We start from the raw sequence: 87,624 nt of genomic DNA on the forward strand, positions 1-87,624 counted from the left end.
CGGCGGCGGCTCGGAATATGTCGAGCTCGATCACCCCGTTCAGCGCGCGGTCAAGGCCGCCTTCGAGGAGGTCGTGCAGGAAACCTCGCCGCATTGGGGGATCGACGGCTGCTCGGCGCCGAATTTCGCCTGTTCGGTGGCGGGTCTGGCGCGCGCGATGCAGTTCTTTGCCGCCGCCAACCCCGAGGGTTCTGCCCGCGAGGCCGCCGCCGCGCGCCTGACCCGCGCCATGGCCGCCTTCCCCGAGCTGGTCGCGGGCAAGGGCCGCGCCTGCACCGAGCTGATGGCCGCCTGCAAGGGCCGCGCGGCGGTGAAAACCGGCGCCGAAGCCGTGTTCATCGCGATTATTCCCGAGCAAAAACGGGGCATTGCGCTGAAGATCGTGGATGGCGGCACCCGCGCCTCGGAAGCGGCGATCGCAGCGCTTCTGGTGCGCTGCGGGCTCTTGGAACGCGCCGATCCGGCGGTGGAAAAGCGCCTGCCCTCGGTGCAGAAAAACTGGCGTGGTCTGGTCACCGGCGAGATGCGGCTGGCGCCGGGGTTTGCCTAAAGCATCTGCCAGATCAGCTTGAGCGCCAGCGCCGAGGAACTGACAACCAGCAGCGGCTTGATCAGCCGCGCGCCCACCCGCATCGCAAGCCGCGCGCCCAGTCGCGCGCCCGCCACCTGCGCGACGCCCATCGCGAGCCCGGTGATCCACCAGGGCGCGCCAACCGCAGCAAAGCCGATCAGCCCGCCGACGTTCGAGGCGAAGTTCAGCATCTTGGTATGCGCCGTGGCCTTGAGCACCCCGTAACCCGCCAGCGACACGAAGCCGATCATGAAGAACGCCCCCGTGCCCGGCCCCACCAGCCCGTCGTAAAACCCGATCAGCGGCACGACAAAGGCGGTGAAGGCGGTGGGGGTGATCCGCTCGGCGCGGTCGGTGTCATCGAGCCCCTTGCGCAGCGCAAAGAACCCCGCGATCGCGATCAGGATCACCGGCAGCGCAAACCGCAACCCTTCGGTCGGAATCCGCGACACCAAAAGCGCGCCCAGCAAGCCCGCGCCTCCGGACAGGAACGCCGCCTTGATCTGCCCGCGCAGGTTCACATGCCCCGAGGCCGCATAGGACAGCGCCGCCGTCGCCGCGCCGAAACACCCCTGCACCTTATTCGTCGACAGCGCCTGCAAGGGCGTGGCCCCTGCCAGCAGCAGAACCGGCAGGGTAATCAAACCGCCGCCACCCGCGATCGAATCGACGAAACCGGCCACGAAAGCGGTGCCGATCAGGATCAGGGCAAGGTCGAGAGAGGTTTCGAACATCGGGCACCGCAGGCTAGGCACCTTTCTTCCGCCAGCCTTCCGCCGAAGTAAAGCCGCTTGTCGCATTCGTGGGCGACGGCTAGGAAGGATCAGCAACTTGCGAGGCTTACCGGGTGCAGTATCGGCTCCTCGACCTTTTTGTCCGGCCCGCGAGGGCGCGTGCCGAATACTGGCGCAGCGCCTTGGGTGTCGTTGCAATCGCGGCGCTCTACTTCGGCGGCACCTGGCTTGCCCTGATGCTGGTGGCACAAGTCGTCTCGCCAATGCAGTTCCTCGGCATCCTGCGCAAGATCGCCACCGGCAGCACCCCCGAAGGGCTGATCATGCTGTTGTCGACCTTCGCGCCACTGGCGATGGCCACCAGCTTCGTGTTGCGCTGGCTGCATCAGCGCAACTATCGCACACTGTTCGGGCAGGGCTGGACGCGGGATTTCCTGCGCGTACTCGTGCCGCTGGTGGCGTTTCAGCTGGCGCTGTTTCCACTGGCGCTGCTGAACCCGGATGTGGGCCGCAGCACGCCGCTTGCAACGGTTCTGGCCTGGTTTCCGGTACTGCTGGGCTTCCTGATGCTGCAGGTCACCGCCGAGGAAATGGTGTTTCGCGGCTATCTGCTGCAACAGCTCGGCGCCCGGTCACGCCACCCAACAGTCTGGATGCTGGCGCCCTCGATCCTATTCGGTGTGCTGCATTTCAATCCGGCGGATTTCGGGGGCAATGCGATTTATCCGGCGATCTGGGCGATGATCTTCGGCTGTCTCGCCGCCGACCTGACCGCGCGCACCGGCAACCTTGGCGCGGCACTGGCCTTTCATTTCGTGATCAATCTCTCAGGGATGGTGCTGGTGGGGCTTTACGGCACGCTCGACGGGCTGGCGCTTTTCACGCTGGTCATCAACACCCGCGACTTCTCGCAGGTGCTCCCCTATCTGGCCACCGACCTGCTCTCAATGCTAGTCTCGTGGCTGATCGCGCGGCTTGTCCTGCGCGTCTGATTGCAATTCCCGTCCACCGGGCTTATCTGAACGCAACGTCAAACGCAGAGCGCAAGGGGCTTGAGGCCGATGAACTGGATCTCGAACTACGTCCGCCCAAAGATCAACTCGCTGTTTTCGCGCCGTGACACGCCCGAGAACCTCTGGACGAAATGCCCCGAATGCGGGTCGATGCTGTTCCACCGCGAGCTGGCCGACAATCTCAATGTCTGCACGAATTGCGATCACCACATGGCGATCACGCCGCGCAAACGCTTCGAGGCGCTTTTCGACGGCGGCATCTTCTCCGAGGTCAAGGTCCCCGATCCGATCACCGACCCGCTGCATTTCCGCGACCAGAAGAAATATCCCGACCGGATGAAGTCGGCGCAGAAATCCACCGGTGAGAAAGAGGCGATGCTGGTCGCCGAGGGTGAGATCGGGCGCACGCCCGTGGTTGCCGCCGGGCAGGATTTCTCGTTCATGGGCGGCTCGATGGGCATGTATGTCGGCAATGCGATCGTCGCCGCCGCCGAACGCGCCGTGAAACTGAAACGCCCGCTGATCCTGTTCTCGGCCGCAGGCGGCGCGCGGATGCAGGAAGGCATCCTGAGCCTGATGCAGATGCCGCGCACCACCGTCGCCGTGGAAATGCTGCGCGAGGCGAACCTGCCCTACATCGTCGTGCTCACCCACCCGACCACGGGCGGCGTGACCGCGTCTTACGCGATGTTGGGCGATGTGCAGATCGCCGAACCCAACGCGCTGATCTGCTTCGCCGGCCCGCGCGTCATCGAACAGACCATCCGCGAGAAACTCCCCGAGGGGTTCCAGCGCGCCGAGTACCTGCTCGACCACGGCATGCTCGACCGCGTGACCCATCGCAAGAAACTGCGCGAAGAGCTTATCACCATCCTGCGCATGATGATGAAGCTGCCGCCGGCCGTCGCAGGCGACCTGCCCAAGCCCGCCGAAGAGGACGCTGCCGCCAAGGCCAAGTGATCTTCATCGAGCCGCAAATACTCCGGGGGTCCGGGGGCAGCGCCCCCGGCCGCGCGTCGCGAAGGCTCCACCATGACTGACAACTCCGACACGATCCTCGCCCGCCTGATGGGGCTGCATCCGAAGGTGATCGACCTCACCCTCGACCGGCTCGAACGGCTTCTGGCCACGCTCGACCACCCCGAGGCGCACATCCCGCCCGCGATCCATATCGCCGGCACCAATGGCAAGGGCTCGACCCAGGCGATGATCCGCGCGGGCCTCGAGGCGATGGGCAAAAGCGTCCATGCCTATACCTCGCCGCATCTCGCGCGGTTTCACGAACGCATCCGCCTCGCCGGCACGCTGATCTCCGAACCCGCCCTCTCGGCGCTTCTGGATGAATGCGAGGCGGCGAATAGCGGCCAGCCGATCACCTTCTTCGAAATCACCACGGCGGCGGCGTTTCTGGCGTTTTCGCGCACCCCCGCCGATTACACCTTGCTCGAAGTGGGCCTCGGCGGGCGGCTTGATGCGACCAATGTGATCGCGGCGCCGAAACTCTGCATCATCACCCCGGTCTCGATCGACCACACCCAGTTCCTGGGCGAAACCCTGCCAGAGATCGCCGGCGAAAAGGCCGGGATCATCAAGCGCGGCGTGCCGGTCATCGTCGGCCCGCAGGAGGAAGACGCGCTCGAAGTGATCGAGGCACGCGCGGCCCGGCTCGGCGCCCCCTTGCATATCTACGGCCAGCACTGGCAGGTCTGGGAAGAGCGTGGGCGGCTGATTTTTCAGGATGAAACCGGGTTGCTGGACCTGCCGCTGCCAAACCTTCCGGGGCCGTATCAGATCCTCAATGCAGGCGCGGCGATCGCGGCGCTGCGGCTTCTGGGCGCGGATGAGGCGGCCTGCGAGGCGGCCGTGACCCGCGCCGAATGGCCCGCGCGGATGCAGCGCCTGCGCCGTGGCCCCTTAGTCTTTGCCGCCGGCGCGGCCGAGCTCTGGCTTGATGGCGGGCACAACCCGGCGGGCGGCATTGCCGTGGCCGAGACGCTGTCACGCATGGCGCCCAAGCCCACGCATCTGATCTGCGGGATGCTCAACACCAAGGATGTGACCGGCTACATGCGCCCGCTGACCGCGCAGGCGGAAAGCCTGACGGCGGTGGCGATCCCCGGTGAGCCGAACACGCTGCCCGCCGAGGAGACCGAAGCCGCCGCGCGCAAGGCGGGGTTTGCCCGGACGGCGCAGGCCGAAACCGTCGACGCGGCAATCCGTGCGATCACCGCGCGCCAGCCGCAGGCTCGGATTCTGATTTGCGGATCTCTGTATCTTGCCGGGCAGATTCTGCGCGAGAACGGTTAATCTTCGTTTGCCCAGTCGAGGCTTTGCATCTCGCGCAGGCGGCTTGCGGTGCGCTCGAACTCAAAGCTGCCCTCGCCCTCGATGTACAGCCGTTCGGGGATGTCGGCCGCCGAACAGATCAGCCGCACGCGCGCCTCGTAAAGCGCGTCGATCAGGGTAACGAAGCGCTTGGCCTCGTTGAAATTCGTGGCCGAGAGCAGCGGAATATCGTCGATCATCAGCACCCGCATCGCCTCGGCAATGACAAGGTAGTCGCCCGCGCCCAGCATCTGCCCGCACAGATCCCAGAACGAGGCCCGCCCGACCCCGTTGTGGAAATGCGGAATCACCACCTCGCGCTTCTTGATCGTCAGCACCAGTCTCGAGGCTTCATCATGCCCGGTCAGCTCATCCCAGAGCTGGTTCATCGCACGATGCGCATCGCGCCCGGCCGGGGTGAAATAGACCTGCGCGCCCTCAAGCCGGTTCTGCCGGTAGTCGGTTTCCGAGATGATCTCGCGCACCTGCAACCGCTCGGTCAGGATGTCGATGAAGGGCAGGAACAGCTGACGGTTCAGCCCGTTCTTGTACAGGTCCGTCGGCACCCGGTTCGAGGTCGTGACCACGGTCACGCCGCGCTCGAACAGGATCTCAAACAACCGCCCCACGATCATCGCATCGGCGATATCGGTGATCTGCATCTCGTCGAAGCACAACAGCCGCACCGAGCCCGCGACCTCTTCGGCCACCGGCACGATCGCATCGCGCACGTTCGACTTGCGCGCCTCGTGCAGCTTGGCCTGCACCTCCTGCATGAACTCGTGGAAATGGACACGCCGCTTGGGCGCATCGACCGCGCCGCAGAACAGGTCCATCAGCATCGACTTGCCACGCCCGACGCCGCCCCAGAGATACAGCCCCGGCACCGGCTCGACCGTCTGCTTCGAGAACCGCCCCAGCAGCCCGCCCTTCTTGCGGCCGGGCGCGGGCTGCGCCTCGACGCCGCGGCGCACCTCTTCCAGCAAAGGCAAAAGCGCACGCTGCGCCGCATCGGCATGCAACTCGCCGGCGGCCACGCGGGCGTCGTAAATCTCGGTCAGGGTCTGGCTCATGTGCTGCAAATAACGCGATGCGCGGATTTTGAAAAGCGGACTCGCGTCGGCGCAAAAAGAAATGTATACCTTCGCATACCAAAACCGATCCGCGGCCCAGCCGGGCCCGGCAGCCTTTTCACGGGAGCCTGACCATGGCCAACGCCACGCCCCAACGCCTGCATCTTGTCTTCGGCGGCGAGCTCGTCGATCCGCAGCGCAGCGAATTCCGCAATGTCGAGGATATCCACATCGTCGGGATTTTCCCGAACTATGCTTCGGCCTATGACGCCTGGAAAGCCGAGGCGCAGCGCACCGTCGACAACGCGCATATGCGGTATTTCATTGCGCATCTTCACCGCTTGCGCGACGAAGAGCAGGAACAATCCTGATCTGACCGAAAGTCGCGATGCCCCGCCTGTTCTCCTTTGATCTGCGCAAGTCCCTCGGGATTCTCGGCCGATCCGAGACCAGGCGGCCCCCACCCCCATCCGACACACGCCCGCTCCATATCTGGGTGCTGTCCTCTGACGAGGCGGCCCCGCGCGCGCGGCTGATTCTCGAGGCGCTGCTGCGTCAGCCGCGGCCGGTCCGGATAACGCTTGTCGTGCCGCAGGGCGCGCCGGTGCCGGATCTGCCGGCCGCGGACGAGGCAATTTCGGTGCAGGCCGAATCCGCGCCGATCCATCAAGCCCGCATGCTGCGCCATGATGCGCCCGATCTGGCGCTGGTGCTGGGCGCGCCGCTGTCCACCTCGGTAACGGATGCTGCCGAGGGCCTTGCCGTGCCGGTGATCTGGGCCGAGGCGGTGGCTCTACCCGAGCGGCCCGGCCTTTTGGGGCGGCGCGAGAGGCGTCGGCAGCTCGAAAGCCTTGCGCATATTTTTGCGCGCGACCTTGACGGGATGGAGGGCCTGCAGGCCGAGGGCGCGCCAGCCGAGCGGCTGACGCTGGGCGGCATGCTGACCCTCCCCGCCGAGCCGCTGACCTGCTCCGAGGCCGAGCGTAGCTCTTTTGCCGCGCGCATCCGCACCCGCCCGGTCTGGCTGGCCGCCGCCGTGCCCGAGGCCGAGTTGGAAACCGTGCTGGCTGCGCATCGCCAGGCCTTGCGACATGCTCATCGGATGCTCCTGCTGCTTGCCCCCGAAGACGACCGGCTCGGGCCGTTCTGGGCCGACCGGCTCGAAGCCGAGGGTTGGCGCACCGCGCGGCGCAGCCTCGAAGGCGAGGCCGACGAAGATGTGCAGATCTTCATCGCCGATGATGCGCAGGAGTATGGCTTGTGGTATCGACTGGCCCCGATGACCTACATGGGAGGCACATTGTCGGGGCCCTGCGCGACCCCGCATGATCCGCTCGAAGCGGCGGCTCTGGGCTCGGCACTCGTGCACGGGCCGGTCTATGCGCCGCATTCCGAAACCTACAACCGCCTGATTGCCGCCCGCGCCAGCCGCGCGCTGCGCAATGCAGGGCAGCTTGGCGATGCGGTCGCAGACCTGATCGCGCCCGACCGCGCCGCGCTTCTGGCGCAAAACGCCTGGGGGGTCAGTTCGGGCGGGGCGGGGTTTGCCGAGCAGATCGTCGCAACCGCGATTGACGTGATTGATGCCCGCGCGGCGGAGGAGGGCTGAGATGGGCGCGCCCTTGTTCTGGTTCAATTCCCCGAAAGCGCCGGGCCTCAAAGCGCGGCTGCTGGCACCGCTGGGTTGGCTTTATGCCACCGCAACCGCGCGCCGCGTGGCACAGCCCGGGCTGCGCCTGCCGGTGCCGGTGATCTGCGTCGGCAACATCAACGCGGGCGGCACCGGCAAGACCCCCACCGTGATCGCCTTGGTGCAGCATCTGCAGGCGCGCGGGGTTACGCCGCATGTCGTCAGCCGTGGCCATGGCGGAGCGCTGCAAGGCCCGGTGCAGGTGATCGAGCGCCAGCACAGCGCCGCCGAGGTCGGTGACGAGCCCCTGCTGATTTCGGCCTTCTGCCCGGTCTGGGTGTCGAAGGATCGCGCGGCGGGCGCGCAGGCGGCGGTGGCGGCGGGCGCGCAGGTGATCGTGCTGGATGACGGGCATCAGAACCCCGCCCTATCCAAAGACCTCTCGATCGTCGTAGTCGATGCGGTGAAGGGCTTTGGCAACGGGCTTTGCCTGCCCGCGGGGCCCTTGCGCGAGCCGGTCGCGGCGGGGCTTGCGCGGGCCGATTTCCTGCTGTCGATTGCTGGAAATGCTGCGCAGCATTTTTCCGGCGCGCCGCAGAAAAACCCGGCTTTCGCTGCGCAGAAAAACTTTGCAGAAACCTGGGGGGCGGCGATCACCGTGCCGCATCTTCAGGGCTTCCTTGAGCCGCTGCAAACCGGGATGGACTGGGAAGGCCTGCGCGTTCTGGCCTTCGCGGGCATCGGCCATCCCGAAAAATTCTTTCAGACATTGCGGGAGCTTGGCGCGGATGTTCTGCGCGGCGAGGCGCTGGAAGACCATCAACCCTTCACGCCGCAATTGCTGACCCGGCTTGAGAATGAGGCGCGGCTTCTGGGGGCGCAGATGGTGACCACCGAGAAGGACGCCGCGCGCCTGCCCGAGGCCTTCCGCCCCAAGGTTCTGGCGCTGCCGGTGCGGCTCCGGATTGCCGATGCCGCACCGCTGGATGCTGCGCTTTCGCGCCTCGGGCTTTAGAGCAGCCCGTCGAGAACCTTCTTCAGTTCCTCATAGCTCATGTTGCTGTATTTGGTGCCGTTGATGACCATCGAGGGCGTTGCGGTAATCTCGTCCTTCGAGGCATTGGCCTGATAGGTCGCAACCATCGCGTCGCGGCGCGCGTCGTCCTTGACGCAGGCCTCGATCTGCTCATCCGAAAGCCCGGCCTTCAGCCCCAGCTTGCGCAGGTTGGCAAGGATCGTCTCGGGCTTGCCATCGCCGATCCACTCGGCCTGCGAGTCATAAATCAGGCCCGACATCGCATAGTAGCGCGGCGCACCGCCACATTGCGCGATCTGCCCGGCCAAGAGGCCGAAGCGGTCGAAGTAAACCTCGCGGTGGATGAACTTCACCTTGCCGCTGTCGATGTAATCGCGCTTGAGCGCCGGGAACACCTCTTCGTGCCAGGTCGCGCAATGCGGGCAGGTATAGGAAGCGTACTCGATCAGGGTGATCGGGGCGGTTTCCTCTCCCATCACGTAATCGGGCAGAAGCTCGACCGTGCTGGCCTCGGCTGGGGTGCTGACGGCGCTTTCCAGCGCGGCGGCAACCGAGGTGGTCGCCTCGGGCGCGCGCTGGGTCAGCATCAGGCCGACAGCCGCCACCGCGGCAAGGGCTATACCGCCAAAGAGGAAGGTTTTCGAGTTGCTCATAGGTCAGGCCTTTCGGTTCGCGGCACTTTTCGCATGTTTCGATAAGACGTTTTCGGCCAGCTGTTCAAGCGCGGCCTTGAGCCCGGCATCCGTGCAGCCTTCGGCCACGGCCTGCGCCTCAGCGCGGGTGGCCGGATCGGGTGCGGGCGGTTCGGGTTTCGGCGCCGGAGAGAAATGCGCCTGCCCTTCGGCAAAGCCTGTCGGCGCGGTCTGCGTCAACGAGATCCGCGAGATCGCATTGTAGCCGTAGCAGGCGTTCACCTTGTCGCGAATCGCGGGCAGTTGCATCTGCAGGATCGGCGCCGAGGCGCCCGTCGTCAGCAGCGTCAGCGTCGCCCCGAATCCGTCGCGCGCATAGCCGATCTTCACCGGCCGGCACTGCGCGGCGATCTCGGCGCCCACGACCTCGGACCAATGGGTCAACAGGCGCGTCACCGCAAAGCCCCGCGCCTCTCCGGCCGTGCGCAATTGCTCGCGCATCAGCCCGAAGGCCGGCTCGAAGCCGCGCATCCGGCGGCTCGGGGGGGTGTTGGAGTTTTTCGCTGCCATCTTCTCTTCCCGGTTCGAGCGGCTATCTTAGGCGGCTGGAATGGCTTGACCAGAGGAATGGCCGGTGGAGGGCATAAAACTTGCGTGACGGAGCCGAGAGCCAGATCAGCGCGGATCTGCTGGAGTGGTATGACCGCGAGGCACGGGTCATGCCCTGGCGCGTCGGCCCGGCTGAGCGCGCCGCCGGTGAGCGCCCCGATCCGTATCGCGTCTGGCTGTCCGAGGTGATGCTGCAACAGACGACCGTTGCCGCCGTGCGCGATTATTTCCGCCGCTTCACCGAGCGCTGGCCCGATGTCGCGGCGCTGGCCGCCGCCGAGGATGCCGATGTCATGGCTGAATGGGCAGGGCTTGGCTATTACGCCCGCGCCCGAAACCTGCTGAAATGTGCCCGCGCCGTGGCTAACGATCATGGCGGGCGATTCCCCGAGACTGCTGACGCCTTGCGCGCCCTGCCCGGCGTCGGCCCCTATACCGCCGCCGCCATCGCCGCGATCGCCTTCGACGAGCCCGCAGTAGTGGTCGACGGCAATGTCGAGCGCGTGGTTTCGCGGCTTTTTGCTATTGAGGCCCCGCTGCCCGGCGCCAAGCCGGAACTGACCCGCCTTGCCGGAACGATCACTCCGCAGGCCCGGCCCGGAGATCACGCGCAGGCGATGATGGATCTGGGCGCCACGATATGCACGCCGCGCAATCCGCTCTGCGGGCTCTGCCCGCTCAGGCGCGATTGCCGGGGCTATGCGGCGGGGCTGCAGACGGTGCTGCCGCGCAAGGCCCCCAAGCCCGAAAAACCCACGCGGCGCGGCTTTGCCTATGTCGCGGTAGGGCCGGCCGGCGGTGTCTTGCTGGAGCGACGGCCCGACAAGGGGCTTTTGGGCGGCACGCTCGGCTTTCCCGGCTCGGACTGGGCCGAGGCGCCCGAGCCCGCGCCGCCCTTCCGGGCCGAGTGGCAGCCGGGCGGGCAGGTGCGCCACACCTTCACCCATTGCCACCTTGAACTGCAGGTGATGGTCACGCGCGCGGCGCGTCCGGGCATGGTGGCACGCGACGCGTTTCGCCCCGGCGACCTGCCGACGCTGATGCGCAAGGTCTGGGACGCCGCCCAAAGCGCGCTTTGACGCAGTGCCGATGATTGCCTCGCGCCCCGCGCTCGCTAAGATGCGCCGACCGCAACCGGAGCCCTGATGTCGAGCCGCGCCGAAATCCGCCGCCCCAGCCATGCACTGCCGTTCTGGCTGTCGCTGGGGACGATTCCGCTGGCGGTGATCGAGGCGCGATTCGGCGGCTGGACGCTGCTGCTGCTGCCCAGCTACGCGTGGTGGATCGTGACGCTGCTCGACCAGGTGATCGGGCGCAACACCGACCAGCCCGACACCGAGACCCCCGAGAGTGATCTGTTCTGGTATCGGCTGATCACGCTGATCTGGCTACCGATCCAAGTCGTGGTGATCTACGGCGTGATCGGCTATGCGACCCGCAGCACCCAGCTGAACACCGCCGAGCTTACTGGGCTGATGTTCGGGGTTGGGGTGATCTCAGGGACGATCGGCATCGTCTATGCGCATGAGTTGATGCATCAGAAAACCCGGTTTGAGCATTGGCTCGCCGACCTGTTGCTGGCCAGCGTGCTCTATTCGCATTTCCGCACCGAGCATCTGCTGGTGCATCACCTCTGGGTCGGCACGCCGCGCGACACGGTCACCGCGCGCTACAACGAAGGGTTTCACCGGTTCTTCTGGCGGGTTTTGCGCGATTGTCCGCGCTCGGCCTGGCGGGCAGAGCGGCTCAAGCTTGCGCGGGCCGGGCGGCCGGTCTGGCACCTCTCGAACCCGTTCTGGCGCTATGCCGGGCTGCAGGCGCTGGCGCTTGGTGCCGCTTTCTTGGTGGGCGGCTGGATGGGTCTGGGGCTGTTCGTGCTGCAAGCCATTTTTGCCGTCTGGCAGCTGGAGTTGACCAATTACGTCGAGCATTACGGGCTGACGCGCCGCCACAAAGGCGAGGGGCGCTATGAGCATGTCATGCCGCGCCATTCCTGGAACGCCGATCATGCCGCCTCGAACTGGCTCCTGATCAACCTGCAGCGCCATTCCGACCACCATTACAAGCCCGACCGCCGCTTTCCGCTCTTGCAGACCTATTCCGCCGAAGAGGCACCGCAGCTGCCCTTCGGCTATCCGGCGATGACCGCGCTGGCGATGGTGCCCCCGCTCTGGCGGCGCCGGATGAACCCGCGCGTCCGCGCCTGGCGGCGCCGCTTCTATCCCGAGATCGAGGATTGGACCGCTTACAACCGCGGCACGACCGCGATGCCGCGCGGCTCGATGTAACCCGTCGGATTTTGCGTATTTGCGCCAAGAAGAAGGGGCTGCCGTTTCTTCTTGGTCCAAATACGCGAATCACCGCTCAGGTCACCACGCGCAGCGTCAGGTTGATGCGCCCACCCTTCGGCATCAGCGGCGAGGTGCCCGGCGCGATCCGGTCGATGCCGTGATACAAGAGCCGCGCCGACCCGCCCATCACCAGCACATCGCCCGAGCGCAGCCAGAGGCTTTGCGTCTTGCCACCGCGGGTTTCGTTACCGATGCGAAAGAGCCCGTCATCGCCAAGGCTGATCGAGACGACAGGCTGGGTGAAATCGGCCTCGTCGCGATCCTGATGCAGGCCCATCTTGGCGTCCTCGGCGTAGAAATTGACGAGACAGCAGTCCGGGTCGCGCGCGCTGCCCGAGACCGCGCGCCAGATCGCAAGCACCGAGGCAGGGATCGGCGGCCAGTCGCTGCCCGACGGGTGATGCTCGATGTAGCGGTAGCCGCGCCGGTCGGAATACCAGCCGAACCGCCCCGCCGAGGTCATCCGCACCCGCATCGGCTTGCCATAAGGCGTCATCGGCGAGAACAGCGGCGCGCGGGCGACCAGCGCGCGCAGATCCTCCAGCATCGCCGCCTGTTCCTTGGGCGAAAGCCAGCCGGGATAGTGGCGAAACCCGCGGATTTCCACCGGATCGGGGCGTTTCGGCGTGATCGGAGGCAATTCATCCATTTTGAAGCAATCTTCCGCCTGATCGGGTTCTTGCAGGGGCATTTTACCCTCCCTATATACGCCGGGAAGCCTTTGTCGGACAGGTTCCGCAGGGGCAGACAAAACCGAAACCACGGGATAGGGGCCGGGGGCCTTACAGGACCTGAGCTCCGCCATATCGCCGAAAGAAGAGGTATACACATGGGCAAAGTCATCGGGATCGACCTCGGGACCACCAACTCCTGCGTCGCCATCATGGATGGGTCGCAACCGCGCGTGATCGAGAACTCGGAGGGCGCACGCACGACTCCCTCGATCGTCGCCTTCACGGATAACGAGCGTCTTGTCGGCCAGCCCGCCAAGCGTCAGGCCGTCACCAACCCCACCAACACCGTTTTCGCCGTCAAGCGCCTGATCGGGCGCCGCACCACCGACGCCGAAGTCGAGAAGGACAAGAAACTTGTTCCCTACTCGATCGTCGATGGCGGCAATGGCGATGCCTGGGTCGAGGTGAAGGGCGAGAAATACTCGCCCGCGCAGGTTTCGGCCGTGATCCTTCAGAAGATGAAGGAAACCGCTGAATCGTATCTGGGCGAAGAAGTGACGCAGGCCGTCATTACCGTCCCGGCGTATTTCAACGACGCCCAGCGTCAGGCCACCAAAGACGCGGGCAAGATCGCGGGCCTTGAGGTTCTGCGCATCATCAACGAGCCGACGGCCGCCGCGCTGGCCTATGGTCTCGACAAGAAAGAAACGAAAACCATCGCGGTCTATGACCTTGGCGGCGGTACGTTCGACATCACCATCCTCGAAATCGACGATGGCCTGTTCGAAGTGAAATCGACCAACGGTGACACCTTCCTCGGCGGCGAAGACTTCGACATGCGCATCGTGAACTACCTCGCCGAGGAGTTCAAAAAGGAGCATGGCGTCGACCTGACCAAGGACAAGATGGCGCTGCAGCGTCTGAAGGAAGCCGCAGAAAAGGCCAAGATCGAGCTGTCGAGCTCGTCGCAGACCGAAATCAACCAGCCCTTCATCTCGATGGGCAAGGACGGCACGCCGCTGCACATGGTCGTCAAGCTGACCCGTGCCAAGCTGGAAAGCCTTGTCGGCGACCTGATCAAGGCGTCGCTCAAACCCTGCGCGGCAGCGCTCAAGGATGCGGGCCTGTCGAAAGGCGACATCGACGAGGTCGTGCTGGTCGGAGGTATGACCCGCATGCCGAAAGTCATCGAAGAGGTCACCGCCTTCTTCGGCAAGGAACCCCACAAGGGCGTGAACCCCGATGAGGTCGTGGCGCTGGGTGCGGCCATTCAGGCCGGCGTGCTGCAGGGCGACGTGAAAGACGTCGTGCTGCTTGACGTGACGCCGCTGTCGCTCGGCATCGAGACGCTGGGTGGCGTGTTCACCCGCCTGATCGACCGCAACACCACGATCCCGACCAAGAAGTCGCAGATCTTCTCGACCGCCGAAGACAACCAGTCGGCTGTGACGATCCGCGTCTTCCAGGGCGAGCGTGAGATGGCCGCCGACAACAAGCTCCTGGGCATGTTCAACCTCGAAGGCATCCCGCCGGCACCGCGCGGCCTGCCGCAGATCGAAGTGACCTTCGATATCGACGCGAACGGCATCGTCTCGGTTTCGGCCAAAGACAAGGCCACCGGCAAGGAACAGCAGATCACGATCCAGGCGTCCGGCGGTCTGTCGGATGACGAGATCGAGAAGATGGTCAAGGATGCCGAGGCCAATGCCGAGGCCGACAAGGTCCGCAAGGAACTGGTCGAAACCAAGAACCAGGGCGAAAGCCTGCTGCACTCGACCCGCAAGTCGCTCGAAGAGCATGGCGACAAGGTCGATGCCTCGACCGTCGAAGTGATCGAACTGGCCACGAATGCCCTCGAAGAGGCGCTCAAGTCCGAAGATCCCGGCAAGATCAAAGGCGCGATCAGCAACCTGACCGATGCCGCGATGAAGCTGGGTGAGGCGATCTACAAGGCGCAGCAGGCCGCGGCCGGCGAAGCCGATGTGGACGAAGATGGCCCCCGCGGCGTGGATGACGATATCGTCGACGCCGATTTCGAGGACATGGGCGAAGACAAGCGCAAGTAAGCGCCGGAACTGAGGAGCGGGCCCCGGTGGGGCCCGTTCCCGCGTTCCCCTCATTGGGGGTGCTGAACAATGTCGAAACGGGATTACTACGAGGTTCTGGGCGCTTCCAAAGGCGCCACGGCCGAAGAGCTGAAGAAAGCCTATCGCACCAAGGCGAAAGAGCTTCACCCCGACCGCAACAAGGACAACCCGGACGCCGAGGCCCAGTTCAAGGAAGTGAACGAGGCCTATGACGTGCTGAAGGATGCCGAGAAAAAGGCCGCTTACGACCGCTTTGGTCATGCGGCCTTCGATGGCGGCATGGGCGGCGGCCCGCGTGGCGGCTACGGCGGTTACGGCGGCGGGCCCGGCCAGGGCGATTTTGCCTCGGCCTTCTCGGATGTCTTCGAAGACCTCTTTGGCGATTTCATGGGCGGTCGCGGCGGTGGCCCCCGCTCGCGCGCTCAACGCGGCGCAGACCTGCGCTACAACATGCGCATCACGCTCGAAGAGGCGTTCAAGGGCACGCAGAAGTCGATCACCGTGCCGGGCTCGAGCGCCTGCACCGCCTGCAATGGCACCGGCGCCGAAGGCGGGGCCGAGCCGCAGACCTGCCCGACCTGTTCGGGCATGGGCAAGGTGCGTGCGCAGAACGGCTTCTTCACCGTCGAGCGCACCTGTCCGACCTGCGGCGGCGCCGGTCAGGTCGTCAAGAACGCCTGCAAAGCCTGTCATGGCGCGGGCCGGATAGAGCAGGAACGCCAGCTGCAGATCAAGATCCCGCCCGGGGTCGAGACCGGCACGCGCATCCGCCATGCAGGCGAGGGCGAGGCCGGACTGCGCGGCGGGCCTTCGGGCGACCTCTATATCTTCATCGAGGTCAAGGAGCACGCGATCTTCCAGCGCGACGGCATGATGCTGCATTGCCGGGTGCCGGTTGCCATGGCCACCGCCGCCCTGGGTGGCGAGGTCGAGGTGCCGACGATCGACGGTGGTCGCTCACGCGTCAAAATCCCGGCGGGGGCGCAATCGGGTCGCCAGATGCGTCTGCGCGGCAAGGGTATGCCGGCGCTGCGCGGTGGCGGCACGGGCGACATGATCATCGAACTGGCCGTGGAAACGCCGGTCAACCTGACGGCGAAGCAAAAAGAGCTGCTGCGCGAGTTCGAGAAGATCGAGGCGGAAAACAACCCCGAAGGCGCGAGCTTCTTCAAGAAGGTCAAGAAGTTCTGGGATGGAATGACGACCTGAGAGGGCGCCTTCGGGCGCCCTTTTTGCGTATTTGGGCCAAGAAGAAGTTAACCCTTTTTTCACCCTGCTCCGGCAGGGTTTTTTCATGACCCATCGCCTCGCCTCCGATCCGACGCTGCCGCTTTTTGGTGACCCCGACGAGGCGCGCGAGGCCGCGAGGCGGGTCGGGGCGGGGGCCAAGCTGCCCTCGTATATTGCCGATCATCGCGCCCGGCTGCGCGCGCGGTTCATGGAGGGCGGGGCGCAGGCCTTGCCCGATTACGAGCTGCTGGAGCTGGTTCTGTTTCGCGCCTTGCCGAGGCAGGACGTGAAGCCGCTCGCGCGGCGGCTGATCGACACGTTCGGGGATTTTGGCCGGGTGCTGTCGGCGCCAACCGCGCGGTTGATGCAGGTGACGGGCGTCGGTCCGGCGGTGGTGCAGGAACTCAAGATCGTCGAGGCGGCAGGGCAGCGGCTGGCGCGTTCCAAAGTGATCAACCGGCCGGTTCTGTCGTCCTGGCAGGCGCTGGTCGAGTATTGCCACGCGACGATGGCGCATCGCGAGACCGAGCAGTTTCGCGTGCTGTTCCTGGATCGACAGAACGTGCTGATTGCCGACGAAGAACAGGCGCGCGGCACGGTCGATCACGTGCCGGTCTATCCGCGTGAGGTGGTCAAGCGCGCGTTGGAGCTAAACGCAACCGCGCTGATCCTCGTTCACAACCACCCTTCGGGCGACCCGACGCCCTCCGAGGCGGATATCGCGATGACGCGGGCGGTCGAGGCGGCGGCGGCAGTTCTGGGGATCACGCTGCACGATCACCTGATCATCGGGCGCGGGCGCGAAGTGAGTTTTCGCGCGGCCGGTCACTTGTGAGCGAAAGCAAAACGGGGCGGCATGGCCACCCCGTTCCGTTTTCTGATCGCGATGTTCAGAGCTTGCCGTGGCAGTGCTTGAACTTCTCGCCCGAGCCGCAGGGGCAGGGATCATTCCGGCCCGGGTTACCCCAAGTGGAGGGATCGTTCTCGTCGAAGCCTTCGGCGGGTGCGGCCGCGGCGGCCGAGGCCTGAGCGGCGGCGGCCGCAGCCTGTGCGGCAGCCTGCTGCGAAATCGCGACGCGCTGCTCGGCAAGAACGGCGGCGCGCTCTTCTTCGGTCATCGGACGGATCCGCGCGAGGCGCTGCGTCACTTCCGAACGCAGGCTGTCGAGCATCAACTCGAAGAGCTGGAAGCTCTCGGTCTTGTATTCGGCCAGCGGATCGCGCTGCGCGTGGACACGGAAGCCAATCACCGAGCGCAGCTGTTCCAGCGTCACCAGATGCTCGCGCCACTTGGTGTCGATCGTCTGCAGCAGGAGCTGCTTTTCGATCATGTCCATATTCTCGTCGCCGAAGCCCGTGCGCTTTTCGAGCATGTAGGCATCCATCGCCTCTTCCATGCGCTCGGCGATCACGTCCTGGTCCACGCCCTCTTCCGCGGCCCATTCGGCCAGCGGCAGCTGCATGTTGAGGCGATCAAGCACCGCCTCGTTCATGCCCTCGATATCCCACTGATCGGCGTAGGTCTTGGGCGGCATGAATTCGTCGATGATGTCCTCGATCACCTGACCGCGCATGTCGCGCACGATTTCCGAGATCTCGGTCGACTCCATGATGTCGCGGCGCTGGCCAAAGATGGCCTTACGCTGGTCGTTCATCACGTCGTCGAATTTCAGCAGCTGTTTGCGAATGTCGAAGTTGCGGCCCTCGACCTTCGCCTGCGCGCGTTCGAGCGACTTGTTGACCCAAGGGTGCACGATCGCCTCGCCCTCGCCCATGCCGAGCTTGGAGAGCACCGCATCGAGCTTGTCCGAGCCGAAGATGCGCATCAGGTCGTCTTCGAGCGAGAGGAAGAACAGCGAGCGGCCCGGGTCGCCCTGACGGCCCGAACGACCGCGCAGCTGGTTGTCGATGCGGCGGCTTTCGTGGCGCTCGGTCGCCAGAACGAACAGACCGCCCGCCTCAAGCACCTTGGCCTTTTCTTCGGCATGCGCAGCCTCGATGCGCGCGCGCACCTCGTCGGGGTTGGCCTCGGGGTTGGCGGCCAGTTCCTCAAGCACCTTCATCTCAACGTTGCCGCCGAGCTGAATGTCGGTCCCGCGACCGGCCATGTTGGTGGCGATGGTCACCGCGCCCAGACGGCCCGCGTCGGCGACGATCTGCGCCTCTTTCTCGTGCTGGCGCGCGTTGAGCACGTTATGCGTGATGCCCTCTTTCTTGAGCATCTCCGAGATCATCTCGGATTTCTCGATCGAGGTCGTGCCCAGCAGCACCGGCTGGCCCTTTTCATGCGCCTTCTTCAGCGCCTCGATCACGGCGGTGTATTTCTCGCGCTGGGTGCGATAGACACGGTCGTGTTCGTCGACCCGCTGCACCGGGCGGTTGGTCGGCACTTCGACCACGCCGAGCTTGTAGATCTCGGCGAATTCCTCGGCCTCGGTGGCGGCGGTGCCGGTCATGCCGGCGAGCTTTTCATAAAGACGGAAGTAGTTCTGGAAGGTGACCGAAGCGAGGGTCACGTTCTCGGGCTGCACCGGCACGCCTTCCTTGGCCTCGATCGCCTGATGCAGGCCCTCGGACAGGCGGCGGCCCTTCATGGCGCGGCCCGTGTGTTCGTCGATCAGCACGATCTCATCGCCGGCGACCACATAGTTCTGGTCCTTGAAGAACACCTTGTGGGCGCGCAGCGCCTGGTTGACGTGGTGCACGATCGTGGTCGATTCCGGATCGTAGAGCGACTGGCCCTCGGGCAGGATGCCATCGGCTTGCAGGCGCTGTTCGAGGAAGTCGTTACCCTCTTCCGTGAAGGAGGCCCCACGGGTCTTTTCATCGACCTTGTAATGCTCAGGCGAGAGCAGCGGGATGTATTTGTCGAGCGTGATATAGAGCTCCGAGCGGTCCTGCGACGGGCCCGAGATAATCAGGGGCGTGCGCGCCTCGTCGATCAGGATACTGTCCACCTCGTCAACGATCGCGAAGTAATGACCGCGCTGCATCATCTCGGCGACCGAACCGCGCATGTTGTCGCGCAGATAGTCAAAGCCCAGCTCGTTGTTGGTGGCATAGGTCACGTCGGCGGCATAGGCCTCGCGCTTGTCATCATCGGCCTGGAAGGGCACCACGATGCCCGTGGTCATCCCGAGCGCGGCGTAAACCTTGCCCATCCACTCGGCGTCGCGCCGGGCGAGGTAGTCGTTCACCGTGACCACATGCACGCCCTTGCCGGTCAGCGCGTTCAGATAGACCGGGAAGGTCGCGACGAGGGTCTTGCCCTCGCCGGTTTTCATCTCGGCGATGTTGCCTTGATGCAGGAAGATCCCGCCCATCAGCTGCGTATCGAAGGCACGCAGGCCAAGGGCACGCTTGGCGGCCTCGCGGCAGTTGGCGAAGGCCTCGGGCAGCAGCGCGTCGAGGCTTTCGCCCTCGGCCACGCGCGCCTTGAATTCTTCGGTCTTTTCCTTGATCTGCGCGTCGGTCAGCGCGGCGAATTCGGGTTCGAGCGCGTTGATTTTGGCAACGATCGGGCGCGCCGCTTTCACCTTGCGGTCATTGGGCGTGCCAAAGACCTTCCGTGCAATCGTTCCAAGGCCAAGCATGTTCTCTCCGCGCTGTCTGAGCAATTCTGTGTTAGCGGCCTTGTCGCGCCTCTCGCAGATGCCTAGAACGGCTAACGAAATAAAGGACGCAGCGACCCCCAAGCGATGTAAGGGGCCACCGTCTGAGTGTCAACGCCGCGGGGCGCCGCGGCCTATGCGGAGTGATCACGGATGCTTAATCTCAAGTCGATTCTGGCGGCCAGCGCGGCCTGCCTCGCCTTTGGCATGGCCGCCTGGGCCGAGGACCGCCCGGCTTTGACCGCCGACAGTGTCCTGGCCAGCGTGAACGGCATCGACATCACTCTGGGCCAGATGATCACCGTGCGCGACAATCTGCCGCCCGAATATGCCGCCCTGCCCGATGATGTGATGTTCAACGGCCTGCTCGAACAGCTGATTCAGCAAACCGCGCTGTCGCAGATCGGCGAAGGCCGGATGACCAAGCGCGATGAAATCGCCCTTGAGGTGCAGCGCCGCGCCTATCTGGCGAATTCGCTGCTGGCCTATACCGCCGATCACGCTGTCAGCGAAGAAGCGGTGCTCAAGGCCTATGACGAGAAATTCGGCCAGACCGAGCCCCGCGAATACCATGCCGCGCATATCCTCGTGGACAGCCCCGAACAGGCCGCGATGCTGCGCAGCAAGCTCGATGAGGGCGCCGATTTCGCTGAGCTGGCCAAGGAAAACTCCTCCGACGGCGCCGCCTCGCAGGGTGGTGATCTCGGCTGGTTCGCGCTGACCGATATGGTCGAGCCCTTCGCCGAAGCCGTCGCCAAGATGAAAGAGGGCGAAATCGCGGGCCCGGTGCAGACGCGCTTTGGCTGGCACCTGATCAAGCTGGTGGAAACCCGCATCGCCGAGGCCCCCACGATCGAGGAGGCGCGCGACCGCCTCGAAGGCGACCTGCGCCAGCAAGCTGTTGAAAAACGGATGTCCGAGGTGCTGGAAAACGCCAAGATCGAGCGTATGGTCGAGGGAATCGACCCCGCCGTTCTCAAAGACAGCACGATCCTGGGTCAGTAAGCCCGCAGGCAGAGAGGGACCAGACGATGGCGAAGAAAGACAAGGACGCGAAAGAGCAGATCCAGAAGCTCAAGGCGCGGGTCAAGAAGCTCAAGGAACAGCTTGCCAAGAAAGACGCCGGCAAGAAAAAGGTGAAGAAGCCCAGCCTGGTGTCGCCGCTTGCCCCCAAATCCTTCCCGGCCCTGCCCGAAATCGCAGGGGTCGAGTTTGCCGCCGCCGCCGCGGGCGTGAAATATCAGGGCCGCACCGATGTGATGCTAGCCAAGATCTGCGAGGGCGCTGCCATCGCGGGGGTGTTCACCACCTCGTCCACGCGCGCCGCCTGCATCCTCGACTGCCAAGCCAAGCTGAAACTGCGCGGCGCCGCCAATTCGTCCGACGGCGCGGCGATCGTGGTGAACTCGGGCAATGCGAACGCCTTCACCGGCGCGGCGGGTCAGACCTCGGTCGAGGCGGTGACGGGCGCCGTCGCCGAGGCGCTCGGCGTTCCGGCCGCACGGGTCTTTTCGAGCTCGACCGGCGTGATCGGCGAGCCGCTGCCGCATGATCGCATCATCGCCAAGGTGCCCGAACTGCGCGACGCGCTGACCGGGGGCGGGCTTGAACTCGCCGCGCGCGCGATCATGACGACCGACACCTTCCCGAAAGGTGCCTCGGCCGAGGTCGCGGGCGATGGCGGCACGATCCGCATCGCGGGCATCGCCAAGGGCTCGGGGATGATCGCGCCGAACATGGCGACGATGCTGGTCTACATCTTCACCGACGCCAAGATCAGCCAGCGCGACCTGCAAAAGATCCTGTCGCGCAATGTCGACGACACGTTCAACGCGATCACCGTCGATAGCGACACCTCGACCTCGGATGCGCTGATCGTGGCCGCGACCGGCAAGACCGAGGCCGCACCGATCACCGACATGCGCACCCGCGCCGCCCGCGATTTCGAGGCCGCCCTGCGTGCCGTGATGATGGATCTGGCGCATCAGGTGGTGAAAGACGGCGAGGGCGCGACAAAATTCGTCGAGGTCCGCGTGACCGGGGCCGCGAATGCCGCCGATGCGCATAAGGTCGCGATGTCGGTGGCCAATTCGCCGCTGGTCAAGACCGCGATCGCGGGCGAGGATGCGAATTGGGGCCGCGTCGTGGCTGCCGTCGGTAAATCCGGCGCCAAGGCCGATCGCGACACGCTGACGATCTCTTTCGGGGACATGGTGCTGGCGGAAAAAGGTTGGCGTGTGCCCGATTACTCGGAAGAGGCCGCCTCGGCCTACATGAAGCAGCAAGAGCTGGTGATCGGCGTCGATCTGGGGCTGGGCCGGGCGGCGAAATCCGTCTGGACCTGCGACCTGACCCATCGCTACATCGACATCAACGCGGATTACCGCTCGTGAGCGGCGGCTGCGGGCCCGAGGGCGCCCCGGCGCCCGCCAGCCCGGGCCGTGTGATCCTTGTCTCGGCGGTGGCGCTGATCGACAATGACGGCCGGATCCTCTTGGCACAGCGCCCCGAGGGCAAATCGCTGGCGGGGCTGTGGGAGTTTCCGGGAGGCAAGGTCGAGCCGGGCGAGACGCCCGAGCATGCGCTGATCCGCGAACTCAAGGAAGAGCTGGGCATCGACACCTGGCACAGCTGCCTCGCGCCGCTGACCTTCGCCTCGCACAGCTACGAGGATTTCCACCTGCTGATGCCGGTGTTCGCCTGCCGCCGCTGGGAGGGCATCGTGCAGCCGCAAGAAGGGCAGAAACTGGCCTGGGTGCGTGCGCGCGACCTGCGGGACTATCCGATGCCGCCTGCGGACGAGCCGCTGATCCCGATCCTGCGCGACTGGCTCTGAGCCACGCGCAATAAAAAACGGGGGCGCAGGCCCCCGTTTTTCTTTTGTCTGTCTTGTAGGTTACAGGCTGCGCTGCACTTCTTCGCGCTCGAAAATCTCGATGACATCGCCGGGGCGGATATCGTCGTAATTCTCAAACGCCATGCCGCATTCCTGGCCGGACTGCACTTCCTTGACCTCGTCCTTGAAGCGCTTGAGCGTCTTGAGCGTGCCTTCGTGGATCACCACGTTGTCGCGCAGCAGGCGCACGCCCGCCGAGCGGCGCGCCACGCCTTCGGTCACCAGACAGCCGGCAACCTTGCCGACGCCGGTCACCTTGAACACTTCCTTGATCGAGGCATACCCGATGAAGTTCTCGCGGATCTCGGCCTTGAGCAGGCCCGAAGCGGCGGCTTTGATGTCGTCGACCAGATCGTAGATGATCGAGTAATAGCGAATCTCGACACCCTTCTGGTTCGCCGCGGCGCGCGCCGGAGCGTTGGCCCGGACGTTGAAGCCGATGACCGGCGCACCCGAAGCTTCGGCGAGGCCGATGTCGGATTCGGTGATCGCACCCACGCCCGAATGCAGCACGCGCACGCGCACCTCTTCGTTGCCGACCTTTTCCAGCGCCTGAACGATGGCTTCGGCCGAACCCTGCACGTCGGCTTTGACCAGAACCGGCAGTTCCGACACGCTTTCGTCGGCCTTGGCCTTGGCCATGAGCTGCTCCAGCGTGGTCGCGGCACCGGCGGCGGCGCGTTTGTCCTTGGCGGCCTGCTCGCGGTAATCCGCGATCTCGCGCGCCTGCGCTTCGGTCTCGACCACGTTCAGCACGTCGCCCGCTTCGGGCGTGCCGTTCAGGCCCAGAACCTCGACCGGAACCGAGGGGCCAGCTTCGTCGACGCGGTCGCCCTTGTCGTTGATCAGCGCGCGGACCTTGCCCCACTGTTCGCCGACGACAAAGATGTCGCCGCGCTTCAGCGTGCCGTTCTGCACGAGGACCGTCGCAACCGGGCCACGGCCCACGTCGAGCTTGGCCTCGATCACCGCACCTTGCGCGGCACGGTTCGGGTTGGCCTTGAGTTCGAGGATCTCGGCCTGCAGGGCAATCGCCTCAAGCAAGTTGTCGAGGCCCTTGCGGGTCTTGGCCGACACTTCGACGGTCTGCACTTCGCCGCCCATCTCTTCGACGACGACTTCGTGTTGCAGCAGCTCGGTACGGACCTTTTGCGGGTTCGCGTCGGGCTTGTCGCATTTGTTGATCGCCACGATCATCGGCACGCCGGCCGCTTTCGCGTGGTTGATCGCCTCGATCGTCTGCGGCATGACCGAGTCATCGGCCGCCACCACCAGAACCACGATATCGGTCACCTGCGCACCGCGGGCACGCATCGAGGTAAACGCCGCGTGGCCGGGCGTGTCGAGGAAGCTCAGCACCGCACCCGATTCGGTCGTGACCTGATAGGCGCCGATATGCTGGGTGATGCCGCCGGCTTCGCCCGAAACCACGTTGGCTTCGCGGATCGCGTCCAGCAGCGAGGTCTTGCCGTGGTCGACGTGGCCCATGATCGTGATGATCGGCGGACGCGAAACCAGATCTTCGGCCTTGTCCTCGACCTGATCGATGACCTGTTCGACGTCGGCATCGGACACGCGCACCGCCTTGTGGCCGAATTCCTCGATCACAAGCTCGGCGGTATCGGCGTCGATGGTCTGGTTCGAGGTGACCATCATGCCCATTTTCATCAGCGCCTTGACCACATCGGCGCCACGTTCCGCCATACGGTTGGCCAGTTCGGACACCACGATGGTTTCAGGCAGCTGCACATCGCGGCTTTGCTTCTCGGCCTTCTGGCCAAAGCCCATAGCCTTCTGGCGCGCTTTTTCCTGCTTGCGCTTCATCGCGGCCAGCGAGCGCTGACGCCCGCCTTCACCACCGGCAAGCGCATCCGAGAGCGAGAGCTTGCCCGCACGGCGGCCCGCATCGTCGCGGGTCTTGCCGCGTTGATCGCGGTCGGCACGCTCGTTGTTGCGCTCGCGGTCGGTCTTGCGCGGACCCGTAGCGACGACGCCCTTGGCCTCGGCGCGGGCGGCAGCGGCCTGCGCGGCGGCCTGATCCTGCGGCTCTTCGGCCTTGGCGGCCGGTGCCTTGCGGATCTCTTCTTTCTTCTGGGCGCGCAGAGCTTCTTCGCGGGCCTTACGCTCTTCTTCTTCCTGCTTGGCCTTCAGCGCTTCCTCGCGTTCGCGATCCTCGCGCTCCTTGGCTTCGGCTTCGGCACGACGACGCTCGCGCTCTTCCTCGCGGGCCTTTTCCTCGGCCTCGCGGGCAGCAGCCTCTTCGACCTCGCGGGCCTTCGCGGCCTGCAGAGCCCGCAGGCGACGCTCCATCTCAGCATCCGAGATACCGGCAGGGCGCTTCGACGGGTCGCCAAGATTGGGCGAACCGGCGGGCTTCGACGCCCCGGCTCCGGCCGCCCCCGGTTTCGGGACGACCACTTTCTTGCGCTTGGTTTCCACCACCACGTTCTTGGTGCGCCCGTGCGAGAAGCTTTGCTTCACCTGACCGGGGCGCGAACCGCCGAGACCGAGGGGTTTTTTGCCGTCCTTGTCGCTCATGCCGTCTTCGTATCCTTCATGGCGGTCACTCCGCCCTCTGGCTTGCGCATAGACGCAAGCTTTGCCGCTTCCATTTTGACGCGCTCGGTGAGTCCGTCAGCCGCAAGCGCGCCGTGTATCGCACGATCACGCCCGAAAGCCAAACCCAATTCCGAGGACGTCAGGCAGCCAAACCAGCGCGCCCCCTGGGGTGTCCAGAGCTTGCCCTTGCCCCGGTCGGAACCGTCCGAGGCCTGCAGAAGAACTTTGGCCCTGCCTTCGGAGAGCCAGCCCTTCACTTTTTCAAATCCGACGACCGCACGCCCCGATTTGCGCAACAGCGCGATCAGCTCGATCACGCGTTTCGCAAGGCCGGCCTCGACCATGTCGGCCAGCCCCTCGGGCACCTGTGCGGGCGCCTTGGCCGCGCGCGAGAACAGCCCCTTGGCGGCGGCCTTCTCGATCGCGGCGCGATCCGCCGTGACCCAGATCCCCCGGCCCGGCAGCTTTTCCGCCAGGTCGGGATAGATCATCCCGTCGGGACCGAGGACGAACCGGACAAGACCCGCCTTGGGCTGCACCTCGCCAGTGACGATGCAGCGCCGCTCGGGCGTCTCGTTATCCTTGGTCCGTCCACCACGGGTCATCGGCGCGTTCCGAGGCTCAGGCCTCGGCCTCCTCGTCTTCCTCGCCCTCGGCCTCTTCGGCCTCAAGCTCGGACGGGTCCACCCAGCCCAGCTGGATACGCGCGGTCATGATCAGATCCTGCGCCTCTTCGAGCGAAATCCCGTAGGGCTCGAGGATGCCGTCGTCCTTCACGCGCGCACCATCGACCGTGGTCCAGCCGCCGGCCAGCTCCCAGTCGGCGCAGGTGGCGAAATCTTCGAGCGTCTTCACGTCGTCTTTCGCCAGCGCCTCGATCATCTGAGGCGTCAGGCCCTCGAAGTCGAACAGCGACTGCTCGACGCCCATTTCCTTGGCCGCCGCGATCGCCTTGCGGTTCTGCTCTTCGATCACGTCGCGGGCACGGGCCTGCAGCTCTTCGGCGGTGCCTTCGTCCACGCCCTCGATCGACAGCAGTTCGTCGATATCGACGTAAGCCACCTCTTCGAGGTTGGTGAAGCCTTCGGCCACCAGCAGTTGGGCAAAGAACTCGTCCAGGTCCAGCGCTTCGACGAAGAGCTTGGTGCGCTCGGCGAATTCGGCCTGACGGCGCTGCGATTCCTCGGCTTCAGTCAGGATGTCGATGTCCAGACCGGTCAACTGCGAGGCAAGGCGCACGTTCTGGCCGCGACGACCGATGGCCAGCGACAGCTGCTCATCGGGAACGACGACCTCGATCTTGCCCGCTTCCTCGTCGATAACCACTTTCGCCACTTCGGCGGGCTGCAGCGCGTTCACGAGGAAGGTCGCCTGATCTTCGTTCCACGGAATGATGTCGATCTTCTCGCCCTGAAGCTCGCCGACCACGGCTTGCACGCGCGAGCCGCGCATACCGACGCAGGCGCCGACCGGATCAATCGAATTGTCGTTCGAGATAACGGCGATCTTCGCGCGCGAGCCCGGATCGCGGGCCACGGCCTTGATCTCGATGATGCCGTCGTAGATCTCCGGCACTTCCATCTTGAACAACTCGGCCATGAATTCCGGCGCGGTGCGCGACAGGAAGATCTGCGGGCCACGGGTTTCGCGGCGCACGTCTTTCACATAGGCGCGGATGCGGTCGTTCGGGCGATAGCTTTCGCGGCCGATCTTCTCGTTGCGGCGCAGGATCGCCTCGCCACGGCCGATATCGACGATGATATTGCCGTATTCCTCGCGCTTGACCACGCCGTTGATGATCGTGCCCTTGCGGTCCTTGAATTCTTCGAACTGGCGGTCACGCTCGGCTTCGCGGACCTTCTGCAGGATGACCTGCTTGGCCGATTGCGCGGCAATGCGGCCCAGATCGACCGGCGGCACCTCGTCGACGATCGTGTCGCCGACCTGCGGGTTGTCCAGATATTGCTTCGCCTGCGCGACGGTCAGCTCGGCCTGGTAGTTCTCCAGCGCCTCGTCCTCGACCACGGTGCGCACGCGGGTAAAGCTGGCGCGGCCGGTCTTGCGGTCGATCGACACGCGGATGTCCATCTCGGCGCCGTAACGCGACTTAGCGGCACGGGCGAGCGATTCCTCCATCGCCTGGATCACCAGATCCGGGTCGATCATCTTCTCGCGCGCAACGGCTTCCGCGGTTTGCAGCAGTTCAAGCTGGTTGGCAGAGGTGATTGCCATCTCTCAGGTCTCCTCGTCGGGGGAATCTGTGTCGGTTTCGATCTCGTCGAATTGCGTTTCGTCGATGCTGCCCGTGGCTTTCTTCTGGCGCAGCATCTCTTCGATCAGCTCGTCGGTCAGCACAAGCTTCGCGTCCGAGAGCCAATCGAAATCAAGGCCGATGGTGACCATCTCGCCGTTGTTCTCGATCTCGATCAGCACTTCGTTCTCTTCGGTGCCGCGCAAGATGCCCTTGAAGCGGCGGCGGCCGTCGATCTGCTCGGAGGTCTCAATCTTGACCTCATAGCCTTCCCAGGCGTCGAAATCCTTCAGCCGGGTTAGCGGCCGGTCGATGCCGGGCGAGGAAACCTCGAGATAGTAATTCTCTTCGATCGGGTCCTCGACATCGAGCACGGCCGAAACCGCGGTCGAGATCACCGCGCAATCGTCGACGTTGATGCCTCCGTCGGGGCGGTCGGCCATGATCTGCAGCGTGGCGGTTTTGCCGCCCTGCAGGCGCAGGCGCACCAGTTCGTAGCCGAGCCCTTCGATGGTCGGCCCGACGATCTCGGCGAGGCGCCGGTCGATCGCGGTTTTGGCGATGAGGTCGGTCATGTCCGATCCTTGAAAAACAAAAAAGCGGGTCCGTTGCGGCCCGCTGCATCTTTTCGGTGGGCGCCAGGTTTGGACCCCGGCACGCCGCTATTGAAGGCGATATAGGCGAAAGCCCGGGAATTGGCAAGGGTTCTGTGTGGGGCTCAGTCGCGCAGGCGGTTTGTCGCCGCAACCAGCGCTGCGGTGATCCCGACCTCAGAGAGCGCATGGCCCGCCGCGGGCACCATCCGCAGTTCCGCATTGCGCCAACCCTTCTTCAGCCGCCAGGCGGAGTCCGGCGGACAAATCATGTCGAAACGGCCCTGCACGATGATCGCGCGGATGTGCTCGATCTTGGCGCGATCACGCAGGATCTGGCCCTCGTCGATAAAACAGCCATGGCTGAAATAGTGGTTTTCCAGCCGGGCAAAGGCGCGGGCGTAATCGGTCGGGGATTCTCCGACCAGCCCGTCGTAATCGATTGTCGCCAACGCGTTTTCCCACATCGCCCAGGCGCGGGCATAGCGCGCCTCGGTCGGGTATTCGCCGCAAAACAGCCGCTTGCGATAGGCCGCGATCAAGTCGTCTTGCTCTTCGGGCGGGATCGGCAAGCGGAACTGCGCCCAGAGATCGGGGAAGAACCGCGCCGCGCCGCCGCCATAGAACCAGTCCAGCTCGGCTTGCGTGGCGAGGAACACCCCGCGCAGGACAAGCGCCTCGACACGTTCGGGATGCGCCTGCGCATAAAGCAGCCCCAGCGTCGCCCCCCAGCTGCCGCCAAAGATCATCCAGCGCTCGATCCCCAAACGCTCGCGGATCATCTCCATGTCACGGATCAGATGCGCGGTGGTGTTGTTTTCGACCCCGGCCGAGGGCCGCGACAGCCCGCAGCCGCGCTGATCGAACAGAATGATGCGGTAATGGTCGGGATCGAAAAACCGCCGCATCGCCGGGCTCGACCCGCCGCCCGGCCCGCCGTGGCAGACAATCACCGGCTGGCCCTCGGGGTTGCCCGATTGCTCGACATAGACGCTGTGGCCGTCGCCGGTGTCGAGCATGGTGCGGTAGCTCGGCTCGATCGGCGGGTAAAGAAATGCGGCCGGTGTGCGCTTTTGACCTGCGGTTCTGTCCATGATCGGACTATATAACGGGAAACCAGCGGCTGCTACGGGCAGCGAACTGCAAAGCGACGAGGATGGAATGGCGCAGGCGACGAACACGATCGACCCGGCGGAAGTGGCTAAATTCGAGGCAATGGCCGCCGAATGGTGGGACCCGACGGGCAAGTTCAAGCCGCTGCACCTGATGAATCCTGTGCGCTTGGACTACATCACGCAGCAGATCGCCGCGCAATTCGGCCGCGATCTGAAGGCCCCGCAGCCATTCAAGGGGTTGAGGCTTCTGGATATCGGCTGTGGCGGCGGGCTCCTGAGCGAACCGATGGCGCGGCTGGGCGCCGAAGTCGTGGGCGCCGATGCCGCACCGCGCAACATCCCCGTGGCGCAGCTTCATGCCGAGCAATCGGGGCTGGAGATCGACTATCGCAACTGCGCCGCCGAGGATATCGCCGCGACCGATGAGCGGTTCGACGTGGTGCTGGCGATGGAGATCATCGAGCACGTCGCCGATACGCAGGGTTTCACCGATACCTGCGCCGAACTCTTGAAGCCCGGCGGGCTGATGGTGATGTCGACCCTGAACCGCAATCCAAAAAGCTTCATGGCGGCGATCGTGGGCGCGGAATGGGTGATGCGCTGGCTGCCGAAGGGCACGCATGAATGGTCGAAATTCATCACCCCCGACGAGCTTTACGCGCTGATCCGCAACGCGGGGCTGGACGCGGTAGATCGCAAGGGGATGGTGTTCAACCCGCTAACCTTCGGCTGGAAGCTCTGCGAGCGGGACCTGTCGGTGAATTACGCGGTTGCGGCGGTGAAGCGCTGAGGGGCGCTGCCCCTCTGGCCTGCGGCCATTCACCCCGGGATATTTCCGGCAAAATGAAGCGGGTTATTTCGCCTTGGGGCGGAAGGCCTTGATCCGGGCCGGGTCGGTCTCAATCCAGCCGGCGCCGATCAGGTCGAGGCAATAGGGCACGGCCGCGAAGACCGCGTCGAGGCAGGTCGCGATGGCCGACGGTTTGCCGGGCACCATGATGATCAGCGATTTGCCCGCGATGCCGGCCGATTGGCGCGAAAGAATCGCGGTGGGCACCTCAAGCAGAGAGGCGCGGCGCATTTCCTCGCCAAAGCCCGCCAGTTCCTTTTCGAAGACATCGGCGCAGCCTTCGGGGGTTTCGTCGCGGGGCGCGGGGCCGGTGCCGCCGGTCACGAGGATCAGGTCGGCCTCGGCGGCAACCAGTTCGCGCAGCTTTTCTGCCACGCTCTCGCGCCCGTCGGGGATGATGTGGCGGGTGATTGCGAGCGGCGAGGTCACCACTTCGCGCAGGTAAGCCTCGCAGCCGGGGCCGCCCTTGTCCTCGTACTCGCCGCGGCTGGCGCGGTCGGAGACGGTGACGATGGCGGCCGTCGGCTGCGAGAAGCTCATTTCTTCACCCGGGCGTTGCGGGTGGCGATCAGCTTGAGGCGCAGCGCGTTGAGGCGGATGAAGCCGGCGGCGTCTTTCTGATCGTAGGCGCCCGCGTCCTCTTCGAAGGTCACGTGCTTTTCGGAGTAGAGCGAGTGGTCCGACCAGCGGCCAACGCAATGCACAGAGCCCTTGTAGAGCTTGAGACGCACCGTGCCGGTGACATGTTCCTGCGACTTGTCGATCAGGGCTTGCAGCATTTCACGCTCGGGCGAGAACCAGAAGCCGTTGTAGATCAGTTCCGCATAGCGCGGCATCAGGCTGTCTTTCAGGTGGCCGGCGCCCGAATCGAGGGTGATCTGTTCGATGCCGCGATGGGCCTCGAGCAGGATCGTGCCGCCGGGCGTTTCGTAGATGCCGCGCGACTTCATGCCAACAAAGCGGTTTTCCACGAAGTCGAGGCGGCCGATGCCATGAACGCGGCCATATTCGTTCAGCGCGGTGAGGATCGTGGCGGGCGACATCGCCTCGCCGTTGATCGCGACGGCATCGCCTTTTTCGAAGGTCACTTCGATATATTCGGGAGTGTCGGGCGCCTCTTCGGGGGACACGGTGCGCTGATACACATATTCCGGCGCCTCATCGGCCGGGTTTTCCAGCGCCTTGCCCTCGGAGGAGGTGTGCAGCAGGTTCGCATCGACCGAGAAGGGCGCCTCGCCGCGCTTGTCCTTGGCGATCGGGATCTGGTTCTGCTCGGCGAACTCGATCAGCTTGGTGCGCGAGGTCAGATCCCATTCCCGCCAAGGCGCGATCACCTTGATCGCGGGATCGAGCGCATAGGCCGACAGTTCGAAGCGCACCTGGTCGTTGCCCTTGCCGGTCGCGCCATGGGCGACAGCGTCGGCACCGTGCTGATGCGCGATTTCCACCAGCCGCTTCGAGATCAGCGGGCGGGCGATCGAGGTGCCCAGCAGGTAGAGCCCCTCGTAGACCGCATTGGCGCGGAACATCGGGAAGACGAAGTCACGCACGAATTCCTCGCGCAGGTCTTCGATGTGGATATTTTCGGGCTTGATGCCCAGCATCTCGGCCTTGCGGCGCGCCGGGTCCAGCTCTTCGCCCTGACCGAGGTCGGCGGTGAAGGTGATGACCTCACAGCCATATTCGGTTTGCAGCCATTTCAGGATGATCGAGGTATCGAGGCCGCCGGAATAGGCAAGCACGACTTTCTTGGGCGCGGACATGGGCATCTCCGGGAATCTTGGTTTCGGGCCGGGATAGTGGGTTTTTGCGTTGCGGACAAGGGCGGCGCGCAAAAGCAAACGGGCGGCCAGGGCCGCCCGCTGCTTTCGATCTGGTAGGAGCGATTATTCGGCCGCGCCGTCGGTACCGTCGCCGGCATCCGCGTCGTCGACAACCACAACGGCCGCGGCCGGGTCGGGCTCTTCGACCGGGGCGGGCAGACCGAGAAGCTCGTGCAGCTCCGCGAGGGCCTCGGGCGAAAGCGTGCGGCCATCCGAGGCCGCGAGCAAGGCACCTTCCTCAGCCGCTTCGGCTTCGGCGATATCTTCTTTCAGGCCTTCAATCTCACCTTCGAGCGCCGACACCGTATCAGGATACGCCTCAGCGGCAGCCTTCTCGGCGACCAGAGCGTCGTAGGCGTCCTTGTCCACACCATCAGGATCCGCAAGCGCGTCGATATCCGCGTCGATATCGCCGAGCGAGCGCGGCGGGTTCGCCAGCAGGCCGGCCAGTTCGGTTTCGAGCGGCTCGAGCTCCGCCGAAAGCGCGGCAGTCGCACCAACGGCCGTCGCATAAGCGGCAACGCGGCCAACGCGGCTGTTTGGCGCGGCATTTGCCATCGCCGTCGGGCTGGCATGGGCCGCGTTCAGGCCCTTGAGCTCGGAGGCGATCGCGCCGTGGTTGGCTTTCACCGGCTTGGCAGGTTTGGTCTTGGCCGGCGCGGGATCGGCTTTGGGGCTGAAGGAAGTACCTTTGCTGCCAGCGGAGCCGCCGCCGCCTTTGCCGCCCCCCTTACCACCACCGTTACCACCACCGTTACCGCCGCCATTGCCGCCACCGTTACCGCCGCCATTGCCGCCACCGTTGCCACCTTTGGCATAGGCCGCGTCGGCGCCGAAGCCAAAGCCGTCAACCGTCGGGGAGAGGAGGAATGCCGCCGCAGTCAGGGCAACGACGAAGCTTTTATGCATGCGCATTTCGCGTCCTTTCGTCTTGAAAATCGGGGTCTCCCCCAAATACCGCTCTTGGGTTAAGCAATAACGAAGGCGAAATCAGGGCAAAAAAATGTCAACGGCGACAATTCGCCGATTCCGACGCCTCAGCAGGGCTTGCAAGGCGCGCTTCCAGAGGACAATTCTGGCGCCATGACCGCATTTGCCCTCTCCGCCCTCGCCGCGACTCGCGCCCTGCGCGCGCTGTTCGATCCGACGCCCCTGCAGCGCAACGATCACCTTTCGGCGCGCTACGGCGCCGAGATCTGGCTCAAGCGCGAAGACCTGACGCCGGTGCGCAGCTACAAGATTCGCGGCGCCTTCACCGCGATGCGGAAACTCCGCGAAGCCGATCCGACCGCCGATCACTTCGTCTGCGCCAGCGCGGGCAACCATGCGCAGGGCGTGGCCTTTGCCTGTCGGCACTACGGCGTGAAGGGCACGATCTTCATGCCGGTGACGACGCCCCAGCAGAAGATCGACAAAACCCGGACCTTTGGCGGCGACGCGATCGAGATCGTCCTGACCGGGGACTATTTCGACCAGACGCTGGCCGCCTCGCAGGCGTTTTGTGCCGAGGCCAAGGCGCATTTCCTTGCACCCTTCGACGATGCGGGCGTGATTGAGGGGCAGGCCTCTGTCGGGGTCGAGATCCTTGATCAGCTGAGCCAGGCGCCGGATCTGGTGATCTTGCCGGTGGGCGGTGGCGGGCTGGCCGCTGGCGTGACCGGCTATCTGCGCGCCACCGCCCCCGAGACGCAGTTTCAGTTCGTAGAGCCGGTGGGCGGCGCCAGCCTGACGGCGGCGGTGGCCGCGGGCAAGCCGGTCACGCTTGATCATGTCGACAGCTTCGTCGATGGCGCCTCGGTCGCGCGGATCGGAGCACTGCCCTTTGAGCGGCTCGACTGGATCACCGCCGAGCAGGTGCATCTGGCGCCCGAGGATCGGATCTGCGTGACCATGCTCGAGATGCTCAATGTCGAGGGCATCGTGCTCGAACCGGCCGGCGCGCTCTCGATCGACGTGCTGCCCGAACTGGCCGATCAGATTCGCGGCAAGACCGTGGTCTGCGTGACCTCCGGCGGCAATTTCGACTTCGAGCGCCTGCCCGAGGTCAAGGAGCGCGCACAGCGGTTCTCGGGGCTGAAGAAATACTTCATCCTGCGCATGCCGCAGCGCCCCGGCGCGCTGCGCGAGTTCCTACAGATGCTCGGCCCAGACGACGACATCGCCCGGTTCGAATACCTGAAGAAATCGGCGCGCAACTTCGGCTCGGTCCTGATCGGGATCGAAACGAAATCGCCCGACAGTTTCACCCGCCTCGAAGCGCAACTTGACGCGGCGGGCTTCAGCTATCGCGATATCACCGAAGACCAGATTCTTGCAGAATTCCTGATCTGAGGCCCTCAGGCGGCAGCGCAGAATTCATCTGCACGCGCCATGAAAATCTCTTTCGACTGGCCGTAGCAGGCGATGATCGCCGGAATATCGGCCGCCGCCGCACCCCCGGCCACGATGCGCCGTTCATTCGCCTGACAGATTGCACCGAAATCCCGGAACCCCAGGTTCCAGGCCGATCCTTTCAGGAAATGCAGCTCATCCGAGAGCTTTTCCGGCGTTGCGCCAAGCCGCATGACGACACCCTCGACCTCGTCGAGAAACAGCTCCAGCACTTCCGAGAACTCATCCGCGCCGATTTCGGCACGCAGTTCCGCAACCCGATCCCAATCAATCATGTCCACCTCCGACGAGTCGGCAAAACCAACCCGAATGACCTTCACCACTCCTGAGGGTAAGGGCGAAGTCTTGCAGAAGGTTTAACCGCCTCCGGCGCAAGCGGGTCTTCACCTCTCCTTAAAGTCTTCGCGCAAGGATGCGGGGATATTCGATCAACGGATGACTCGTTTTGCCCGACGTCGCAGAGACCTCAGCCCCCTCCAGCCCAGAGCCCGCCGGCGGGGCGTCCCGGCGCGTTCTGGTGGTCGACGATTCCCGGATGCAGCGGCGCATCCTGTCGGCGCAGCTCGCGCGTTCGGGCTATGAGGTGATCGAGGCCGGATCGGCCGAGGAGGGGCTGACACTTTGTGCCGAACGCGCGCCCGACATCGTGCTGTCTGACTGGGTGATGCCCGGGATGAACGGGCTCGAATTCTGCCGCGCCTTCCGCGACCAGAACCGCGCCAGCTATGGCTATTTCGTCCTGCTGACCTCCAAGAACGACAAGAACGAGGTCGCGCAGGGCCTTGAAAGCGGCGCGGATGATTTCCTGTCGAAACCCGTGAATGGCGAGGAGTTGCGTGCACGTCTCGCCGCAGGAGAACGGATCCTGACGATGGAGCGCGAGTTGCGGCAAAAGAACCGCCTCCTGCGCGCCGCCCAGGAGGCGATCGAGCGCGACCTCAGCGAGGCGCGCAAGTTGCAGCAAAGCCTCATCAAGGAGCGGCACCGATCCTTCGGTGCAGCCGAGGTGACGCTGATGCTGCGACCCTCGGGCCATGTCGGAGGCGATCTTGTCGGGTTCTTCCCGATCAATGCGCGCCGCGTCGGCCTGTTTGGCATCGACGTCTCGGGGCACGGCATCGCCTCGGCCCTGATGACGGCGCGGATCGCGGGTTATCTTTCGGGGTCATCGCCCGAGCAGAACGTGGCGCTGATCCTGTCCGAATTCGGCATCTATGACGGGCGCCCCCCGGCCGAGGTCGCGCAGCATCTGAACACGCTGATCCTCGAAGAGATGGAGACCGAATCCTATTTCACTCTGATCTACGCAGATGTCGATCTGGTCTCGGGCGATGTTTGCCTTGTGCAGGCCGGGCATCCGCATCCGGCGGTGCAGCGCGCGGATGGCACGGTCGAGTTCCTCGGTCAGGGCGGGCTACCGATCGGGCTTTTGCCGATGGCGGATTACGAGCAGGTGACGACGGTTCTCGCGCCCGGAGACCGGCTGTTCCTGATGTCCGACGGCATTACCGAGGCCGCCACCCCGTCCGGAGAGATGCTCTGCGAAGACGGGCTGAGTCGGTTGATGCGCGATTCGGCCAAGCTACGCGGGCAGGCCTATCTCGACGCGCTGTTCTGGGATCTGAGCGAATATACGCAGGGCAATCTTGTCGATGATGTCTCGGCCGTGCTGTTCGAATTCAACGGCGCCAAGACCAATGCCGATTAACCCCGGCGCAAGAGCCCGATCGCTTGGCGGAGAAAATGCCGGTCGCCCGCACTGCCCAGCAGGTTCGCCGCGGCTTCGGGTTGCATCCAGACGGCGGAATGCCCCGGTTCGGTCGGCGGACCGAGGCGATGCACCGGGCGCGCCAGATAGATCGTGCAGAATTTCTCGGCCCAGATGTCGTATTCGGGCATGTAGGTGAAGCGCCGAAACGCCCCCAACCGGCGCGGCGGGGCGATCCGGTAGCCGGTCTCTTCATAGACCTCGCGGTGCAGCGCGCGCACCGGGCTTTCGCCCGGGTCGATCCCGCCGCCGGGCAGTTGATACTCCGGCACCGGCGCCGCCTTATGCGTGACCAGCACCTCTCCGTCCCGCCAGAGCACCGCATAGGCCCCGGCGCGCCGCCGGTATTTCTGATCGCCCTGCACCGGCTCGCCGAAACGTCGGATCATCTTTCCCCCTTGGGTCTGCGGTTGTGCACCCTATATAGGCACGGTATTCAAGCGCGCGACAGGCCCTCGATGGCCATTTTCGCGCCCTTCAAGGACAAGCCATGACGACGCTTTCGCAAATCGCCTGGGACGATACCGTCCTGCCGTTCCAACTCGACCGCTCGGATATCCGGGGACGAGTGGCACGTCTTGACGGCGTTCTCGAGAACGTTCTCGCCCAGCACAACTACCCCGCCGTGATCGAGACCCTCGTGGCCGAAATCGCCCTTCTGACCGCGCTGATCGGACAGACCGTGAAGCTGCGCTGGAAGCTTTCGCTTCAGGTGCGCGGCTCGGGTCCGATCCGTATCCTCGCGACCGATTACTACGCCCCCACCGAAGAGGGGGCGCCCGCCCGCATTCGCGGCTGGGCCAGCTTTGACGCCGAAACCCTCGACCCGAATGCCGATCCGTTCAGCCAGATCGGCGATGGCTACTTTGCAATCCTGATTGATCAGGGGCAGGGCACGACGCCCTATCAGGGCATCACGCCGCTCGCCGGCGGCTCGCTTTCGGCCTGCGCCGAGACGTATTTCGCGCAATCCGAGCAGTTGCCGACCCGGTTCTCGCTGGCTTTCGGCCGTTCGACCCTGCCCGGCCAGTCCGAGGCCTGGCGCGCTGGCGGCGTGATGCTGCAGCACATGCCGCCCGCCTCGCCGCTGCGTGCCGATGCAGGTTCGAGCGAAGCGAGCCTTTTGCAGGCCGAAGACATCCTCGATGACGACCAGCAGGAAAACTGGACGCGCGCCAACGTGCTTCTGGACACCGTCGAGCAGCTCGAACTGATCGGCCCCACGGTCCAGCCGACCGATCTGCTGGTGCGCCTGTTCCACGAGGAAGCGCCGCGGGTTTTCGATGCGCAGACCGTGAAATTCGGCTGCACCTGCTCCGAGGACCGCGTGCGTCAGTCGCTCTCGATCTATTCGGCGCGCGAGATGCGCCACATGATCAACGACGACGGCCAGGTTACCGCCGATTGCCAGTTCTGCGGCGCACATTACGAGATGCACCCCGAGAGCCTCGGCTTCGAAGCGACGCTGAACCCCGATGGCACGCCGAAAGCCGCGGAAGAGGGCGAAAGCTCCGATGTGTGATCCCCTCGCCCCGGTCATCGCCGCTCTGGCCGCGCCGGGGCGGCCTTCGTCGGATTACGACCTGAACCCTGAAATCAGCCTTCCGCCGGGCCGCAAGCTGCGCGCGGCGGGGGTCCTCGTGGCCTTTGAGGAGCATCAGGGCGAGCTGCGGCTTTACCTGACCAAGCGCGCCCCGCATCTCAAGCACCACCCCGGCCAGATCGCCTTTCCGGGCGGCAAGGTCGACCCCGAAGATGACGGCCCGATCGGCGCGGCCTTGCGCGAAGCGCAGGAAGAAATCGGGCTCCCACCCGAAAATGTGTCGATTCTGGGTGTGTTAGAGCCGCATGAGACAATTACGGGGTTCCTCGTGACCCCGGTTCTGGCGCATGTACACACACCTTTCACGCCCCGGCCCGAGGCCGGCGAGGTGGACGAGGTGTTTACCGTGCCCTTTGCGCATATCGCGGACCCCGCAAATTTCTGGCCCGAACGGCGGCGCTGGCTCGGGACGTGGCGCAGCTATTACGTGGCACCTTACGGGCCCTATTACATCTGGGGCGCGACTGCGCGTATGCTGCGGACATTGGCGGACCGGATGAAGGCGCATGAAGATCACGGCCGACTGGCTTGAAGACGAAACTACGCAGGCAGTGCTGCGCCTTCTGAACGAGGCAGGGCATCAGGCCTATCTGGTCGGCGGCTGCGTGCGTAACGCGCTTTTGGGCGCGCCGGTGTCCGACCTCGATATCGCCACGGATGCCCACCCCGAACGTGTGATCGAACTGGCGCCTCAGGGCGGGTTTAAGGCGGTTCCGACGGGAATTGACCACGGCACGGTGACGCTCGTGCGTGAGGGCGCCGTCTTTGAAATCACCACGTTTCGCCGTGATATAGAGACGTTTGGCCGCCATGCGACGGTCGCGTTTTCGGACGATATCCTCGACGATGCGCAGCGACGCGACTTCACGATGAATGCGCTCTATCTGGCTGCGTCGGGCGCAGTTCTCGACCCGATCGGCGAAGGGCTCGAGGATCTTGCCCGGCGGCATGTGCGCTTTGTCGGCGATGCCGAAGACCGGATCCGCGAAGATTACCTGCGCATCCTGCGGTTCTTCCGCTTCACCGCCTGGTACGGCGCGCCGGATGACGGGTTCGACCCTGACGGACTGGCGGCCTCGGCTGCGAATTGTGCTGGAATAGGGTCTTTATCCAAGGAACGGATCGGGCACGAGATGCGCAAGCTCCTGGCCGCGCCCGATCCGTCACGCGCACTGGCGAGCATGGCACAAACCGGCGTTCTGGCGCAGGTCATCGCGGGCGCGGACCCGAAACACCTCGGGCCGCTGGTCCATCTTGAAGAGCTTCATGCCCCCGGGCAGGCCGATTGGCTGATGCGGCTTGCCGTTCTGGGCGGAGAGGCACCCGATGACGCCCTGCGACTGTCCCGCAACGAAACACGCCGATTGGCGCGCCTGCGCGATCATCTGGGCTCCGGCGAGGGCGCAGCCGAGCTGGGCTATCGCATCGGCGCCGAGGATGCACGGGCAGTGTTGCTTCTGCGCGCGGCCCTGTTCGAGGCTCATTTCGACCCTGTTTCACTGCAAAACGCCGATTTCGGGGCCGCCGCCAAACTGCCGATCCGGGCCGCAGACCTTGCCGATCGGTTCTCGGGGCCCGCGCTTGGCGCGGCGCTGCGTGACCGCGAAGCCCGCTGGATCGCCTCCGGATTCACTTTGTCGCGCGCAGATCTGCTGGCCTGATCTGCAGGCCGCGCTATAACAAACACATGTTCCTGCGCCCTGATCCTTTTCGCCCCGCCGACGGGCCGCCCCCGCGGCAGCTGGGCGGGTTTTTCCGCTGGTCGCTCAAGGGCAGCTGGCCGATCATCGCCCTCGATGCCAGCTTCTCGGCGCTGGCAGGCTCGATGGAGGCCCTTTCGGCGCTGTTGCTGGGCTGGGTGATCGACGCGACGCTCGCCGCGGAACCCGATACGGTGTTTTCTGGCAATCTTTGGCTGATCGTCGGGTTCGTGGCCTTTTACATGCTGGTACGCCCCGCGATCTTCGGGATCAGCGCGGCCTCGACCAATGTTCTGCTGATGCCCACGGTGTTTCCGCAGGTTCTGGCCCGGCTGCACCGCTGGACGATGGGCCAATCGGTCACGTTTTTCGACAATGATTTCGCCGGACGGATCGCGCAAAAGCAGATGCAGACGGCCAATGCGGTCACGCAGACCGTCTCCGAGATCAACAACACCGGGTTTTTCGCGCTTTCCTCGATCATCGGCTCGATCGTCGTGCTGATCGGGATCGAGGCCTGGGGCGCGGTGGCGCTGGGCCTCTGGCTGATTGTCTATGTCGCCCTGATCCAGGCGTTTCTGCCGCATGTCCGGGGGCGCTCCAAGGCGAATGCCGGTGCTCGGGCAATGGTGACCGGGCAGGTCGTCGACACGATCACCAATATCAAGACCGTCAAGCTTTTCGGCCATTCCGCCCACGAAGACAGCGCTGCGCTTGAAGCGATGCAGGGCTATCGGCGCACGGCGCGGTCTTTCGGGGTGATTTCGGGCTGGTACAGGGTCGCTCAGATGGCGTTGTCGGGGCTGTTGCCGGTGATCTTGCTGGGACTCGCGATCGCGATGTGGCAACGCGGCGAGGCGACGCCCGGCGACATCGCCGCTGCAGGTGCGATTGCCATCCGGATCGCGCAGATGTCGGGCTGGGTCTCGATGGCGCTGATGGGGATCTGGCGCGCCGTGGGCGAGGTCGAGGACGGGATGAAGACCCTGACGCCGCCGCACGGGCTGATCGACCAGCCCGACGCGGGGGCGTTGCAGGTGCCGCGCGGCGAAATCCGTTTCGATCACGTCTCGTTTGCCTATGGGCAGGCCAAAGGCGGCATCGACGGCATCGAGCTGACGATCCGGCCCGGCGAAAAGATCGGTATCGTGGGTGCCTCGGGCGCGGGGAAATCGACCCTCGTCGCGCTGCTTTTGCGGCTCTATGACTGCGAAAAAGGCCGGATTCTGATCGATGGCACGGATGTGGCCGCGGTCACGCAGGAAAGCCTGCGCCGCGTGATCGGGATGGTCACGCAGGAGACCGCGATGTTCAACCGCTCGGCCCGCGAGAACATCCTTTACGGTCGCCCCGACGCCACCGAAGCCGAGATGATCGCCGCTGCCAAGGCCGCCGAGGCGCATGAGTTCATCCTCGGACTCAGCGACTCCAGCGGCAATCATGGCTATGAGGCAATGCTGGGCGAGCGTGGCGTGAAACTGTCGGGCGGGCAGCGCCAGCGGATCGCACTGGCCCGCGCCTTCCTGAAAGATGCGCCGATCCTGGTGCTGGACGAGGCCACCTCGGCGCTGGACTCCGAGGTCGAGGCACAGGTGCAATCCGCGCTGCACCGCGTGATGCAGGGCAAGACCGTGCTGGCGATTGCGCACCGGCTTTCGACCATTGCCGAGATGGACCGGATCGTCGTGCTCGATCAAGGGCGCATCGTCGAGCAGGGCAATCATGCCGAGCTTCTGGCGATGAACGGGTTCTACGCGCGCTACTGGAACCGGCAGTCGGGCGGGTTCATCGGCTGTGACGAAAGCCAGAATGCCGCGGAATAGGGTCTTTTCAGGCCAAGCCTGCGCCTGCTACTGGGGCGTCAAAAGGAGCCTGCCATGCAAATCACCATAGATCGGCTTTCGATTTCGGCGGACGGGGTCGCGCGCGGCCCCGAGGGCACGGTGCATGTGGCGATGGCCCTGCCCGGCGAGGTGGTCGAGGGCACGCCTGAGGCCGGGCGCATCGCCGCGCCCAAGATCGTGACGCCCTCGCCCGAGCGGGTGAAGGCCCCCTGCCCGCATTACCGCGCCTGTGGCGGCTGCCTGTTGCAACACGCTTCCGAGGACTTCACCGCCGCCTGGAAGGCCGATGTGGTGCGCACGGCCCTGTCCGCGCGTGGGATCGAGGCACCCGAGATCGCCGTGCAAACCTCGCCGCTGCATTCGCGCCGACGGGCCACACTGGCCGGGCGACGCACCAAGAAAGGCACGCTTGTCGGGTTTCACGCGCGCGGCTCGGATACGCTGGTTGAGGTGGAACAGTGTCTGATCTTGCGCCCCGATCTGCTAGCCGCGCGCCCGATCCTGCAAGAGGCGACGGCGCTTGGCAGCTCGCGCAAGGGCGAGATCGCCTTTGCCGTGACCCTTTCGGAGGCCGGGCTCGATGTCGCTGCGCAGGGTGGAAAAGAGCTGGATTCTGGCCTGTTTGCGGAACTTTCCGCGCTGGCCGAGCGCCATGACCTCGCGCAGCTCAGCTGGAACGGCGAGATGGTGGCCGCGCGGCGCCCGGCGATGCAGCGCTTTGGCGCGGCCCGCGTGACGCCGCCGCCCGGCGCCTTCCTTCAGGCGACCGCCGAGGGCGAGGCGGCGCTGGTCGGGTTCGTGCGCGAGGCCGTCGCGGGGGCGAAAACCGTGGCCGATCTGTTCGCGGGCTGCGGCACCTTTGCCCTGCCGCTGGCCGAAGGCGCCGAGGTGCATGCGGTCGAGGGCGAAGCGGCGATGCTGGGCGCGCTCGACAAGGGCTGGCGGATGGCCGAGGGGCTCAAGCGCGTGACCCACGAGGCGCGCGACCTGTTCCGCCGCCCGCTCCTGCCCGATGAGCTGGTGCGCTATGACGCGATCGTGATCGACCCGCCGCGGGCCGGGGCGGAGGCGCAAGTGGCGGAGATCTGCGCCTCGAAAACCTCCGCGCTGGCCTATGTTTCCTGCAATCCGGTCAGCTTCGCGCGCGATGCGGCCGCGCTGATCGCGGCGGGGTTCCGGCTGGAGCGGCTCTTGGTGGTCGATCAGTTCCGCTACTCGGCGCATGTCGAGCTTGCATCGCTCTTTCGGCGCGGATAGGGGCTGCGCAAAATCGTCAATCCATGGCAGGATGGCGGAAAACAAGGGGCACGAGCAGAACCATGACTGGACGCCGCGATCTGATGCTGGGCGCCACCGCGCTGATGGCGCTTTCCGCCTGTGGCGGCGGCAAGTTCAAGACCTATTCCGGCCCGGCAATCACCGCCGTTCAGGTCTTCAAGGAAAGCCGCCGGATGTACCTGATCGCCGATCGCGAGGTGGTCAAGGACTACAAGATTTCGCTGGGCGGCGACCCGATCGGGCCGAAACGCTTCGAGGGCGACGGCAAGACGCCCGAGGGCCCCTACATGATCGACCGGCGCAATCCGAATTCCGCCTATCACCTCTCGCTCGGGGTGTCCTATCCGAACGCGAGCGACCGCGCCTTTGCCGAGGCGAACGGCAAGAAACCCGGCGGGGACATCTTCATCCACGGGCAGGCCGGCAAGAACAAGGGCCGGGGCCGCGATTGGACGGCTGGCTGCATTGCCGTCACCGACGAAGAGATCGAAGAGATCTATTCGATGGTTTCGAACGGCACGCCGATCCACATCTTCCCATGAAAAAGGGCCCCTCGGGGCCCTTTCGCTTGCGGGGTTCAGTGCCCGGTCAGCATCGTCCACCAGATCTTGCCCGAGGGCTCCTGATACCAGCCGAAACCGATCTGCGTCGAGGCAGGGTTGAGGATCACGTCGCGCGTGTCGGGCAGCAGCATCCAGGCCGAAAGCGTTTCCAGCTCGGTCTCGTAGGTCTCCGAGATGTTCTCGCCGGTAACAGTGCCCATGAAGCCCGCACGCGCCGCCCGATCCAGCGGCGAAGACCCGTCCGAGCCCCAGTGCCACGACCGGTTCTGGCGCGACATGTCCTGCGAATGGGCGGCGGCAGCAGCCGAAAGCTGCGAATTCAGAACCATCGGAGCCGTACCCCGCGCGGCGCGCATGGTATTGACCGACTCGACGACACGGAGCGGGATCACCTCGGCGTCGCGCGCACCGATCTTGTAGACTTGCGGCAGGGGCTTGCCATCGGGGCCAAGCTGCGGCTCGTTCGACATGCAGGCGCTCAGCGCAAACCCGCTGACCAGTAACATTGCGACAACTCGAAACATCGGCCTTATCCCCTTGGCATTTGGCCCGACCCTTTACACGTTCACCCTTCGTCGCGCAAACCCACAGTTGCGTGAAGGCGCGATGACGCCGGTTTGATTTGCCTTCGTGCGAGTGTCACTCTAGATGCTGCGGAAAGTCGAAATCTGTTCCCGGAGAGAGCCATGTCTCATCCCCGCCGCCTTCTTGATCGCCGTGCCTTCCTGGGCACCGCCGCCGCTTTGGGCGCTGGCACCGCTATGCCCGCCTTTTCGCAGGCGCTGACCACGCCCGACGCGGGCCTTGAGCGGCACGAAGAGAATGCCAATACCAACATCCGCCGCAATATCTCGAGCTTCCGCGCACTGGACTGGCAGCCCTATTTCAGCAACCTGAAATATGGCGCGATCCTTGTCGATACGGTCTCGCGGGCGCTGCATTACTGGTCCGAGGATCAGTCGATCTATCGCCTGTTCCCGACCTCGGTGCCGGTCTCCGAGGAACTAACGCGGCGCGGGCGCACCGAGGTGATCCGCAAGGTCGAAGGCCCGACCTGGGCGCCGACTCCCTCGATGAAGCAGCGCAACCCCGACTGGCCGGATTTCGTGCCTGCAGGCCCCGATAACCCGCTGGGCACCCATGCGCTCTATCTGAGCTGGCAGTATTACCGCATCCACGGCACGCATGACACGCGCAAGATCGGGCGCAAGTCGTCGAACGGTTGCATCGGGCTCTATAACGAGCACATCAAGGAATTGTTCGGCTATGCCAAGGTCGGCACGCAGGTGCTGCTGATCTGACCGGCGCGCAGGATGGAATGACAAAGGGGGGCCAGTGGCCCCCCTTTTGCGTTTCGGCGCGGGCGGATCAGGCGATCCAGCCCATCAGGTTTTCCTGCACCACTTCCATCAGCGCCGCGATATGCGCGTCGTCGTCATTGAGGCAGGGGATATAGGTGAAATTCTCGCCGCCCGCATGTTCGAACGCCTCGCAGATCTCGCCCTGGATTTCCTCGAGCGTCTCGATGCAATCGGCCGAGAACGCCGGCGAGATCACCGCGATGTTCTTTTTGCCCGCCTTGGCCAGCTCGGCCACATGCTCGACCGTGTAGGGGCGCAGCCATTCCTCGGTGCCGAAGACCGACTGGAAGGTCGTCTCGATCGAGCCCTCGGGCCAGCCGAGCCGTTCGCGCAGGAGCCGCGTCGTTTTCTGGCACTGACAATGGTAGGGGTCGCCCTCCATCAGGTAGCGCCGGGGCATGCCGTGATAGGACGCGACCAGCACATCGGGGCGGCTCTCGGGCGTGGGATAAACCCGCTCGACCGATTGCGCGAGCGCCTCGATATAGCTCGGGCGGTCAAAGTACTCCGCCGCCACGCGGGCCGCGGGCTGGCGTTTCTGCTTCATCAGCGCGCGGAAGAACTGATCGTTCGCCGTGGCCGAGGTTGCACCCGCATATTGCGGATAGAGCGGCACGAAGAGGATCTTTTCGCAGCCCTGCTGCACCATCCGATCGACCACATCGAAGGTCGAAGGATTGCCGTAGCGCATGCAGTATTCCACCACCACCTCGGCGCCGTAACGCGTGGCAACCGCCTCGCGCAGCTTCGCGACCTGTTGCTTGGTGATCGTCATCAGCGGGCTTTCATTCGCCTCGTTATTCCAGATCGTCTTGTAATTTGCGCCCGAGGTGAAGGGCCGCTTCGACAGGATGATGAGCTGCAACAGCGGCTGCCATTTCCACGCCGGATAGTCGATCACCCGCTTGTCCGAGAGGAACTCGTTCAGGTAACGGCGCATCGACCAGTAATCGGTCGCGTCCGGGGTTCCGAGGTTGGCCACCAGGACCCCGATCTTGGCCGGTTTCACCGGCGGGTGGTCGGCGGGGGCATGTTTCAGGCGCGGGTTCGCGTCTTTGGTCATTCTCGTCGTCCTGTCTTGGCTTTACGGCTTTTGCCCGACTTAAAGCGTTTTCGGCACGGGTCAATGCGGCGATTGGGCAAACCCTAGCGGCCCGCCTTGTCACCCGTCTTGAATTCGGTGGCGCCCAGCGCCTCGGCCAGACGCGCCTGCGCAGAACCGGGGCGGAGCGGTTTCTGCTGGCTTTCATGCGGCTTCCAGCCGGTCAGCCAGACCATCTCGAAACTCGCGCGCACCCGGCCATCGGGCTCGGCAAAGGCCCGCGTATACCGCGCCATAGCCTCGGCAAAGACCGTGCGGCGCGTGGGGCGGCGCAGGCGCGAGGCCAGCGCATTCGCCTCGCCCATCCCGCGCAGATCGGCCAAAAGCCGCAGCGGGGTTTCATAGGTCACCTTGCGCATCACGCTGTCTGCCACCGGCAGTGCCAGCCCGGAGCGTTGCAACAAGGCGCCCAGATCGCGGATTTCGCCCATTGGCAGCACTCGGGGGCTCAGCCCGCCGGTCACCGAAACCTCGGCCTCGGCCAAGGCCGCACGCAGCTCGTTCAGGGTCTGACCGCCGAACATCACGGCGATGAACAGCCCGTCTGGGCGCAGCGCGCGGGCCGATTGCACGATCTGCCCAACCGGATCATTCGCCCAATGCAGCCCCATCGCATGCACCACGAGGTCATGCGCGCCCGCTTCGAGGTCAAGCACCTCGCTTTCGGGCACCAGCTTGGCCGTGGGCAGGATTTTCTGCCACGGCGCGAAGAAAGGTGCGACGACGGCAGGTGCCGTAAAGGTTCTGTTAACCTCGTTGAGCCTCTCCTCAAGCTCCAGCGCCGCGTCCTCGTGCAGAAACAGCTCGGGGCCGCGGGCCATGGCGCGGGCCCGGTTGCGCATCAGCGCGCTCTGGTCGGTCAGGAGAGGTGGTGTTGTCATGTCGGGGACGGAGATTAGTGCGGTTCGCAGGCGGATGCTAGCCGGGTTGGATGCGGCACTGCATCTGGTGTTTCCGCCGCGCTGCCTGTGCTGCGGCGAGGCGGTCGGCTCGGACCAGGGGCTGTGCGGCCCATGCTGGCGCGATGCGGGCTTCATTCAGGGCGCCTGCTGCACGCGTTGCGGCACCCCCCTGCCGGGGCAATCCGACGAGGCGCTGTGTTGCGACGAATGTCTGGCCGATCCGCCGCCCTGGCGACAGGGCCGCGCCGCGCTGACCTATTCCGAGACCGGACGACGGCTGGTGCTACAGCTCAAGCATGGCGACCGGCTGGATCTCGTGCGCCCGCTGGCGGGCTGGATGGCGCGGGCCGGCGCGCCCCTGATCGGGCCCGACAGCATCCTCGCGCCGGTGCCGCTGCATCGGCTGCGCATGCTTAAGCGGCGTTACAACCAATCGGCGCTTTTGGCACAGGAAATCGCCCGCCAAACCGGCTCTATCTACGTTCCGGATCTTTTTCGGCGGGTTCGTGCCACCCCCTCGCAAGAAGGGCGCAGCCGCGAGGAACGGGCTGCCAACCTTTCCGGCGCAATCGGCATAACCAACGGAAAAGAAACCGTAATATCTGGTAGTAGGTTGATGATCATCGACGATGTGATCACCTCGGGCGCAACTTTGCGGGCCGTTGCCGAGGCCGCAATTTCTGCAAATGCAGCCTGCGTCGATGTGCTGCTACTGGCGCGCGTTGCACGGAATACCTAAATCCCTATAGTCGAGCCGACTTCTTAGGGACTCCCAATGAAACGCGTTGAAATCTACACCACCCGCACCTGCCCCTATTGCATCGCGGCCAAGCGTCTCCTTGATCAGAAGGGCGTGGCCTATGAAGAAACCGATGTGGGCGCCAACCCGATCCTCCGCCAGGAGATGATGCAGCGTGCAAACGGCCGCCGCACCGTGCCGCAGATCTTTGTCGACGGGCAGGGCATCGGTGGCTGCGACGACCTGCATGCGCTGGATCATCAGGGCAAGCTCGACCAGTTGCTCGCGAGCTGAACGGTGCTGCGCGCGGGGCTCATCCAGCTTTCGGTCAGTGATGACCCCGAAGCGAATCTGGGCGTCACCCGCGCGCTGATCCGAGAGGCGGCGGCGGACGGTGCCAAATTCATGCTGACGCCGGAATGCACCAACCTGCTGTCGTCCGACCGCGCGCATCAGCGGGCCGTGTTGCGCCCCGAGGCCGAGGACATCACGCTTGCGGCGCTGCGGGCCGAGGCCGCCGATCTGCGGATCTGGCTGCTGATCGGCTCGCTCGCCCTGCAGGGCGAAAGCCCGGACGGACGGTTTTCGAACCGCTCCTTCATGATCGGCCCCGACGGACGGATCGTGGCGCGCTACAATAAGATTCACATGTTCGACGTGACCGTCTCCGAGGCGGAAAGCTACCGCGAATCAGATGGTTATCAACCCGGAACCCGGGCGGTTCTGGCCCAGACCGAGTTCGCACCGGTCGGCATGACGATCTGTTACGACCTGCGCTTTCCGCACCTGTTTCGCGCGCTGGCCAAGGCGGGCGCCCGCATCCTGACGGTGCCGGCGGCCTTCAATGACACGACGGGCGCCGCGCATTGGGAAAGCCTGTTGCGCGCGCGGGCCATCGAGACGGGCTGTTTCGTTCTGGCCCCCGCACAAACCGGCGCGCATGCGGCCCATCAGGGCAAGCCGCGCCGCACGCATGGCCATTCGCTGGCGGTTGGACCCTGGGGCGAGGTTCTGGCCGATGGCGGAGACGAACCGGGCGTCATACTTGTCGATCTCGACCTTTCGGCGGTCGACAAGGCGCGGGCTCGTGTGCCATCCCTGTTCCACGACATTTCCTTCGACGCCCCATGACCGACAGTTTCGACCCCCTTGCCGCCGCACTCTTTGCCGAAGTCTTCATGGCCGACCAGCTTGCCCGCAACATGGTGAGCCGGGCGCTGCCGAAAGGCATGGAAATCTCGCATTTCTCGGTGCTTAACCACCTGGCGCATATCGGGGACGAGCGTACGCCGGCGCAGCTGGCCGCCACGTTCCACGTCACGCGCGGGGCGATGACCAACACACTCTCCAAGCTGGAATGGGCCGGGCATATCCATATCCGCCCCGACTGGGACGATGCGCGGCGCAAATGGGTGTCGATCTCGCCCGCGGGGAAAGCTGCGCGCGATGCGGCGCTTTCGGCCTTCATGCCGGTGATCGCGGATGTGGTGCGCGATATCGGCGCCGAGAAGGTGCGCGCGATGCTGCCCGTGCTGCGCGAGTTTCGGTCGCGGCTCGAAGACAGCTGACGCGGAGGGGGCTCTGCCCCCCGTCCTGCGGACGTCCCCCGGAGTATTTTTGGCTCAGTGAAAAGGTGCCCGAAAACGCCAAAAGACCCCGCCGAGTGAACGGCGGGGCAAGGTTGCGCCTGCGGGCGGACCACAGGCACCGGCGGTAACTGAATAACGGGTGGCCTAGTGCAACTCGGCCCGAATCTGCTGGCGCAGCACGTCGATCGGGACGTGCTTGCCATCGCGACGGAAGGTCCAGTAGGTCCAGCCATTGCAGGAGGGCGCGCCTTCGAGATGGGCGCCGACCTGATGGATCGAGCCTTTCACGTCGTCGCCGATCAGCGTGCCGTCGGCGCGGACCTTGGCCTTGTGGCGGCCGTTCATCGAGAACAACTCTTCGCCCGGGCGCAGCATGCCGCGCTCAACCAGCTGGCCGAAGGGGATGCGCGGTTCGGCGCGTTTCGAGGCGGAGACCTCAAGGGCCTCTTTGTCGAATTTGCGGATCTTCGCGATGCGCTTCTCGGCGACCTCGCGATAGGCGGCCTCGCGCTCGATGCCGATGAATTCACGGCCGAGCATCTTGGCCACGGCGCCGGTGGTGCCGGTGCCGAAGAACGGATCGAGGATAACGTCGCCCGGGTTGGTCGTGCCAAGGATGATGCGATGCAGCAGCGCCTCGGGCTTTTGCGTCGGATGCGCCTTGTCGCCATTGTCATCCTTGAGGCGTTCGCCGCCATTGCAGATCGGGATCACCCAGTCCGAGCGCATTTGCACGCCTTCGTTCAGCGCCTTCAGCGCCTCGTAATTGAAGGTGTATTTCGCGCCTTCCGACTTCGAAGCCCAGATCAGCGTCTCATGGGCGTTGGTCAGGCGTTTGCCCCGGAAATTCGGCATCGGATTCGATTTGCGCCAGACCACGTCGTTCAGGATCCAGAAGCCCTGGTTCTGGAGTTCGGCGCCCATGCGGAACACGTTGTGATAGGAGCCGATCACCCAGATCGCGCCATTCGGCTTGAGGATGCGACGCGCGGCGGCCAGCCAGTCGCGGCTGAACTGGTCATAGGCCGAGAAGGACGAGAACTGATCCCAGTGATCATCGACCGCATCGACCTTGGAATTGTCGGGACGGTGCAGCTCGCCACGGAGCTGCAGGTTGTAGGGCGGGTCCGCAAAGATCAGGTCCACGCTCGCCTCGGGCAAGCTGTTCATGATCTCGATGCAGTCGCCTGCCAGAATCTGGTTAATCGGCAGCGCCGCCTGCGCCGCACGGGTCTTGATCTTGTTCATCTCTGCCTCGTTTTTGCCCGTCTGGGGGTGCCAGCTTTGCGCCGGTCTATGAGGTCAAAGATGAGTCAAAGGTGATTCGCCGTCAATTTCTTTTTTGAATCAACGGGTTACAGAAATGTCTTGGCACAAGATATTGTGGACGGGCTTGAACGAACGCCTATGAACGGGGGTCACCCCAAGATCTAGAAGCGCCGCGAGATGGTCCTTTGTCGGGTAGCCCGCGTTCCTCTCCCAGCCGTAACCGGGGTACTGTTGCGCCAAATCCACCATCAGCAAATCACGCGCTTCCTTGGCCAGGATCGAGGCGGCCGCGATCGAGACCGAGCGTGCATCGCCCTTCACGATCGCCTCCGCCGAGAACGTCAGGTCGCGCGGAATCCGGTTGCCATCGACCAGAACGTGCTGCGGCACCTGCGTCAGCCCCGCCACTGCACGGCACATCGCCAGATGCGCGGCCTGCAGGATGTTGATCGTGTCGATTTCCTCGACGCTGGCATGGGCCACGCACCAGTCGGAGGCCGCCTTGATCTCTTCGACCAGCGCGGCGCGGCGTTTCGCGCTGAGTTTCTTGGAATCGTTCAGGCCTTCGGGGATCGGGCCGGTGAACACCACCGCAGCGGCGGTGACCGGGCCGCACAGCGGACCACGGCCAACCTCATCGACGCCGGCGATACGGGCAAGGCCGCGCGCCTGCGCCGCCGCTTCAAAGGAAAAATCGGGTTTCTCAGCCATGCTCCCGACATGCCGCGCCGGGCCACAATGCGCAATGAAAAAGGCGGAGGGGAACTGTCCCTCCGCCCCTGCCTCCGGGCTATACCCCCGTCTTAGCGACGGGTGACGCGGTAGCCCTCCTGCTCGAGACAATTGCGGCCGTAGACGGTGGTGCGGTCACCGTGACGGTCGCGGATATCAAAGCGGCACTCGCGCGGCAGGCGCAGTTCGACGCGGTTGCGGGCGATGCAGCGACCCGAAACGACCTCGCGCAGCTTGCCGCGGATGCGCACGTTCTCGACGCATTGCGCGGGGATCATGTAGCGGCGGTCGACGTGCGCGGGTTTGCGCCAGCGGTCATCACGATCATAGTCGCGGTCCCAGCGGCGATCGTCGTAGCGCGTGGCGGGCGGCGGGTCGCGGCGGTTGTCATTGGCGGAATCGACGATCGCCGCCAGCACGCCAAGACCGATCAGCGCGCCGAGCACTTGTTTGTCTTGCTTGCCCATCGCGGCGGCGGGCGAGGTGGTCGCAGCCAGTGCACCAAGCGCAATCGCAGCAGCGGCGAGCATCGAGGTGAAGGCCTTGAAGGAAATCCGGGTCATTATCTTGGTCCTTTGCGTAGGGCGGGAACGTGGGCAGCGGCCCCCCGCGTTGACGATGACCCGACCTTGGCGCCACCCCCCTTCGCCACGCAATATCAGGGGTCTGTTATCCGATATCACGCCCGCTAACCCCGCTTTGCTATTGCATAACATCGGGCTTGGCCGCAGCCTCGGAGGCATGAAACAGCTTCTTCTCATCCTTGCGCTTGCGCTGGCCGCACCGATGGCCGAGGCGGCCTGCTATGCCGATTACAAGGCCAAGCAGGACAACCCGCTGCGGCTTCATTACGGCGTGGCCGAGCTGCCCGATGCGGCCTGTTCGAAAAAGGCCGCCAAAGCCGCGCTTGCCCCTCGTCTTGAGCGTGGGGACTGGACGCTCCTGAACATCCTGTCCATCTTCGGGCCGGAAGGTCTGGAAGAAAGGAAGGCCAGTGCCGGACAATATTTCCTCCGTTACTGAGGGGCTGCGCGCGGGCAACCGTGCCGTGGTCTGGGGCATTGCCGCGATCACCGCCATCCTCGCGCTGGCGGCGGTGCTTTTGTTCGTGTCGCTGCCCGACGCGAATGCCTTCAACGCGCGGGTCGAGCGGATCTTCGTCGAGAATGACATGCTCACCAGCCCAAGCGAGATCCGCCTGCTCGAAGTGCTGGCGCAATCGGGCACGGCCTTTGCCGAGGTGCTCTCGTCCTACCGGATGATCATCTTCATCCTGCTGGTCTTCGCCGCCGCACTTCTGGTCGCGGCGCTGGTGTTCCTGTTGCTGATCGTCGGCCTCAACCGCCGCATGACCGAGATTCGCCGTGCCGGGATCGAGGTGCAGAACCTGCGCGTGCTGCGCGGCGAAAACACCGTCGTGCTGAACGATATGGCCTTTACCCTGACCCCCGCCGCGATCGAGACGCTGGCGGTTCTGGCCGAGGCGCGGATGGATGACGAATATCTCTCGGGGGCGCAGATCGAGGCGGTGATCTCGGGCAAGCCGGTCGCCGATTGCGACGAGGCGGCGGGGGCCACGCGGGTCAAGCGGCTGCGCGACGGGCTGGGCAATCAGCTCGTGGCCGAGCTCTTGGTGCGCAATGTCGCGCGCAAGGGCTACACGCTCTCGGTGCCACCCGAACGGCTGCGGGTCGATTAAGAAAATTTCACGGAGTTTTCCTTGCCCCCTCCCCCCTCGGGGCTTATACGGCGGCTTCCATATGCCGCTTGGGGGGGAGCCATGATTCCGACGCCCTACTACCTGATCGACAAGGCGCGCTTGCTTGAAAACATGCGCAAGATCGAGCGCCTTCGCCAGCGTTCCGGCGCCAAGGCGCTTCTGGCCCTGAAATGTTTCGCCACCTGGTCCGCCTTCGACACGATGCGGGACTACATGGATGGCACGACCTCCAGCTCGCTGTTCGAGTTGCGGCTGGGGCGCGAGAAATTCGGCAAGGAAACGCACGCCTATTCGGTGGCCTGGTCCGATCGCGAGATCGACGAGGCGATTTCCTATGCCGACAAGATCATCTTCAACACCGTCGGTCAGCTGGAGCGGTTCGACACTCAATCCGCCGGCATTCAGCGCGGCCTGCGGCTGAACCCGCGGTTCTCGACCAGCGGCTTCGATCTGGCCGACCCGGCGCGGCCGTTCTCGCGGCTGGGCGAATGGGACGTGGCCAAGATCATGGGCGTGATCGACAAGATCACCGGCGTGATGATCCATTACAATTGCGAAAACCGCGATTTCGCGCTGTTCGACCAGCAACTGACCCGCATCGAGGACGAATTCGCCCCGGTGCTGGAAAAGCTGGATTGGGTCAGCCTTGGCGGCGGCATCCATTTCACCGGCGAAGGCTATCCGCTCGACGATCTGGCCGACCGGCTGCGCGCGTTTTCGGAACGGTTCGGCGTGCAGGTCTACCTTGAGCCGGGCGAGGCCTCGATCACCAATTCGACTACCCTTGAGGTCAGCGTTCTCGACATTCTCGACAACGGCAAACAACTGGCCATCGTCGACAGCTCGATCGAGGCGCATATGCTCGATTTGCTGATCTACCGCGAAAATGCGAAACTGCCGCAAGAGGGCGAGCATGCCTATCAGATCTGCGGCAAGTCCTGCCTGGCTGGCGATATCTTTGGCGATGCACGCTTCCCCGCGCCGCTCAGCGTGGGTGACCGGATTTCCGTGCGCGATGCCGCCGGTTACACGATGGTCAAAAAGAACTGGTTCAATGGCGTGAACATGCCAGCCATCGCCATCCGCGAGCTTGATGGAACCGAACGGCTCGTGCGCGAATTCACCTTCGAGGATTACCTGTCCTCGCTTTCGTGAGGGGCGCGCCCCCTCTTGAAGGGGCCCAAGCCCCCTTCCTCTGTCAAAAGGAGACAGCCGAAGTGAAAAAGAATGTGCTCATCATCGGTGCCGGCGGCGTCGCGCAGGTCGTTGCCCATAAATGCGCGCAGAATAACGACATTCTGGGTGACCTGCATATCGCCTCGCGCACCCGCGCGAAATGCGACGCGATCCTGGAAAGCGTGGCCGAGAAAGGCGCGATGAAAGTGCCGGGCACGTTCGAGGCCCATGCCGTCGACGCGATGGATGCGGCCGCCGTGGCGGAGCTGATCCGCAACACCGGCGCGCAGATCGTGATCAACGTGGGCTCGGCCTTCGTGAACATGACGGTGATGGACGCCTGTATCGAGACTGGCGCCGCCTATATCGACACCGCGATCCACGAAGACCCGGCCAAGATCTGCGAGGCCCCGCCGTGGTATGCCAACTACGAATGGAAGAAACGTGATCTCTGCCGCGAAAAAGGTGTGACCGCGATTCTGGGCGCAGGCTTTGACCCGGGCGTGGTGAATGCCTTCGCCCGCTTTGCCATCGACATGATGGACGAGGTGAAGTCGATCGACATCGTCGATATTAACGCCGGCTCGCACGGCAAATATTTCGCCACCAACTTCGACCCCGAGATCAACTTCCGTGAGTTCACCGGCACCGTCTATTACTGGGAAGACGGCCAGTGGAAAGAAAAGAAGATGTTCGAGAGCGGCCACGACTGGGATCTGCCCGTCGTCGGCACCTGCCGCGCCTATCAGTCGGGCCATGACGAGGTGCACTCGCTCGCGACCAACTATCCGCAGGCGGATGTGCGGTTCTGGATGGGCTTCGGCGATCACTACATCAACGTGTTCACCGTGCTGCAGAACCTCGGCCTCCTGTCCGAGAAGCCGGTGAAGACCGCCGAGGGGCTGGAAGTGGTGCCGCTGAAGGTGGTCAAGGCCGTGCTGCCCGACCCGGCGAGCCTTGCGCCGAATTACACCGGCAAGACCTGCATCGGCGATCTGGTGAAAGGCGTGAAAGACGGCAAACCGTTCGAGGTTTTCGTCTACAACGTCGCCGATCACAAGGAAGCCTACGAAGAGGTCGGCAGCCAGGGCATTTCCTATACCGCGGGCGTGCCGCCGGTCGCCGCCGCGATCCTGATCGCGCAGGGCGACTGGGATGCAAAGACCATGGTCAATGTCGAAGAGCTTGATCCCAAGCCCTTCTTCACCGTGCTCGACCGCATCGGCCTGCCGACGCGAATGCAGCTCGGCGGGCTGGGCGGCGAAGACAAAGCCTGGAACGAATGACCGAACGGCCCGCCTCTGGTGGGCCTTTCCTTTTCCGGGCTCACAAGTATCTCGGAAATGGTGACCCCGACAGGATTTGAACCTGTAACCTGCCCCTTAGGAGGGGGCTGCTCTATCCAGTTGAGCCACGGGGCCACGCGCCCCCTTGATGCGGCATCCGCGCTCGCCTTGCAAGGCGCAAGGGATGCGGCATTTTTCGATCATATCGGGAAACGAAAAGGGGGAGCGTATTGGCCCTACGCTCCCCCCTTGGGGTCCACCTTCACCGCGATCGGAGTCTACACGCGGCGTCGGTGTTATTCGGGGCGGGTTGTTCGGAGTCTAGGTCCGCCCCTCCGTTACCGCTAACGTAGCGATTCTCTATCGCTTGCGCAAGAGAAACTTTTAGCGCTAAACCTAAAGAAAATATGAGAGGGTCGCCCACCGTGTCTTTGCCTCCGAAAGAAAGCCGCCGTCCGCTGACCCTGCGCGACGTGTCCGAAGCCTCGGGCGTATCCGAGATGACCGTGAGCCGGGTGCTGCGCAATCGCGGCGATGTCTCGGAGGCGACGCGCGAAAAGGTTCTGCTTGCCGCCAAGACGCTGGGCTATGTGCCCAACAAGATCGCGGGGGCGCTGGCCTCGCAGCGGGTCAATCTGGTGGGTGTGGTGATCCCTTCGCTGTCGAACCTGGTGTTTCCCGAGGTGCTCTCGGGGATTTCCGCGGAGCTTGAGGATACCGGGCTGCAACCGGTCGTGGGTGTCACCAACTATCTGCCCGAGAAGGAAGAGGCCGTGCTTTACGAGATGCTCTCGTGGCGGCCCTCGGGCATCATTCTTGCCGGGCTCGAACACACCGAGGCCGCACGGGCGATGATGGTCAACTCGGGCATTCCGATCGTCGAGATCATGGATGTGGATGGCGCAGGCGTGGACTCGGTCGTGGGGATTTCGCATCGCCGCGCAGGGCGTCAGATGGCCGAGGCGATCATCGCGGCGGGTTATCGCAAGATCGGGTTCCTGGGCACCAAGATGCCGCTGGACCATCGCGCGCGCAAACGGCTTGAAGGCTTCGAAGAGGGGCTGGCAGCGGCCGGATTGACGATTGCCGACAAGGATTTCTACTCGGGCGGCTCGGCGCTGAAGAAGGGCCGCGAGATGACCGAGGCGATGCTGGCGCGCACCCCGGACCTCGATTTCATCTATTATTCCAACGACATGATCGGGGCCGGCGGGTTGCTTTACTGCCTTGAGCAGGGGATCGACGTGCCCGGTCGGCTTGGGCTTGCGGGGTTCAACGGGGTCGAGTTGCTGCAAGGCCTGCCGCGCCGCCTTGCCACGATGGATTCGTGCCGCCGCGAGATCGGTCGCAAGGCTGCCGAAATCATCGCCGGGCGTCCGCATCAAGGGCTGATCGGGGGCGAGGTGATCGAACTGGAACCGATCATCGAGCTGGGCGACACGATCCGGACGGCCTGATCAGCGGCGAAGCGCGCAGCACCCCCGAAGGCCAAGCGGCGCCCCGGTCCCTGCCAGAAACAGGTCGAGCGTGATGCCATAAAGGCGATCGCTCATCCCGTCAGAGCACAGCTCACGGCGCAGCGTCGCAAAGCCCTCGGCGCCTTCGCCGGCAAACCGCCACCCCAACACACCAAGATGCCCGCCCTGCGGAAGTGCGGACCACGCAATGGCGAGAGGCTGCGCCTCCTGCCCCATCGCGGTGAAACTGGCGCCAGCCTCCGGGGCATAGGCAAGGCTCCAGAACGGTTCGGTGCCGTGGCAGGACAGAGCCGTCTCGCCTTGCCACCACTCAGCGCCCTCCTCACGCGCGAGATAGCGCGCCGAGACCCAGACCACCCCCTCCGACAGGTTCAGTTGCGCCCATTTCCCATCTTCGGAAAAGCGGATCACCTCAACGCCCCGCGCGTCAGGTTCCAGCGCACCCAGGATCGCGCCCTGCACATTCGGAGCCGCACGCAGGTTCAGCCGGTCATCGGCAGAAACCCCCGTCACGCTGTAGAAGGCCGGGAGGCCCTCGGCGGAGGCCGCGCCTGCCAACAGGCAGAACAATGCGGGTGCGAACGCCCTCATTTCCCGGCACGCCAGCTTATGGAGGCGTATTGCCGCGTGTAGAACTCACCCATCAGCCCGATCATAGTGACCGCCAGACCGAAATAGAGCGGATACTGCCAATTCGTGAAATGCGGGTTGTAGTTGATGAAGGCAAAACCGCGCGCCTGGTCGATGGTGTGGAACAGCGGGTTCCAGTCGAACATCACCAACATCTTGCTGGGCAGCGTATTGGCCAGAAACATCTTGCCCGAGGCGATCATGTTCACCCGGGTGTAAACCGTCCTGATGATCCCGATCGGCCCGGGCGCCCAAGGCGTCGCCGCCAGAAACACGAGGCCCAGCGCGCAGCCGGTAAACCAAGCCAGCAACAACATACCAAAGGCGCCGACCATGTCGTAAATCTCGATATGCCGGTAGCCGACATGGTAGACGAACAGCACGATCACCAGAGACAGGACCTGATTGTAAAGCGCGCCAAGCGCCGCCGAGGTGATCGACACGGCCGTCGTCATCGGCGCGTGCTGCATCATGGCCGAGGTCGAAGCTTCGGCCCCGGACACGGCGCCCAGCGACTTCACATGCGTCATGAACATGAAGATGCCGCTCATCAGGAAGAGGATGAAATCCCCCCGAACCGAGGCGCGGCGCAGCCCCAGAACCTCTGACATTACGAAAAACACTGCAACCAGCATCATCGTCTGCATCATGTTCTGCAACAGGCCGAGGATCGCATTGCCATGCGTTCGGCGCAGGGATCGCACCGTGGCGTGAAAGATCAACTCCAGCAGGCTGAAGGTTGATCCGAGGGTGGAATTGCTGCGCTCTGCTCTGAACATCGACGATCCGGACTGGCTGCGCCACTATTTACCGCGGAAAACTTGCCGTTCCCTTGACGGCAGATCATAAGGGGAGACGATTTATATGGCAATTCCGGCCCTGAGGGGTCGAACGGGGGGATCAATGGATTTCGAACGCCTTGAAACCGTGATGCGGCAACTGGCCCTTGAGGCCGGCGCAAAGATCATGGACATCTACAACGCGCCCGATTTCGAGGTGAAAACCAAGTCCGACGCCTCTCCGGTGACCGAAGCCGACGAAGCTGCCGACGCGCTGATCTCGGCCGGTCTGCGCGCCGCTTTTCCCGATGTGGCACTTGTCACCGAGGAGCAAGCCGCCAGCCATGGCCAGGATGTCTCGACCTTCCTGATCGTCGATCCGCTCGATGGCACCAAGGAATTCATCAAGCGCCGCGGCGAGTTCACCGTGAACATCGCTTATGTCGAAAACGGCGTTCCGCTGCGCGGCATCGTCTACGCCCCGGCGATCGGTCGACTGTTCTACACCCGCGCGGATGGCACCTCGGTCGAGGAAACCGGACCCGAGTTTCACGCGCAGGCGGTGAATGCACAGACCCCGATCTCGGTTTCGATGCCCGACAATCGCGCGTTGATGGTGGTGGCCTCGAAATCGCACCGTGATCAGGCGACCGACGATTACATCAACCGCTATGCCGTGGCCGATATGAAATCGGCGGGCTCGTCGCTGAAATTCTGCCTTGTCGCCACCGGCGAGGCCGACATTTACCCCCGTCTTGGCCGCACCATGGAATGGGACACGGCGGCGGGCGACGCGGTGCTGCGCGGCGCGGGCGGCGAGATGGTGCGCTTCGATGACCACACGACCTTTACCTATGGCAAGGCAGGCTTTGAAAACCCCTTCTTCATCGCCTTCGCCCCCGGCGTTCTTCTGGTGAAATAATGTCTGTCCTGATCGTCATTCCGGCCCGCTACGCCTCGACCCGCTACCCGGCCAAGCCGCTCGTGCCGCTGACCGGGGCGACGGGCGAAAAAAAGACCCTGATCCAGCGCAGCTGGGAGGCGGCGATGGCCGTTTCGGGCGCCGATCGGGTTGTGGTCGCCACCGATGACGACCGTATCCGCGAGGCCGCCGAAGCGTTCGGCGCCGAAGTGGTGATGACCTCGGAAAGCTGCCAGAACGGCACCGAGCGCTGCGCCGAGGCCTATGCCAATCTGGGCGAGACGCATGAGATCGTGGTGAACCTGCAGGGCGACGCGCCGCTGACCCCCGCCTGGTTCATCGAAGACCTGGTTGCGGGGCTGCGCGCCAACCCCTGGGCCGAACTGGCGACGCCGGTGCTGCGCTGTGAAGGCGCGATGCTGGAGGCTCTCAAGGAGGACCGTCGCAACGATCGCGTGGGCGGCACCACCGCCGTGTTCGGTGCGGGCAATCGCGGGCTTTATTTCTCGAAAGAGGTGATCCCTTTCACCGCCGAGCGCCACGCCCCCGAGGCACCGACGCCGGTGTTTCACCATGTCGGCGTCTATGCCTATCGCCCTGAGACGCTCAGCCAATATCCGGGCTGGCCGGTCGGACCGCTGGAGCAGCTTGAGGGGCTTGAACAGCTGCGGTTCCTTGAAAACGGGCGCGCGGTTCTGTGCGCCGAGGTCGAGGCCCGCGGCCGCCAGTTCTGGGAACTGAACAACCCTTCGGACGTCGCCCGGATCGAGGCGATGATGGCCGAGATGGGTCTTGCCTAAGACACCCCGCGTTTAAATGCCGCGCCCGGTGGAAAAAGCGATGGAAAACCGCCAAGTTCACTGAAACGCGAGTTAACTTCCGCGCGCCGATCTGCGAGAGGAGCGCGGATCGAATCCGATCGTAACGAGTAAATTCTGTTCTCCCCAACACGAAGAAGGTGTCCCATGAAACGCAAGGTAACCAAAGCGATCTTCCCCGTAGCCGGCCTCGGCACCCGCTTTCTGCCTGCGACGAAATCCATTCCGAAAGAGATCCTGACGCTGGTCGACCGCCCGCTGATCCAATACGCGATCGACGAGGCCCGCGCCGCCGGGATCAAGGAATTCGTTTTCGTGACCTCGCGCGGGAAATCTGCGCTTGAAGACTATTTCGACGATGCCCCCGAGCTGGAGCGGGCGCTGCGCAAGGGCAACAAGGCCGCGCTGCTCGAAGAGCTGGAAAAGACCAACATGGATTCGGGCGCAATCGCCTATGTCCGCCAGAACCGCCCGCAGGGGCTGGGCCATGCGGTGTGGTGCGCGCGCCGGATGCTGGGCAACAACGAAAGCTTTGCCGTCATCCTGACCGATGACGTGATCGCGGCCGAGAAACCCTGCCTGCAGCAGATGGTCGAGGCTCATGAGGAAACCGGCGGTAACGTCGTCGCCGCGATGGAAGTGCCCACCGAGAAAATCTCGTCCTACGGCGTTCTTGACATTGAGGAGGACATGGGCGCGATGGTCAAGGTGAAGGGGATGGTCGAAAAGCCCGCCGCCGGAACCGCGCCGTCGAACCTCGCGGTGATCGGGCGCTATATCCTGACGCCCGAGATCATGAAGAACCTCAACAAGATGAAGCAGGGCGCCGGTGGCGAGATCCAGCTGACCGACGCGATCGCAGACGAGATCGCCAAGGGCAACCCGGTCTATGGCTTCCGCTTCAAGGGCCAGCGCTATGATTGCGGCTCGAAGGCGGGCTTCCTGCAGGCGACGGTGGCCTTCGGGCTGCGTCATCCGGATCTGCGCGATGAGTTCGGCGGGTATCTGGACGCGCTCGCCACCCAGCGCCACGGCAACTGATCGCGGCTGCCGATGGCTGATGTTGTATTGGTGACGGGCGGGGCCGGGTATATCGGCTCCCATGCGTGCAAGGCGCTGCGGGCGGCGGGTTACCTGCCCGTCGCCTACGACAACCTCTCGACGGGCTGTCGCGAGGCGGTCAAGTTCGGCCCTCTGGAAGAGGGCGATCTGGCCGACCGGGCACGTCTGGACGAGGTCTTTGCCAAATGGCAGCCGGTCGCGGTGATGCATTTCGCAGCGCTCAGCCTTGTCGGCGAGTCGATGAAGGACCCGGCGAAATACTGGCGCACCAATGTGCTCTGCGGGCTCAACCTGATCGAGGCGACACTGGCGGCGGGCTGCCGCAACTTCGTCTTTTCCTCGACCTGCGCGACCTATGGCGATCAGGATGGCGTCGTGCTGAACGAGGACACGCCGCAATACCCGATCAATGCCTATGGCGGCTCGAAACGCGCGATCGAGGACATGCTGCGCGATTTCGGCGCGAGCCACGGGCTGAACTCGGTGATCTTCCGCTATTTCAACGTGGCTGGCGCCGATCCGCAGGCCGAGGTGGGCGAACAGCATGTGCCTGAAACCCACCTGATCCCGCTGATGCTCGATGCGATTGCGGGCAAGCGCCCGGCGCTGACGGTGTTCGGCTCGGATTATCCGACACCCGACGGCACCTGCATTCGTGATTACGTGCATGTCTCGGATCTGGTCGATGCGCATGTGTTGGGGCTGAAATGGCTTGAGGCCGGCAAGCCCTCGCGGGTGTTCTGCCTCGGCTCGGGCGAGGGCTATTCGGTGCGCGAGGTCATCGCCCGTTCACGCGAGGTGACGAACCGTGAGGTGCCGATCATCGAGGGCGATCGCCGCCCCGGAGATGCGGCCAAGCTGGTATCGGGCTCGACCCGCGCACTGCAGGAATTGGGCTGGACGCCGCAGCGCTCTGCGCTTTCGACAATGATCGCAGACGCTTGGCGCTGGCATCAGGCGCCAGAATATGAGAGCTAATCCCTCAAACCTTTGAAGGATCAGCCCCCTGCCGAGCCTGCGAGAGATCTGGCAATCCTACCGGCTGCGCTTGCGCCGCAAACGCCTGCTTTGGCGCGCCTTTCGGGCACGACACGGGCTGCGCGCCGTTGCCGATCGCAGCGCCATGATCGCGCCGGACGATATCTTGCTGTTCGCCTGCATGCGCAACGAGGCCCACCGCCTTCCGCAGTTCCTGGATCATTACCGCCACCTCGGCATCGCACATTTCCTGATCGTCGAGAATGACTCCACCGACGACACCGCCGCCTTTCTGGCCGGCCAGCCCGATGTCTCGCTCTGGCGCAGCACGCGCAGCTACCGTGCGGCGCGCTTCGGGATGGATTGGGTGAACTGGCTGCTGTGGCGGCATGGCTCGGGCCATTGGTGCCTGACCGTCGATGCCGACGAGTTGCTCGTTTATCCCGAAAGCGATACGCGCGGCCTGCCCGAGCTCACCCGCTGGCTGGACGCGCGGGGGCAGCCCTCGATGCGGGCGCTGATGCTTGATCTTTATCCCAAGGGGCCGGTTTCCGGCGCCGCTTATCAGCCGGGACAGGACCCGACAGAGGTGCTGAACTGGTTCGATGCCGAGGGATATCGCCACGAAGCGCAGCCCAAATTCGAGACCGTCTCGATCCGCGGCGGCCCGCGCGCGCGCACCTTCTTTGCACAGACGCCTTCAGACGCGCCGCATCTGAACAAGGTGCCGCTGGTGCGCTGGCACTGGCGCTATGCCTATCTCAGCTCGACGCATATGGCGCTGCCGATCGCGCTGAACGGGGGCACCGAACCCAATCCGCAGATGCCGACCGGGGCGCTTTTGCACACCAAGTTCCTCGACGGGATCATCGCCCGCTCCAAAGAAGAGAAACGCCGGCGCGAACATTTCACCCACGCCGCGCGGTTTGATCGCTATTACGACGCGATCATCGCCGATCCGGACCTCTGGACCCCGGAGTCGCGCCCCTACGACGGGCCCGCCGCGCTTGAATCCGCGGGCCTAATGCAGCGCGGTCTGTGGCCATAAAGCTTACGTCCGCTTCGATCCGAAGAAGCCTTGTTTACGGCGTTGAATACAATCCGTATTCTGCGATGGATCGAAGGCGGGGATACGGCCTTCGCATTCTACCCTGCGGGCGACGTTTCCGACCCCGCCCGGATTTTGGTTAACCAGACCGAAAGCAGTTCGGCACGAGAATGCGGTGGCAGATCCGAAGGGACGAAACGTGAAGCTCAGACAGCTCAGACAGCTGCGTCGGGAGCGCCGATGGCGCCAGTTTCGCGCGTTTCGCAAGCGCCGCGAGCTGTCCTGCGTTGCCAATCGTACCGCCACGATCAAACCCGATGCAGTTCTGGTCTTTGTCACGCTGCGCAACGAACGCCCGCGCCTGCCCTATTTCCTGCGCTACTACCGTGACATGGGCGTCGGCCATTTCCTGTTCGTGGATAATGGCTCCGAGGACGGCTCGCGCGAATATCTGACCGCGCAGCCCGATTGCTCGGTCTGGACAACGCAAGCCTCGTATAAATCCTCGGGCTTCGGGATCGATTGGCTGAACTGGCTCTTGCGCAAATACGGCACCGGCCATTGGACGCTGACGCTCGACCCAGACGAGTTCTTTGTCTACCCGTTCTGCGACACCCGCCCGATCAACGCACTGACCGACTGGCTCGACAGCTACGAAATCCGCTCCTTCCCGGCGATGCTCCTGGACATGTACCCGAAGGGCCCGATCGACGCCGAACCCTATCGCGAAGGCCAGAACCCGTTCGAGATCGCCAGTTGGTTCGACAGCGGCAATTACATGATCTCCAAGAACGGCAAGATGCAGAACCTCTGGATTCAGGGCGGGCCCCGCGCGCGCTGTTTCTTCCCCGACGATCCGGCCGATGCGCCCTCGCTGAACAAGATCCCGCTGGTGAAATGGGCGCGCGGCCTGGTCTATGCCTCCTCGACGCATATGCTGCTTCCGCGTGGGCTGAACCGGGTCTATGACGAATGGGGCGGCGAGATGATTTCGGGCTGCCTCCTGCATGCGAAATTCCTCTCGCCCTGGTCCGAAAAGGTTTCCGAGGAGCTTGAGCGCCGCCAGCATTACGCAAATTCGCGCGAATACCGCGTCTATGCCGAGACCCTCTCGGAACCGCCGGATCTTTGGTGCAAATGGTCCGAGAAATATATCAACTGGCGCCAGCTCGAGATTCTCGGGCTGATGTCGAAGGGCAACTGGGCATGAGGGCGCGCGCGTGACGATCGGTTTCATCATGATGTGCCACACGGCGCTGGACCGGGCCGCGCAGGTCGCGCGGCACTGGGCCGAGCGCGGTGCGCCCGTGGTGATCCATGTCGACAAGCGCACCGATGCGGCGGAATACGGCACCTTGGTCAAGACGCTGGCGGATCTTGAAAACGTGTCGTTTTCGCCGCGTTTCAAATGCAACTGGGGCACCTGGTCACTGGTGCAGGCCGAACAGGCCGCCGCCGAGCAGATGCTCGCGCGCCACCCCGAGATCCACCACGTTTTCCTTGCTTCTGGCTCCTGTCTGCCGCTGCGCCCGCTGAACGAGTTGACCGCCTATCTCGCGGCCCATCCGCAGACCGATTTCATCGAAAGCGTAACTACGGCTGAGGTTGACTGGACCACCGGCGGCATCGGCCTCGAACGGTTCACGCTGCGCTTCCCGTTTTCCTGGAAACGTCAGCGCCGCTTGTTCGACCGCTATGTCGCGCTGCAACGCAAGATCGGCTTCAAACGCAAGATCCCCGAGGGGCTGGTCCCGCATCTGGGCAGCCAGTGGTGGTGCCTGACGCGCCAGACGCTCAGCGCGATCCTGCAAGACCCGCGCCGCGCCGAGTTCGACGCCTATTTTCGACGCGTCTGGATCCCCGACGAAAGCTATTTCCAGACCCTCGCGCGGCTCTATGCCACCTCGATCGAGAGCCGTTCGCTGACGCTGTCGAAATTCGATTTTCAGGGCAAGCCGCATGTCTTCTATGATGACCACCTGCAGTTGCTACGCCGCTCGGACTGCTTTGTCGCCCGCAAGATCTGGCACCGGGCCGAGCGGCTTTACGCAACTTTCCTGACCGACCGCGCGAGCATCGACCCCGAGGCCGAGCCGAACCCGACCAAGATCGACCGGCTGTTTCACAAGGCGGTCGAGCGGCGCACCAAGGGCCGGCCCGGGCTTTACATGCAGTCGCGCTTTCCCAAGAAAGACCGCGAGAACGGCAAGACTTCGGCGCCCTATTCGATCTTTCAGGGCTTTTCCGACCTGTTCGAGAATTTCGACGGCTGGCTGTCGAAATCGGCGGGTGTGCGCGTGCATGGCCACTTGTTCGGGCCCGAAGGCGCCGAGTTTGCCGGTGGCGAGACCATGTTCAATGGCTGCCTGAGCAACTCTGCGACGCTGCGCGACTACAACCCCCGCGCCTTCCTGACCAACCTGATCTGGAACGCCCGCGGCGAGCGGCAGTGCTTCATGTTCAGCCCGCGCGATACGCAACAGGACATCGACTGGTTCACCGCGACCGACCCGAATGCGCAGATCTCGGTGATCTCGGGGGCATGGGCGGTGCCGCTGTTCCGCTCGAACCAGGATTTCGCGGCGATCCGCAGCGAGGCGGCGCGACTGCAGCAGATCGAGATGCATCACCTCTCGATCCTGCGCTCGATGTTCGTCAAGGCGCGGGTGCGGATCTGGTCGCTGGCCGATTTCGTCGAAAACCCGATGGAGCCCTTGCAAACCATCATCGACGAGATCAGCCCGCGCGGCGCACGGCGTCTGACCGAAGTGCCGCAGATGGTCGACCTTAGCGGCTTTGGCCAGTTCCTGCAGAGCCTGCGCAACCAGGGCATGCAACCGCGCTTGATGGGTGATTTTCCGGTGGGCGACGACCTTAGCCCGAAGGCACCCCGCCGTGGCCGCCCCTATCTGGTGAAGTAAGCGATGCGCCCCTTCGACAGTTTCGTCATGCTCGCCGAGATGCGCACAGGCTCCAACCTGCTAGAGGCGGCGCTGAACGCGCTGGACGGCGTGACCTGCCACGGCGAGGCCTTCAACCCCGCGCTGATCGGCTATCCAAAACGCTCCGAGATGCTCGGCCTGTCGAAAGCTGAGCGCGATGCCGATCCGATGGCGCTCTGGGCGCGGATCAAATCGGCCGAAGGGCTGAACGGCTGCCGCTATTTCCACGATCACGATCCGCGCGTGCTGGACGCGATGCTCGACGATCCGCGCTGCGCCAAGATCGTGCTGACCCGCAACCCGATCGAAAGCTACGTCAGCCTGAAGATCGCGCGGGCCACCGGGCAATGGAAGCTGGGCGACGCGAAACATCGCAAATCCGCGCAGGCAAGCTTCGAAGTCGCCGAGTTCGAGGCGCATCTGGCCGAGTTGCAGGATTTCCAGCAGCGGCTGATGAACCATCTGCAGCGCAGCGGCCAGACCGCGTTTTACATCGATTACGAGGATGCGCAGGACCTTGGCGTGCTGAACGGGCTGGCGGCATGGCTGGGCGTCAAGGCGCGGCTTTCGGCGCTGCCCGACAGCCTCGTCGTGCAAAACCCCGAGCCGCTCGAAGCCAAGGTCGCGAATTTCCCGGCGATGGAGGCCTCGCTGGCGCGGCTCGACCGGTTCAACCTGTCGAAGACGCCGAATTTCGAGCCCCGCCGCGGCCCCAATGTGCCGGGCTTCATTGCCGCAGATGAGGCGGGGCTTCTCTATATGCCGATGCGCCCGGCGATGGATGCGCCGATCCGCGACTGGCTCGCGCAGCTTGGCCCGCTGCAAGAGGGGTTCTCGCAAAAGACCCTGCGCCAGTGGAAGCGCCAGCACCCCGGCCATCGCAGCTTCACCGTTCTGCGTCACCCGCTGTTGCGCGCGCATCTGGCCTTCAACGCGCTTGTGAACTGGGACAATTTCGCCGAAACCCGCGTGGTGCTGCGCCAAAGCTACAAGCTGCCATTGCCGCCCGAGGGTGAGGCCTTGCCGCCTGCCCGCCATGCCGAGGCGCTGATCGCCTTCATGGGCTGGCTGAAGGCGAACCTCGCCGGACAGACGAGCCTGGCGACGCATGGGCTCTGGGCGACGCAATCGGCGCAGTTGCAGGGCTTTGCGCAATTCGCCCTGCCCGACCTGATCGCGCGCGAAGATCGCCTTTCCGAAGATCTGGCCTATCTGTGCCAGTCTGCGGGCATCAAGGCGCCCGCGTTTCGCGCAGGCGGCGACCCGGCCACCACCACTCTGGCAGACATCTGGAAACCCGAGCTTGAGGCAGCGGCGCGCAATTGTTACGCGCGCGACTTCATGCAATTCGGCTTTGGGGATTGGAAAACGGCCTAGTTCAGGCGGCCTGAACGCCCTGCGCGGCCGTCAGAACCGCGTGCAGCGCCGCCGGATCGGTATTGGCGCGCAGCTTGGTGCAGGTTTCGGCATTGCGCATCGTGCGCGACACCAGCGCCAGCGCCTTCAGATGCTCGACCCCGGAATCCTTGGGCGCGAAGAGCGCAAAGACCAGATCGACGGGCAGGCGATCAACCGCATCGAAATCGAGCGGCTTTTCGAGGCGCAGGAACACGCCCACGACCCGATCAAGGCCGTGCAGACGCGCATGCGGCAAGGCAACGCCATGGCCGACACCCGTCGGGCCAAGGCTTTCGCGTTCCTGCAGCGCGTCCACGGTCTGAGGTGCATTCAGCCCGTAGGCTGAATGCGCGATCTCACCGAGATCCTGGAACAGGCGTTTCTTGCTCGTGACGTTGGACAGCACCTTGACGGCGCCCGGCAGGAGCAGATTGGTCAAATCCATTTGCTTCGACTTTTCCACGCCCGTCCCCGGACGCTCACTTGCTGTTACGCGGATCGATCCAGCCGACATTGCCATCTTCACGGCGATGCACGACGTTGACCCCGCCATGTTTCTCGTTGCGGAAGACCAGAAGGTCCGCGCCGGACAGTTCCATCTGCATCACCGCTTCGCCAACCGAGAGCGTGGGAACCTTGGTTTCCATCTCGGCCACGATCATCGGCGCGAGGCCGCTGCCTTCGGTCTCCGACTCGTCGTCTTCCGCGGCGAGCACATACATGCCTGCGTGGTCGAATTCAACCGGCTGCGAACGTTCCTTGTGGTGATCCTTCAGGCGACGCTTGTGGCGACGCAGCTGCTTGTCCATCTTTTCGCGGCACGATTCGAAGGCCGCATAGACCTCGGTCGCGTGGCCCTTGGCCGTCGCGGTGAGGCCGGTGGACAGGTGCACGGTGGCTTCGCAGATGAACTCATGCGCATCCTTCGAGAAATTCACCGTCGCGTCGGTAGGACGCTGCGCGTATTTCTCGACGGTTTCGCCAAGTTCGGATTTCACATGGGTTTGCAGGGCTTCGCCAACGTCGAGTTGTCTTCCGGTGATTTTGTAACGCATGGCTTCTCCTTCACGTCATTGCCTGACAACCAGCACATCACGCGCCGGTTGCAGGGTGGTTAAACTGCCAGAAAACGCTGTGCGCGCGCCCCGAGCGCCTTGCGCAGGTTGAGCGAAACCGGGCGGAAAATTCTGCCGCGAAATCACTCGGGTAAGGGGGCGGTGTTCACGCATTTGGTTCATTTGGGAACGGATTGCAGGAAGTGTCAACGGGTCAGTTTCGCCGCAGTGCAAAACCGCCTGTCAGATGATCCTGAAGTTCTGGCCGAGGTAGACACGGCGGACGTTCTCGTCACGCACAACTTCGTCGGTGGTGCCCGACATCAGGACCTTGCCGTCGTGCAGAATATAGGCCCGATCGACAATTTCCAGTGTTTCCCGGACGTTGTGATCGGTGATGAGCACGCCGATGCCGCGTTCCTTCAGATGCGACACGAGCTGACGGATTTCGCCGACGGCGATCGGGTCGACGCCCGCGAAAGGCTCGTCGAGCAGCAGGTATTTCGGGTCGGCGGCCAGGCAGCGCGCGATTTCGACGCGGCGGCGTTCACCGCCCGACAGCGCGAGCGCCGGGGCCGAGCGCAGATGCCCGATCGAGAAATCCCCCAGCAGCTCTTCGAGCCGTTCGCGGCGATGATGGGGCTCGTCCAGCACGATTTCCAGCACGGCCATGATATTCTGCTCGACCGTAAGCCCCCGGAAAATCGAGGTTTCCTGCGGCAGATAGCCGATACCAAGGCGCGCACGGCGATACATCGGCAGGGTGGTCACATCCTGCCCGTCGATCTTGACGCTGCCCGCGTCGGGCGTGATCAGCCCGGCGATATTGTAGAAACACGTGGTCTTTCCCGAGCCGTTCGGGCCCAGAAGCGCCACAACCTCGCCCTGATGCAGCGTCATCGAGACGTCCCGCAGGACCGGTCTTTGCCGATAGGATTTGCGCAGGCCCTGAACCTCAAGCCCGGTACCGCCCGTAGGCTGATCCGCCGCGGGCGCCTGATCGGGAAGCAGATCCATCAGTTGCCTCCCGGCTGGAGAATCGTGCGCACGCGGCCTTGCATCTGACCGGTGCCGGTCGCCAGATCGACATCGAGGCGCTGGCCCGACATCACGTTCTCGCCCTGCGTCAAAAGCACGTCGCCGGTCATCACCACGGTGCCCTTGGCCACGTCGTACATCGCCTCGGAGGCTTCGGCCGCCTCGCGGGCAGAGACGAGCGTCACGCCACCCGTCGCATGCAGCCGGTCGATGCGCGACTGGTCGCCCTGACCGTAGACCACCTCGACCTGCGCGGCCGTCAGACGCATATCGCCCTGACCAATCACGACATTTCCGGTAAAAACCGCATGCCCCGTCTCCTGATTCACCGCCAGCGAATCTGCGGTGACCTCGACCGGGGCCTTGGTGTCGCCCTTGATGCCGCCAAAAGCGATCTGCTGGCCCAGGGCGGGGCTCGCCGCGAGCAGGCCGATCAGCGCAAGAATGCGAAAACAAAACGACATCAGAACCTCATTGCGGCGGCAAATATACCAGTTTCACGCGCTCATTGAAGAGCAGATCAAGCACCTGACCGTTGTCATCGGCCTTCAATTCCATCCGGCCCGCCTCAAGCGTGCCGAACGGCCCCTCGCCGGACACCGCACCCGGCGAGACAAGTTCTGTCATATCGGGATTCACATCGATTCGCTCCGAGGCGATCCGATAGCCCGTCGAGGTCTGCAGCGTGACCTTTTCGCTCAGCACAAGGCCCTGCCCGGCCGGGTCCAGAACCCCCGAAGTGGCCGTCATATCGGCAACAAACCCCGATTTCGCGGTCAGTTTCGCCACCAGACCTTCGGCACTGGCGCCACGCTCGTTTTCAGGGTCGGGCACGGCGCGGCGGGCCGTCAGGCTCAGCACCGAGCCATCTTCGGTCATGCCCGCATATTGCGGCTCGATCAGGGCCGGCTCGCGCACAAGCTCCATCACGTCGACCTCGGCATAGGGAATCGCCGCCATCGGATCGACCCGGTTCGACAGCAAAAACAGGGTCGACAACAGCACAAGCGCGATCAGGGGCAGGACGATCTTGGCCCAGCCGACAAAACGCGAATGGCTGTTGTCATAGGCCATCAGACCACCCCGGCGCGCAGGCAGTCGTGGATCTGGATCAGGCCAACGGGGCGATCATCTTTCAGCGCAAAGAGGCAGGTGATCTTTTTCTCCTGCATCAAGGCAACGGCGGCCTCGGCCAGCGCGTCCGGCGCGATGGAGCGCGGGTTGCGGGTCATCACCTCTTGCACGCGATGCTCCAGCAGCCCCGCCATATGGCGACGCAGGTCGCCATCGGTGATGATGCCGGCAAGGCGCTCGTCGGCATCAAGCACGCCAACCACGCCAAAGCCCTTCTGGCTCATCACCAGCAGCGCCTCGGTCATCGGAGTGTCCTCGGCAACCAGCGGCATATCGGCATGCATCAGATCCGCCACTTTCGACAGCCGCGCGCCCAGTTTGCCGCCCGGATGGAAGGCGCGGAAATGCGCGGCGGTAAAGCCTCGATGCGCCATCAGCGCGACGGCCAGCGCATCGCCCAGCGCCAGCGTCATCGTGGTCGAGGTGGTGGGCACCACGCCGGTGCCGCAGGCCTCAGCCGCATGCGGCAGCACCAGCGCCACATCGGCCTGCCGCAACAGGGTCGATTCGGGGCGCGAGGCGACCCCGATCAGCGGGATCGAGAACCGCCGCGTGTGCGCGATCAGATCGGCGAGTTCAGGCGTTTCGCCCGAGTTCGACAGCACCAGCGCCACGTCATCCTCGGTGACCATGCCCAGATCGCCATGGCTTGCCTCGGCCGGGTGGACGAATTGCGCGGGCGTGCCGGTCGAGGCCAGCGTCGCAGCGATCTTGCGCGCGATATGGCCCGATTTGCCCATGCCCGAGACGATCACGCGGCCACGCGCCTTCAGGATCAGCTCGACCGCTTCGGTGAAGGCACCGTCAAGGCTCTCGCCCAGCGCGGCCAGCCCCGCCGCCTCGATCGCGATCACTTCGCGGGCGGTCGTCAGGAAATCAGTGGTGGAAGATGTCATTCGGTTCCTCCCAGCCCATCAGGTCAAGCCGCGCCCGCGCCGGCAGGAAATCAAAGCAGGATTGCGCCAGCTCGGTGCGGCCTTCGCGCGCAAGGCGCCCGGCCAGAACCTCTTTCAGGCGGTGCAGATAGAGCACGTCCGAGGCGGCATATTCCAGCTGCGCATCGGTCAGCTGCGGCGCGCCCCAGTCCGAGGTCTGCTGCTGCTTGGAAATATCGACGCCAACCAGCTCCTGCAGCAGGTATTTCAGCCCGTGGCGGTCGGTAAAGGTGCGCACCATCTTCGAGGCGATCTTGGTGCAGAACACGGGTGCCGTGATCACGCCAAACGCGTTGTAAAGCGCGGCGATATCGAAACGGGCGAAGTGAAACAGCTTCTCGGTGCCCGGATCGGCCAGCATCGCGCACAGCCGCGGCGCCTCAAGCTGCCCCTTGGCGATCTGCACCAGATGCGCATCGCCGTCGCCCGACGAGAGCTGCACAAGGCAAAGCCGGTCGCGGCGCGGATCGAGCCCCATGGTTTCGGTGTCGATGGCCACGACCGGGCCAAGATCGAGCCCCTCGGGCAGGTCGTTCTGATGCAGATGGATCGCCACGTCTGTCTCTTTCACTTTGACTTTCGCGTCATATAAGCCCTTCGGCCGCGCAATGCCAATGCAGGCTTTCCGCCGAAGCGCCGCGCTTTTGCCGCAGGCGGGTTTCTGCTAGCACCAAGGCGCAAGAAGGAGCCCCGATGCACAACCCCGATCCCACCGCCAAACCGCGCCTTGTCGCCGTCGTCGTGACGCGCGATCGGCTGGCGCAGCTACGCGTGACGCTGCCCCGGCTGATGGCCGATTTGCCCGGCGCCCTCGATGCGGTGGTGGTGGTCGACAATGCCTCGGGTGATGGCACGGCCGAGTGGCTGCGCACACAGGCGCATCCGGCGCTACACATCCTGCGGCAAGAGCAAAACACCGGCGGCGCGGGCGGGTTCGCGGCGGGTATCGCGGCGGCACAGAGCCTTTTTGACCCCGACTGGATCGTTGTGATGGATGATGACGCCCGCCCCGAGCCGGGCGCTTTGGCGGCGTTTCATGCGCTTGAGACCCAAGGCGCCGAGGCTGTGGCGGCGGCGGTCTATTACCCTGATGGCCGGATCTGCGAAATGAACCGCCCCTCGGGCAACCCGTTCTGGCAGCGCGCGGCGTTCTGGGGGGCGGCAACGCGAGGCCGCGCGGGGTTTCACATCGGGGATGCAGCCTATTCGGCACTGCCTTGCGAGATCGACGTGACCTCTTTCGTAGGGTTTTTCATCTCGCGGGCGGGGCTGGCGCGAGCAGGCCTGCCCGATGCGGACCTGTTCCTTTATGGCGATGACGCGATCTACACACTGGGGCTGCGGGCGCGCGGCGGGCGCATTCTGTTCGCGCCCCAGATCCGCTTTGCGCATGATTGCTCGACCTTCGCGCCCGGCGAGCGGCGGTTTCGCCCGCTCTGGAAGGCCTATTACTATCAGCGCAACTTGCTGATCCTCTACCGGATGGCGGCGGGCGCATGGTTCTGGCCGGTGCTTTGCGTGATCCTGCCACGCTGGCTGATGCGCATTCGCGCGCATCGCGGCGCGCGGCGCGCCTTTCTGCGCCTGACGCTGGCGGCGCTTGCGGACGGGCTGCGCGGGCGCCGCGACCGGCGCCATGCCGAGGTGCTGCACCTGGCCGAGACGCGTGACTAGTCCTGCAGCAAATCGAGGTGGAACCGCCACATCAGCAGCACCCCGAAGAACAAGGGCACCAGCGCGAAGATCAGCACATAAACCGGGTTCGCATAGGCCGCGTCATACATCGGATAGAACCCGCTGCGCACCATCCCCGTCAGTTGCAGAAGCGGGTTATACCACAGCACCTCCTGCGCCATCTGCGGCAGGTCCTCGTAGATATAGAACAGCCCCGAGGCCAGCACGAGCGGCCGCGTCGCGATCGACCAGAGTCGCTCCCACGCCGGAAACTTGCCAAATGGGACGACGTTCAAAACGCCGATGCCGAGCCCAAGCAGCATGATCAGCAAGATGCCGGTCACGATCGGGCCGATCTTGATCACCGCATGAGTGTCGATCACGGCAAAGATGCCGGCGATCAGGATCACCGCCACCAGCAACTCGGTCAGCACGTTCAGCAGAAACCGCGCAATGACCGCATCGACCCAGGTCACCGTCGGATATTGCATCAGCGGGCGCGAAAAGGTCAGCGCACGACCGACCGTGCTGGAAACATGGGTGAACATCTTCAACGGCAGATAACCCGTCGCATAGAACAAGAGGAAGCTTGTCCCCAGCGACGGGTTGCGCAGCATCAGCGAAAAACCGATCGACAACACCAACAGCACCGCGATCGGCTCGACCAGGGCCCAGATATAGCCGCCCGGCGTGCGCCCGAAACGCGTCGACATCTCGCGCAGCATCAGCGCGATCACCGTGCGCGCCGTCGCCGCAAGGATCATGCGGACGGGGCGCTCCGAAGGCTGGTCGGGATGCGGAATGATGATCGTCATGAAGGGCGGTTCCGGCTGGATATGTAGGGGCGACTATGCAAGAAAAGTCGCGAGGAAACAAATAGCAGATCAACCGATGATTGATTCCGCCCCTTCGGCACCAGAGGCGCGCAGCCCGCAAACGCCCCAAACCCCGAAGGCACCGGGCTTCACGCGGGCGACCGCGCGCCCGGCAGGCATGCGCAAGCGCCACAAGCTGCTGCTGATGTCCTTCCTGATCGGGATTCTGGGGCCGCTGGTGCTGGTGGCGTTCTATCTCTGGGTCATCGCCGAAGACCAATATGCCTCGGTCACGGGCTTTGCCGTGCGCAAGGAAGAAGGCGGAGCGATCTCGGAAACGCTGGGCGGGCTGATCCAGTTCGCCGGTGGCTCGGTCAGCTCGGAAAGCGATATCCTCTACGAATTCATCCGCTCCAGCGAGATCGTCGCGGCCGTCGATCGTAAAATCGACCTGCGTTCGCATTACGCGCAATACTGGCCGGGCGACTGGGCCTTTTCGATCTGGCCCGATGCCACGATCGAAGACCTCACCTGGTTCTGGCAGCGCGTGGTGCGGATCAGCTATGACAAGGCCAGCGGGCTGATCGAGGTCACCGTGCTCGCCTTCGATCCGCAGACCGCGCAGATCATCGCGCAGGCGATCCTTGACGAGAGCCAGAACAAGATCAACACGCTCAACGCACAGGCGCGCGAAGATGCAATGCGCTATGCCTTGTCGGATCTGGAGGTCGCGGTTGCGCGGCTGAAAGAGGCGCGCGAGGCGATGACGAATTTCCGCACCCGCACCCAGATCGTCGATCCCGAGGCTGATTTTCAGGGCCGCATGGGGGTGATGAACACCTTGCAGCAGCAACTGGCGCAGTCGCTGATCGAATTCGACCTCTTGGCCGAGACGACCAAGAGCACCGATCCCCGCATCGCTCAGGCCCAGCGCCGGATCGAGGTGATCCGCCAGCGGATCGCGCAGGAGCGCCGCTCCTTCGCCTCGCAAGTGGGCGAGAATGGCGCGGCGGGCGACGATTTTCCCAAGCTTTTCGCTGAATATGAGGGGCTTGTCGTCGATCGCGAATATGCCGAGGAAACCTATCGCTCGGCGCTCAGCGCGCTTGATTTGGCCCGGGCCAATGCCGCGCGCCAGAGCCGCTATCTGGCGAGCTATATCCGCCCGAGCCTGCCGGAAAGCTCCGAATACCCGCGTCGCGCTGTGCTGTTCTGGCTGACCGCGCTGGTATTGGCGCTTGGCTGGGCAACGCTGGCGCTGATCTATTATTCGATCCGCGACCGGGGCTGAGCAGGGGGCCGGATGATCCGCTTCGAGCATCTGAGCAAAGGGTTCCAGCTGCGCGGCCAACGCAAGGAGGTGATCCGCGACCTCACGCTCGAACTGCCCTCGGGGCGCTCGCTCGGGCTTCTGGGGCGCAACGGCGCGGGCAAATCGACGCTCTTGCAACTGATCGCGGGCACGATGCGACCGGATTCCGGGCGGATCGTTTCGGATGGCTCGATCTCCTGGCCGGTGGGGTTTGGCGGCTCGTTTCACCGCGAGATGACCGGGATCCAGAACATCCGTTTCATCGCGCGGATCTACGGCGTCGACAGCGACGAGCTTGTCGCCTTCGTCGAAGACTTCGCCGAGCTGGGCCGGCATTTCCACATGCCGGTGCGCAGTTATTCCGCCGGGATGCGCGCGCGGCTGACCTTTGGCGCCTCGATGGGGATCCGGTTCGATACCTATCTCGTCGATGAAACCACCGCCGTCGGCGATGCCGCCTTTCGCCGCAAGAGCCGCTCTATCTTCAGGGAGCGGATGAAACACGCCTCGGCAATCATGGTCAGCCACTCGCCCCGGCAATTGCGCGCGTTTTGCGACGCGGGCATCGTGCTCGAGAATGGCAAGCTGCGGTATTTCGACGACCTCGAAGAAGCGATCGAGCTGCACGAGCGGCAATTGGCATAATCGCGCTAGGGTTGCACGTGCGCCTTGAAAGGCAGGGCCACAGGCGCTACCCCGAGGAAGGCGCGCAAGGATCGGGATGCATGCGAAAGACACTCGTTCTTCACATCGGTCATTACAAGACAGGCACCACCGCCCTGCAGGTGTTTTGCGCGAATAATGCGAAGGCGCTGCGCAAGCTCGGCATCGACTACACCGCCGAGATGCGCCACCTCGCAAAACACTCCCGCCCGGCCTTCGCGCTGCTCAAAGCGGCGGGGGCGCGGACGCTCATGCATGGCTTTCGTGACCCGGCCCCGGTCGAGGCGATCTGGGCCGAGCTGTTCGAAGCCGTTCACAAAAGCAAGGCGCCGCAGGTCCTGATCAGCTCCGAAGAGTTCATGCGCCTTGGCGCCCATCCCGAGGCCGAGGCGCTTCTGGCGCGAATTTTCGCTGCGCAGAGAAATGCGCTGGATGTTCGCATCATCGCCTATCTGCGTGCGCCCCAGGCGCATCTGCGCTCGTGGTACAACCAGCTCGTCAAGATGAACATGCCGGTGCCGGGGTTCAATGAAACGGTGCGCTCGGTGATCGAGCCGATCCATTACGATTACGCGCTGGCGCTGGGGCCGTGGCTGCGTCTGTTCGGGCCCGAAGCGGTGACGATCCGGCCCTACACGGATGCGCTGCGCAAGGGCGATGCGCTGTTTGCGGATTTCATTGCTGCACTTGGCCTGCCGCCGCAGCCCCTGCAGAAATGGGCGCTGCCCGAGGCCGATGTGAACCCGCGCATGGATGACCGCCTGCTTGAGCTGGCCCGCGTGATGCGCCTGCTCGATGTGCCGAAAGCGCAGCGCGGGCGGATGCTCGAACGCGCACGCGGCTTTCTGGATCTGGCCGGAGATCCGGCTGCCGATCTGACGGAAATTTCGCAGCGCGCGCAGGCGGGGCTGGAGGAACTGGCACATCTGCCCGGTACACAGTTCGACACCAAAAGCCTTACTGGCGATCTGCCTCAACCCGAGGACCCGCGCATCGGCGAACAGGCGGCCTTGCTTGGCCTGATGCTGCAGGACCATCGCCGCCTGAGCCATGCCAGCGACAAGAAGATCGACTTGCTGACAAAGCGGGTCGAGGCGCTCGAAGCCGCGCTCTCCGGCACCCGGACATGAGGATCCTTTACTACAACTGGGTCGACTATCTGGACGACGAACATCGCGGGGGCGGTGTTTCGGTCTATCAGCGCAACCTGATGCATGCCTGGGACGCGGACCCGACTATTCGCGAAAGTTTTCTGTCGTCGGGGATTTCCTACGATCTTTTCAACCGCGCGCCGCGCTGGGAGCGGCTGCGTCACGGGCCCGAGGCCGACCGCGACCGCCGCTTTGAGATCGTGAATTCCGGGGTTCTGTCGCCGGCGCATTTCTCGTTCGGCAGCCCGCATCAGATCGCGCATGCGCCGACAACCGAGGCCTTCTTCGACTTTATCGACAAGACCGGCCCCTATGACGTGATCCATTTCAACAACCTCGAGGGGCTGCCGATCGAGGTTCTGAAGCTCAAGGAGATCTGGCACAGGACACGCGTGGTGGTGACGCTGCACAACTACTACCCGTTCTGCCCGCAGGTGAATCTCTGGCAGCGCGAGGCGGAGCATTGCGCGGATTTCAAGGCGGGCGCGGCCTGTGCAAACTGCCTTGTGCAGCCCCGCCCCGACGCACGTTTGCTGCGCGGCGCGAACGGGCTGGCCTACCACCTGAAATGCGCCGGATTGCGGCCCGGCAGCCGCGCCTTCGACCTGACATTCCGTCAATTGATGCGCGCCGGGCGGCTGTCGCTGCGCGCCGCCGGAATGCTGCGCAGGCGCGTCCGGGCCGCAACCGCTGCACCGCGATCCGGCTCCACCCAGGCGCAGCATTTTGCTGCGCGACGCAAGCAGATGGTTGCCGCGCTCAATGCGCATGCCGATCAGGTTCTCTGCGTTTCCGGGCGCGTGCGGGAAATTGCTGCGCAGCATGGCCTCCGCCCGGAGCTGCTGCGCACAAGCTATATCGGCTCGGCCCATGCACGGCATTTCGCGGAAACCCACCCGGCAGACAGCCTGCTGAACCCTGATGGCACGCTGAGCCTGGCCTATCTGGGCTATATGCGGCGCGACAAAGGGTTCTTCTTTTTGCTCAATGCGCTTGAGGCCCTGCCCGAGGCGCAGGCCCGCCGCCTGCACCTGCTGGTCGCGGCGCGCAGCGGTCCACCGGAGGCGATGGCCCGGCTGGCGGCCTTGCGCCCTCGGCTCGCCAGCCTGACCCATGTCGACGGCTACCGTGCGAACGACCTTGATCACCTTCTTGCGGACACGCGTCTCGGGCTGATCCCGGTTCTCTGGGAGGATAACCTGCCGCAGGTCGCAATCGAAATGCACGCCCGCCACATTGCGCTGCTGACCTCGAACCGGGGCGGTGCCTCCGAGCTTGGCCGGTTCCCCGCGCTGATCCATGACGCCGGCTCGATCCCGGATTTTCATCGCTGCCTGCAAACGGCACTGAACGACGCAATCGACCTTCGGGCCTATTGGGCAGGCGCGATGGCGCCAGTGTCCATGCCGGAGCATTTGGCGCAGTTGCGCTCGCTCTATCAGGAACCGGCCTGAGCGCCGGTCAGAAGCTGAAAGGATCTCGCGCCACAGCCTCTTCCAGCCGCGCGCGGAGCTCCGAGATGTTGGGCACGAAATCCGTGATCCGCGCCGTGTTCTGGCCGCGTGTCAGCAGCGCATCGCGAACCCGTTTTTCATAGTCGGGAAAAGCCGCCCGGTCGATCGCAAGATGGGCGAGCAGATCCTGGACGCGCGCCCTGCCAGCGTCAAAGTCGCCGTAGACATCCTCGAAATGGATCACGAAGGGATCGACCCCGAATTCCTCGAACAGCCGCGCCAATTGCTGGCGCCGATTTCGGCACAGCTCAAGGTGGCGCAGCGGCGCTTCAAGCTCGATCGGCGCAAGCGTGATCTCACCGCGCTCGATCCGCTGGTAATTCGCGTCGGCCGCCTCCTTGCCCCAGGCGCCGGTGATCTTGGCAAGTTCAAGCGAAACGATGCGATCGACCTCGTTGCGGCGATCAAGCACGACATGGCGATTGCCATAGCGCTCGCCCGCCTCCATCAGCGCCCGGTTCAGCGCGCTCGGCACGATCTCGTGGCAATGCTTGATCTTGCGCCCCGGAGCGAGCGCCTCGTCAACACCCGCGCGCAGTGCCGCCAGATCCCCACGCTGCCGAAAATCGCGCGTGATCGCCCCGAACTTCCGATCGACATTGAACGGCTCGTGCTCGGTCGCGAGATGCTCGGACATTTCCATCACGAGGCTGGCAAGCGTGGTCCCGCCAGTGCGCCGCATCGTCCAGATCAGGAAAGGGTAACTCATGGCGTCTCGCCGCAGAAGGATCGGTCGAAGCGGACGCTATCACCCCTCGTGCGGAGCCTCAATGCCATGAGGCGAGTGGTTTGCCCTTCGCTCAACTAAGACGTATTGTCCCGCAGCCCAAACAGGACTGGTGAACGAACATGCTCATCGGCGTCGAGAAACGCTTTATCTTCGTGGCCAACACCAAATCGGCCTCGACCTCCATCGAGCATCTGCTGATGCCCTATTCCGAGGTCATCCATGGCGGCAATGCCCGGCGCAAGCACAGCGCGCTGCGCAAGGTCCTTGGCGAATATCGCTTTCTGTTCGCGCAACCCGAGTTTGCCCCCGAAACTTTTTTCCGCTTCGGCGTGATGCGTGAACCGATCGACTGGATGGGGTCGTGGTTTCGCTATCGCAAGGGCAAGGGCCGCAAGGTGCAGCTGCCCCGCGAGATGAGCTTTGCCGAATATTGGGCCGAGACCGTCAGCAAGGCGGGCGATCCGCGCAAGACGCGCCGCCCGAACCAGCATGACATTTTCGTCGATCGCTCCGGCGCGCCGATCGTTGATGTGATCATCCCGCACCACCGCCTCGACGCCTATCTCGGTGAGATCTGCGAGCTGCTGGGTATTCCCTTCGAGCTTGCGGAAAAGAATGTCAGCGCGCTCAAGGCGCCGAAAACACAGTTCATTCCCGAAGAGCTTCTGCCCGAGATGCGCGCGTTCTTTGAGCGCGATTATGCGCTTTGGGACCAGCTTGAAACGCTCAATGCGGCGGGGATGGAAAAGCTGCGCCGCCGCGTGCTCACGTCTTGAGACCGTCAAGACGGGCCCGCACGAAAGACGCCTCGGTCCAGTGAACTGAAAGCCCCTCTTCGTAGAGCACGTCGCGGCCTTCGGAGACCAGCGCAAGATATTTCTGATATTCTTCGGCGCCATTGAAATGCTGGCGTCGCGCGGTCTCGGCCTGAGCTTTGCGGCGGAAATCCGCGTTGTACTTGAAGTGCCCGAACAGCAATTCGCGCCGCGCGACGCGCATGCCCGCGCCATAATGCAACCCCGCCGAGAGCCGCATCAGCGGGTGATACTTCAGCAGCGCGAGTTTCTGCGCAACGAACAGCTCACGCCGCGATCCGGGGATCAGACGATGGCGCACCGCGCTCGTCCAGGTTGGGGCGTTCGAATAGGGGCCCTGCCCGAACGAGGTTTCAAGGAACGGTTCCCGGTCGATGAAACAGGCCTGTTCGAATGGCGCGCCCGCGCGGAAATCCACCTGCTCAAGGGAGCCGCGGGGATACATGTCGAGCATGAAAACACGCGCAGCATCAGCATCGGCGAAATCTTCGCTGCGCAGCAATTCCGGCAGGCTGCCCGACAGATCAGCGCGCCAGACCAGCAGCTCATCAGCATCGGCAACCAAGGACCAGCGACCGACGCGGAACGCCGCCAGCAGCGCCTGCTGCCACGCCACGCCGTAATGCGAAAGCCGGTAGGCAGTGTCGACGGAAAAGACCGAGACATCCGGCTGCGCCTCCAGATATTCCAGCGTTCCATCGTCCGAGCAGTTGTCGGCGATCAGGAAAGCGCCCACCCCCATTGCCCGATAATGCGCGAGGAACTGCGGCAGCATGAACATCTCGTTGCGCATGCAGGCCACAACCGCCACCTCGGCGTTTCGGACGGCCTCCAACCGCTCCGCAGGCGAGATCAGTTCGAGCGCGTTGCAATCTTCGGACAGATGCGCTGGCAGATAGCTTGGCCAGATCTTTTTCGGCCAGAGCCCAGGCGCCTCTAGTAGCTGGCGCTGCGCAGGCGCCTGATCCTCGGCACGGTCCAGATGCACGAGCTTGACCGGATTGCAGGCGCTGGCATTGAAGCCGTTCACCCAGCGCGGCACCGGCAGGCCCGCCGGGTTTTCGCGGCGGCGCACGGTGATCCGATAATCCTCATCCGCCGGTGCGATCCCTTCCAACGCCAGCAGGTCGCCCAGCATCTTGTCTTCCATGAAAGACCGCTGGATCAGCGCGCGGCCTTCGGGGCTGGCGGCGGCGCGGGCAACGGCGTCCATCGCCGCGCGCGACAGCGCGTAGCCCGACCCGCCGTCGCAATAGAGGGACGGCTCGGCGGATTTATCAAGCTCCAGCCTTCCGCGCGCGCTTTGCGATTTAGCATTGTGCCAGGCACGGTCCATCTGGCCCGTAACCCGCGTCAGCTTGCGCCCGTAATAGTCGAATTTCAGATGGCTGAGGCTGTGGAAATACTCCGCCGCGTTCAGGAAACAGTCATCGTCGATCTTGAGCAGATAGCCAAAGCCCGTGTTGCGCCGCACCCAGTCGATCGTCGCGAGGGTTTTCTGCGGTAGCCCTTCGTAGTCGTCCGGGCAGGGCAGATGCAGCACATCGCCGTCTTGCCGCGCGGCACCTGTGGCACCGCCGACGACCACCACATAGGGCACGCCCAGCACCCGCAGCGCCGAGAGCCAGCCCTCGCGCATCGCCGGGATCCGCGTCGCGAGATTGGGCTGGCACGAGAAAACCGTCACCAGCGTGTCGAAGATTGGGTTCTCGGAAGCGGGCAGCGGCTCGGTCTTCGCGATGTCACCGAACAGCGCGGCCAGTTGGCTCTCGACCGCCGTGCCGCGCGCGCGGTGCAGCGCCGCCCGAACCGAAGATGCCGCAGCGATCTCGTTCCGCACATCCGCCGGACGCCCGGAAAGCTGCGCCTGCAGCCAGTCACAGCAAAGAGCCGAAGCCGCGGGGTGTTCCGCCACCAGAACCGCAAGCCGGATCGCCAGAGCAAGGCCAAGATAGCCCGACCCGTGAGACGCCAGCGGACGCAGATCCTGCAAATGCGAGGCAAACTCGTCCGTGTCGGGGGCACGGGTTTTGGCCTGCTGCACCAGTGCCGCGAGCCGCGCCCCTAGGTCGTGCTGCAGGCGATAGAACGGCGCGTGCGACACCTTGGGCCCCTGCGCCATCAACGCCTCGCGGACAAGCCCGCAAAGCGCGGGATCGGCCTCGGCCTCGTTCGGGAAGGAGAAATGGCGAATTCCGGCTTCGGCCGGATCAAGACCCGCGCGCGCAGCTTCCGCAAGGAAGGCACTATCGGACCGTGCGGGCAGCCCCGCCGGACCGAGAATCTCGCGCCGCAACCGCGTCGCACCCGAGGCGCCAAGGCTCTCGAACAGGTGCAGCGCGTCGATCTGCGCCGGCGTGGCCGGGCCACCAAAGCCGCCCTCGACAAGCGCCGCGAATGCCTTCGCCGCAACCTGCATTTGTGGCCCGGCACGCTCGGCCCTTTGGGCAAAGCCCCGCCAGAACTCGGGCTGCAACCCATAGGCGCGCAGCAGGGTCTCTTCGGTCTGGCGGCGCAGGTAGTCAGGCAGATGCGCGCCAGCCTCGATCAGTGACAACCCTGCCTCGATCAGCGCGCGGCATGGCACCCGCTCCCAATACTCGGGTTGGCGCCGGTCGATCAGCGCGAGGTAGGCGTAGATCACCTTGTCGCGCCGGGCCACATCAAGGCGCGGATCGCGCAGCGCCCGGCGCACGGTCCAGCCAATAGCGGACGTCACAAGCCAGCTTTCACGATCTTCGACCAGATGCCAAAGCACCTCGTCCAGACGGTCGAGATCCCCTTGCAGCAGCAGGAAGGGCAGGATCGCGGAATCGTGCCAGCCCTCGCCCTTTGGCGCGAAAGCGGGTAGCCCACGATCTTTCGCGTAGTCGAACAGCGCCTCGGCCCGGTCCGAAAGACAAAACACCTCGGAGAGTGCGATGCAGGCCTCGGCCAGCGCGGCGCCACTTAGCCCAAGGTCCGGCAAGAGCTGCGCCGGGTCCGTGCCCGGATCACGACGGCGTGCCTCGGCAAAGCGGCCAAGCGTGCGCGACACGTGACGCTCATGCGCCTCGGGGCCGCCCGAAGTCAGGTCGGGTTTCGGCGGTGGCGGCGGACTTTCGGGCCCGCCTTCGGGCCAGAGAAACGCTTCAAGCCGAAGCTGCGTCGCAAGGCTGGCAACGGCCCGCTGTGCCAGTGGCGAAAGCCGCGACCAGAGACCGGCGAAGCGCACATGTTCAAGGATCTGTGTTGCCGCAAGGAGGTCATTGCCCAGATCGGTCACTGCCAGCCGCGCGGAGATTTGCTGCGCCAGATCTTCGCGGGTCAACCGGAGCGGTAGCCGCTTGCCGTCCGCCTGCAAGGTCAGTTGCAGCGGGCTGCCTTCGGGAATGTACTGCCAGACGCGGCCTGGCAGCATCAGGCGCAAACCGGAGCCTGCCTCGATCGGCGCTGGCAGCGCGTCGATATCCTGCCCGCGCGCATCCAGAAACCGCGCGGTCGCAGCATCGGCGGCAGCGCGCAGCTCAAGCCGATGGCTGAGCCAAAGACCGGAGGCGCCCGTCGCGGGATCAAGCGGCACCGCCAGATCCAGCGCCGCCGCCGGGACCGCCCCATGCAGATCGAAGCGTTCAATCTGATCGAGCTTGCGGAACCGCCGCCCGCGCCAGCCTCCAAAGCGAAAGATCTCTTGGCCATCCAGGCGCACCCGGATCTGGGGCGGTTTGATCTCAAGCTCAAGGCGCTGCGGCCGGTCGCGGTGCAGAACAACCTTGCGCCGAATCTCGGCGCCCCAGCCTTCGGGCTCGGCGCTGCGTGCATTGCAAACCACAAGGCCTTCATCGGCGCGCAGCGAGATATGAAACAGAATTTCGTCGCTGCCACGCCGGAAGAACGAGAGGTTCGTGTAGGGCGCCTCGTGGAAATTCAGCCGGCAAGCCAGGAGGCCGTAACGCGTCACCGGAAAGCTCTGCATATGCGTTCGATCCATTCCGGAAGCCAAAGGGTCGGCGTCGTTATGACTCAACCCTGACGCGAAGACAACGCCCCCGATCTTCTGCATCCCATCAACCGAGCACAGTGCCCGGATGCGCGGCGGGATATGGGGATCGAACACTCCGACCGGCGCCTGAAGCCGCAGCAAACCCGGCAAGGCCATTAGCGCGAGCCGCTTTCGCTGCGCCGCAGAACATGCAGCGAAACTCGCCTGCTCCCACAGCGCCCGCGCAAACAGGCGGCGCGGCCAGTCCGGCGTCATCAAGGCGGTTTCGGGAATGCTGCGCCCGATATCTTGGATCTCGGCAAGCAGTCGGTCGGGGCGCTCGGCCCGCGCCAGAACCTGCCGCGCGGGCGGGTCGAGCGCGATCGCCACCGCGGGCCAGGCGCAATAGCTGACACGCTTCGCCCGCAGCGCAGCCCCGATCGTCACCCGCCACGACCCAAGCGCGCCCGTGCCAAAACGCAAGGCTTCGCTGCGCAGAAACTCGGTGCGGAAGATCTTGGCCGAAGGATGCGCGTGCAGTTTTGCGGCCTGATCCGACGCCAGAGTCATCGGGCCATTCCGCAGCGTGGCGGGGTCGGTTCCGGCCATATCGTGGAAGCCATTGTGGACCTCCGCCCCGCCGATCCCGAGCCGAAATTGCGACAGGCCAAAATCACTTTCGCTGCGCAGCATCTCCTCAAGCCATTGCGCAAGCCCACCGGGTTTGGGGCAGTCCCCGGCATCCAGAAACACGATGCAATCTCCGCGCGCAGCATCGAGGCCCGCGTTCCGCGCAGCCCCCTCTCCGCGCCCCGGATTGCGCAGTACCCGCACCGGGATCTGCGGCACCAGAGGCAGCAAAGCGTTCGCGCGGGCCTCGGGCACATCATCGCACACGATCAGCACTTCGCTTGCCAGCGGCGCATCTTGCAAAGCGGTCAGGGTGCGGCGCAGCGGCTCTTCCGCGCCGTTCCACGGGATCACGATCGAGAGGGGAGTGCGCCCGGCAAGTTCCAGCGCGAAGGCCTTGGGCAGCGTCAGATCCCACTCCGGCTGATAGTGCAGCCCCCGCCCTGCCAGAAACGCCCGCGCGACCTCCAGATAGCGCGCCCGGCGTTGGGGATTTCGCAGACTGACCGAGCGCTCAAACAGAAGCCGCGAGGCAATACGGGCATAGGCCTGATCGCCATGCGTTTTCGCAGCGCTCTGGATCAGCGGCGCGATCCGGTCGAGCACAGCGAATTGCTCAAACACACGGTCGCTGTCTTCGGCAGTGATCTGACCACTGCGCCCACGTGTCTGCAGATAAAGAGCCTCGGGCAGGTGTAGCAGCGCCCGCGTGCGCGCCGCGACCTGATAAAAGAACGCGTGATCTTCGAAGTAGGTGCCTTCGTCGAAATGCAGCCCCTCGATCAGCTCGCGGCGATAAAGCTTGTTCCAGGTCGAAGGAAAATGCCGGATCACCGCGCACCAGTCGTCCAGCGGATAGAGCCGCGCGCCACCCTCGATCTGCTCATCGCCATGGATCGCGGAATGGGTGCGGCTGGTACCATCGGGATGAAGGAAGCGAATGCCACAGGCAACCCAATCCGCCCCGCTCTCGGTCAGCGCCCCATGCATCCGCGCGAGGAAATCCGGCGCCAGGCGATCATCGCTGTCGAGAAAGGCGATAAACTGACCCCGCGCCTGTGCGAGGCCTGCATTCCGCGCCGCAGATAACCCGGCATTCTCCTGGGCAATCAGTCGAAACCGCGGATCGCCCGCGATCACCGCCTCGGCGCGGGCCCGCGACGCATCGCGCGAACCGTCATCCACCACGATCGCCTCAAAGTCGGCAAGGCTCTGGCGCTGCAGGCTTTGCAGACAGGCCTCAACATGATCCTCGACATCGAAGACCGGAACGATCACGGAAATCAGAGGTAGTAAGGAGCTGCGCAACAAGTCTGTCCGGTTGTATTTTCATCGACTATGCCAGAGCAGGGCGGGGCTGCCCAGCCCCTCGAAAACCCTTCGGCCGAGGCCTGCGGATGTTTCCAAAAAATTAATGCTTTTCAGTGCCTTGATGAATCCAAACTTAACCTGAAAATTGGCTGCAAGCGCCTTGTTTTCGCCCCAGTTGGACCCAGCCCATGCCCGCCCGCAGGCGCGCAATTCTGATCGGGTGATAGGAGGGGCGGATGGAACTGGGGTTCATCGGCACGTTTCAATCGGGCGCGGCGTCGCTCGACGCAAACATCTTGGATTTCTGCGTCCTCGAAATTGGCGGGGGCCTGTATCTTTATACCGTGTCGGGCGCCTATGGCGGGATCGCGGTTTATGCACTTGAGAGCGGCGCGCCGACACTGATCGACAGCGCCTATTACACCGACACCTCCACGATCGACTATGTGGCGCCGATCCTGATTTCATCTGGCACGCCGATGCTCGTCTACGGGTCGAGCTATCTGGGCCGCTTGCTGGGCTATAGCCTCGACGGCGTGGGTGAGATCGGGCTGCGCGACAGCCTGACACTGCCGGCAGGCGCGCCAGCGGGGTTCCAATCCGCCGCTGCGGCGCTCGATCTGCCGGGCGGAGAGGCGCTCTTTCTTGTCGATGACGATACCGGCGACCTTTATTCCTATTTCAACGATGGAACCGGCTGGGATCTGAGTGCCGGGCCGTTCGCCTTGCAGGTCGAGACCGGAGAGTCGGGCGACGCCATTCTGGAAACCGTTCGCATCGGCACCGCGACCTATCTGATCGCGACCACAAGCTTCTCGGACATGGTCCAGACGTTTCAGGTTTCGGAGTTTGACGGCACTCTGAGGGCAGTGGACACGCTGGGCAAGTTCGACGGCGTCGGCATCAACACACCGACCGCGATGGAAATCGTCGAGGCCTTCGGCAAGACCTGGATCCTGCTGGGTGCCGCCGAGAGCGGCTCGATCAGCGTGATGTCACTGGCCGCCGACGGAACCCTGAGCGCAACCGATCACCTGCTCGACACGCTCGAGACCCGCTTTGACGGGGTCACCGCCATGGCAAGTGTCACCGTCGGAGACCGCGTCTTTGTCATCGCGGGTGGGTCGGACGATGGCATCAGCCTGTTCACGCTGTTGCCCAATGGCGTTCTCGTGCATCTCAAGACCTTGGTGCATGCGACCGGGCTGGGGCTTGAGAATGTTGCGGCGATCGAGGCCGCGCTGGTCGGCGACAGCCTGCAGGTCTTTGTCGCCTCCGCGCTCAGCCCGGGCGTCGCGCTGTTCGAGATTGACCTCGCGACGCTCGGCGTCACCAAAACCACCTCGGGGACCACCGCGACCACGCTCTCGGGGGGCGCCGGAGACGATATGCTGGTCTCGACCGGGGATGAGGCCGACACCCTTCTGGGCGGCGCGGGCAGTGACATCCTTGTCTCGGGTGGCGGCGCGGTGGTGATGACGGGCGGCGCCGGATCGGATCTGTTCGTGATCGGCGCCGGCATCAAGCGGCAGGTCATCACCGATTTTGAACGCGGCCTCGACCGGCTCGACCTGACCAACTGGCCGATGCTGCGCAACACCGGCCAGCTGACCGCCTGGAACGAGGGCAACAACCTAATCCTCGCCTTCGACGGCCATGTCATCGAAATTCGCCCCGCAGGCAGCTACCTGCTGCGGCTCAGCGACATCCTCCCCGGCGCTTCGCTAGGCGCCCCCGATCATGCGCTGCTCTCGGGCGTCGGCTTCATTCTCTACGGCACTGAAGCGAGCGAGCGGATGATTGGCGGCCTCGGATCGGATTCGCTGCTGGGCGAAAGCGGCGGCGACACGCTTTTCGGCAACGATGGCGATGACGTCCTGTTTGGCGGAGACGGCGACGACCTGATTTGGGGCGGCGAGGGGAACGACGAGCTTTTCGCGGAGGCCGGCGCCGACACGATCGAGGGCGAAGACGGCGACGACTGGATCAACGGCGGCGAAGACAATGACCTTCTGCAAGGCGGCCTTGGCAACGATTACCTTGACGGTTCTTCTGGGGACGACGTTCTTTACGGGTCTGCCGGGGCGGATACGCTGGATGGGGGTGTTGGGAACGACACGCTTTATGGCGGCAACCAGGGGGATT

The 87,624-nt window shown here is 64.4% G+C and carries 83 protein-coding genes and 1 tRNA gene (1 of these 84 only partly in view); 49 read left to right on the top strand and 35 right to left on the bottom strand.

Annotation, left to right across the window (positions count from 1 at the left end; all coding sequences use genetic code 11):
* Window positions 1-550 carry the 3' portion of an asparaginase gene (locus tag CLN94_RS09335; RefSeq protein WP_096433499.1) on the top strand. Its footprint begins 440 nt before the window's first position, so the window shows 550 of its 990 coding nt (coding positions 441-990); its start codon lies beyond the left edge, outside the window; its stop codon occupies window positions 548-550.
* Here the strand turns inward: CLN94_RS09335 and CLN94_RS09340 are convergent.
* Window positions 547-1,305 carry a TSUP family transporter gene (locus CLN94_RS09340; RefSeq protein ID WP_096433501.1) on the bottom strand — a complete coding sequence of 253 codons (759 nt, stop codon included), beginning with the start codon at window positions 1,303-1,305 and terminating at the stop codon, window positions 547-549. The two genes, CLN94_RS09335 and CLN94_RS09340, sit on opposite strands and share 4 nt — an antisense overlap.
* 182 nt (window positions 1,306-1,487) lie before the next feature.
* Between CLN94_RS09340 and CLN94_RS09345 the strand changes: the two genes are divergently transcribed.
* The 3 genes from CLN94_RS09345 (at window position 1,488) to CLN94_RS09355 (ending at window position 4,625) form a co-directional block, all read left to right on the top strand.
* A complete protein-coding gene (locus tag CLN94_RS09345) occupies window positions 1,488-2,297 on the top strand; it encodes a CPBP family intramembrane glutamic endopeptidase (RefSeq protein ID WP_143598899.1) in 810 nt (269 codons plus the stop codon).
* 69 nt (window positions 2,298-2,366) lie between these two features.
* Window positions 2,367-3,278, top strand: coding sequence for an acetyl-CoA carboxylase, carboxyltransferase subunit beta (gene accD / locus CLN94_RS09350; protein WP_096433505.1), 912 nt, complete (start codon window positions 2,367-2,369; stop codon window positions 3,276-3,278).
* Window positions 3,279-3,350: 72 nt separating this feature from the next.
* The gene (locus CLN94_RS09355) at window positions 3,351-4,625 is read left to right on the top strand and encodes a bifunctional folylpolyglutamate synthase/dihydrofolate synthase (RefSeq protein WP_096433507.1); all 1,275 of its coding nucleotides are present in this window, start codon (window positions 3,351-3,353) and stop codon (window positions 4,623-4,625) included.
* Here the strand turns inward: CLN94_RS09355 and zapE are convergent.
* Entirely contained in the window at window positions 4,622-5,716 is a 1,095-nt protein-coding gene (gene zapE / locus CLN94_RS09360; RefSeq protein WP_096433509.1) for a cell division protein ZapE, read from the bottom strand. The genes CLN94_RS09355 and zapE overlap by 4 nt on opposite strands.
* 134 nt (window positions 5,717-5,850) lie before the next feature.
* On the opposite strand from zapE, the gene CLN94_RS09365 reads away from it, so the two are divergent.
* The 3 genes from CLN94_RS09365 (at window position 5,851) to lpxK (ending at window position 8,361) form a co-directional block, all read left to right on the top strand.
* Window positions 5,851-6,087, top strand: a complete 237-nt coding sequence (locus CLN94_RS09365; protein WP_096433511.1) for a DUF4170 domain-containing protein — start codon at window positions 5,851-5,853, stop codon at window positions 6,085-6,087.
* A gap of 125 nt (window positions 6,088-6,212) precedes the next feature.
* The gene (locus tag CLN94_RS09370) at window positions 6,213-7,325 is read left to right on the top strand and encodes a 3-deoxy-D-manno-octulosonic acid transferase (protein ID WP_096433513.1); all 1,113 of its coding nucleotides are present in this window, start codon (window positions 6,213-6,215) and stop codon (window positions 7,323-7,325) included.
* Between the two features lies 1 nt (window position 7,326).
* Complete coding sequence (lpxK, locus tag CLN94_RS09375) at window positions 7,327-8,361, top strand: tetraacyldisaccharide 4'-kinase (RefSeq protein WP_096433515.1); 1,035 nt, start codon at window positions 7,327-7,329, stop codon at window positions 8,359-8,361.
* Here lpxK and CLN94_RS09380 read toward each other — a convergent pair.
* Window positions 8,358-9,035, bottom strand: a complete 678-nt coding sequence (locus tag CLN94_RS09380) for a DsbA family protein (RefSeq protein ID WP_096433517.1) — start codon at window positions 9,033-9,035, stop codon at window positions 8,358-8,360. The two genes, lpxK and CLN94_RS09380, sit on opposite strands and share 4 nt — an antisense overlap.
* 3 nt (window positions 9,036-9,038) lie before the next feature.
* The gene (locus CLN94_RS09385) at window positions 9,039-9,584 is read right to left on the bottom strand and encodes a DUF721 domain-containing protein (RefSeq protein ID WP_245845166.1); all 546 of its coding nucleotides are present in this window, start codon (window positions 9,582-9,584) and stop codon (window positions 9,039-9,041) included.
* Between the two features lie 80 nt (window positions 9,585-9,664).
* Between CLN94_RS09385 and mutY the strand changes: the two genes are divergently transcribed.
* Window positions 9,665-10,702 carry an A/G-specific adenine glycosylase gene (gene mutY, locus CLN94_RS09390; protein WP_096433521.1) on the top strand — a complete coding sequence of 346 codons (1,038 nt, stop codon included), beginning with the start codon at window positions 9,665-9,667 and terminating at the stop codon, window positions 10,700-10,702.
* A 66-nt stretch (window positions 10,703-10,768) separates the two neighbouring features.
* Window positions 10,769-11,911, top strand: a complete 1,143-nt coding sequence (locus tag CLN94_RS09395; protein ID WP_096433523.1) for an alkane 1-monooxygenase — start codon at window positions 10,769-10,771, stop codon at window positions 11,909-11,911.
* Between the two features lie 76 nt (window positions 11,912-11,987).
* On the opposite strand, the gene CLN94_RS09400 is transcribed toward CLN94_RS09395, so the two are convergent.
* Window positions 11,988-12,623, bottom strand: a complete 636-nt coding sequence (locus tag CLN94_RS09400; protein ID WP_143598902.1) for an alpha-ketoglutarate-dependent dioxygenase AlkB family protein — start codon at window positions 12,621-12,623, stop codon at window positions 11,988-11,990.
* A 180-nt stretch (window positions 12,624-12,803) separates the two neighbouring features.
* On the opposite strand from CLN94_RS09400, the gene dnaK reads away from it, so the two are divergent.
* The 3 genes from dnaK to radC all read left to right on the top strand — a co-directional run bounded on the left by dnaK (window position 12,804) and on the right by radC (window position 16,800).
* Window positions 12,804-14,714: a molecular chaperone DnaK gene (gene dnaK / locus CLN94_RS09405; protein WP_096433527.1), complete on the top strand. Its 1,911-nt coding sequence runs from the start codon at window positions 12,804-12,806 to the stop codon at window positions 14,712-14,714.
* Window positions 14,715-14,783: 69 nt separating this feature from the next.
* The gene (dnaJ, locus tag CLN94_RS09410; protein WP_096433529.1) at window positions 14,784-15,944 is read left to right on the top strand and encodes a molecular chaperone DnaJ; all 1,161 of its coding nucleotides are present in this window, start codon (window positions 14,784-14,786) and stop codon (window positions 15,942-15,944) included.
* Window positions 15,945-16,029: 85 nt separating this feature from the next.
* Window positions 16,030-16,800 (top strand): RadC family protein, encoded by a 771-nt coding sequence (gene radC, locus CLN94_RS09415; RefSeq protein ID WP_096433531.1) that lies wholly within the window; start codon window positions 16,030-16,032, stop codon window positions 16,798-16,800.
* 55 nt (window positions 16,801-16,855) lie between these two features.
* On the opposite strand, the gene secA is transcribed toward radC, so the two are convergent.
* On the bottom strand, window positions 16,856-19,558 hold the full coding sequence (secA, locus tag CLN94_RS09420) for a preprotein translocase subunit SecA (RefSeq protein ID WP_096433533.1): 2,703 nt from the start codon (window positions 19,556-19,558) through the stop codon (window positions 16,856-16,858).
* 171 nt (window positions 19,559-19,729) lie between these two features.
* Between secA and CLN94_RS09425 the strand changes: the two genes are divergently transcribed.
* The 3 genes from CLN94_RS09425 to mutT are packed head-to-tail and all read left to right on the top strand — an operon-like array spanning window position 19,730 to window position 22,412.
* Entirely contained in the window at window positions 19,730-20,581 is an 852-nt protein-coding gene (locus tag CLN94_RS09425) for a peptidylprolyl isomerase (protein ID WP_096433535.1), read from the top strand.
* A 26-nt stretch (window positions 20,582-20,607) separates the two neighbouring features.
* Window positions 20,608-21,969: a bifunctional glutamate N-acetyltransferase/amino-acid acetyltransferase ArgJ gene (gene argJ, locus CLN94_RS09430; RefSeq protein ID WP_096433537.1), complete on the top strand. Its 1,362-nt coding sequence runs from the start codon at window positions 20,608-20,610 to the stop codon at window positions 21,967-21,969.
* On the top strand, window positions 21,966-22,412 hold the full coding sequence (mutT, locus tag CLN94_RS09435) for an 8-oxo-dGTP diphosphatase MutT (protein WP_096433539.1): 447 nt from the start codon (window positions 21,966-21,968) through the stop codon (window positions 22,410-22,412). The genes argJ and mutT overlap by 4 nt, the downstream gene beginning before the upstream one ends.
* 60 nt (window positions 22,413-22,472) lie before the next feature.
* Here the strand turns inward: mutT and infB are convergent, their stop codons facing one another.
* The 5 genes from infB to pip form a co-directional block, all read right to left on the bottom strand.
* Window positions 22,473-25,010 (bottom strand): translation initiation factor IF-2, encoded by a 2,538-nt coding sequence (gene infB, locus CLN94_RS09440; RefSeq protein ID WP_096433541.1) that lies wholly within the window; start codon window positions 25,008-25,010, stop codon window positions 22,473-22,475.
* The gene (locus CLN94_RS09445; RefSeq protein WP_096433543.1) at window positions 25,007-25,636 is read right to left on the bottom strand and encodes an RNA-binding protein; all 630 of its coding nucleotides are present in this window, start codon (window positions 25,634-25,636) and stop codon (window positions 25,007-25,009) included. The genes infB and CLN94_RS09445 overlap by 4 nt, the downstream gene beginning before the upstream one ends.
* Before the next feature lie 16 nt (window positions 25,637-25,652).
* On the bottom strand, window positions 25,653-27,263 hold the full coding sequence (nusA, locus tag CLN94_RS09450; RefSeq protein WP_096433545.1) for a transcription termination factor NusA: 1,611 nt from the start codon (window positions 27,261-27,263) through the stop codon (window positions 25,653-25,655).
* Window positions 27,264-27,266: 3 nt separating this feature from the next.
* On the bottom strand, window positions 27,267-27,857 hold the full coding sequence (gene rimP / locus CLN94_RS09455; protein ID WP_096433547.1) for a ribosome maturation factor RimP: 591 nt from the start codon (window positions 27,855-27,857) through the stop codon (window positions 27,267-27,269).
* Between the two features lie 143 nt (window positions 27,858-28,000).
* Window positions 28,001-28,969 (bottom strand): prolyl aminopeptidase, encoded by a 969-nt coding sequence (gene pip, locus CLN94_RS09460; protein ID WP_096433549.1) that lies wholly within the window; start codon window positions 28,967-28,969, stop codon window positions 28,001-28,003.
* 67 nt (window positions 28,970-29,036) lie between these two features.
* On the opposite strand from pip, the gene ubiG reads away from it, so the two are divergent.
* Window positions 29,037-29,780 (top strand): bifunctional 2-polyprenyl-6-hydroxyphenol methylase/3-demethylubiquinol 3-O-methyltransferase UbiG, encoded by a 744-nt coding sequence (gene ubiG, locus CLN94_RS09465; protein ID WP_096433551.1) that lies wholly within the window; start codon window positions 29,037-29,039, stop codon window positions 29,778-29,780.
* Window positions 29,781-29,843: 63 nt separating this feature from the next.
* On the opposite strand, the gene mog is transcribed toward ubiG, so the two are convergent.
* The 3 genes from mog to CLN94_RS09480 all read right to left on the bottom strand — a co-directional run bounded on the left by mog (window position 29,844) and on the right by CLN94_RS09480 (window position 32,578).
* Window positions 29,844-30,380 carry a molybdopterin adenylyltransferase gene (gene mog, locus CLN94_RS09470; RefSeq protein ID WP_096433553.1) on the bottom strand — a complete coding sequence of 179 codons (537 nt, stop codon included), beginning with the start codon at window positions 30,378-30,380 and terminating at the stop codon, window positions 29,844-29,846.
* Window positions 30,377-31,603 carry an argininosuccinate synthase gene (locus CLN94_RS09475; RefSeq protein WP_096433555.1) on the bottom strand — a complete coding sequence of 409 codons (1,227 nt, stop codon included), beginning with the start codon at window positions 31,601-31,603 and terminating at the stop codon, window positions 30,377-30,379. The genes mog and CLN94_RS09475 overlap by 4 nt, the downstream gene beginning before the upstream one ends.
* A gap of 123 nt (window positions 31,604-31,726) precedes the next feature.
* Window positions 31,727-32,578 carry a hypothetical protein gene (locus CLN94_RS09480; protein ID WP_179300280.1) on the bottom strand — a complete coding sequence of 284 codons (852 nt, stop codon included), beginning with the start codon at window positions 32,576-32,578 and terminating at the stop codon, window positions 31,727-31,729.
* 168 nt (window positions 32,579-32,746) lie between these two features.
* Between CLN94_RS09480 and ilvA the strand changes: the two genes are divergently transcribed.
* Window positions 32,747-33,994, top strand: coding sequence for a threonine ammonia-lyase IlvA (ilvA, locus tag CLN94_RS09490; protein WP_096433559.1), 1,248 nt, complete (start codon window positions 32,747-32,749; stop codon window positions 33,992-33,994).
* A 5-nt stretch (window positions 33,995-33,999) separates the two neighbouring features.
* On the opposite strand, the gene CLN94_RS09495 is transcribed toward ilvA, so the two are convergent.
* Window positions 34,000-34,329 (bottom strand): Hpt domain-containing protein, encoded by a 330-nt coding sequence (locus CLN94_RS09495; protein WP_096433680.1) that lies wholly within the window; start codon window positions 34,327-34,329, stop codon window positions 34,000-34,002.
* A 242-nt stretch (window positions 34,330-34,571) separates the two neighbouring features.
* Between CLN94_RS09495 and CLN94_RS09500 the strand changes: the two genes are divergently transcribed.
* Window positions 34,572-35,762, top strand: coding sequence for a PP2C family protein-serine/threonine phosphatase (locus CLN94_RS09500; protein ID WP_281253539.1), 1,191 nt, complete (start codon window positions 34,572-34,574; stop codon window positions 35,760-35,762).
* Here the strand turns inward: CLN94_RS09500 and CLN94_RS09505 are convergent.
* Entirely contained in the window at window positions 35,759-36,211 is a 453-nt protein-coding gene (locus tag CLN94_RS09505; RefSeq protein ID WP_096433563.1) for an NUDIX hydrolase, read from the bottom strand. The genes CLN94_RS09500 and CLN94_RS09505 overlap by 4 nt on opposite strands.
* A gap of 101 nt (window positions 36,212-36,312) precedes the next feature.
* Here CLN94_RS09505 and hslO point away from each other — a divergent pair, with 101 nt between their 5' ends.
* The 6 genes from hslO (at window position 36,313) to CLN94_RS09535 (ending at window position 42,789) form a co-directional block, all read left to right on the top strand.
* Entirely contained in the window at window positions 36,313-37,344 is a 1,032-nt protein-coding gene (gene hslO / locus CLN94_RS09510) for an Hsp33 family molecular chaperone HslO (protein ID WP_096433565.1), read from the top strand.
* Entirely contained in the window at window positions 37,337-37,957 is a 621-nt protein-coding gene (locus CLN94_RS09515) for a CoA pyrophosphatase (RefSeq protein WP_096433567.1), read from the top strand. Before hslO ends, CLN94_RS09515 begins: the two co-directional genes overlap by 8 nt.
* A complete protein-coding gene (locus tag CLN94_RS09520) occupies window positions 37,932-39,086 on the top strand; it encodes a CCA tRNA nucleotidyltransferase (RefSeq protein ID WP_096433569.1) in 1,155 nt (384 codons plus the stop codon). Before CLN94_RS09515 ends, CLN94_RS09520 begins: the two co-directional genes overlap by 26 nt.
* A 26-nt stretch (window positions 39,087-39,112) precedes the next feature.
* The gene (locus CLN94_RS09525) at window positions 39,113-40,948 is read left to right on the top strand and encodes an ABC transporter ATP-binding protein (protein WP_096433571.1); all 1,836 of its coding nucleotides are present in this window, start codon (window positions 39,113-39,115) and stop codon (window positions 40,946-40,948) included.
* A gap of 54 nt (window positions 40,949-41,002) precedes the next feature.
* Window positions 41,003-42,226, top strand: coding sequence for a class I SAM-dependent RNA methyltransferase (locus CLN94_RS09530; RefSeq protein ID WP_096433573.1), 1,224 nt, complete (start codon window positions 41,003-41,005; stop codon window positions 42,224-42,226).
* Window positions 42,227-42,288: 62 nt separating this feature from the next.
* Complete coding sequence (locus CLN94_RS09535; protein WP_096433575.1) at window positions 42,289-42,789, top strand: L,D-transpeptidase family protein; 501 nt, start codon at window positions 42,289-42,291, stop codon at window positions 42,787-42,789.
* A gap of 35 nt (window positions 42,790-42,824) precedes the next feature.
* Here CLN94_RS09535 and dalA read toward each other — a convergent pair whose 3' ends face one another.
* Window positions 42,825-43,334, bottom strand: coding sequence for a divisome-associated lipoprotein DalA (gene dalA, locus CLN94_RS09540; RefSeq protein ID WP_096433577.1), 510 nt, complete (start codon window positions 43,332-43,334; stop codon window positions 42,825-42,827).
* Window positions 43,335-43,496: 162 nt separating this feature from the next.
* Between dalA and CLN94_RS09545 the strand changes: the two genes are divergently transcribed.
* Complete coding sequence (locus CLN94_RS09545) at window positions 43,497-44,111, top strand: L,D-transpeptidase (protein ID WP_096433579.1); 615 nt, start codon at window positions 43,497-43,499, stop codon at window positions 44,109-44,111.
* A gap of 67 nt (window positions 44,112-44,178) precedes the next feature.
* Here CLN94_RS09545 and hemH read toward each other — a convergent pair whose 3' ends face one another.
* Together hemH and CLN94_RS09555 are read right to left on the bottom strand one after the other, a co-directional pair.
* Window positions 44,179-45,234 (bottom strand): ferrochelatase, encoded by a 1,056-nt coding sequence (gene hemH / locus CLN94_RS09550; protein ID WP_096433581.1) that lies wholly within the window; start codon window positions 45,232-45,234, stop codon window positions 44,179-44,181.
* Between the two features lie 83 nt (window positions 45,235-45,317).
* A complete protein-coding gene (locus CLN94_RS09555) occupies window positions 45,318-46,154 on the bottom strand; it encodes a methyltransferase domain-containing protein (protein WP_096433583.1) in 837 nt (278 codons plus the stop codon).
* On the opposite strand from CLN94_RS09555, the gene CLN94_RS09560 reads away from it, so the two are divergent.
* The 4 genes from CLN94_RS09560 to CLN94_RS09575 are packed head-to-tail and all read left to right on the top strand — an operon-like array spanning window position 46,153 to window position 48,482.
* The gene (locus CLN94_RS09560; protein ID WP_245845170.1) at window positions 46,153-46,914 is read left to right on the top strand and encodes a ComF family protein; all 762 of its coding nucleotides are present in this window, start codon (window positions 46,153-46,155) and stop codon (window positions 46,912-46,914) included. The genes CLN94_RS09555 and CLN94_RS09560 overlap by 2 nt on opposite strands.
* Before the next feature lie 36 nt (window positions 46,915-46,950).
* Window positions 46,951-47,208 (top strand): glutaredoxin 3, encoded by a 258-nt coding sequence (gene grxC, locus CLN94_RS09565; protein ID WP_096433587.1) that lies wholly within the window; start codon window positions 46,951-46,953, stop codon window positions 47,206-47,208.
* A 6-nt stretch (window positions 47,209-47,214) separates the two neighbouring features.
* Complete coding sequence (locus tag CLN94_RS09570) at window positions 47,215-48,045, top strand: carbon-nitrogen hydrolase family protein (protein ID WP_096433682.1); 831 nt, start codon at window positions 47,215-47,217, stop codon at window positions 48,043-48,045.
* Window positions 48,042-48,482, top strand: a complete 441-nt coding sequence (locus CLN94_RS09575; RefSeq protein ID WP_096433589.1) for a MarR family winged helix-turn-helix transcriptional regulator — start codon at window positions 48,042-48,044, stop codon at window positions 48,480-48,482. Before CLN94_RS09570 ends, CLN94_RS09575 begins: the two co-directional genes overlap by 4 nt.
* 165 nt (window positions 48,483-48,647) lie before the next feature.
* Here CLN94_RS09575 and CLN94_RS09580 read toward each other — a convergent pair whose 3' ends face one another.
* The 3 genes from CLN94_RS09580 to CLN94_RS09590 all read right to left on the bottom strand — a co-directional run bounded on the left by CLN94_RS09580 (window position 48,648) and on the right by CLN94_RS09590 (window position 51,067).
* The gene (locus CLN94_RS09580; protein ID WP_096433591.1) at window positions 48,648-49,751 is read right to left on the bottom strand and encodes a site-specific DNA-methyltransferase; all 1,104 of its coding nucleotides are present in this window, start codon (window positions 49,749-49,751) and stop codon (window positions 48,648-48,650) included.
* 99 nt (window positions 49,752-49,850) lie between these two features.
* Entirely contained in the window at window positions 49,851-50,483 is a 633-nt protein-coding gene (locus CLN94_RS09585; RefSeq protein WP_096433593.1) for a ribonuclease HII, read from the bottom strand.
* 92 nt (window positions 50,484-50,575) lie between these two features.
* Complete coding sequence (locus CLN94_RS09590) at window positions 50,576-51,067, bottom strand: hypothetical protein (RefSeq protein ID WP_096433595.1); 492 nt, start codon at window positions 51,065-51,067, stop codon at window positions 50,576-50,578.
* Window positions 51,068-51,245: 178 nt separating this feature from the next.
* On the opposite strand from CLN94_RS09590, the gene CLN94_RS09595 reads away from it, so the two are divergent.
* From CLN94_RS09595 to CLN94_RS09610, 4 genes are all read left to right on the top strand, one after another.
* Entirely contained in the window at window positions 51,246-51,527 is a 282-nt protein-coding gene (locus CLN94_RS09595; RefSeq protein WP_096433597.1) for a hypothetical protein, read from the top strand.
* Window positions 51,499-52,203: a winged helix-turn-helix domain-containing protein gene (locus CLN94_RS09600; RefSeq protein ID WP_096433599.1), complete on the top strand. Its 705-nt coding sequence runs from the start codon at window positions 51,499-51,501 to the stop codon at window positions 52,201-52,203. Before CLN94_RS09595 ends, CLN94_RS09600 begins: the two co-directional genes overlap by 29 nt.
* Window positions 52,204-52,284: 81 nt before the next feature.
* Window positions 52,285-53,379, top strand: coding sequence for a carboxynorspermidine decarboxylase (locus CLN94_RS09605; RefSeq protein ID WP_096433601.1), 1,095 nt, complete (start codon window positions 52,285-52,287; stop codon window positions 53,377-53,379).
* 62 nt (window positions 53,380-53,441) lie between these two features.
* Window positions 53,442-54,686, top strand: a complete 1,245-nt coding sequence (locus CLN94_RS09610; RefSeq protein WP_096433604.1) for a saccharopine dehydrogenase family protein — start codon at window positions 53,442-53,444, stop codon at window positions 54,684-54,686.
* A gap of 58 nt (window positions 54,687-54,744) precedes the next feature.
* Here CLN94_RS09610 and CLN94_RS09615 read toward each other — a convergent pair.
* Window positions 54,745-54,821: transfer RNA gene (locus tag CLN94_RS09615), tRNA-Arg, on the bottom strand.
* A 290-nt stretch (window positions 54,822-55,111) separates the two neighbouring features.
* Here CLN94_RS09615 and CLN94_RS09620 point away from each other — a divergent pair.
* On the top strand, window positions 55,112-56,143 hold the full coding sequence (locus CLN94_RS09620) for a LacI family DNA-binding transcriptional regulator (protein WP_425439457.1): 1,032 nt from the start codon (window positions 55,112-55,114) through the stop codon (window positions 56,141-56,143).
* Here CLN94_RS09620 and CLN94_RS09625 read toward each other — a convergent pair whose 3' ends face one another.
* On the bottom strand, window positions 56,144-56,755 hold the full coding sequence (locus CLN94_RS09625) for an SH3 domain-containing protein (RefSeq protein ID WP_143598900.1): 612 nt from the start codon (window positions 56,753-56,755) through the stop codon (window positions 56,144-56,146). It lies immediately after the preceding gene.
* Window positions 56,752-57,573 (bottom strand): ABC transporter permease, encoded by an 822-nt coding sequence (locus CLN94_RS09630; protein ID WP_096433610.1) that lies wholly within the window; start codon window positions 57,571-57,573, stop codon window positions 56,752-56,754. Before CLN94_RS09630 ends, CLN94_RS09625 begins: the two co-directional genes overlap by 4 nt.
* Before the next feature lie 124 nt (window positions 57,574-57,697).
* On the opposite strand from CLN94_RS09630, the gene cysQ reads away from it, so the two are divergent.
* The 8 genes from cysQ to CLN94_RS09670 all read left to right on the top strand — a co-directional run bounded on the left by cysQ (window position 57,698) and on the right by CLN94_RS09670 (window position 66,720).
* The gene (cysQ, locus tag CLN94_RS09635) at window positions 57,698-58,495 is read left to right on the top strand and encodes a 3'(2'),5'-bisphosphate nucleotidase CysQ (protein ID WP_096433612.1); all 798 of its coding nucleotides are present in this window, start codon (window positions 57,698-57,700) and stop codon (window positions 58,493-58,495) included.
* Window positions 58,495-59,295: a 3-deoxy-manno-octulosonate cytidylyltransferase gene (locus CLN94_RS09640; RefSeq protein ID WP_096433614.1), complete on the top strand. Its 801-nt coding sequence runs from the start codon at window positions 58,495-58,497 to the stop codon at window positions 59,293-59,295. Before cysQ ends, CLN94_RS09640 begins: the two co-directional genes overlap by 1 nt.
* A 165-nt stretch (window positions 59,296-59,460) precedes the next feature.
* Window positions 59,461-60,354: a UTP--glucose-1-phosphate uridylyltransferase GalU gene (gene galU / locus CLN94_RS09645; protein ID WP_096433616.1), complete on the top strand. Its 894-nt coding sequence runs from the start codon at window positions 59,461-59,463 to the stop codon at window positions 60,352-60,354.
* Between the two features lie 12 nt (window positions 60,355-60,366).
* The gene (gene galE / locus CLN94_RS09650; protein ID WP_096433618.1) at window positions 60,367-61,353 is read left to right on the top strand and encodes a UDP-glucose 4-epimerase GalE; all 987 of its coding nucleotides are present in this window, start codon (window positions 60,367-60,369) and stop codon (window positions 61,351-61,353) included.
* A 145-nt stretch (window positions 61,354-61,498) separates the two neighbouring features.
* Window positions 61,499-62,401, top strand: a complete 903-nt coding sequence (locus tag CLN94_RS09655; protein WP_245845171.1) for a glycosyltransferase family 2 protein — start codon at window positions 61,499-61,501, stop codon at window positions 62,399-62,401.
* Window positions 62,402-62,576: 175 nt separating this feature from the next.
* Window positions 62,577-63,611, top strand: coding sequence for a glycosyltransferase family 2 protein (locus tag CLN94_RS09660; protein WP_245845173.1), 1,035 nt, complete (start codon window positions 62,577-62,579; stop codon window positions 63,609-63,611).
* Between the two features lie 10 nt (window positions 63,612-63,621).
* Window positions 63,622-65,322, top strand: a complete 1,701-nt coding sequence (locus tag CLN94_RS09665; RefSeq protein WP_096433624.1) for a DUF5927 domain-containing protein — start codon at window positions 63,622-63,624, stop codon at window positions 65,320-65,322.
* Window positions 65,323-65,325: 3 nt separating this feature from the next.
* Window positions 65,326-66,720 carry a nodulation protein NodH gene (locus CLN94_RS09670; protein WP_096433626.1) on the top strand — a complete coding sequence of 465 codons (1,395 nt, stop codon included), beginning with the start codon at window positions 65,326-65,328 and terminating at the stop codon, window positions 66,718-66,720.
* 1 nt (window position 66,721) lies between these two features.
* Here the strand turns inward: CLN94_RS09670 and CLN94_RS09675 are convergent, their stop codons facing one another.
* The 7 genes from CLN94_RS09675 to CLN94_RS09705 form a co-directional block, all read right to left on the bottom strand.
* Window positions 66,722-67,186, bottom strand: a complete 465-nt coding sequence (locus tag CLN94_RS09675; protein ID WP_096433628.1) for a PTS sugar transporter subunit IIA — start codon at window positions 67,184-67,186, stop codon at window positions 66,722-66,724.
* A 34-nt stretch (window positions 67,187-67,220) separates the two neighbouring features.
* Window positions 67,221-67,796, bottom strand: coding sequence for a ribosome hibernation-promoting factor, HPF/YfiA family (hpf, locus tag CLN94_RS09680; protein WP_096433630.1), 576 nt, complete (start codon window positions 67,794-67,796; stop codon window positions 67,221-67,223).
* 243 nt (window positions 67,797-68,039) lie between these two features.
* Window positions 68,040-68,813, bottom strand: a complete 774-nt coding sequence (gene lptB / locus CLN94_RS09685) for an LPS export ABC transporter ATP-binding protein (RefSeq protein ID WP_096433632.1) — start codon at window positions 68,811-68,813, stop codon at window positions 68,040-68,042.
* Window positions 68,813-69,298: a lipopolysaccharide transport periplasmic protein LptA gene (gene lptA, locus CLN94_RS09690; RefSeq protein WP_096433634.1), complete on the bottom strand. Its 486-nt coding sequence runs from the start codon at window positions 69,296-69,298 to the stop codon at window positions 68,813-68,815. Before lptA ends, lptB begins: the two co-directional genes overlap by 1 nt.
* 7 nt (window positions 69,299-69,305) lie before the next feature.
* A complete protein-coding gene (gene lptC / locus CLN94_RS09695; protein WP_096433636.1) occupies window positions 69,306-69,908 on the bottom strand; it encodes an LPS export ABC transporter periplasmic protein LptC in 603 nt (200 codons plus the stop codon).
* Window positions 69,908-70,864 carry a KpsF/GutQ family sugar-phosphate isomerase gene (locus CLN94_RS09700; RefSeq protein ID WP_096433638.1) on the bottom strand — a complete coding sequence of 319 codons (957 nt, stop codon included), beginning with the start codon at window positions 70,862-70,864 and terminating at the stop codon, window positions 69,908-69,910. Before CLN94_RS09700 ends, lptC begins: the two co-directional genes overlap by 1 nt.
* Window positions 70,845-71,459: a ribonuclease D gene (locus CLN94_RS09705; RefSeq protein ID WP_096433684.1), complete on the bottom strand. Its 615-nt coding sequence runs from the start codon at window positions 71,457-71,459 to the stop codon at window positions 70,845-70,847. The genes CLN94_RS09700 and CLN94_RS09705 overlap by 20 nt, the downstream gene beginning before the upstream one ends.
* Window positions 71,460-71,596: 137 nt before the next feature.
* Here CLN94_RS09705 and CLN94_RS09710 point away from each other — a divergent pair, with 137 nt between their 5' ends.
* On the top strand, window positions 71,597-72,577 hold the full coding sequence (locus CLN94_RS09710; RefSeq protein ID WP_096433640.1) for a glycosyltransferase: 981 nt from the start codon (window positions 71,597-71,599) through the stop codon (window positions 72,575-72,577).
* Here CLN94_RS09710 and CLN94_RS09715 read toward each other — a convergent pair.
* Window positions 72,574-73,392 (bottom strand): ABC transporter permease, encoded by an 819-nt coding sequence (locus tag CLN94_RS09715; protein ID WP_096433642.1) that lies wholly within the window; start codon window positions 73,390-73,392, stop codon window positions 72,574-72,576. The two genes, CLN94_RS09710 and CLN94_RS09715, sit on opposite strands and share 4 nt — an antisense overlap.
* A 76-nt stretch (window positions 73,393-73,468) precedes the next feature.
* Here CLN94_RS09715 and CLN94_RS09720 point away from each other — a divergent pair, with 76 nt between their 5' ends.
* The 4 genes from CLN94_RS09720 (at window position 73,469) to CLN94_RS09735 (ending at window position 77,972) form a co-directional block, all read left to right on the top strand.
* On the top strand, window positions 73,469-74,683 hold the full coding sequence (locus tag CLN94_RS09720) for a KpsE/RkpR family capsule polysaccharide export protein (protein WP_143598901.1): 1,215 nt from the start codon (window positions 73,469-73,471) through the stop codon (window positions 74,681-74,683).
* Window positions 74,684-74,695: 12 nt separating this feature from the next.
* Window positions 74,696-75,349: an ABC transporter ATP-binding protein gene (locus CLN94_RS09725; protein ID WP_096433646.1), complete on the top strand. Its 654-nt coding sequence runs from the start codon at window positions 74,696-74,698 to the stop codon at window positions 75,347-75,349.
* A gap of 80 nt (window positions 75,350-75,429) precedes the next feature.
* On the top strand, window positions 75,430-76,497 hold the full coding sequence (locus tag CLN94_RS09730) for a sulfotransferase family protein (protein WP_096433648.1): 1,068 nt from the start codon (window positions 75,430-75,432) through the stop codon (window positions 76,495-76,497).
* The gene (locus CLN94_RS09735) at window positions 76,494-77,972 is read left to right on the top strand and encodes a glycosyltransferase family protein (protein ID WP_096433650.1); all 1,479 of its coding nucleotides are present in this window, start codon (window positions 76,494-76,496) and stop codon (window positions 77,970-77,972) included. Before CLN94_RS09730 ends, CLN94_RS09735 begins: the two co-directional genes overlap by 4 nt.
* 7 nt (window positions 77,973-77,979) lie before the next feature.
* On the opposite strand, the gene CLN94_RS09740 is transcribed toward CLN94_RS09735, so the two are convergent.
* Complete coding sequence (locus CLN94_RS09740) at window positions 77,980-78,741, bottom strand: hypothetical protein (protein ID WP_096433652.1); 762 nt, start codon at window positions 78,739-78,741, stop codon at window positions 77,980-77,982.
* A gap of 140 nt (window positions 78,742-78,881) precedes the next feature.
* Between CLN94_RS09740 and CLN94_RS09745 the strand changes: the two genes are divergently transcribed.
* Window positions 78,882-79,538, top strand: coding sequence for a hypothetical protein (locus CLN94_RS09745; RefSeq protein ID WP_096433654.1), 657 nt, complete (start codon window positions 78,882-78,884; stop codon window positions 79,536-79,538).
* On the opposite strand, the gene CLN94_RS09750 is transcribed toward CLN94_RS09745, so the two are convergent.
* Window positions 79,528-85,476, bottom strand: coding sequence for a glycosyltransferase (locus CLN94_RS09750; RefSeq protein ID WP_179300281.1), 5,949 nt, complete (start codon window positions 85,474-85,476; stop codon window positions 79,528-79,530). The genes CLN94_RS09745 and CLN94_RS09750 overlap by 11 nt on opposite strands.
* A 239-nt stretch (window positions 85,477-85,715) precedes the next feature.
* Between CLN94_RS09750 and CLN94_RS09755 the strand changes: the two genes are divergently transcribed.
* A partial coding sequence (locus CLN94_RS09755) for a calcium-binding protein (protein WP_096433658.1) occupies window positions 85,716-87,624 on the top strand: 1,909 nt, incomplete at its 3' end.

The sequence above is a fragment of the Pseudothioclava arenosa genome, assembly GCF_002358085.1.
Taxonomy (GTDB): domain Bacteria; phylum Pseudomonadota; class Alphaproteobacteria; order Rhodobacterales; family Rhodobacteraceae; genus Pseudothioclava; species Pseudothioclava arenosa.

Bases quoted from the DNA above. Each gene is read 5' to 3' on its own strand.
- CLN94_RS09700 (WP_096433638.1), bottom strand. From the start codon at position 70,864: ATGACATCTTCCACCACTGATTTCCTGACGACCGCCCGCGAAGTGATC.
- secA (WP_096433533.1), bottom strand. From the start codon at position 19,558: ATGCTTGGCCTTGGAACGATTGCACGGAAGGTCTTTGGCACGCCCAAT.
- CLN94_RS09495 (WP_096433680.1), bottom strand. From the start codon at position 34,329: ATGATTGATTGGGATCGGGTTGCGGAACTGCGTGCCGAAATCGGCGCG.
- CLN94_RS09730 (WP_096433648.1), top strand. From the start codon at position 75,430: ATGCGAAAGACACTCGTTCTTCACATCGGTCATTACAAGACAGGCACC.
- CLN94_RS09740 (WP_096433652.1), bottom strand. From the start codon at position 78,741: ATGAGTTACCCTTTCCTGATCTGGACGATGCGGCGCACTGGCGGGACC.
- CLN94_RS09575 (WP_096433589.1), top strand. From the start codon at position 48,042: ATGACCGACAGTTTCGACCCCCTTGCCGCCGCACTCTTTGCCGAAGTC.
- CLN94_RS09535 (WP_096433575.1), top strand. From the start codon at position 42,289: ATGACTGGACGCCGCGATCTGATGCTGGGCGCCACCGCGCTGATGGCG.
- galE (WP_096433618.1), top strand. From the start codon at position 60,367: ATGGCTGATGTTGTATTGGTGACGGGCGGGGCCGGGTATATCGGCTCC.
- dnaJ (WP_096433529.1), top strand. From the start codon at position 14,784: ATGTCGAAACGGGATTACTACGAGGTTCTGGGCGCTTCCAAAGGCGCC.
- lpxK (WP_096433515.1), top strand. From the start codon at position 7,327: ATGGGCGCGCCCTTGTTCTGGTTCAATTCCCCGAAAGCGCCGGGCCTC.
- CLN94_RS09720 (WP_143598901.1), top strand. From the start codon at position 73,469: ATGATTGATTCCGCCCCTTCGGCACCAGAGGCGCGCAGCCCGCAAACG.
- CLN94_RS09630 (WP_096433610.1), bottom strand. From the start codon at position 57,573: ATGTTCAGAGCAGAGCGCAGCAATTCCACCCTCGGATCAACCTTCAGC.
- CLN94_RS09555 (WP_096433583.1), bottom strand. From the start codon at position 46,154: ATGACAACACCACCTCTCCTGACCGACCAGAGCGCGCTGATGCGCAAC.
- hslO (WP_096433565.1), top strand. From the start codon at position 36,313: ATGACGACGCTTTCGCAAATCGCCTGGGACGATACCGTCCTGCCGTTC.
- galU (WP_096433616.1), top strand. From the start codon at position 59,461: ATGAAACGCAAGGTAACCAAAGCGATCTTCCCCGTAGCCGGCCTCGGC.
- CLN94_RS09340 (WP_096433501.1), bottom strand. From the start codon at position 1,305: ATGTTCGAAACCTCTCTCGACCTTGCCCTGATCCTGATCGGCACCGCT.
- lptC (WP_096433636.1), bottom strand. From the start codon at position 69,908: ATGGCCTATGACAACAGCCATTCGCGTTTTGTCGGCTGGGCCAAGATC.
- CLN94_RS09385 (WP_245845166.1), bottom strand. From the start codon at position 9,584: ATGGCAGCGAAAAACTCCAACACCCCCCCGAGCCGCCGGATGCGCGGC.
- CLN94_RS09530 (WP_096433573.1), top strand. From the start codon at position 41,003: ATGCAAATCACCATAGATCGGCTTTCGATTTCGGCGGACGGGGTCGCG.
- pip (WP_096433549.1), bottom strand. From the start codon at position 28,969: ATGGACAGAACCGCAGGTCAAAAGCGCACACCGGCCGCATTTCTTTAC.
- rimP (WP_096433547.1), bottom strand. From the start codon at position 27,857: ATGACCGACCTCATCGCCAAAACCGCGATCGACCGGCGCCTCGCCGAG.
- CLN94_RS09365 (WP_096433511.1), top strand. From the start codon at position 5,851: ATGGCCAACGCCACGCCCCAACGCCTGCATCTTGTCTTCGGCGGCGAG.
- CLN94_RS09515 (WP_096433567.1), top strand. From the start codon at position 37,337: ATGTGTGATCCCCTCGCCCCGGTCATCGCCGCTCTGGCCGCGCCGGGG.
- CLN94_RS09670 (WP_096433626.1), top strand. From the start codon at position 65,326: ATGCGCCCCTTCGACAGTTTCGTCATGCTCGCCGAGATGCGCACAGGC.
- CLN94_RS09745 (WP_096433654.1), top strand. From the start codon at position 78,882: ATGCTCATCGGCGTCGAGAAACGCTTTATCTTCGTGGCCAACACCAAA.
- CLN94_RS09675 (WP_096433628.1), bottom strand. From the start codon at position 67,186: ATGGATTTGACCAATCTGCTCCTGCCGGGCGCCGTCAAGGTGCTGTCC.
- nusA (WP_096433545.1), bottom strand. From the start codon at position 27,263: ATGGCAATCACCTCTGCCAACCAGCTTGAACTGCTGCAAACCGCGGAA.
- CLN94_RS09710 (WP_096433640.1), top strand. From the start codon at position 71,597: ATGCACAACCCCGATCCCACCGCCAAACCGCGCCTTGTCGCCGTCGTC.
- CLN94_RS09520 (WP_096433569.1), top strand. From the start codon at position 37,932: ATGAAGATCACGGCCGACTGGCTTGAAGACGAAACTACGCAGGCAGTG.
- lptB (WP_096433632.1), bottom strand. From the start codon at position 68,813: ATGGATCTGCTTCCCGATCAGGCGCCCGCGGCGGATCAGCCTACGGGC.
- CLN94_RS09560 (WP_245845170.1), top strand. From the start codon at position 46,153: ATGTCGGGGACGGAGATTAGTGCGGTTCGCAGGCGGATGCTAGCCGGG.
- ubiG (WP_096433551.1), top strand. From the start codon at position 29,037: ATGGCGCAGGCGACGAACACGATCGACCCGGCGGAAGTGGCTAAATTC.
- dalA (WP_096433577.1), bottom strand. From the start codon at position 43,334: ATGTTTCGAGTTGTCGCAATGTTACTGGTCAGCGGGTTTGCGCTGAGC.
- CLN94_RS09725 (WP_096433646.1), top strand. From the start codon at position 74,696: ATGATCCGCTTCGAGCATCTGAGCAAAGGGTTCCAGCTGCGCGGCCAA.
- grxC (WP_096433587.1), top strand. From the start codon at position 46,951: ATGAAACGCGTTGAAATCTACACCACCCGCACCTGCCCCTATTGCATC.
- lptA (WP_096433634.1), bottom strand. From the start codon at position 69,298: ATGTCGTTTTGTTTTCGCATTCTTGCGCTGATCGGCCTGCTCGCGGCG.
- CLN94_RS09625 (WP_143598900.1), bottom strand. From the start codon at position 56,755: ATGAGGGCGTTCGCACCCGCATTGTTCTGCCTGTTGGCAGGCGCGGCC.
- mog (WP_096433553.1), bottom strand. From the start codon at position 30,380: ATGAGCTTCTCGCAGCCGACGGCCGCCATCGTCACCGTCTCCGACCGC.
- CLN94_RS09640 (WP_096433614.1), top strand. From the start codon at position 58,495: ATGTCTGTCCTGATCGTCATTCCGGCCCGCTACGCCTCGACCCGCTAC.
- hemH (WP_096433581.1), bottom strand. From the start codon at position 45,234: ATGACCAAAGACGCGAACCCGCGCCTGAAACATGCCCCCGCCGACCAC.
- accD (WP_096433505.1), top strand. From the start codon at position 2,367: ATGAACTGGATCTCGAACTACGTCCGCCCAAAGATCAACTCGCTGTTT.
- CLN94_RS09355 (WP_096433507.1), top strand. From the start codon at position 3,351: ATGACTGACAACTCCGACACGATCCTCGCCCGCCTGATGGGGCTGCAT.
- infB (WP_096433541.1), bottom strand. From the start codon at position 25,010: ATGAGCGACAAGGACGGCAAAAAACCCCTCGGTCTCGGCGGTTCGCGC.
- CLN94_RS09505 (WP_096433563.1), bottom strand. From the start codon at position 36,211: ATGATCCGACGTTTCGGCGAGCCGGTGCAGGGCGATCAGAAATACCGG.
- CLN94_RS09595 (WP_096433597.1), top strand. From the start codon at position 51,246: ATGAAACAGCTTCTTCTCATCCTTGCGCTTGCGCTGGCCGCACCGATG.
- CLN94_RS09735 (WP_096433650.1), top strand. From the start codon at position 76,494: ATGAGGATCCTTTACTACAACTGGGTCGACTATCTGGACGACGAACAT.
- dnaK (WP_096433527.1), top strand. From the start codon at position 12,804: ATGGGCAAAGTCATCGGGATCGACCTCGGGACCACCAACTCCTGCGTC.
- ilvA (WP_096433559.1), top strand. From the start codon at position 32,747: ATGACCGCATTTGCCCTCTCCGCCCTCGCCGCGACTCGCGCCCTGCGC.
- CLN94_RS09585 (WP_096433593.1), bottom strand. From the start codon at position 50,483: ATGGCTGAGAAACCCGATTTTTCCTTTGAAGCGGCGGCGCAGGCGCGC.
- CLN94_RS09580 (WP_096433591.1), bottom strand. From the start codon at position 49,751: ATGAACAAGATCAAGACCCGTGCGGCGCAGGCGGCGCTGCCGATTAAC.
- CLN94_RS09475 (WP_096433555.1), bottom strand. From the start codon at position 31,603: ATGTCCGCGCCCAAGAAAGTCGTGCTTGCCTATTCCGGCGGCCTCGAT.
- radC (WP_096433531.1), top strand. From the start codon at position 16,030: ATGACCCATCGCCTCGCCTCCGATCCGACGCTGCCGCTTTTTGGTGAC.
- CLN94_RS09445 (WP_096433543.1), bottom strand. From the start codon at position 25,636: ATGACCCGTGGTGGACGGACCAAGGATAACGAGACGCCCGAGCGGCGC.
- CLN94_RS09545 (WP_096433579.1), top strand. From the start codon at position 43,497: ATGTCTCATCCCCGCCGCCTTCTTGATCGCCGTGCCTTCCTGGGCACC.
- CLN94_RS09525 (WP_096433571.1), top strand. From the start codon at position 39,113: ATGTTCCTGCGCCCTGATCCTTTTCGCCCCGCCGACGGGCCGCCCCCG.
- CLN94_RS09395 (WP_096433523.1), top strand. From the start codon at position 10,769: ATGTCGAGCCGCGCCGAAATCCGCCGCCCCAGCCATGCACTGCCGTTC.
- CLN94_RS09480 (WP_179300280.1), bottom strand. From the start codon at position 32,578: ATGCGCATGCATAAAAGCTTCGTCGTTGCCCTGACTGCGGCGGCATTC.
- cysQ (WP_096433612.1), top strand. From the start codon at position 57,698: ATGGATTTCGAACGCCTTGAAACCGTGATGCGGCAACTGGCCCTTGAG.
- CLN94_RS09655 (WP_245845171.1), top strand. From the start codon at position 61,499: ATGATCGCGCCGGACGATATCTTGCTGTTCGCCTGCATGCGCAACGAG.
- CLN94_RS09380 (WP_096433517.1), bottom strand. From the start codon at position 9,035: ATGAGCAACTCGAAAACCTTCCTCTTTGGCGGTATAGCCCTTGCCGCG.
- CLN94_RS09425 (WP_096433535.1), top strand. From the start codon at position 19,730: ATGCTTAATCTCAAGTCGATTCTGGCGGCCAGCGCGGCCTGCCTCGCC.
- hpf (WP_096433630.1), bottom strand. From the start codon at position 67,796: ATGCGTTACAAAATCACCGGAAGACAACTCGACGTTGGCGAAGCCCTG.
- CLN94_RS09715 (WP_096433642.1), bottom strand. From the start codon at position 73,392: ATGACGATCATCATTCCGCATCCCGACCAGCCTTCGGAGCGCCCCGTC.
- CLN94_RS09400 (WP_143598902.1), bottom strand. From the start codon at position 12,623: ATGGATGAATTGCCTCCGATCACGCCGAAACGCCCCGATCCGGTGGAA.
- CLN94_RS09590 (WP_096433595.1), bottom strand. From the start codon at position 51,067: ATGACCCGGATTTCCTTCAAGGCCTTCACCTCGATGCTCGCCGCTGCT.
- zapE (WP_096433509.1), bottom strand. From the start codon at position 5,716: ATGAGCCAGACCCTGACCGAGATTTACGACGCCCGCGTGGCCGCCGGC.
- argJ (WP_096433537.1), top strand. From the start codon at position 20,608: ATGGCGAAGAAAGACAAGGACGCGAAAGAGCAGATCCAGAAGCTCAAG.
- CLN94_RS09605 (WP_096433601.1), top strand. From the start codon at position 52,285: ATGATTCCGACGCCCTACTACCTGATCGACAAGGCGCGCTTGCTTGAA.